General features: G+C 67.4%; 104 protein-coding genes, 3 tRNA genes and 1 rRNA gene (1 of these 108 running past the window's edge). 49 read left to right on the top strand and 59 right to left on the bottom strand.

Annotated elements, in window-relative coordinates; all coding sequences use genetic code 11:
* The 5 genes from C8J26_RS09500 to C8J26_RS09480 all read left to right on the top strand — a co-directional run.
* Positions 1-306: the final stretch of an SIS domain-containing protein gene (locus tag C8J26_RS09500; protein ID WP_107958126.1), read on the top strand. The gene continues 702 nt to the left of window position 1, outside the view; 306 of the gene's 1,008 nt are visible here — the last part of the coding sequence; its start codon lies off the left edge, out of view; the stop codon is at positions 304-306.
* Between the two features lie 11 nt (positions 307-317).
* Positions 318-1,469, top strand: coding sequence for an N-acetylglucosamine-6-phosphate deacetylase (gene nagA, locus C8J26_RS09495; RefSeq protein ID WP_107958124.1), 1,152 nt, complete (start codon positions 318-320; stop codon positions 1,467-1,469).
* A gap of 3 nt (positions 1,470-1,472) precedes the next feature.
* Positions 1,473-4,082 carry a phosphoenolpyruvate--protein phosphotransferase gene (gene ptsP / locus C8J26_RS09490; RefSeq protein ID WP_107957715.1) on the top strand — a complete coding sequence of 870 codons (2,610 nt, stop codon included), beginning with the start codon at positions 1,473-1,475 and terminating at the stop codon, positions 4,080-4,082.
* Complete coding sequence (gene nagE / locus C8J26_RS09485; RefSeq protein ID WP_107957714.1) at positions 4,079-5,776, top strand: N-acetylglucosamine-specific PTS transporter subunit IIBC; 1,698 nt, start codon at positions 4,079-4,081, stop codon at positions 5,774-5,776. The genes ptsP and nagE overlap by 4 nt, the downstream gene beginning before the upstream one ends.
* A 223-nt stretch (positions 5,777-5,999) precedes the next feature.
* Positions 6,000-8,564, top strand: a complete 2,565-nt coding sequence (locus tag C8J26_RS09480) for a TonB-dependent receptor (RefSeq protein ID WP_107957713.1) — start codon at positions 6,000-6,002, stop codon at positions 8,562-8,564.
* Positions 8,565-8,712: 148 nt separating this feature from the next.
* Here C8J26_RS09480 and C8J26_RS09475 read toward each other — a convergent pair whose 3' ends face one another.
* Together C8J26_RS09475 and C8J26_RS09470 are read right to left on the bottom strand one after the other, a co-directional pair.
* Positions 8,713-11,568 (bottom strand): TonB-dependent receptor, encoded by a 2,856-nt coding sequence (locus C8J26_RS09475; protein ID WP_107957712.1) that lies wholly within the window; start codon positions 11,566-11,568, stop codon positions 8,713-8,715.
* A 394-nt stretch (positions 11,569-11,962) separates the two neighbouring features.
* Positions 11,963-12,289, bottom strand: coding sequence for a hypothetical protein (locus tag C8J26_RS09470; RefSeq protein WP_056416154.1), 327 nt, complete (start codon positions 12,287-12,289; stop codon positions 11,963-11,965).
* A 253-nt stretch (positions 12,290-12,542) separates the two neighbouring features.
* Between C8J26_RS09470 and bamA the strand changes: the two genes are divergently transcribed.
* From bamA to C8J26_RS09450, 4 genes are all read left to right on the top strand, one after another.
* Positions 12,543-15,158 (top strand): outer membrane protein assembly factor BamA, encoded by a 2,616-nt coding sequence (gene bamA / locus C8J26_RS09465; RefSeq protein WP_107957711.1) that lies wholly within the window; start codon positions 12,543-12,545, stop codon positions 15,156-15,158.
* Positions 15,159-15,222: 64 nt separating this feature from the next.
* Positions 15,223-15,522, top strand: a complete 300-nt coding sequence (locus tag C8J26_RS09460) for a putative quinol monooxygenase (protein ID WP_107957710.1) — start codon at positions 15,223-15,225, stop codon at positions 15,520-15,522.
* Positions 15,523-15,535: 13 nt separating this feature from the next.
* A complete protein-coding gene (locus C8J26_RS09455; protein WP_107957709.1) occupies positions 15,536-16,438 on the top strand; it encodes a Gfo/Idh/MocA family protein in 903 nt (300 codons plus the stop codon).
* Positions 16,439-17,006: 568 nt separating this feature from the next.
* On the top strand, positions 17,007-18,653 hold the full coding sequence (locus C8J26_RS09450; protein ID WP_056416143.1) for a Na+/H+ antiporter: 1,647 nt from the start codon (positions 17,007-17,009) through the stop codon (positions 18,651-18,653).
* A gap of 348 nt (positions 18,654-19,001) precedes the next feature.
* Here the strand turns inward: C8J26_RS09450 and C8J26_RS09445 are convergent, their stop codons facing one another.
* Complete coding sequence (locus tag C8J26_RS09445; protein ID WP_146168803.1) at positions 19,002-19,361, bottom strand: hypothetical protein; 360 nt, start codon at positions 19,359-19,361, stop codon at positions 19,002-19,004.
* A gap of 199 nt (positions 19,362-19,560) precedes the next feature.
* On the opposite strand from C8J26_RS09445, the gene C8J26_RS09440 reads away from it, so the two are divergent.
* Positions 19,561-21,723 (top strand): TonB-dependent siderophore receptor, encoded by a 2,163-nt coding sequence (locus C8J26_RS09440; protein ID WP_107957708.1) that lies wholly within the window; start codon positions 19,561-19,563, stop codon positions 21,721-21,723.
* 235 nt (positions 21,724-21,958) lie between these two features.
* Positions 21,959-24,577: a type I DNA topoisomerase gene (gene topA, locus C8J26_RS09435; protein WP_107957707.1), complete on the top strand. Its 2,619-nt coding sequence runs from the start codon at positions 21,959-21,961 to the stop codon at positions 24,575-24,577.
* A gap of 114 nt (positions 24,578-24,691) precedes the next feature.
* On the opposite strand, the gene C8J26_RS09430 is transcribed toward topA, so the two are convergent.
* Both C8J26_RS09430 and panC read right to left on the bottom strand, forming a co-directional pair.
* Positions 24,692-24,988, bottom strand: coding sequence for an SEL1-like repeat protein (locus C8J26_RS09430; RefSeq protein ID WP_056416128.1), 297 nt, complete (start codon positions 24,986-24,988; stop codon positions 24,692-24,694).
* Positions 24,989-25,080: 92 nt separating this feature from the next.
* On the bottom strand, positions 25,081-25,917 hold the full coding sequence (gene panC / locus C8J26_RS09425) for a pantoate--beta-alanine ligase (protein WP_107957706.1): 837 nt from the start codon (positions 25,915-25,917) through the stop codon (positions 25,081-25,083).
* A 75-nt stretch (positions 25,918-25,992) separates the two neighbouring features.
* On the opposite strand from panC, the gene C8J26_RS09420 reads away from it, so the two are divergent.
* The 8 genes from C8J26_RS09420 (at position 25,993) to C8J26_RS09385 (ending at position 33,176) form a co-directional block, all read left to right on the top strand.
* The gene (locus C8J26_RS09420) at positions 25,993-26,817 is read left to right on the top strand and encodes a division plane positioning ATPase MipZ (protein WP_107957705.1); all 825 of its coding nucleotides are present in this window, start codon (positions 25,993-25,995) and stop codon (positions 26,815-26,817) included.
* The gene (locus C8J26_RS09415; RefSeq protein WP_107957704.1) at positions 26,814-27,080 is read left to right on the top strand and encodes a DnaJ domain-containing protein; all 267 of its coding nucleotides are present in this window, start codon (positions 26,814-26,816) and stop codon (positions 27,078-27,080) included. Before C8J26_RS09420 ends, C8J26_RS09415 begins: the two co-directional genes overlap by 4 nt.
* A gap of 113 nt (positions 27,081-27,193) precedes the next feature.
* Positions 27,194-28,621 carry a phosphoglucomutase/phosphomannomutase PgmG gene (gene pgmG, locus C8J26_RS09410; protein WP_107957703.1) on the top strand — a complete coding sequence of 476 codons (1,428 nt, stop codon included), beginning with the start codon at positions 27,194-27,196 and terminating at the stop codon, positions 28,619-28,621.
* A gap of 215 nt (positions 28,622-28,836) precedes the next feature.
* Complete coding sequence (locus tag C8J26_RS09405) at positions 28,837-29,286, top strand: PH domain-containing protein (protein ID WP_107957702.1); 450 nt, start codon at positions 28,837-28,839, stop codon at positions 29,284-29,286.
* A gap of 27 nt (positions 29,287-29,313) precedes the next feature.
* Entirely contained in the window at positions 29,314-30,093 is a 780-nt protein-coding gene (locus C8J26_RS09400; RefSeq protein ID WP_056417200.1) for an exonuclease domain-containing protein, read from the top strand.
* 109 nt (positions 30,094-30,202) lie between these two features.
* On the top strand, positions 30,203-31,711 hold the full coding sequence (locus tag C8J26_RS09395; RefSeq protein ID WP_107957701.1) for a sensor histidine kinase: 1,509 nt from the start codon (positions 30,203-30,205) through the stop codon (positions 31,709-31,711).
* Positions 31,708-32,148, top strand: coding sequence for a response regulator (locus tag C8J26_RS09390; RefSeq protein ID WP_055874104.1), 441 nt, complete (start codon positions 31,708-31,710; stop codon positions 32,146-32,148). The genes C8J26_RS09395 and C8J26_RS09390 overlap by 4 nt, the downstream gene beginning before the upstream one ends.
* Positions 32,145-33,176 carry a sensor histidine kinase gene (locus C8J26_RS09385; protein ID WP_107957700.1) on the top strand — a complete coding sequence of 344 codons (1,032 nt, stop codon included), beginning with the start codon at positions 32,145-32,147 and terminating at the stop codon, positions 33,174-33,176. The genes C8J26_RS09390 and C8J26_RS09385 overlap by 4 nt, the downstream gene beginning before the upstream one ends.
* Before the next feature lie 370 nt (positions 33,177-33,546).
* On the opposite strand, the gene C8J26_RS09380 is transcribed toward C8J26_RS09385, so the two are convergent.
* Entirely contained in the window at positions 33,547-34,155 is a 609-nt protein-coding gene (locus tag C8J26_RS09380; RefSeq protein ID WP_056417197.1) for an NADPH-dependent FMN reductase, read from the bottom strand.
* 209 nt (positions 34,156-34,364) lie between these two features.
* On the opposite strand from C8J26_RS09380, the gene C8J26_RS09375 reads away from it, so the two are divergent.
* The 3 genes from C8J26_RS09375 (at position 34,365) to C8J26_RS09365 (ending at position 38,641) form a co-directional block, all read left to right on the top strand.
* A complete protein-coding gene (locus tag C8J26_RS09375) occupies positions 34,365-36,518 on the top strand; it encodes a transglycosylase domain-containing protein (RefSeq protein WP_107958121.1) in 2,154 nt (717 codons plus the stop codon).
* A gap of 198 nt (positions 36,519-36,716) precedes the next feature.
* Positions 36,717-37,718, top strand: a complete 1,002-nt coding sequence (locus tag C8J26_RS09370) for a threonine aldolase family protein (RefSeq protein ID WP_107957699.1) — start codon at positions 36,717-36,719, stop codon at positions 37,716-37,718.
* Complete coding sequence (locus C8J26_RS09365; RefSeq protein WP_107957698.1) at positions 37,715-38,641, top strand: DMT family transporter; 927 nt, start codon at positions 37,715-37,717, stop codon at positions 38,639-38,641. The genes C8J26_RS09370 and C8J26_RS09365 overlap by 4 nt, the downstream gene beginning before the upstream one ends.
* Here the strand turns inward: C8J26_RS09365 and C8J26_RS09360 are convergent.
* Both C8J26_RS09360 and C8J26_RS09355 read right to left on the bottom strand, forming a co-directional pair.
* A complete protein-coding gene (locus C8J26_RS09360) occupies positions 38,554-39,390 on the bottom strand; it encodes a Rossmann-fold NAD(P)-binding domain-containing protein (RefSeq protein ID WP_107957697.1) in 837 nt (278 codons plus the stop codon). The two genes, C8J26_RS09365 and C8J26_RS09360, sit on opposite strands and share 88 nt — an antisense overlap.
* A complete protein-coding gene (locus C8J26_RS09355) occupies positions 39,387-41,066 on the bottom strand; it encodes a M28 family metallopeptidase (protein WP_107957696.1) in 1,680 nt (559 codons plus the stop codon). The genes C8J26_RS09360 and C8J26_RS09355 overlap by 4 nt, the downstream gene beginning before the upstream one ends.
* Before the next feature lie 279 nt (positions 41,067-41,345).
* Between C8J26_RS09355 and pepN the strand changes: the two genes are divergently transcribed.
* Positions 41,346-43,952: an aminopeptidase N gene (gene pepN / locus C8J26_RS09350; RefSeq protein ID WP_107957695.1), complete on the top strand. Its 2,607-nt coding sequence runs from the start codon at positions 41,346-41,348 to the stop codon at positions 43,950-43,952.
* A gap of 44 nt (positions 43,953-43,996) precedes the next feature.
* Here pepN and C8J26_RS09345 read toward each other — a convergent pair whose 3' ends face one another.
* Positions 43,997-44,425, bottom strand: a complete 429-nt coding sequence (locus tag C8J26_RS09345; protein WP_107957694.1) for a nucleoside deaminase — start codon at positions 44,423-44,425, stop codon at positions 43,997-43,999.
* Between the two features lie 60 nt (positions 44,426-44,485).
* Complete coding sequence (locus tag C8J26_RS09340) at positions 44,486-44,704, bottom strand: hypothetical protein (protein WP_056416086.1); 219 nt, start codon at positions 44,702-44,704, stop codon at positions 44,486-44,488.
* Between the two features lie 182 nt (positions 44,705-44,886).
* On the opposite strand from C8J26_RS09340, the gene rpmB reads away from it, so the two are divergent.
* Positions 44,887-45,186 carry a 50S ribosomal protein L28 gene (rpmB, locus tag C8J26_RS09335; protein ID WP_055874131.1) on the top strand — a complete coding sequence of 100 codons (300 nt, stop codon included), beginning with the start codon at positions 44,887-44,889 and terminating at the stop codon, positions 45,184-45,186.
* Between the two features lie 99 nt (positions 45,187-45,285).
* Here the strand turns inward: rpmB and C8J26_RS09330 are convergent, their stop codons facing one another.
* Positions 45,286-46,311, bottom strand: coding sequence for an esterase-like activity of phytase family protein (locus C8J26_RS09330; protein ID WP_244185237.1), 1,026 nt, complete (start codon positions 46,309-46,311; stop codon positions 45,286-45,288).
* A 155-nt stretch (positions 46,312-46,466) separates the two neighbouring features.
* Here C8J26_RS09330 and C8J26_RS09325 point away from each other — a divergent pair, with 155 nt between their 5' ends.
* Positions 46,467-46,856, top strand: coding sequence for a glycine zipper 2TM domain-containing protein (locus C8J26_RS09325; protein ID WP_056417178.1), 390 nt, complete (start codon positions 46,467-46,469; stop codon positions 46,854-46,856).
* Between the two features lie 230 nt (positions 46,857-47,086).
* Here C8J26_RS09325 and C8J26_RS09320 read toward each other — a convergent pair whose 3' ends face one another.
* The 6 genes from C8J26_RS09320 to lgt all read right to left on the bottom strand — a co-directional run bounded on the left by C8J26_RS09320 (position 47,087) and on the right by lgt (position 52,619).
* Complete coding sequence (locus C8J26_RS09320) at positions 47,087-47,605, bottom strand: phosphoribosyltransferase (RefSeq protein ID WP_056416080.1); 519 nt, start codon at positions 47,603-47,605, stop codon at positions 47,087-47,089.
* Positions 47,606-47,745: 140 nt separating this feature from the next.
* Positions 47,746-49,092: a cystathionine gamma-synthase family protein gene (locus C8J26_RS09315; protein ID WP_056416078.1), complete on the bottom strand. Its 1,347-nt coding sequence runs from the start codon at positions 49,090-49,092 to the stop codon at positions 47,746-47,748.
* A 77-nt stretch (positions 49,093-49,169) separates the two neighbouring features.
* Positions 49,170-49,928 (bottom strand): peptidoglycan editing factor PgeF, encoded by a 759-nt coding sequence (gene pgeF / locus C8J26_RS09310; protein WP_107957693.1) that lies wholly within the window; start codon positions 49,926-49,928, stop codon positions 49,170-49,172.
* Between the two features lie 151 nt (positions 49,929-50,079).
* Complete coding sequence (locus C8J26_RS09305) at positions 50,080-50,589, bottom strand: GNAT family N-acetyltransferase (RefSeq protein ID WP_107957692.1); 510 nt, start codon at positions 50,587-50,589, stop codon at positions 50,080-50,082.
* Complete coding sequence (locus C8J26_RS09300) at positions 50,586-51,686, bottom strand: class I SAM-dependent methyltransferase (protein ID WP_107958117.1); 1,101 nt, start codon at positions 51,684-51,686, stop codon at positions 50,586-50,588. Before C8J26_RS09300 ends, C8J26_RS09305 begins: the two co-directional genes overlap by 4 nt.
* 51 nt (positions 51,687-51,737) lie before the next feature.
* The gene (lgt, locus tag C8J26_RS09295) at positions 51,738-52,619 is read right to left on the bottom strand and encodes a prolipoprotein diacylglyceryl transferase (protein WP_407818267.1); all 882 of its coding nucleotides are present in this window, start codon (positions 52,617-52,619) and stop codon (positions 51,738-51,740) included.
* 70 nt (positions 52,620-52,689) lie between these two features.
* Between lgt and C8J26_RS09290 the strand changes: the two genes are divergently transcribed.
* From C8J26_RS09290 to phbB, 4 genes are all read left to right on the top strand, one after another.
* Positions 52,690-54,378: a class I adenylate-forming enzyme family protein gene (locus C8J26_RS09290; protein ID WP_208631367.1), complete on the top strand. Its 1,689-nt coding sequence runs from the start codon at positions 52,690-52,692 to the stop codon at positions 54,376-54,378.
* A gap of 160 nt (positions 54,379-54,538) precedes the next feature.
* Complete coding sequence (locus C8J26_RS09285; protein ID WP_107957691.1) at positions 54,539-56,728, top strand: xanthine dehydrogenase family protein molybdopterin-binding subunit; 2,190 nt, start codon at positions 54,539-54,541, stop codon at positions 56,726-56,728.
* The gene (gene hemH, locus C8J26_RS09280) at positions 56,725-57,732 is read left to right on the top strand and encodes a ferrochelatase (protein WP_107957690.1); all 1,008 of its coding nucleotides are present in this window, start codon (positions 56,725-56,727) and stop codon (positions 57,730-57,732) included. The genes C8J26_RS09285 and hemH overlap by 4 nt, the downstream gene beginning before the upstream one ends.
* Positions 57,733-57,765: 33 nt before the next feature.
* Positions 57,766-58,488 carry an acetoacetyl-CoA reductase gene (gene phbB, locus C8J26_RS09275; protein ID WP_056066403.1) on the top strand — a complete coding sequence of 241 codons (723 nt, stop codon included), beginning with the start codon at positions 57,766-57,768 and terminating at the stop codon, positions 58,486-58,488.
* 373 nt (positions 58,489-58,861) lie between these two features.
* Here phbB and murA read toward each other — a convergent pair whose 3' ends face one another.
* Positions 58,862-60,145, bottom strand: a complete 1,284-nt coding sequence (gene murA, locus C8J26_RS09270) for a UDP-N-acetylglucosamine 1-carboxyvinyltransferase (RefSeq protein WP_055874164.1) — start codon at positions 60,143-60,145, stop codon at positions 58,862-58,864.
* 216 nt (positions 60,146-60,361) lie between these two features.
* On the opposite strand from murA, the gene C8J26_RS09265 reads away from it, so the two are divergent.
* A complete protein-coding gene (locus tag C8J26_RS09265) occupies positions 60,362-61,045 on the top strand; it encodes a Crp/Fnr family transcriptional regulator (protein WP_234422585.1) in 684 nt (227 codons plus the stop codon).
* A gap of 66 nt (positions 61,046-61,111) precedes the next feature.
* Here C8J26_RS09265 and clpS read toward each other — a convergent pair whose 3' ends face one another.
* The 3 genes from clpS to C8J26_RS09250 all read right to left on the bottom strand — a co-directional run bounded on the left by clpS (position 61,112) and on the right by C8J26_RS09250 (position 64,249).
* Positions 61,112-61,447: an ATP-dependent Clp protease adapter ClpS gene (gene clpS / locus C8J26_RS09260; RefSeq protein WP_055875355.1), complete on the bottom strand. Its 336-nt coding sequence runs from the start codon at positions 61,445-61,447 to the stop codon at positions 61,112-61,114.
* 195 nt (positions 61,448-61,642) lie between these two features.
* Positions 61,643-62,104 carry a phasin family protein gene (locus C8J26_RS20860; RefSeq protein WP_056416051.1) on the bottom strand — a complete coding sequence of 154 codons (462 nt, stop codon included), beginning with the start codon at positions 62,102-62,104 and terminating at the stop codon, positions 61,643-61,645.
* Positions 62,105-62,536: 432 nt separating this feature from the next.
* Positions 62,537-64,249: a PHA/PHB synthase family protein gene (locus C8J26_RS09250; protein ID WP_107957688.1), complete on the bottom strand. Its 1,713-nt coding sequence runs from the start codon at positions 64,247-64,249 to the stop codon at positions 62,537-62,539.
* A gap of 270 nt (positions 64,250-64,519) precedes the next feature.
* On the opposite strand from C8J26_RS09250, the gene C8J26_RS09245 reads away from it, so the two are divergent.
* From C8J26_RS09245 to C8J26_RS09235, 3 genes are read left to right on the top strand one after another with little or no spacing between them, the layout of a single operon-like run.
* Positions 64,520-65,728 (top strand): LL-diaminopimelate aminotransferase, encoded by a 1,209-nt coding sequence (locus C8J26_RS09245; protein ID WP_107957687.1) that lies wholly within the window; start codon positions 64,520-64,522, stop codon positions 65,726-65,728.
* 7 nt (positions 65,729-65,735) lie between these two features.
* Positions 65,736-66,512: a sulfite exporter TauE/SafE family protein gene (locus C8J26_RS09240; protein ID WP_107957686.1), complete on the top strand. Its 777-nt coding sequence runs from the start codon at positions 65,736-65,738 to the stop codon at positions 66,510-66,512.
* Between the two features lies 1 nt (position 66,513).
* Positions 66,514-66,942 carry an acyl-CoA thioesterase gene (locus C8J26_RS09235; RefSeq protein WP_107957685.1) on the top strand — a complete coding sequence of 143 codons (429 nt, stop codon included), beginning with the start codon at positions 66,514-66,516 and terminating at the stop codon, positions 66,940-66,942.
* 12 nt (positions 66,943-66,954) lie between these two features.
* Here C8J26_RS09235 and C8J26_RS09230 read toward each other — a convergent pair whose 3' ends face one another.
* Complete coding sequence (locus C8J26_RS09230; protein ID WP_056417171.1) at positions 66,955-67,428, bottom strand: winged helix-turn-helix transcriptional regulator; 474 nt, start codon at positions 67,426-67,428, stop codon at positions 66,955-66,957.
* A 146-nt stretch (positions 67,429-67,574) separates the two neighbouring features.
* Between C8J26_RS09230 and C8J26_RS09225 the strand changes: the two genes are divergently transcribed.
* Together C8J26_RS09225 and C8J26_RS09220 are read left to right on the top strand one after the other, a co-directional pair.
* Positions 67,575-69,680: a RelA/SpoT family protein gene (locus C8J26_RS09225; protein ID WP_056416030.1), complete on the top strand. Its 2,106-nt coding sequence runs from the start codon at positions 67,575-67,577 to the stop codon at positions 69,678-69,680.
* A 47-nt stretch (positions 69,681-69,727) separates the two neighbouring features.
* The gene (locus C8J26_RS09220; RefSeq protein WP_107957684.1) at positions 69,728-70,750 is read left to right on the top strand and encodes a glycosyltransferase family 2 protein; all 1,023 of its coding nucleotides are present in this window, start codon (positions 69,728-69,730) and stop codon (positions 70,748-70,750) included.
* A 345-nt stretch (positions 70,751-71,095) separates the two neighbouring features.
* Here the strand turns inward: C8J26_RS09220 and C8J26_RS09215 are convergent, their stop codons facing one another.
* Complete coding sequence (locus tag C8J26_RS09215; RefSeq protein ID WP_107957683.1) at positions 71,096-71,824, bottom strand: class I SAM-dependent methyltransferase; 729 nt, start codon at positions 71,822-71,824, stop codon at positions 71,096-71,098.
* Between the two features lie 28 nt (positions 71,825-71,852).
* Positions 71,853-72,278, bottom strand: a complete 426-nt coding sequence (locus tag C8J26_RS09210) for a GtrA family protein (protein WP_208631366.1) — start codon at positions 72,276-72,278, stop codon at positions 71,853-71,855.
* Between the two features lie 90 nt (positions 72,279-72,368).
* Here C8J26_RS09210 and C8J26_RS09205 point away from each other — a divergent pair, with 90 nt between their 5' ends.
* Positions 72,369-74,156 carry an AcrB/AcrD/AcrF family protein gene (locus C8J26_RS09205; RefSeq protein ID WP_208631365.1) on the top strand — a complete coding sequence of 596 codons (1,788 nt, stop codon included), beginning with the start codon at positions 72,369-72,371 and terminating at the stop codon, positions 74,154-74,156.
* A gap of 40 nt (positions 74,157-74,196) precedes the next feature.
* Here C8J26_RS09205 and C8J26_RS09200 read toward each other — a convergent pair whose 3' ends face one another.
* From C8J26_RS09200 to C8J26_RS09175, 6 genes are all read right to left on the bottom strand, one after another.
* Positions 74,197-74,817, bottom strand: a complete 621-nt coding sequence (locus C8J26_RS09200; protein ID WP_055874200.1) for a MarC family protein — start codon at positions 74,815-74,817, stop codon at positions 74,197-74,199.
* Positions 74,814-75,704: a bifunctional methylenetetrahydrofolate dehydrogenase/methenyltetrahydrofolate cyclohydrolase FolD gene (gene folD / locus C8J26_RS09195; RefSeq protein ID WP_107957682.1), complete on the bottom strand. Its 891-nt coding sequence runs from the start codon at positions 75,702-75,704 to the stop codon at positions 74,814-74,816. The genes C8J26_RS09200 and folD overlap by 4 nt, the downstream gene beginning before the upstream one ends.
* Complete coding sequence (locus C8J26_RS09190) at positions 75,701-76,012, bottom strand: DUF167 domain-containing protein (protein ID WP_056416016.1); 312 nt, start codon at positions 76,010-76,012, stop codon at positions 75,701-75,703. The genes folD and C8J26_RS09190 overlap by 4 nt, the downstream gene beginning before the upstream one ends.
* Positions 76,009-76,311: a YggT family protein gene (locus C8J26_RS09185; RefSeq protein ID WP_055874210.1), complete on the bottom strand. Its 303-nt coding sequence runs from the start codon at positions 76,309-76,311 to the stop codon at positions 76,009-76,011. The genes C8J26_RS09190 and C8J26_RS09185 overlap by 4 nt, the downstream gene beginning before the upstream one ends.
* Positions 76,312-76,566: 255 nt before the next feature.
* A complete protein-coding gene (gene argB, locus C8J26_RS09180) occupies positions 76,567-77,484 on the bottom strand; it encodes an acetylglutamate kinase (protein WP_107957681.1) in 918 nt (305 codons plus the stop codon).
* A 194-nt stretch (positions 77,485-77,678) separates the two neighbouring features.
* The gene (locus tag C8J26_RS09175) at positions 77,679-78,332 is read right to left on the bottom strand and encodes a queuosine precursor transporter (protein WP_107958109.1); all 654 of its coding nucleotides are present in this window, start codon (positions 78,330-78,332) and stop codon (positions 77,679-77,681) included.
* A 162-nt stretch (positions 78,333-78,494) separates the two neighbouring features.
* Between C8J26_RS09175 and C8J26_RS09170 the strand changes: the two genes are divergently transcribed.
* The gene (locus tag C8J26_RS09170; RefSeq protein ID WP_056416009.1) at positions 78,495-79,760 is read left to right on the top strand and encodes a NupC/NupG family nucleoside CNT transporter; all 1,266 of its coding nucleotides are present in this window, start codon (positions 78,495-78,497) and stop codon (positions 79,758-79,760) included.
* Between the two features lie 118 nt (positions 79,761-79,878).
* Here the strand turns inward: C8J26_RS09170 and C8J26_RS09165 are convergent, their stop codons facing one another.
* The 3 genes from C8J26_RS09165 to C8J26_RS09155 all read right to left on the bottom strand — a co-directional run bounded on the left by C8J26_RS09165 (position 79,879) and on the right by C8J26_RS09155 (position 81,988).
* Positions 79,879-80,433, bottom strand: a complete 555-nt coding sequence (locus tag C8J26_RS09165) for a fasciclin domain-containing protein (protein WP_107957680.1) — start codon at positions 80,431-80,433, stop codon at positions 79,879-79,881.
* A 79-nt stretch (positions 80,434-80,512) separates the two neighbouring features.
* Entirely contained in the window at positions 80,513-81,451 is a 939-nt protein-coding gene (gene dapF / locus C8J26_RS09160) for a diaminopimelate epimerase (protein ID WP_107957679.1), read from the bottom strand.
* Between the two features lie 39 nt (positions 81,452-81,490).
* Positions 81,491-81,988: a DUF6456 domain-containing protein gene (locus C8J26_RS09155; protein ID WP_107957678.1), complete on the bottom strand. Its 498-nt coding sequence runs from the start codon at positions 81,986-81,988 to the stop codon at positions 81,491-81,493.
* A gap of 52 nt (positions 81,989-82,040) precedes the next feature.
* Between C8J26_RS09155 and C8J26_RS09150 the strand changes: the two genes are divergently transcribed.
* On the top strand, positions 82,041-82,601 hold the full coding sequence (locus C8J26_RS09150; RefSeq protein WP_107957677.1) for a helix-turn-helix domain-containing protein: 561 nt from the start codon (positions 82,041-82,043) through the stop codon (positions 82,599-82,601).
* A gap of 16 nt (positions 82,602-82,617) precedes the next feature.
* On the opposite strand, the gene C8J26_RS09145 is transcribed toward C8J26_RS09150, so the two are convergent.
* From C8J26_RS09145 to C8J26_RS09110, 8 genes are all read right to left on the bottom strand, one after another.
* Positions 82,618-82,693: transfer RNA gene (locus C8J26_RS09145), tRNA-Val, on the bottom strand.
* Between the two features lie 64 nt (positions 82,694-82,757).
* A complete protein-coding gene (locus C8J26_RS09140; protein WP_107957676.1) occupies positions 82,758-83,699 on the bottom strand; it encodes a MarR family winged helix-turn-helix transcriptional regulator in 942 nt (313 codons plus the stop codon).
* Between the two features lie 113 nt (positions 83,700-83,812).
* Positions 83,813-85,315 carry an NAD(P)(+) transhydrogenase (Re/Si-specific) subunit beta gene (locus tag C8J26_RS09135; protein WP_107957675.1) on the bottom strand — a complete coding sequence of 501 codons (1,503 nt, stop codon included), beginning with the start codon at positions 85,313-85,315 and terminating at the stop codon, positions 83,813-83,815.
* 27 nt (positions 85,316-85,342) lie between these two features.
* A complete protein-coding gene (locus C8J26_RS09130) occupies positions 85,343-85,660 on the bottom strand; it encodes an NAD(P) transhydrogenase subunit alpha part 2 (RefSeq protein ID WP_055874236.1) in 318 nt (105 codons plus the stop codon).
* 19 nt (positions 85,661-85,679) lie between these two features.
* Entirely contained in the window at positions 85,680-85,895 is a 216-nt protein-coding gene (locus tag C8J26_RS09125) for a type II toxin-antitoxin system HicB family antitoxin (protein ID WP_208631364.1), read from the bottom strand.
* A gap of 41 nt (positions 85,896-85,936) precedes the next feature.
* Positions 85,937-86,326: an endonuclease domain-containing protein gene (locus tag C8J26_RS09120; protein ID WP_082445289.1), complete on the bottom strand. Its 390-nt coding sequence runs from the start codon at positions 86,324-86,326 to the stop codon at positions 85,937-85,939.
* Positions 86,327-86,385: 59 nt separating this feature from the next.
* The gene (locus tag C8J26_RS09115; protein ID WP_107957673.1) at positions 86,386-87,507 is read right to left on the bottom strand and encodes an NAD(P) transhydrogenase subunit alpha; all 1,122 of its coding nucleotides are present in this window, start codon (positions 87,505-87,507) and stop codon (positions 86,386-86,388) included.
* 4 nt (positions 87,508-87,511) lie between these two features.
* Positions 87,512-87,634, bottom strand: coding sequence for an aa3-type cytochrome c oxidase subunit IV (locus C8J26_RS09110; protein ID WP_107957672.1), 123 nt, complete (start codon positions 87,632-87,634; stop codon positions 87,512-87,514).
* A 139-nt stretch (positions 87,635-87,773) separates the two neighbouring features.
* Between C8J26_RS09110 and C8J26_RS09105 the strand changes: the two genes are divergently transcribed.
* Positions 87,774-89,189: a sigma-54-dependent transcriptional regulator gene (locus C8J26_RS09105; RefSeq protein ID WP_107957671.1), complete on the top strand. Its 1,416-nt coding sequence runs from the start codon at positions 87,774-87,776 to the stop codon at positions 89,187-89,189.
* Between the two features lie 38 nt (positions 89,190-89,227).
* Here C8J26_RS09105 and C8J26_RS09100 read toward each other — a convergent pair whose 3' ends face one another.
* The 7 genes from C8J26_RS09100 to glmM form a co-directional block, all read right to left on the bottom strand.
* Positions 89,228-90,112, bottom strand: coding sequence for a bestrophin family protein (locus C8J26_RS09100; RefSeq protein ID WP_107957670.1), 885 nt, complete (start codon positions 90,110-90,112; stop codon positions 89,228-89,230).
* 67 nt (positions 90,113-90,179) lie between these two features.
* On the bottom strand, positions 90,180-91,238 hold the full coding sequence (gene folP, locus C8J26_RS09095) for a dihydropteroate synthase (protein ID WP_107957669.1): 1,059 nt from the start codon (positions 91,236-91,238) through the stop codon (positions 90,180-90,182).
* Between the two features lie 156 nt (positions 91,239-91,394).
* The gene (locus C8J26_RS09090; RefSeq protein WP_107957668.1) at positions 91,395-92,534 is read right to left on the bottom strand and encodes a site-specific DNA-methyltransferase; all 1,140 of its coding nucleotides are present in this window, start codon (positions 92,532-92,534) and stop codon (positions 91,395-91,397) included.
* 175 nt (positions 92,535-92,709) lie between these two features.
* Positions 92,710-93,348 (bottom strand): ribonuclease HII, encoded by a 639-nt coding sequence (locus tag C8J26_RS09085; protein WP_107957667.1) that lies wholly within the window; start codon positions 93,346-93,348, stop codon positions 92,710-92,712.
* Positions 93,336-94,196: a bifunctional hydroxymethylpyrimidine kinase/phosphomethylpyrimidine kinase gene (thiD, locus tag C8J26_RS09080; RefSeq protein WP_107957666.1), complete on the bottom strand. Its 861-nt coding sequence runs from the start codon at positions 94,194-94,196 to the stop codon at positions 93,336-93,338. Before thiD ends, C8J26_RS09085 begins: the two co-directional genes overlap by 13 nt.
* Before the next feature lie 292 nt (positions 94,197-94,488).
* Positions 94,489-94,704, bottom strand: a complete 216-nt coding sequence (locus tag C8J26_RS09075; protein ID WP_107957665.1) for a DUF1272 domain-containing protein — start codon at positions 94,702-94,704, stop codon at positions 94,489-94,491.
* Positions 94,704-96,044 carry a phosphoglucosamine mutase gene (glmM, locus tag C8J26_RS09070; protein ID WP_107957664.1) on the bottom strand — a complete coding sequence of 447 codons (1,341 nt, stop codon included), beginning with the start codon at positions 96,042-96,044 and terminating at the stop codon, positions 94,704-94,706. The genes C8J26_RS09075 and glmM overlap by 1 nt, the downstream gene beginning before the upstream one ends.
* Positions 96,045-96,112: 68 nt before the next feature.
* Here glmM and C8J26_RS09065 point away from each other — a divergent pair, with 68 nt between their 5' ends.
* Together C8J26_RS09065 and C8J26_RS09060 are read left to right on the top strand one after the other, a co-directional pair.
* A complete protein-coding gene (locus tag C8J26_RS09065) occupies positions 96,113-97,375 on the top strand; it encodes a dicarboxylate/amino acid:cation symporter (RefSeq protein WP_107957663.1) in 1,263 nt (420 codons plus the stop codon).
* Positions 97,350-98,342, top strand: a complete 993-nt coding sequence (locus C8J26_RS09060) for an aldo/keto reductase (protein ID WP_107957662.1) — start codon at positions 97,350-97,352, stop codon at positions 98,340-98,342. The genes C8J26_RS09065 and C8J26_RS09060 overlap by 26 nt, the downstream gene beginning before the upstream one ends.
* A 120-nt stretch (positions 98,343-98,462) precedes the next feature.
* Here C8J26_RS09060 and C8J26_RS09055 read toward each other — a convergent pair whose 3' ends face one another.
* The gene (locus tag C8J26_RS09055) at positions 98,463-100,256 is read right to left on the bottom strand and encodes a peptide MFS transporter (RefSeq protein ID WP_107957661.1); all 1,794 of its coding nucleotides are present in this window, start codon (positions 100,254-100,256) and stop codon (positions 98,463-98,465) included.
* Between the two features lie 117 nt (positions 100,257-100,373).
* Between C8J26_RS09055 and C8J26_RS09050 the strand changes: the two genes are divergently transcribed.
* Both C8J26_RS09050 and C8J26_RS09045 read left to right on the top strand, forming a co-directional pair.
* A complete protein-coding gene (locus C8J26_RS09050; protein WP_107957660.1) occupies positions 100,374-100,949 on the top strand; it encodes a nitroreductase family protein in 576 nt (191 codons plus the stop codon).
* 38 nt (positions 100,950-100,987) lie between these two features.
* Complete coding sequence (locus C8J26_RS09045) at positions 100,988-101,344, top strand: GntR family transcriptional regulator (RefSeq protein WP_107957659.1); 357 nt, start codon at positions 100,988-100,990, stop codon at positions 101,342-101,344.
* Between the two features lie 210 nt (positions 101,345-101,554).
* Here the strand turns inward: C8J26_RS09045 and C8J26_RS09040 are convergent, their stop codons facing one another.
* Positions 101,555-102,370, bottom strand: coding sequence for an arylamine N-acetyltransferase family protein (locus C8J26_RS09040; RefSeq protein ID WP_107957658.1), 816 nt, complete (start codon positions 102,368-102,370; stop codon positions 101,555-101,557).
* Positions 102,371-102,639: 269 nt separating this feature from the next.
* Complete coding sequence (locus C8J26_RS09035; RefSeq protein WP_107957657.1) at positions 102,640-104,352, bottom strand: acyl-CoA dehydrogenase family protein; 1,713 nt, start codon at positions 104,350-104,352, stop codon at positions 102,640-102,642.
* A gap of 46 nt (positions 104,353-104,398) precedes the next feature.
* On the opposite strand from C8J26_RS09035, the gene C8J26_RS09030 reads away from it, so the two are divergent.
* On the top strand, positions 104,399-105,403 hold the full coding sequence (locus tag C8J26_RS09030) for an L-threonylcarbamoyladenylate synthase (RefSeq protein WP_244185236.1): 1,005 nt from the start codon (positions 104,399-104,401) through the stop codon (positions 105,401-105,403).
* A gap of 121 nt (positions 105,404-105,524) precedes the next feature.
* Here the strand turns inward: C8J26_RS09030 and msrA are convergent, their stop codons facing one another.
* Entirely contained in the window at positions 105,525-106,082 is a 558-nt protein-coding gene (msrA, locus tag C8J26_RS09025) for a peptide-methionine (S)-S-oxide reductase MsrA (RefSeq protein WP_107957655.1), read from the bottom strand.
* Positions 106,083-106,141: 59 nt separating this feature from the next.
* Between msrA and galE the strand changes: the two genes are divergently transcribed.
* Positions 106,142-107,155 (top strand): UDP-glucose 4-epimerase GalE, encoded by a 1,014-nt coding sequence (gene galE, locus C8J26_RS09020; RefSeq protein ID WP_107957654.1) that lies wholly within the window; start codon positions 106,142-106,144, stop codon positions 107,153-107,155.
* Positions 107,156-107,290: 135 nt separating this feature from the next.
* On the opposite strand, the gene C8J26_RS09015 is transcribed toward galE, so the two are convergent.
* The 3 genes from C8J26_RS09015 to folK form a co-directional block, all read right to left on the bottom strand.
* Positions 107,291-107,779, bottom strand: coding sequence for a phosphatase PAP2 family protein (locus C8J26_RS09015; RefSeq protein WP_167398810.1), 489 nt, complete (start codon positions 107,777-107,779; stop codon positions 107,291-107,293).
* A gap of 227 nt (positions 107,780-108,006) precedes the next feature.
* Positions 108,007-108,082: transfer RNA gene (locus tag C8J26_RS09010), tRNA-Lys, on the bottom strand.
* 21 nt (positions 108,083-108,103) lie between these two features.
* On the bottom strand, positions 108,104-108,613 hold the full coding sequence (gene folK, locus C8J26_RS09005; RefSeq protein WP_107957652.1) for a 2-amino-4-hydroxy-6-hydroxymethyldihydropteridine diphosphokinase: 510 nt from the start codon (positions 108,611-108,613) through the stop codon (positions 108,104-108,106).
* A 22-nt stretch (positions 108,614-108,635) separates the two neighbouring features.
* On the opposite strand from folK, the gene C8J26_RS09000 reads away from it, so the two are divergent.
* Positions 108,636-109,367 (top strand): uracil-DNA glycosylase, encoded by a 732-nt coding sequence (locus C8J26_RS09000; RefSeq protein ID WP_107957651.1) that lies wholly within the window; start codon positions 108,636-108,638, stop codon positions 109,365-109,367.
* Positions 109,368-109,567: 200 nt separating this feature from the next.
* On the opposite strand, the gene C8J26_RS08995 is transcribed toward C8J26_RS09000, so the two are convergent.
* A complete protein-coding gene (locus C8J26_RS08995; RefSeq protein ID WP_107957650.1) occupies positions 109,568-110,614 on the bottom strand; it encodes an MBL fold metallo-hydrolase in 1,047 nt (348 codons plus the stop codon).
* Between the two features lie 68 nt (positions 110,615-110,682).
* Here C8J26_RS08995 and C8J26_RS08990 point away from each other — a divergent pair, with 68 nt between their 5' ends.
* The gene (locus tag C8J26_RS08990; protein ID WP_107957649.1) at positions 110,683-111,258 is read left to right on the top strand and encodes a DUF4337 domain-containing protein; all 576 of its coding nucleotides are present in this window, start codon (positions 110,683-110,685) and stop codon (positions 111,256-111,258) included.
* Positions 111,259-111,392: 134 nt separating this feature from the next.
* Here C8J26_RS08990 and aguB read toward each other — a convergent pair whose 3' ends face one another.
* The gene (aguB, locus tag C8J26_RS08985; RefSeq protein WP_107957648.1) at positions 111,393-112,253 is read right to left on the bottom strand and encodes an N-carbamoylputrescine amidase; all 861 of its coding nucleotides are present in this window, start codon (positions 112,251-112,253) and stop codon (positions 111,393-111,395) included.
* A 201-nt stretch (positions 112,254-112,454) separates the two neighbouring features.
* On the opposite strand from aguB, the gene ung reads away from it, so the two are divergent.
* Both ung and C8J26_RS08975 read left to right on the top strand, forming a co-directional pair.
* On the top strand, positions 112,455-113,156 hold the full coding sequence (ung, locus tag C8J26_RS08980; protein WP_107957647.1) for a uracil-DNA glycosylase: 702 nt from the start codon (positions 112,455-112,457) through the stop codon (positions 113,154-113,156).
* On the top strand, positions 113,149-113,460 hold the full coding sequence (locus C8J26_RS08975) for an alkylphosphonate utilization protein (protein WP_107957646.1): 312 nt from the start codon (positions 113,149-113,151) through the stop codon (positions 113,458-113,460). Before ung ends, C8J26_RS08975 begins: the two co-directional genes overlap by 8 nt.
* Before the next feature lie 203 nt (positions 113,461-113,663).
* On the opposite strand, the gene C8J26_RS08970 is transcribed toward C8J26_RS08975, so the two are convergent.
* Both C8J26_RS08970 and rrf read right to left on the bottom strand, forming a co-directional pair.
* Positions 113,664-113,740: transfer RNA gene (locus tag C8J26_RS08970), tRNA-Met, on the bottom strand.
* Between the two features lie 82 nt (positions 113,741-113,822).
* Positions 113,823-113,937 (bottom strand): 5S ribosomal RNA (rrf, locus tag C8J26_RS08965).
* Positions 113,938-114,176: the final 239 nt, after the last annotated feature.

Here is a 114,176-nt window from a genome sequence, read left to right as displayed (position 1 = left end):
GTCCGTCACGGACCGATGGCGATCGTCAATGACGGCTTCCCGGTGATCGCGTTCGCCACGTCCGACATGGCCGGCGACGGCGTGCGCGAGGCGGCGGCCGAGTTCCGCACGCGCGGCGCGGTCGTCTGCCTTGCCGATGCCAAAGTGAACGGCGACACCGAACCGGCCGCCTACACCGCGCACCCGGCGATCGAGCCGATCCTGATGATCCAGAGCTTCTACCGGATGGCCAACGCCCTCTCGCTGCGTCGCGGCCTCAACCCCGACGCGCCACTCCACCTCAGCAAGGTCACGAAGACGGTATGAGCGGCGTCGAAATGAACGAATCCCAGTTTCACGTCGTCAATGGCAGCGTCGTCACGCCGGACGGCCTGATGAACGGCGCCACGATCCGCGTCGTCGGTGACCGGATCGCGATGATCACCCCGCTCGAGCGCGCGCCCGCCGACGCGGTCGACCTGGGCGGCGGCTGGCTCGTCCCCGGCTTCGTCGATACGCAGGTCAATGGCGGCGGCGGCGTGCTGCTCAACGACCAGCCGACCGTCGCGGGCATCGCCGCGATCGGCGCCGCGCACGCGCCCTATGGCACGACCGCGTTCATGCCGACGCTGATCAGCGACACGCCCGACGTGATCGAAGCGACGCTCGACGCAATGGATGCCGCTATCCTGGCGGGCGTGCCCGGCGTGGTCGGCGCGCATATCGAGGGACCGTGGATCAACCCGGCGCGCAAGGGCATCCACGACCCGGCCAAGTTCCGGTTGCTCGACGACGCGATGATCGAATTGCTGATCCGCCCGCGAAAGGGCCGCGTGATGGTGACGCTTGCGCCCGAGCTGACCGATCCGGCATCGATCGCACGGTTGGTCGCGGGCGGCGTGATCGTCAGCGCGGGGCATACCGATGCGGATTACGAGACGATCGTCGCGGCGGCCGGCGCCGGGCTCAGCGGCATCACGCACCTGTTCAACGCGATGTCGCCGCTGCTGCACCGCGCGCCCGGCGTGGTCGGCGCCGCGCTCGACGACCGCCATGTCTATTGCGGGCTGATCGCAGACGGTCTGCACGTCCATGACGCCGCGCTGCGCCTCGCGCTCAACGCCCGCCCGCACGACCGCCTGATGCTGGTCAGCGATGCGATGCCGTCGGTCGGTGCGGTCGACAAGGATTTCCGCCTGCAGGGACGCCTGATCCACGTCGAGGACGGCAAGTGCTTTGGCGAGGACGGGACGCTGGCCGGCTCCGATCTCGACATGGCCGGCGCGGTCCGCAACCTCGTCGCGCGGACGCACGCCGACGTACCGACCGCCGCGGCGATGGCGGCGACCAACCCCGCCGCCTTCCTCGGCCTCACGCACGAACGCGGCGCGCTTGCCCCCGGCCTGCGGGCGGACTGGGTCGCGCTCACCGCCGATCTGAGGCCCGCGGGCACCTGGATCGGTGGACATCTGGTCGCGGGCGGGAACTAGAGCATGAAGCCGATCATCCTGACGTCGCCCCTCCAGGGCTGGGCATCACCTCTCGAGGCGGTCCCCGACCCGGTCTTCGCCGAACGGATGATGGGCGACGGGATCGCCGTCGACCCGACCGGCGATTGCCTGCACGCACCGTGCGACGCGGTCGTGCTGAGCGTCCATGCCAGCGGCCACGCGATCACGCTGCGGACGGCCGAGGGCGCCGAGCTCCTGATGCATATCGGGCTCGACACGGTCGCGCTCGGCGGCCGCGGGTTCAGCCCCTGCGTCACCGAAGGCGCGACCGTCGAGCGCGGCGATCCGCTGATCCGCTTCGATCTCGACCTGCTCGTCTGCGAAGCGCGCGCGGTCATCACGCCGGTGATCGTCACCAACCCCGACCGCTTCACGATTCTCCACCGCGAAACCGACAGACTGGTCGGCGTCGGCGAGGCAATGATGACGCTCGAGCCGCGCGACGGTGCAGCCGATGTAGCGATCGTCGAGGGCGATACCGTCCGCCGCACGATCGTCGTGCCTTTGGTCCACGGCATCCACGCGCGCCCCGCCGCACGGATCGGCGAGACCGCCCGCAAATTCGTGTCCGAGGTGAAGGTCACGAAGGGCGCCCTCGTTGAGTCAGATCGGCGCGAAGGCAACGTCCGCAGCCCGGTCGCGCTGATGGCGCTGGGCATAAAGCTCGGCGACGAGATCACGATCGCCGCCACCGGCCCGGACGCCGCCGACGCGCTCGCCGCAATCGGCGACCTGATCCTCGGCGGCATGGGCGAGAAGGCGGGATCCGCCCCAACCACCCCCGCCGCAACTTCCGTGTTCCCCCGCGAAGGCGGGGGCCCAGGAATCTCGAACGATAGCGTTCCTGGCTCCTGGCCCCCCGCCTCCGCGGGGGAACAAGGAGCCGGAAAGCAGGCCACGACCCTCCCCGCCGACGGCCGCCTCCCCGGCGTCACCGCCTCCCCCGGCATCGCGATCGGCCAGGCCGGACTCTTCCGCCTCGCCGAGATCGCCGTCGTCCGCGAAGGCGCCGACGCGACCACCGAACGCACCGCGCTCGACGCCGCGCTCGCCACCGTCGCAGACCGGCTCGCCACCAAATCGGCGACCGCAACCGGTGCCGAACGCGCGATCCTGACCGCGCATACCGCGCTGCTCGACGACCCGACGCTCACCGACGACGCACACGCGGCAATCACTCGCGGCGACAGCGCCGCCTATGCCTGGCGCACCGCGATCCGCGCGCAGGCCGATGCGCTCCACGCCACCGGCGACGCACGTCTCGCCGAGCGCGCCGACGACATGCTCGACCTCGAACGCCAGGTGCTCCGCGCGCTCGCCGGCGAAGACCTCGACGAACGCCTCAGCTTCCCCCCCGGCACGATCCTGCTGGCCGACGACCTGCTCCCCTCGCATCTGCTCGGGCTCGACACCGCGTCGATCGTCGGCTTCTGCGTCGAGCGCGGCGGGCCGACCTCGCACGTCGCGATCCTCGCCGCGACGATGGGCCTCCCCGCGCTCGTCGCGATGGGCCCCGCGCTCGCCGAGATCGCCGCCGGCACGCCGCTGGTACTCGACGCCGGCGCGGGACTGCTCCACGTCGCCCCCGACGCCGCGACGCGCGCCACCGCACAGACCGCGTTCGACGCACAGACCGAACGCCGCCGCGCCGCGCTCGCCAACGCCGCGCGCGAATGCCGCACGCAGGACGGCGTCCGCATCGAAGCGTTCGCCAATCTCGGCTCGGCCGACGATGCCGATGTCGCGGTCCGCAACGGCGCCGAGGGCTGCGGGCTGCTCCGCACCGAATTCCTGTTCCTCGAACGCGACAGCGCGCCGAGCGTCGAGGAACAGACCGCCGATTATCAGCGCATCGCCACCACGCTCGACGGCCGCCCGCTGATCGTCCGCCTGCTCGACATCGGCGGCGACAAGCCCGCGCCCTATCTGCCGATCGCCGCGGAGGAGAACCCCGCGCTCGGCCTGCGCGGCATCCGCGTCGGGCTCGCGCATCCCGAAATGCTCGACGCACAGCTGCGCGCGATCCTCGCGGTCCGCCCCGCGGGCCAGTGCCGCATCATGGTGCCGATGATCGCGAGCCTCGCTGAGCTCCGCGCGGTCCGCACTGCGCTCGACGCCGCCGCTGCCGCGACCGGCCATACCGAGCCTGTCGCGCTCGGCATCATGATCGAGACGCCCGCCGCCGCGATCACCGCCGACCTGCTAGCCAGCGAGGCCGACTTCCTCTCGATCGGCACCAACGACCTGACGCAATATGCGCTCGCGATGGACCGCGGCAATCCGGCGGTCGCCAGCGACCTCGACGGGCTCCACCCCGCGGTCCTCCGCCTGATCGCGCGCACCTGCGAAGGCGGCGCGGTCCACGGCAAATGGACCGGCGTGTGCGGTGGCCTCGCCTCCGATCCGCTCGCGGTGCCGATCCTGATCGGGCTCGGCGTCACCGAACTCTCGTCCGCGCCCGCGCTCGTGCCCGAGATCAAGGCGCTGGTCGCGACGCTCACGATCGACGCCTGTCGCGCGCATGCCGCGGCGGCGATGTCCTGTATCTCAGCCGCGGACGTGCGAACGCTCGCCCGGAGTTTCCGCCCATGAAATCGCTGCTCGAAGCCCTCCAGCCGCTCGGCCGCGCGCTCATGCTGCCGATCGCGGTGCTCCCCGTCGCAGGGCTCTTGCTACGCCTCGGCCAGCCCGACCTGCTCGACATCGCGGTGCTCAGCGCCGCGGGCGACGCGATCTTCTCGCATCTCGGCCTGCTCTTCGCGATCGGCGTCGCGACCGGTTTCGCGCGCGACGGCAATGGCGCGGCGTGTCTCGCGGGCGTGGTCTGCTACCTCGTCACCACGCAGGGCGCGCAGGCGCTGATGACCGTGCCTGCCGACGCGCTGAAAGGCCTGACCGGCGACACGATCGCGCTCGCCACCGCGGCGTGGAAGGCCAAGGCGATCGCGCGGCTCGACGTGCCGATCGGCATCCTGTCCGGGCTGATCGGCGGGAGTTTCTACAACCGCTTCTCGGCCATCGCGTTGCCCGAATATCTCGCCTTCTTCGGCGGACGTCGGTTCGTGCCGATCGTCAGCGGCGTCGCGGGCCTCGCGCTCGGGATCATCGTCGGCCTCGGCTTCGGCGCGCTCAGCACGGGTATCGACGGTCTGAGCTACGGGATCAGCGGTGCGGGCGGGTTCGGCCTGTTCGCGTTCGGGCTGCTCAACCGGCTGCTGCTCGTCACCGGGCTGCACCATCTGCTCAACAACATCGTCTGGTTCGTCGCGGGCGACTATCACGGCACGACCGGTGATCTCCGTCGCTTCTTCGCGGGCGATCCGGAGGCCGGCGGGTTCATGGCCGGGTTCTTCCCGGTGATGATGTTCGGCCTGCCCGCCGCGTGCCTCGCCATGTACCATGCGGCGTTGCCCGAGCGGCGCAAAGCGGTCGGCGGCATGCTGCTCAGCCTCGCGCTCACATCGGCGCTGACCGGCGTGACCGAGCCGATCGAGTTCAGCTTCATGTTCCTCGCGCCGGTGCTCTACGCGATTCACGCGGTGCTGACGGGCGTGTCGATGGCGCTGATGAACGCGCTGGGCGTGAAGCTCGGCTTCGGCTTCTCCGCCGGGCTGTTCGATTACGTGCTGAACTTCGGCAAGGCGACCAAGCCGCTGCTGCTGCTCCCGGTCGGCCTCGCCTATGCCGCGATCTATTACGTCCTGTTCCGCACCGTCATCAAGCGCCTCGACCTCCCGACCCCGGGCCGCGAGCGCGATGCGCCGGTAACGGCGGTGCCGGTCGCCAAGAGCGAACGCGGCGCCGCGTTTGCTGAGGCGCTCGGCGGCGCCGCGAACCTCACCAGCGTCGGCGCATGCACCACCCGCCTGCGCCTAATCGTCGCGGACCAGGGTGCGGTCGACGAGGCGCGGCTGAAGGCGCTCGGCGCGCGCGGCCTGATCCGGCCCTCGGCCAACGCGCTCCAGATCGTGCTCGGCCCGATCGCCGATTCGGTCGCGGTCGAGATCCGCGATGCGATCGCGGCGGGTGGCGTCGTGCCCGTGGCGGCCGCTCCGCTGCCCGAGGTTGCCGACATCCGCCTCACGCCGGCGACTCTGGTCGCGCTGGGCGGCGCGGACAATGTCGAGGCCGCGACGCAGCATGGCACGCGCCTGCGCATCCGCCTCAAGGACACCGACCGCGCGTCGGCGACCGCGCTCGAAGCGCTCGGCGTCCACGCGATCGCGCGCCCCGCCCCCGGCCTGCTGCATCTGCTGACGACCCCGGGCGCAACAGTCGTCGCGTGACACACAGCCGGACACATACGAGATGTTTCATGTAAATCGGCAATACGCCCTGACATATGAGACACGATCGGACACATACCGGGACATCCCTACAACAACGATCCAGCAAAACATCGCTGGATAATCTTAGACCCTATACTGTCATCTTCGCTCCATATCGGATCGATCGGACTGCGGCCGCAATCAGCGGATCGCAGGTCGATCGATCTTCAAAGGGGTTTAGATGCGTAAGACTTTATTCTGCGGCGCGGCGCTCGCGGCGCTGATCCTGCCCGCGATGGCACAGGCGCAGTCGACCGGCACGGTCGACGCGGAATCGGATATCGTCGTCAGCGGGTCGCGGGCCAAGCCCGACGTCAACGGGATCCAGACGCCCGACACGCCCAAGGCCAAGGCGGTGCTGACTCAGGAACTGATCGAGCGTCGCACGCCCGGCCAGACGATCCTCGACACGATCAACCTGGTGCCCGGCGTCAACTTCACCAACAGCGATCCTTACGGCGGCTCGGGTGGCCAGCTGCGCATCCGCGGGTTCGACGGCAATCGCATCTCGCTGACGTTCGACGGCATTCCGCTCAACGATTCGGGCAATTACGCGATCTATTCGAACCAGCAGCTCGACCCCGAGCTGATCGAGCAGGTCAACGTCAACTTCGGCGCGACCGATGTCGATTCGCCGACCGCGAGCGCGTCGGGCGGCACGGTGAACTACCGGTCGGTGATGCCGAAGGACAAGCTGGGCGCGACCGTCGCCTATTCGCACGGCACCAACGACATGAACCGCGTCTTCGCCAAGATCGATACCGGCGTGTTCACCTCGTTCGGCACCAAGGCCTGGGTCTCCGCCAGCGAGCAGCGCTACGACCAGTTCCGCGGATCGGGCGAGATCAACCGCCAGCAATATAACGCCAAGCTCTACCAGCCGATCGGCAGCAAGGGCGATTTCATCGCGTTCGGCGCGAACTACAACCAGAACCGCAACAGCTCGTACAGCAACCCGACCCTGGCCAATATCCGCACCAAGCTGGGCGCGTCGGTCGTGCCGTCGACCGGGGTGAGTGCCGACACGCCGTACACGCTCGACCTGAACAAGGCCCAGTATGACGCGGTCTTCGACGACACGTCGAACGCCTATCTGTACGACCAGAGCTGTTCGCTGCCCTCGGCGAGCGGCGTCAACGGCACCAGCCAGAACGACCGGTCGTCGTGCGGGAATGCTTCGGGGACGGCGATCAACCCGTCGAACACCGGCAATTTCCGGATCAATTCGCGCTACACGCTGAGCGAGAAGCTCGTCTTCACGTTCGACGGTGCGTACAGCTTCACGCGCGCCAATGGCGGCGGCTCCGCGGTCTTCGCCGAGAGCAACGCCAACGCGACCAACAGCGCTGGCACGGCGGCGGCGACCAGCGTCTACACCTATCAGCTCCAGCGATTGGGTGCCGGCACTGCGGCGGGCGTCGACATCAACGGCGATGGCGACACGCTCGACTACGTCCGCGCCTATTTCCCGTCGAACACGCGCACGCAGCGTTTCACCGCGATCGCCGGGCTGCGCTATGACATCGACGCCGACAATGCGGTCCGCTTCGCCTATACCTGGGACCGCGCGCGCCACCGCCAGACCGGCGAGGCAAGCCAGCTCGACTCGACCGGCAATCCGTACGACGTGTTCAGCGCGCTCGACGGCGAGGGCAGCTCGGCGATCCTCGATGCCGCGGGCAACGTGGTCAACAAGCGCAACCGCCTGTCCTATGCGATCCTCCACCAGGTCTCGGGCGAGTATCGCGGGTCGTATTTCGGGGATGCGCTCAAACTGACGCTCGGCCTGCGCGCGCCGTTCTTCCGCCGCAACCTGACCAACTATTGCTACACGATCCCCGGCAATTCGAGCGACGGCTATTGCACCTCGCAGACCGCCGCGCAGGTTGCCGCCAACCCGACCACCGCCACCTATGGCGCGCCGTACAAGAACCGCATCAAGTCGTACAACGCGGTGCTGCCGAACGTCGGGCTGACCTATGCCTTCACCCCGAACGCGAGCATCTTCGCCAGCTACGCCAAGGGCTTTTCGGCACCGCGCACCGACAATCTCTATGCGTTCGACGACGTGAAGATCGCGCCGGTGAACGAGGTGAAGCCCGAGAAGACCGACTCGTTCGATCTCGGCCTGCGCTATTCGTCGCGGCTGATCCAGGCGCAGCTCGCCGGCTGGTACATCCATTACGACAACCGCATCATCTCGACGCTGACCACGCTCGAGGGCGGCGGCACGCTGACCACCGATCGCAACGTCGGCACGGTCAAGAGCAAGGGCGTCGACGCGAGCCTCGGCATCACCCCGATCCGCAACGTCTCGCTCTACGGGTTCGCCTCGTACATCGACGCCAAGCTGCAGGACGATGCGGTCGACCCGACCACCGGCGCGATCACCGCGGCGACCGCGGGCAAGTTCGTCGTCGAAACGCCGAAATGGCAATATGGCGGCCGAGTCCAGGCATCGTTCGATCCGGTTTCGATCGGCGCACAGGTCAAGCATGTCGGCAAGCGCTACGTCACCGACGTCAACGACCTGATCGCGGCGGGCTATACCACGGTCGATCTCGACGCGCGGTTCGACCTGGCGTTTGCCGGGCTCGACAAGACGTTCTTCCAGCTGAACGTCTCGAACCTGTTCAACGAACGCTATTTCGGCAATCTGAGCACGGGCACCTCGTCGGCGAGCACGACGCGCTACACGTTCGGTGCCCCGCGCACCGTGATCGGCTCGGTCCACTTCGAGTTCTGACCAGAGACCGCCCCGTCGTCCTGCGGGATGACGGGGCGGCCTTCGATAAGGCGGCGCATGAAAAAGGGCGGGGTGGTGACCACCCCGCCCTTTTTCATGCCGACCGGCGCTGCCCCCTCCCCTTGCGTGGGGAGGGGGACGGGTTCGCCTAGAACTTGACGTTCGTGCTGACGAAGAACGCCCGGCCATACGGGTCGTAGGTCGACGGATAGGTGTTCGCCTGCTGCTGGTTGTCACCCATGATCGGCGGCTGCTTGTCGAAGATGTTGTTGACGCCGACCGACCAGGTGAAGCCCGGCTTGATGTCGAACGCCGCGGTCAGGTCGAAATAGTGATACGCCTTGATCCGCTCGACCGCATAGACCGTACCGCTGTCGTCGTCCTTCACCGGCGAGAGATAGCGATAGAGCACCGACACGGTCACCGGACCGGTCGAATAGGTCGTCCGCGACGACAGCCGCCACTTCGCATAGGGGTTGCCGCAGGTCTGGCCGAACTTGCCCGCGCAGTTGATCGTCAGATCGGAAATCGCGGCAAGCGGGTTGTAGTTGAACGCGATCAACCGGGTTCCGCTGACTCGGAAATCGAGCTTGCTGCTCTCCGCACCGAACGCACCGAAGCCGAGTGGCAGGCCGTAGCGCGCCTCGAAATCGACGCCGCGGGTGGTGACGCCGCCGGTATTGGCCAGCGTGTTGACCGCATCGGTGATCGCATAGCTGTTGGAATCGCGCGGCAGCGACGAGCAATAGCTGGCGTTGTACGGCGTATACCCATTGTCCGCATCGCCGTAGCAGGCGCGGATCAGGTTGGTGGTGCCGACCGTCGAGATATAGTTGGCGATCTTGATCTTGTAGTAATCCACCGTCAGCGAGAAGCGCGGCAGGAAGCGCGGCTGCAGGACGATGCCGCCCGTATAGGTATCGGAGGTTTCCTCGCGCAGCGCGGGGTTGCCGCCGTTGACCGTCTGGATCTGCGTGCTGCCACCGTCATAGGCGGTACCGATCAACGACGCCGGGACGCCCGTCGACACGCAGCTTGCGTTGAGGTTGGTGTTCGTCACCGCGACCGCGGTCGTGCACGGATCGGTTGCCGCCGGGAAATCCTGCGACGAGCCGCTGTAGAGATCGGACACGGTCGGTGCGCGGACGGCCCGCGAATACTGGCCGCGCAGCGACAGGTCGTCGATCAGCGACCAGACCACGCCACCCGAATAGGTGTTCACCGACTTCGCCGCGGTCGAATAATAGGAATAGCGATAGGCGCCATTCACTTCGAGCTTCTTGATCAGCGGGATGTTCGCCAGCAGCGGGACCGCGAGCTCGGTATAGGCTTCCTTGACGTCATAGCCGCCGCTCAGCCCCTCGCCCGCGTTGAAGCCGACGACGTCGCCCGACGACAGCGCGAAGTCGGGATTGTAGCTGCCATGTTCGCGGCGATATTCGGTACCGAACACGATGCCGACCGGGCCTGCACCCAGATCGAACAGGTTGCGGTTCGAGATCGACGCGCTGGCGACCTGCTCGCTGATCGTGCTGGTGTTCTGCGCGGGGATGGTGATGAAATCGGCCGCTGCCGCGCTGATGTTGCCCGCGCCGAAGATGTTGAGCGGCACGCACCCGTTGCTGGTATCCGAGCAGACCAGGTTGCCGCTCGCATCATAGGTCGTGCGCAGCGCCTGCAGCACGCGGCTGCGCGACACGTTGCCCGACTGCGTCTCGGTCGATCGGGTGCGCGCATAGCTGTAATAGGCGTCGTAGTTCCAGCCGCCGCCGATATCGCCATTGGCGCCGAGCACCGCGCGATAGGCGGTGTTGTCGAGGCTCGACACGCGCGCGCCGACTTCGGTCAGGCGGCGGTAGATCGTCGAGGTGACATAGCCGTCGCCGTCGGTATCGCGGCTGCGGAGCAGCGCCTGCGAACTGGGCGACAGGAACGACGAGTCCACGTCGAGCGCGACCGATCCGGTGAACGGCGTCGGCGCGAGCTGGTTCTTCACGCGGTTGTTGATGAGCTGGCCCTCGGCATACACGTTCAGCGCGGGGCTGACCTCGTAATGCGTCTGCGCGCTCATCAGGAACCGCTGCTGCGGGACCTGGAGATAGTTGGACGGGGCGTAGTTATACGCGTCGGTCGACGCATTGTACGGCGTGTAGCTGCCGTCGGTCTCGAACTTGCGGTTGACGCCGCCGAGCGCGAACCGCGTGCCCTCGATCGAGCCCGAACCGCCGGCGATCAGCCCGCCCGCACCATCGTCGACCAGCGCCTGCCGCGAATAATCGCGCGCAGACTGAAGGATGCCGTTACGCTTGGTATAATCGAAATAGATCGTCGCATTGCCGCGGCCGTCCTCGAAATTGCCGCCGATCAGCAGGTTGCCGTTGAAGGTGCCGCCGTCGCCCGCCTCGTTGATGCGGTAGTTCGCCCCCGCCGCGACGCCGCTGAAGTCCTTCTTCATCACGAAGTTGACGACGCCCGAGATCGCATCCGAACCATAGACCGCCGAGCGGCCGCCGGTGACGATGTCGACGCGCTCGATCAGCGCGGCGGGGATGGTGTTCAGATCGACGACCTGGTTCGAATCATATGCGACGTACCGGCGGTTGTTGACGAGCACGAGCGTGCGCGTCGACCCGAGCCCGCGCAGATCCGCGGTCGCGACGCCGCCGCCGGGGTTGTTCGAGGCCGCGGTGGTGCTGGGGATCAGCTGCGGCAGGTCCTTCAGGACGCTCTCGACGTTGATCTGGCCCGACAGCGCGATCTCCTTGGCGCTGACGACCGAGATCGGCGAGGCCTGCCTGAGGCTTTCGCCGCCAAGCCGCGAACCGGTCACGACGATCGTGTCGCCGTCGGCGGGCTCGGCCTGACCCGCGGCGTCGGGCGCAACGGCCGATGCGGGTGCGGCGGGCTCGGCCGGCGTCGTGTCAGCAGTTTGGGCCCAGGCCGGACCGGCGATACCCAACAGTAGAGAGGACGCCAAAAGGCGTGCGCGGAAATCGAGACGCATGAATATACTCCCTGAACCGCGATCCTTGACCGCCGCGGCAGATGTTGTGGGGTACGGATAAGGTCCGCCACTCAGGTTTGCGATGCGATTTCCCGCGCGACAAGCGGTGTTCCAGTGTTCGCCGGATTAGGCCGCCGGGTGTCGTCTTGCGAACACGGTTCTATTCATGCCCTTTCATCAAACTGTCATACCGTTACAGTTGTTACAAGATTGTAACGGATGGCGGACCAGCCCACACTCTTCGCGACGACCAGACGCCGGGGCCGGACATCCGACAGGGGCTGTATGCTCCAGCGCGCGCGTTTGGCGATCGCCTGGCCGGGCCGCGCGACGGCATCGAACCGGACTGTCCGGCAGATCGAGGGATAGTCCGCCCCGCTCACTGGCGCCCCGCTCACTGGAACGTCGCCCCGCCGGCGATCGCCTTGGACGGGCTCAACCCCTGCTGTTCGAGGAACTGGTTGAGCCCCGCGACCAGATCCTGCGCGGCGCTGCTGGTGAGCGCGATCCGGCCGACGACGACACGGTCGATGCCCGGCGGCTGGCGGGTATGGTCGCAGCGCGCGCTCTCCAGCGTCAGCACGATCACGCCGCTCAAATTCGCCAGCCCGGCGAACCCGGTCGCGAAGATTTCGGGCGCGAAGGGATTGTCGACGATCGGCGGCGAGGCGGCGGGACGGATGGGGTCGGGTGCGGATACACCCTTGATGGCAACGCGCATGATCGGCCTTTCCTGAAGCAGGCGCGGCAGCGGCCTGCGGGGCAGTAGCTAGGGCGCGGGAATGTCCTGGAAATGTCCCCGCGGGCGATCCGTGACACGACGGCGACATATGCGCGTTCCGGCGGGCCGGACGGGCGGCGGCCGCGGCGTGGCCGAGGCGATATGTTGCACGCCTGCGATCTGGCGAAACACGGGAACATCCCGGGGAAACATGCTCCCCATAGCGCCGCGGCTCACTCCCGGAGACGCAGGCATGATGTTCGATTTAGGCGCCGGTTCCCTGGCCTTGGCCATGGCTGGAACACTGGCGACGCCGGTCGCTGCCGCCCAGACCCCCGGACCGCCCCCCGGGCAGCCCCTCGGGTCTACCGCCCCGGCCCCCCTGCCCGTCGGCCGCACGATCAAGACGCTCCGGGTCGAGGGCGCGCAGCGGATCGAGGCGGAAACCGTCCTGAGCTACACCAAGCTGCGCGTCGGCAAGCCCTATACCACCGAGACGCTCGACCAGGCGCTCAAGGATTTGCAGGCCAGCGACCTGTTCGCCGATTATTCGATCGCGGGTGTCGCGGACGGCAACATCGTGCTGCGCGTGCGCGAGAACCCGATCATCAACCGCATCCTGATCGAGGGCAACAAGGCGCTGAAGAGCGACAAGATCACGAAAGAGATCAAACTCGCCCCGCGCCAGATCTTCACGCGCACCGCGGTCCGCCAGGATATCGCGCGGATCCTCGAACTCTATCGCCGCCAGGGCCGGTTCGCCGCGGTCATCGACCCGAAGATGGTGACGCTCGACCAGAACCGGGTCGATGTCGTGTTCGTCGTCAGCGAGGGTCCCAAGTCCAAGGTCCGCCAGATCAACATCCTCGGCAACACCGTGTTTTCGGAAAGCCAGATCCGCGCGCAGATGGCGACCAAGCAGGCGCGCCTGAGCCGCCTGTTGTCGTCAGCGACCAGCTATGACCAGGACCGCCTCAGCTACGACCAGCAGAAGCTGCGGCAATTCTATCTGACGCAAGGCTATGCCGATTTCCGCGTGACCTCCGCCGTCGCCGAACTGACGCCCGACAAGAAGGACTTCATCATCACCTATGTGGTCGAGGAGGGGAAACGCTACAAATTCGGCGACGTCAGCGTCGACAGCCAGATCCGCGACTTCGACAGCAAGAAGCTCGCGGCCACGCTGCCGCTCAAGAAGGGCGACTGGTACAATGCCAAGCTCGTCGAGGATTCGGTCGACACTCTCAGCCAGACCGCGGGCCTGTTCGGCTATGCCTTTTCCGAAGTGAACCCGGAGTTCCAGAAGGACGCCGACACGCTGACGATGGGGATCAACTTCAACATCGCCGAAGCCAAGCGGACCTATGTCGAGCGCGTCGAGATCAACGGCAACACGCAGACCAAGGACAAGGTCGTCCGCCGCGAGATCCGCTTGGCCGAGGGCGACGCCTTCAACAGCTTCCAGGTCAAGCGGTCGGAGGACCGGATCAACTCGCTCGGCTATTTCCAGGACAAGATGACGATCAAGCAGCTGCCGGGCTCGGCGCCCGACCGCGTGATCCTCGAGACCAACCTGGAGGAGAAATCGAGCGGCGAGCTGCAGCTGTCGGCGGGCTATTCGAGCCTCGAAAGCTTCATCGCCTCGGCCAGCATCACGCAGCGCAATTTCCGCGGCATGGGCCAGGAGCTGCGCGCCAATGCCAGCCTGTCGAGCTATTCCAAATCGGTCAGCCTGGGCTTTACCGAGCCGTATATGTTCGACACCAACGTCGCGCTCGGCGGCGATATCTTCCGCCGCGACTACAGCTCGTACAGCACGACCGGCGACACCAACGACACCACCTACGAACAGGTCTCGACCGGCTTCCAGATCCGCGCGGCGGTGCCGCTCACCGAATATTGGTCCGCCACCGCGCGCTACGGCCTGTCCTATGACCAGGTCACGCTCGACGAGGACACCTATTACACCAACGGCGCGTGCGACCCCGCGATCGCCGGCGCGTATCTGTGCGACGCGGTCGGCAATCGCTGGACCTCGTCGATCGGCTATTCGCTGGTGTTCGACAATACCAACAGCCGGATGCGCCCGACCAAGGGCAGCAAGCTGAGCATCAGCCAGGATTTCGCCGGCCTGGGCGGCGACACGAAATATATCCGCAGCACCGCCAACTACACCAAATACATGAACCTCGGGTCGAGCTTCATCCTGTCGGCGCATGCCGAAGGCGGCTATATCAAGGGGCTGGGGCAGGACGTCCGGCTGACCGACCGCTTCTATCTCGGCGACCCGCAGATGCGCGGCTTCGACATTCGCGGCGTCGGCCCGCGCGTGACGCGGACCTATTACGACACGTCGACCGTCCCTGCGACGCTGTCGAGCACGAACAGCTCGAACACCCAGACCGCGCTGGGCGGCACGACCTATTACCAGGCGCGGCTCGAGCTCGAACTGCCGCTCGGCGCAGGCGCGCGCGAACTGGGTCTTCGTCCGTCGATCTACCTGGATGTCGGCGCGGTCTTCGGCGGCAAGAAACCCGCGCTGACCGACACCTGCGCCGCCGCCAACACCGCCTCGATCGCGTGCGTCGCGGGCACGCGCCAATATACCAACACGTCGGGCGAGCTGCTGTATCTGGATTCCGCGGGCTCGAGCACCACGACCAACACCGGCACGCCCTACACCTATTCGCTGGGCACCTATAAGGAGACCTATTCGGGCAACACCGCCAGCCCGCGGCTGTCGGTCGGAGTCGGCGTCAACTGGACCTCGCCGTTCGGGCCCTTGCGGATCGATCTGGCCAAGGCGCTGCTCAAGGCGCCGGGGGACGACAGCAAGCTGATCACCTTCAACATCGGTGGCCAGTTCTAGACGAGGCTTGTCGCGCGTGGCGTCCCGCGTCAGAACGCGGCACCCTCAAGAGGAAGGATGCCCCATGTCCGTCAAGATCATCGCCTTCGTCACCGTCAAGCCCGGCAGCGAGGACGCGTTTGTCGACGCCGCGCGCATCTGCGTCGCCGCATCGCGCGCCGAGCCCGGCGTGCTGCACTACGACCTGTGGCGCGAAGCCGATGGCGAGCGCCGCTACGTGTTCGACGAGCTGTATGCCGACGACGCCGCGGTCCAGCAGCACATGGCATCGGACCATTTCAAGGCGTTCGGGCTGGCCGCGCGCGATCTCGCCGCCGCGCGCCCGGTGATCATCCAGAACCACGCGATCGACGTCGCCGAATAAGCGGCACGGCGCGATGCGCGTGATCATGGCAGGGCTCGGCGACATTGCGCGCAAGGCCTATCTCCCGGTGCTGGCCGCGACGCCGGGGATCGAGCTCCATCTGGTCACGCGCGATCGTGCTGTGCTCGCCGCGCTGGGGGCGACGTACCGGATCGCGCATCTCCACGACAGTCTCGACTCGGCGCTGTCCGCGGCGCGCTTCGATGCCGCGTTCGTCCATTCCGCGACGCCCGCGCACCCCGAGATGGTCGAGACGCTGCTTGGCCATGGTGCCGCGGTGCTGGTCGACAAGCCGCTCGCGGATACGTTCGACTCGGCCGCACGGCTGGTCGATCTCGCGCACCGCCAGCGCCGCCTGCTCGCCATCGGCTTCAACCGCCGCTTCGCCCCCGATTATGCCGCGCTGCGCAGCGAACCCCGCGCGTTCATGCTGATGCAGAAGCACCGCCACGCGCAGCCCGACACCCCGCGGCGGGTCGTGTTCGACGACTTCATCCACGTCGTCGACACGCTGCGGTTCCTCGCCCCCGGACCGATCGCCCGGACGCAGATCGAGACGATCGTCCGCGACGGCCTGCTCAGCGGGATCACGCTGACGCTCGCGGCCGACGGCTACCACGCGATCGGCACGATGCAGCGCGACTCCGGCCTCGACGAGGAGCGGCTCGACGTCATCGCCGCGGGCCGCCGCCGCTCGGTCCTCAACCTCTCCGAAACGCGCGACCAGGCCGGCACCGACGCGCGCACCCGTCGCGGCGACTGGACCCCGGTCACGCGCCAACGTGGCTTCGAAGCGATGTGCGCCGACTTCCTCGCAGGCGTCCGCGAGGCCCGCCCGACAGCGGCCGAAGACATCCTCGCCACCCATCGCCTCTGCGAAGACATCGTCCGCCACGCGGAGGCGGGCGAGCGGTAGGAGCAACCGGTCTCCCACGCACCGTCTAATTTGGGGAGGTTAGCTGCCATTCACCCGTTCGAACGTGTGGGAAGGCGCATCACTCCTATCCATTATCTCAAGGCTGAAAGGGCCACCCTGACGATCAAGTCGTAATTTCAGCGGGTTCGCGCTTCTATCAATGTCGAGGCGGCCACTTGCAACACTTACTAAAGCATTAGGCAGCACATAGGCCCCGCCCTTATCGTATTCGACCGTATACTCGACAATTTGGCGATCGTGTCTCATCTCACCGTTTCGGAAGGTGATTGAGCCACAACACGCATTTGCGTATGAACCGTTTGCAGTTCCAATCGGTAGCGTTGGTGGGAACGCCCACCAATAGAGCGGAAGCCCGCCGAAAACGGCGACCAAGCCGACAAGCCGGATAAGATTAACCGTACGCATCTTCGAGATATTGGCTGGTTCCGCGGGGCCGTCAACGTCCGACTCTGGGCGAAACACGAACCAAACCGCCGACCGGACGATCCTCCAAAAGACGACAATCCGTGTATAGGGGCGCCTCGACATCAACCGAGGGCCTTCCGTTTTGCAGATCGTTACCCTGTGCCTGTTCCTGTTGCTCGCCGTCGTCATCAGCGGGATGGCGTCGCGGATGTTGCCGTCCGCCTTGCCGCGGCCGCTCGTGCAGATCGCGCTGGGGGCCCTGATCGGCATGGTCGCGCATGTCCGCGTCGAGCTCGACCCCGAACTGTTCTTCCTGCTGCTCGTACCCCCATTGCTGTTCCTCGACGGCTGGCGGATCCCGAAAGACGAGCTGGTCCGTGATCGCGGTGCGGTGCTCGGGCTCGCGCTCGGGCTCGTCTTCCTGACCGTGCTCGGCATGGGCGTGTTCATCCACTGGCTGATCCCGACGATGCCGCTGGGCGTCGCGTTCGCGCTGGCGGCGGTCGTCTCGCCGACCGACCCGATCGCGGTGTCCGCGGTCGCGCAGAAGGCGCCGATCCCGAAGCGGATGATGCACATCCTGGAGGGCGAGGCGCTGCTGAACGACGCATCGGGGCTGGTCTGCGTACGATTCGCGATCGCCGCGGTGCTGACGGGCAGCTTCTCGCTCGGCGAAGCGACGCTGACCTTTGCATGGATGGCGCTCGCCGGCGTCGCGATCGGCGTCGGCGTCACCTGGGCGATCGTCGCGAGCAAGGCGGCGTTCGCGCGGCGGTTCGGCGACGAGACCGGCTCGAACATCCTGGTCAGCCTGCTGATCCCGTTCGCCGCCTATCTCGCGGCCGAGCATGTCCATGCCTCGGGCGTCCTGGCCGCCGCCGCAGCGGGCATCGCGATGACCTTCACCGGCGCGACCAGCGGAGTCGCCGCCGGCACGCGGATCCGTCGCCGCGCGGTGTGGGACATGCTGCAATTCACGCTCAACGGCGTGATCTTCGTGCTGCTCGGCGAGCAATTGCCCGAGGTGTTCGTGCGTGCGCGCGATACCGTCACCGCGACCGGGCATGTCAGCCCGTGGTGGCTGGCAATCTATGTCTTTGCCGTCGTGCTCGGCCTCGCGGTGCTGCGCTATGGTTGGGTGTGGGTGTCGATGCAGTTGACGCTGCTGCGCGCGCGGCGGCACGATGACGCCGCGGTAAGCCCGCCGCGCCGGATCATCGCGGCGATGTCGGCGGCGGGCGCACGCGGTGCGATCACGCTGGCGGGTGCGCTGACTCTGCCGCTCACGCTGAACGACGGGACGCCCTTCCCGGCGCGCGATCTGGTGATCTTCCTGGCGTCGGGCGTGATCCTGTCGTCGCTCGTGATCGCCGCGGTCGCGCTGCCGCTGCTGCTGCGCGGGTTGAACCTGCCGCCCGACGAAGGCATCGCGGCGGCGCGCGATCGGGCGCGGCTGGTCTCGGCCAAGGCGGCGATCGCCGAGCTCGATCGCGTCCAGCACCAGATGGCGGAGGGGCGCGACGATCCGGACCGTTTCACCGACATCGCCGCGCGGCTGATGGACCAGTATCGCGAGCGGATCGACAGCCTGGCGACGCTGCCCGAGGACCGCACCGGCCAGGCGGATGCGCCGATCGAGCGCGACATGCGGCTGGCCGCGGTCCGTGCCGAGCGCAATGCGATCTTCGATCTGGCGCGGCGGCGGGAAATCGGCGTGACGCTGGCGGAGCAGCTCGGCCGCGAGCTCGACCTGATCGACGCGCGTCTCTCGCGCCAGGGGCTTGCGTAGCATGGGTAAGACAGAGGTTTTGCGCTCCGCCTGTCCGTGTGACTGAAACCGGCGGAGCGCAGAAGGTACGCATTACTAAGCGAATCCTCTGCGGACCGCTTTGCAAGGACTTGGTGAATTTCTGGTGAACGGTGGCGCCCCGCCCGTCCGTGCGACACTCTCGTATCCGGGCGGGGCGCCAAGGACGCAGCGCCATGAAGCGCGCATCACTGGTTACAAGCTAGCATCAGATCGCCGGAGCGGAAGCACGGTCCGTCACGCGTGCGGCTCGCTTGGTCCGATATGTGTCCAAACCATGTCCGCCGCACCGCGTTTCGCCCCGCAAGGACGTCGCGAAGGGCCGAACCGTCAGTCCTTCGTCGGCGTCTGCGCGTCGACCGAGGCGGGCATTTTCAGCTTGCGAAGCCGCGCGATCACGTCGCGCGCGCCCGCCGGGGCGACCTGCAGGAACAGCGCGAACAGCGCCTCGTCGTCGAACGTCTCGAGCGCCGTGGCGATCGGCAGCGCGATCGCCTGACGGCTGCGTGCACCCGGCTGCGCCTCCAGCACGATCGTCCGCCACGCCATGCCGACCGGCGCCGCACCTGTGACGTCGGCGAACTCGCCCGGCACCATGTTGCGGATCCGCAAGCGCCGCGTCGACGCCTTGGCGAACCACGCCGCGTCGCCTGCCGTCGCGATCTCCACCGCCAAATCCCGTCCGTTCATCGCCTGCCTCATATCCCGTCGATCGTCCTTGATGCCGCGCGGTGCTGTGGAAGCGCTCGCGATGCAACCCGCGCTCGGCGAAGCGGCGCAAACTGATGCCCGGATATCACAGCCGCCGCCCTCGGCGACGCATCGCGATATTCGCTATTGATAATAGTTATCAAGAACGGTAGCCGGCGCGCATTACGAAAGGGATCCCATGACACGACGTTTCGGCATAGCCGTCCTGCTGGCCTCGGCGACGACCGCCGCCCCCGGACTGGCGCAGACCGCCCCGGAGGCGCCCGCCGCCAGTCTCGACACCGGGATCGTCGTCGTCACCGGCCAGCATGCGCGCAACCAGGCGTCGTCGGGCACCAAGACGGACACCCCGCTGGCCGAGACCCCGCAGTCGATCACCGTCATCACCAGCGACGATATCGCGGGTCGCAGCCTGCAGAACCTCAACCAGGCGCTGCGCTTCGTCGCCGGCGTCACCCCCGAGACGCGCGGCGCGAGCGCGGAGGTATACGACCAGTTCAAGCTGCGCGGGTTCGATGCGCCGGTATATCTCGACGGCCTGAAGCAGTTCGGCAGCAGCTCGGGCTATGCGGTGCCTCAGGTCGACGTCTCGCGGCTCGACCGGATCGAGGTCATCAAGGGGCCCGCGTCGGTGCTGTACGGCCAGTCGAGCCCGGGCGGCCTTGTCGCCGAATCCAGCAAGCTCCCGCTCGACCAGGCGTTGTACGGCGCGATCAGCGGGACCTATGGCAATTACGATCTCTACCGGGTCGATGCCGATCTCGGCGGGCGCGCGGGCGAGGGCGTGCTGTGGCGGATCAACGGCAGCGCGAACGGCGCCGACACGCAGCAGAAATTCGGCAAGCGCGAACGCCAGACGATCTCGGCCGCGGTGACCGCGGGTGCGGGCAGCTCGACCAGCTTCACGCTGCTCGGCGCCTATTCGCATGATCCATACAACGGCGATTACGGCGTGTTCCCGGCCAGCGGCACGCTGCTCGCAAACCCCAATGGCAAGCTGCCGACCAGCTTCGACGGCGGCGAGGCGGGCAACCGGTTCAGCCGCGACCAGGCCGCGCTCACCTACATTTTCCGCCATGATTTCGGCGGCGGCTGGGCGTTCCGCTCCTCGGGCCGCTATCAATATGTGAAGGCGAATCTGGGGCTGATCTACACCGCGGGCGGGCTCGATTCGCGCGATCCGACCGGCCAGACGTTCCTCCGCGCGTCTTACGCGACGCGCGAAAAGCTCAACAACTGGACGTTCGACAACCAGCTGAGCGGCACGGTCCAGACCGGGCCGATCAAGCACACGCTTCTCTTCGGCGTCGATCGCCAGGTCGCGCACTCGATCGAGGACTTCGCGTTCGGCACGGCCCCCTCCCTCAACGGCTATGCGCCCGTCTATGGCACCGTGACCGTACCGCAGACGCCGGCGGCGGTGCCCAATCCATTCGCGGGCTACACCGCCATCCGCCAGCGTCAGCAAGGGATTTACGCGCAGGACCAGATGGCGCTCGGCGACCTCCGCGTGGTCCTCAGCGGACGGCAGGATTGGGCACGCTCCGAGCAGGTCGGCCTCGGCGTGAAGCACGACGAGAAGTTCACTTATCGCGCCGCCGCGCTCTACACGCTGCCGTTCGGGCTGGCACCCTATGCCAGCTATTCGACGTCGTTCGAACAGCAGGGCGGCACGGTGCTGCGCCCGGACGGGACCTTGGGCATCGCCGATCCGTCGCTCGGCAAACAGCTCGAGGCGGGCGCGAAATTCACGATCCCCGGGACCCAGATCCTGCTGTCGGGCGCGTGGTTCCGCATCGACCAGACCAACGTCCTGACGTCTACCCCGACCTTCTCGCTGTCGACCCAGACCGGCAAGGTCCGCTCGCAGGGCGTCGAGTTCGAGGGCAGCGCGCCGCTCCCCTACGGGTTCAATGCACGCGTCGCGTTCAGCCGCCAGCGCGTCAAGGTCACGCAGGACGCGAACGACCCGACGCGCGTCGGCCGGGGTCTGGAGACCGTCGGCCGTGGCGGCGCGTCGCTCGGGCTCGACTGGGCCGCACCTGAGGGCGCGCTCGCGGGGCTGACGATCGGCGGCGCGGTGCGGCATGTCGACCAGGTCTATGCCGGCGTCACGCCGGGTGAGACGCAGGGCCGCAACAGCCCGTCCTACACGGTCTATGACGCACTGGTCCGCTACGACCTGGAGAAGCTCGCGCCGTCGCTGCGCGGGCTGAGCCTGGCGGTGAACGGCGCCAACATCTTCGACAAGAAGTATCTGACGTCGTGCTTCGCCAACTATAACTGGTGCTGGTACGGCAACCGCCGCACCGTCCAGGCGACGATCGGCTATCGCTTCTAGCGTTCCTTACACGGTCCGTTCGCGATCCTCCCCGGCCAAGGGAGGATCGCTGCAAAAATGTACCGCGTTTCCTGATGCGTGAGGGAAATTCGGGGGGCGCGAAGCTGCCGCCCTCTGGAAAACCGGCCGCCGCGACGGCACTTGGGGCTCGTCACTCCGGGCTCACGCCGGGTTGACGCGGCTACCCCGACGCCGCCACCCTCGTACGCGTACACGTAAGGATCCCGGTTTCCCCATGCAGCTTGTCATCGTCGAATCGCCTGCCAAGGCCAAAACCATCGAGAAGTATCTCGGCAGCGACTATCGCGTGCTGGCCAGCTACGGCCATGTCCGCGACCTGCCGCCCAAGGACGGCTCGGTGGATCCCGACGACCAGTTCGCGATGACGTGGGAAAACTACGCCGACAAGTCGAAGCAGCTCAAAGCGATCACCGATCTCGCCAAGCTCGCCGACCGCCTGATCCTCGCGACCGATCCGGATCGCGAGGGCGAGGCGATCAGCTGGCACGTCCGCGAGGTTCTGCGTGCGCGCAAAGCGCTGCCGAAGGAGGTCGAGCGCGTCACGTTTAACGCGATCACCAAGGCGACCGTTACCGAGGCGATGAAGAACCCGCGCGAGCTCGACGACGATCTGATCGACGCCTACCGCGCCCGCCGCGCGCTCGATTATCTCGTCGGCTTTACGCTCTCGCCGGTGCTGTGGCGCAAGCTGCCCGGCGCCAAGTCGGCCGGCCGCGTCCAGTCTGTCTCGCTGCGCCTGATCGTCCAGCGCGAGCGCGAGATCGACGTGTTCAAGCCGCAGGAATATTGGTCGGTGACGGCCGAGATGGAGCATGACGGCACCGCGTTCCAGGCGCGCCTGACGCAATTCGAGGGGAACAAGCTCGATCGCCTGTCGATCGGCAACGAAGGCGACGCGCTGCGCGCCAAGCAGGCGGTGCTCGACGGTAATTTCTCGGTCCAGACGGTCGAGACCAAGCCCGCGACGCGCAACCCGCCGCCGCCGTTCACCACGTCGACGCTCCAGCAGGAGGCGTCGCGCAAACTCGGCTTCTCCGCCGATCACACCATGCGGATCGCGCAGGGCCTCTACGAGGACGGCGCGATCACCTATATGCGTACCGATGGCGTCCAGATGGACGGCAGCGCGATCAGCGCCGCGCGCCTCGCGGTCGCGAACCGCTTCGACGCGAGCTACGTCCCCGACAAGCCGCGCCAGTATCAGTCCAAGGCGAAGAACGCGCAGGAAGCGCATGAGGCGATCCGTCCGACCGACTTCGGCAAGGACAAGGCCGGCGGCGGCGATCATGCGCGCCTCTACGACCTGATCTTCAAGCGCGCGCTCGCCAGCCAGATGGCGTCGGCGCGTATGGAGCGCACCACGGTCGAGATGGCCGACGGGACGGGGCGCAACATCCTGCGTGCCACCGGTCAGGTCGTGCTCTTCCCCGGCTATCTCGCGCTGTACGAGGAAGGCGCCGACGACACGCAGGACGAGGACGCACGCCGCCTGCCGCGGATGAAGGAGGGCGATGCCCCCGCAAAGAAGAAGGTCGACGCAGAGCAGCACTTCACCCAGCCGCCGCCGCGCTTCTCGGAGGCCAGCCTCGTCAAGCGGATGGAGGAGCTCGGCATCGGCCGTCCGTCCACCTACGCGTCGATCATCAAGACGCTGAAGGACCGCGCCTATGTCCGGATCGAGAAGAACCGCTTCTTCGCGGAGGAGAGCGGACGCCTCGTGACGGCGTTCCTCGAACGCTTCTTCGAGAAATATGTCGGCTATGATTACACCGCCGAGCTCGAGGAGGAACTCGACGACGTCTCGGGCGGTCGCGCGCAGTGGCAGTCGGTGCTCGACGCGTTCTGGCGCGATTTCAAGCCGCGCACCAACGAGGTGATGGAGCAGCAGCCCAGCGCGATCACCGCCGAGCTCGACATCTTCCTCGCGCCCTATCTGTTCCCGGCCAAGGCGGACGGCGGCGATCCGCGTCTCTGCCCGAACTGCGGCGAGGGGCAGCTCGCGCTGCGCGGCGGCAAGTTCGGCGCGTTCATCGCCTGCTCCAACTATCCCGAGTGCAAATATACGCGCCGCTTCGCGCAGCCCGGCGGCGAGGCGGAAGGCGATACCGGCCCCTTGACGCTCGGCACGCATCCCGACACCGGCCAGCCGATCGAGCGCAAGTCGGGACGGTTCGGCCCGTATCTGCAGATCGGCGAGGGCGAGGACCGCAAGATGGCGTCGATCCCCAAGGATATCGGCGAACTCAACCTCGAATGGGCGGTCAAGCTGCTGTCGCTCCCGCGGACGGTCGGCAATCATCCCGAGACCGGCGAACCGATCATCTCGACGATCGGCAAGTTCGGGCCGTATCTGAAGCATGCGGGTAAATATGCGCGCCTGACCACCACGGCGGACGTGTTCGAGACGGGCATGAACGCGGCGGTCGTGAAGCTCGCCGAAGCGGCGGCCGGCGGTGGCCGCACCGCGCGCGGGGCGCAGGCGCCGCTCAAGGTGCTGGGCAACCATCCGCGCACCGAGGCGGAGATCAAGCTGATGGAGGGGCGCTACGGCCCCTACGTCACCGACGGTACGACGAATGCGACCCTGCCCAAGTCGATCGAGAAGGACCAGCTGACTCTGGAGGAAGCCGCCTCGCTGATCGACGCGCGTGCGGCGGCGGCGCCTGCGACGAAGAAGAAGAAGGCGCCTGCCAAGAAGCCCGCGGCGAAGAAGGCACCGGCCAAGGCTGCGGCGGCCAAGGACGGGGAGGCGAAGGCCGCGCCTGCGAAGAAGGCTCCGGCAAAGAAGGCCCCCGCCAAGAAGGCTGCACCGAAGAAGAAAGCGGAAGCCTAATTCCCCTCCCGCTTGCGGGAGGGGCTAGGGGAGGGATTGAAATATCCCACGAACGCGACGTTCGCGGTGATCCCCTCCCCCACCCCTCCCGCAAGCGGAAGGGGAGCCTTCAGCCTACGCCGCGCGGCGCTGGGTCAGTTGCATCCAGTCGCGCGCGGCGCGCTGCGCCACCGAGATTTCGCGCGCCGTCATGTCCTCGGCGATCTGCGCGCGGCATTCCTGCGCGGCGATGTTGCCCGACACCGCCGCGAGGTTGAACCACTTATGCGCCTCGATCAGGTCGAGGACGACGCCCGACGCGCCGGTCGAATAGACCATGCCGAGTTCGTAACACGCCCGGTCGTCGCCGCGCGCGGCGTCCTTCAGACGGCGTTCGATCAGGAAATTCGCGCTCTTGAGACTGCTACCCATGGTCTGCCCCCAATGTTCGTTGAGGCAGACTGCGACGATTCCCACTACGGAATGGTTAATGGGTTAACGTCTCAATTTTACAACGCGTTGCGCTATTCGATCGCGATGTTGTCGATCAGCCGGGTCGCGCCCATCCGAGCCGCCGCCAGCAACCGCCGCGGACGATCCGCCGCGGGGTTCTCGGCCAGCGTCTCCGCATCCGCGAGCGCGACGTAATCGATCGCGAACCCCGCGCCGACCAGAGTCGTCCGCGCATCGTCGAGCACCGAATCGACATCCTCGCCCTTCGCGATCGCGCGCGCGGCCACGCCCAGCGCGCGCGGCAGCGCGACCGCCTGCTTGCGCTGCTCGTCGTCGAGATAGATGTTGCGCGACGACATCGCGAGGCCGTCGTCGTCGCGCTGCGTCGGCACGCCGACGATGTCGATCGCGAAGTCGAGATCGGTGACGAACCGCCGGACGACCGCGAGCTGCTGGTAATCCTTCTCGCCGAAATACGCCGCGTCGGGGCCGACCTGGTTGAACAGCTTGGACACCACGGTCGCGACGCCGTCGAAATGGCCGGGCCGGGCCGCGCCGTCGAACCCGTCGCTGACGCCCGAGACTCGCACCGTCGTCGCGAAACCGTCGGGATACATCGCCTCGACCGACGGCAACCAGAGCAGGTCGCATCCCGCCTCGGTGAGCATCCGGACATCGGCCATCTCGCGCCGCGGATAGCTCGACAGATCCTCGTTCGGCCCGAACTGCTTGGGGTTCACGAAGATCGACGCGACGACCCTGGTCCCAGGCCGTTTCGCCGCCTCGATCAGCGCGACGTGCCCCGCGTGGAGCGCCCCCATCGTCGGGACGAGCGCCACCCGCTGCCCCGCCGCACGGAAGGCGGCGACGCTGTCGCGCAACGCATTCAGGTCCCGGACGATGTCCACGCGAAACTCCTACTCGATAAGTGCGGTCGCGGCTTCTATGAAGGGTGACAGTTACGATCAATAAGGAAACGCGCGTTGGCCACGGGCCCGGATTCTTCCCTACCTTCGACGCACGTCATCGTGTTCGCCAACGAGAAGGGCGGCACGGGCAAGTCGACGACCGCGGTACACGTCGCGATCGCGCTCGCCGCCAAGGGCGCACGCGTCGCGTGTCTCGATCTGGATCATCGCCAGCGCACCGTCGGCCGCTATCTCGACAACCGCGCGGAGACGATGCGGCGCAACGGATCGGTGCTGCCGATGCCGCGCCACGCGACGCTGTCGGCGCAGAGCGAGGACCAGTTCGAGGATCTGTGGCATTCGCTGTGCGAGGGCTCTGACTTCCTCGTCGTCGACACGCCGGGTCGCGACGATCCGTTCGCGCGCACCGCCGCCGCGCTGTCGAACACGCTGGTCACGCCGATGAACGACAGCTTCGTCGACTTCGACCTGATCGGGCAGGTCGATCCCGAAACCTATCAGGTCACGCGGCCGAGCTTCTATTCAGAACTCATCTGGGATGCGCGCAAGCAGCGTGCGCGTGCCGATGGCACGACGATCGACTGGGTCGTGCTGCGCAACCGCCTCCAGCATATCGAGGCGCGCAACATGCGCCGCGTGTCCGATGCGCTGGCGCAACTGGCCAAGCGAGTCGGCTTCCGGATCATCCCGGGCCTCGGCGAGCGCGTCATCTACCGCGAGATGTTTCCCGCGGGGCTGACGATGATCGATTCGAAGGAATTCGGCAGCATGGGCCTCGGCCATGTCGCCGCGCGCCAGGAGCTGCGCGAGATGATGGCGGCGCTGCAGTTGCCCGATATCGTCGCGGAGCAGCCCCCGGTGCCCGGCGTCGCTGCGTGAAGTGGATAGTCGCCGCCGTCTTCATCTGGCTGGCCTGGCATTATCTACGGCCCAAGCCGAAGGCCAAGCCTGAACGCGCGGTGGTGACGGACGAGGCCGAGGCGCGCTCGATCCTCGGCATCGATCGCACCGCGGACGCCGACGCGATCCGCAGCGCGCACCGCCGCCTGATCGCCTCGGTCCATCCCGACCGTGGCGGCTCGACCGACCTAACCCGCCGGGTGAACGCCGCGCGCGATCTGCTGCTGAAGCGCGCGCGCTAACTTTCCGTTCTCCTGCGAACGCAGGAGCCTAGGGTTACGAATGCTATCGCTCTTGGCCCTGAGCCCCCGCCTTCGCAGGGGAACACTCGTGAGACATAATCGTCGAGAGGCCCATGACGCACCAGTTCGATCCGACATCGCTCCGCGAATACGACATCCGCGGGATCGTCGGCAAAGCGCTCGGCCCCGCCGACGCGGTCGCGATCGGCCGCGGCTTCGCCACCCGCATCCGCGAGGCCGGCGGTCGCCGCGTCGTCGTCGGCTATGACGGCCGCCTCTCCTCCCCCGAACTCGAAGCCGCGCTCGTCGACGGCCTGACCGCGGGCGGCGTCGACGTCGTCCGGATCGGGCTGAGCACCTCGCCGATGCTCTATTACGCCGAGGCCACGCTAGAAGTGGATGGCGGCATCCAGGTAACCGGCAGCCATAATCCCCCCGAGTATAATGGCTGCAAGATCGTACAGGCGCATGCGCCATTTTTCGGCGACGCCATCCAGGGGCTCGCCACGCTTGCCGCGACGGGTGCCTGGAGCGAAGGTGCGGGCATTGTGACGACCGCCGACGTCCTCGACGCCTATGTCGCGCGGCTCGTGGCGGGCTATGCCGGGGGGGCGTACCGGGTCGGCTGGGACACCGGCAATGGTGCCTCCGGCCCGGCGATCGAGAAGCTCGTGAAGCTCCTCCCCGGTGAGCATCATGTGCTGTTCGCCGATGTAGACGGCAATTTTCCCAACCATCATCCCGATCCTACCGTGGAATCCAATCTTGCCGATCTGAAGCGGCTTGTGGTGGAGAAGAACCTCCATTTCGGATTAGCCTTTGACGGGGACGGCGACCGGATCGGCGCGGTCGACGGGCTGGGACGCGTGATTTGGGGCGATCAGATCCTCTCCATATTAGTCGAGCCTGCGCTGCGCGAGCATCCCGGCGCACCGATCGTCGCCGACGTGAAATCCTCGCAAGCGCTGTTCGATCGAATCGCGGCATTGGGCGGCGAGCCGGTGATGGCACCCACCGGCCACAGCCTGATGAAGACCGCGATGACTCGCACGGGGGCGCCGATCGGCGGCGAACTGAGCGGGCACCTGTTCTTCGCGGGCGAATATTACGGCTTCGACGACGCGCACTACGCAGCGGTACGGCTGCTCCGTGCGGTTCACCTGTCCGGGCAGTCGCTGACCGAACTCTGCGACGCGATGCCCGCGCTGGTGGCGACGCCCGACCTGCGCTTTCCGGTCGACGACGCGCGCAAGTTCGCGGTGGTGGACGAGGTGATCGCGCGGTTGCAGGCGGGTGGCGCCGAGATGACCCTCACCGACGGCGCACGCGTGACGACCGCCGACGGCTGGTGGCTGCTGCGCGCGTCGAACACGCAGGCGATGCTGACCGTCCGCGCGGAAGCGAAGGACCAGGCGGCGCTCGATGCGTTGCTGGCCGAGGTCGACGCGCAGCTGGCGGCGAGTGGTGTGATCCGCGACGGACAGCCCAGAAAAACCACCACCCCGGCGGAGGCCGGGGCCCAAGTGGAAAGGTGGAAATAACGAAGCGCCGGCATCGGTTAGCACCGTTACCCAATTGGACCCCGGCCTTCGCCGGGGTGGTCCAGGTTGAGAGCTTGCCCTCATAATTGAGTACCGACTTAGCGGGAATGTCGACAACGCGGGGAATGGTCGCAGGAATTAAGGCGACGGCCAGACCCGATTGACACGCCATCCCCCTCGCCTACCGTCCCGCCACCACCCCAAGGAGTCCCCCCGTGGAGCGCCCAGTCGATGAATTCCGGTCCAGCACGCGCCGCTGGCTGCTCGGCAGCTTTGCCGGCTGGGGAACGCTGCTCATCTGCCTGGTCGGAATCGGCTTCGTCCTGATCGGCGTCCGCTGGCTCAGGAACCGCAGCGCGACGTACGAGATCACCGACCAGCGGCTGATCATCAAGCGCGGCATCCTGTTCAAGACGATCGACGAGGTCGAGCTCTACCGGATCAAGGACGTCCGGCTCGGCTATTCGCTGCTCAACCAGATGACCGATATCGGCACGATCACGCTCACCTCGAGCGATCGCACGACAGCGGGGGGCGAGTTCAGCCTCCGCGATATTCCGATGGCGCGCGAGCGTCGCGAAGGCCTGCGCAAGCTCGTCGACCGCGCCCGCCAGCGCCGCGGCGTCCGCGAACTCGATGTCGATGACGCATACGCGCTGGATTAAGCGCGCTTTTATCCCCACATGACGGGCATGGCGCCCTCCTATCCCAAGCCCAAGCAGCAACCGCAGATGATCCGGGTCGTCGACCTGGAAACGACCGGCTCCGCGCCGCCCGCGCACGGAGTCTGCGAGATCGGCTGGCAGGACGTCGCGCTCGCCGAGAATGGCCGCTGGGAGATTTACGGCGAAGGCGGCAGCCTGCTCGTCAATCCCGGCCGGCTGATCCCGCCAGTCACGCAGGCGATCCACCATATCCTCGACGAGCATGTCGCCGACGCGCCGTGGTGGCATGACTGCGCGCGCCAGGTGCTCGATCCGTGGCCGCGCCGCCTCGCGCTGGCCGCGCACCGCGCCGATTTCGAGCAGAAATTCTGCACCCCCGCGCTGACCCGCGACGCCGAGTGGATCTGCACCTGGAAATGCGCGCTGCGGCTCTGGCCCGACAGCCCGAGCTTCTCGAACCAGGTGCTGCGCTACTGGCGCAAGCCGCAGGGCATGGAGCATGAGCGCGGCCTGCCCGCCCACCGCGCCTTTCCCGACGCCTATGTCACCGCGTTCCACCTGCGCGACATGCTCAACGAGGCGAGCTTTGCGCAGCTCGTCGAATGGTCGCGCGATCCGGGGCTCATCCCGCGCGTCCGTTACGGCCCCGATCGCGGCAAGGAATGGTCCGAACTCGATCACGAGACGCTGATGGCGTTCATGACCGACCGCGATCCCGATATCCGCTTCACCGCTAACCACGAGATGGACCGCCGCAGCGGTGGCGGCCGGGTCGGCAAGGCCAGCGCGCAGGACCTGTTGCTGTAGCGACCGATCCTCCCCCGCCAGGGGGACGATCGGGCACGGAAACGCCCTTGCTTTGCGTCATGACAGTATCGCTGGCGTAACGACCGGCGGTACCGTAGATCACTAACCCATGGTAAGCGTACGCTTGAAATTGCCCTCGTCCGAGGGGCGGGTCGCACGGTGGCTGGTCGCGTTCATGACGCTCGGTTTCATCGCGCTCGCCGCCGCCGCGATCGCGATCGGCTGGATCACGATGCGTAGCAGCGCCTACACCGCCGAGATCCTCCACACGCAGGACGTCCGCCAGGCGATCGCAACGCTCCAGGTCGAGATGGAGCAGTCCGAGACCGCGCGGCGCGGCTATATTCTGGTCGGCACGCCGCTGTTCGCCACCGCGTATGCGCGGACCGCGGGCAACATCGTCCCCTCGATCCGCGCGATCCGCCACCTGACCAGCGACAACCCCGCGCAGACCAGCCGGATCGACCGGATCGAGTCGAGGTTCGTCCGGTTGCGCGCGCTGCGTACGCAGTCGATGACGCTGGTCGCGACCGGCCGGATCGCCGAGGCACGACGCCGGTTCGCGGTCGATGCCAGCGTGCCGCTGATGCGCGGCATCCGCTACCGCCTCCAGGCGATGGCCGCTGACGAGGTTCGCCTGCTCGCGATCCGCACCGGGCACCAGCAACGCAGCAGCGCGCTGTTCCTCTCGGTCGCAGGGCTCGCCGCCGCGCTGCTCCTGGTCGTCGCGATCCTCGCGATCCTCGTGATCCGCCGCTACACCACCGATCTGGCGGGCTCGCGCGACAGCCTGCGCGATCTGAACGAGACGCTCGAGGATCAGGTCGCGACTCGCACCGCCGATCTCAGCCGCGCGAACGAGGAAATCCAGCGCTTCGCGTACATCGTCAGCCACGATCTGCGCTCGCCGCTGGTGAACGTCATGGGCTTCACCGCCGAACTCGCGACCGCCGCAGGCCCGCTCGCCGAGCTGATCGACCGCGCCGAGGCGGAAGCGCCGCACATCCTGACGCAGGACGCAAAGCTGGCCGCGCGCGAGGACCTGCCCGAGGCGATCGGCTTCATCCGCACCTCGACGCAGAAGATGGACCGGCTGATCAACGCCATCCTCAAGCTGTCGCGCGAGGGGCGCCGGACGATCGCGCCCGAACATATCGACCCCGCGCAGCTGGTCGACACGATCATCGGTTCGATGCAGCACATCGTCGATGATCGCGGTGCGGTCGTCCGCGTCGAACGGCCGATGCCCGCGATCGTCACCGATCGCCTCGCGCTCGAACAGATCCTGTCGAACCTGATCGAGAACGCGACCAAGTATCTAAAGCCCGGCCGTCCCGGCGAGATCGTCGTGCGTGGGCACAAGGAGCGCAGCCGGGTCATCCTGTCGGTGATCGACAATGGCCGCGGTATCGATGTGCGCGATCATCAGCGCGTGTTCGACCTGTTCCGTCGCTCGGGGCCGCAGGATCAGCCCGGCGAAGGGATCGGCCTCGCGCATGTCCGCGCGCTGGCCTATCGTCTCGGCGGCACGATCGACGTGCAGTCGACGCTCGGCGACGGTGCCACCTTCCGCCTCAACCTTCCCAGCGCAATGACGATTCAGGATAGCACGCCATGAACCAGCACCAGACCGTCGGGATCGTCATGATCGAGGACGACGAAGGCCATGCCCGGCTGATCGAGAAGAACATCCGTCGCGCAGGGATCCTGAACGACATCAAGCACTTCACCGACGGCACCAGCGCGCTCGACTTCCTGTTCAACGCGGTCGACGGGCCTGCCAAGAGCGGCCCGGCGATGATCCTGCTCGATCTTAACCTGCCCGACATGAGCGGGACCGACATCCTCGCGCGGATCAAGGCGGAGAACAGCCCGCTGCGCCGCACGCCCGTCGTCGTGCTGACGACCACCGACGACAAGATCGAGATCGAGCGCTGCTACGATCTGGGCTGCAACGTCTACATCACCAAGCCGGTCAACTATGAGAGCTTCGCGCAGGCGATCCGCCAGCTCGGGCTGTTCCTGTCGGTGATCCAGGTTCCCGACGCCGAGTGAGCGGGCCGAGCGTTCTCTACATCGACGACGACGCCGGGATCCGGCGGCTGGCGGCGCGTGCGCTCGAACGCCGCGGCTACCGCATGACCGTCGCCGAGACCGGCGCCGAGGGCGTGGTCAAGGCGGCGGCCGAGCGGTTCGACCTGATCGCGGTCGATCACTACATGCCCGGCATGGACGGCCTCGAGACGCTCGAGGCGCTGCGCCGCCTGCCCGATCCGCCCCCGGTCGTGTACGTCACCGGCTCCGAGGAAGGCCGCATCGCGGTCGCCGCACTCAAGGCGGGCGCGGCGGACTATGTCGTGAAGACCGTTGGCGAGGATTTCTTCGACCTGCTCGATGCCTCGTTCGACCAGGTGCGCGCGCGCGCGCTGCTCGAACGCGACAAGGCGTCCGCCGAGGCCGATCTGCGCGCCAGCAACGCGCGGCTCGAGGCGCTGCTCGGCGAGGTGAACCACCGGGTCGCCAACTCGCTGCAGCTCGTCTCGGCGATGGTCCGCCTGCAGGCGACCGCGCTTACCGACCCGTCCGCGCGCGAGGCGCTGGAGGATACGCAGCGCCGTATCCAGGCGATCGCGCAGGTCCACCGGCGGCTCTACACGAGCAACGATGTCGAGAATGTCGACATGCAGGAATATCTCGGCGCGCTGGTCGACGAACTCGCCGAGACCTGGTCGACCGACGCGCTCCCGCGCGCGCTGACGCTGGTCGCCGAGCCGATCCGCCTGCCGACCGACCGCGCCGTGTCGCTCGGCGTGATCGTCACCGAGCTCGTCACCAACGCATGCAAATACGCCTATCCCACCAGCGGCGGCGAAGTCCGCGTGGTGCTGCGCCGGATCGACGACGACATCGTCCTGCTCGCGGTCGAGGACGATGGTTGCGGGATTCCCGAAGACGCGGTGCCGCGCGGCACCGGGCTCGGCACGAAACTGATCCGCGCGATGGCGCAGAGCCTCCAGACGATCGTCGAATACGACCCGACCCACACCGGCGTCCGCGCCACCCTGCGCGCCGCGATACGGTAGCGAGCCCCACCTGATCCTCCCCCGCAAGGGGGAGGTGGCGCCGCAGGCGACGGAGGGGGAGGACACGGAACAGACGTTGACCTTCCCGCCCCCTCCGTCAGGCTAAAGCCTGCCACCTCCCCCTGGCGGGGAGGATTGTAGGACTCGCCCCATCGACGAGCGTCGGCTCGACCGCGCAAAAATTCCGTTCGTGTTGTATCCCGTTCGTGCTGAGTAGCGACCGAGTAGCTTCGCAGAAGCGTATCGAGGGCGCGTATCGAAGCACAGGTTCCGCGCGCCAACCTGTCCTTCGATACGCCGCTTCGACAGGCTCAGCAGCTACTCCGGACGAACGGAATATTACGAACGGATCAGGACCAATCGGCTTCGATCAGTTCGCCGGCTCGGACAACGGTGCGAACCGGGCGACCTGGTGGCCGACCAACCGCAACTGCTCGATCACCGCGGGGTCGTTCGCGCCGCCCTCGTCGTCGAACTTCGTGACCTGCGTGTTGATCGCCGCCGCAAACGGGGTCGGCCAGCCGCGCAGCGCGTGGACGATCGAGCGGAGCGCCGCGATCGTGCTGCCCGTCGCCTGCCAGCCATAGGCGGTGGCGATCAGCCCGACCGGCATGTCGGCCAGATACGGCCGCTCGTCGCGCGCGGTTTCCTCGAGCAGGTCGAGCGCGTTCTTCACCACGCCCGAGATGCTGCCGTGATAGCCCGGGCTCGCGATGATCACCGCGGATGCCCCGCGCACCGCCTCGACGAACGCCTGCTCGTCCGCGGTCCGCGTCGTCGCCTTGGGATCGTAGAGCGGCAGCCGCGCCATGTCGGCGCCACCGAACATCTGCGTGCGATAGCCCTGCTTTTCGACCGCATCGAGCGCGATCCGCAGCGCGCGCTCGGTCGACGACACGCCGCCGATCGTGCCGCCGATGCCAACGACCAGCGGGAGAGTCTCGGAAGCGGCCACGGTTTCATCCTGTTCGAACGTCATCGACATGCTCTTCCCCGTTTCGTCGCGCGATGACAACCGGTCTTGGACACCAGGGGCGTCGCGCCATTCTGACTGACGAACGCTGTCGCTAAGCCTCCGTACACGTTAAGCATGGCCATACGCCTGACGCAGGCAAAGTCTTGCCCGAACTGTCGTAGAACGATAATACACCTGATGTCCGCCGCTTGGCCGACCCGCTGGAACGACCGATGCGCCCCGATCCCTTCGATACCAACCGTTCCAGCGCCGGCTCGCAGGGTGACCGCGAGCCCTATGCCTATGAACGCGAACGGCTAAGTACCGAACGCGAACGCCTCCGCCAGAAATACGAGCGCGAGCGCGACGGTGACGCGTTCGAGCCGTATGACGACCGCGACGCGACACCGCCCTATGCCGCGCCGCGCCGCAAGCGTCCGATCGGCCGATGGATCCTGCGGGGCTTTGGCATCGGCATCGTCCTGCTGGTGATCGCAATCATCTGGCTGGCGATCACCGCGCCGCTGTCGAAATCGCTCCAGCCGCCGACGCCGCCCTCGATCACGCTCACCGCGGACGACGGCACGCCGATCGCGCGGCGCGGGGCGATCATCGGCAAGTCGGTCGATGCCGCCAAGCTCCCGCCGCACGTGACCCAGGCCTTCCTCGCGATCGAGGACCGGCGCTTCTATTCGCACTGGGGCGTCGATCCGCGCGGCATCGCGCGCGCGGCGTGGGCGAACATGGGCTCGGGCGGCGTGCGCCAGGGCGGCTCGACGATCACGCAACAGCTCGCGAAGAACGCGTTCCTCGATTCGGACCGCACCGCGACGCGCAAGATCCGCGAGGCGATGATCGCCTTCTGGCTCGAGGCGTGGCTGTCGAAGGACGAAATTCTCTCGCGCTATCTGTCGAACGTGTATTTCGGCGACAACACCTACGGGATCAGCGCGGCGGCCAAGCATTATTTCGGCCGCACCCCCGACAAGCTCAATGTCGGCCAGGCGGCAATGCTGGCCGGCTTGGTCAAGGCGCCGTCGCGTCTCGCCCCCACCTCGAACCTCGAAGGCGCGCGCAAGCGGGAAGCCGTCGTGGTCGGCGCGATGGTCGATGCGGGCTTCCTTACCAAGGCGGAGGGAGACGCGGTCCGGCCGCAGCGCGTGCTCGGCAGCCGCCCGTCGCAACTGCCCAACGGCACCTATTTCGCCGACTGGATCCTGCCAGAGGCGCGCGACCAGGCGGGCGAGATCAAGACCGAGGCCACCGTCCAGACCACGCTCGATCCGAGATTGCAGCGTGCGGCGGAGCGTACCGTCGCGCGCGCGGGGCTGCGGCAGGCGCAGGTCGCGCTGGTCGCGATGCGCCCGGATGGCCGCGTCGTCGCGATGATCGGCGGCAAGGACTATCGCAAGAGCCCGTTCAACCGCGCGACGCAGGCGCGGCGCCAGCCCGGCTCGACCTTCAAGCTGTTCGTCTATCTCGCGGCGATGCGTTCGGGGCTCACCCCCGATTCGACGATCGAGGACCGGCCGGTGACGATCGGCGACTGGACGCCCAAGAACAGCGACGGCCGCTATCAGGGGACGATCACGCTGCGCCAGGCGTTTGCGCGCTCGTCCAACGTGGCGGCGGCGCGGCTGACGCAGCAGGTCGGCGTCAAGGCGGTGATCAAGGCGGCGCGCGACCTCGGCATCTCGACGCCGATCCCGAGCGAGGCGACGATCGGCCTCGGCACCTCGACCGTGTCGCTGCTCGAACTGACCGCCGCCTATGCCGCGATCGCACGCGAGCAATATCCGGTGCAGCCGCGCGGCCTGGCCGACGTCCGCGAGAAGGGCTGGTACCAGTCGCTGACCGGCGGCGCGACGGAGATACCGTCGAAGATCCATGACGAGATGCTCGATCTGCTCGCGGCGTCGATCCGGAACGGCACCGGGCGGCAGGCGAACCTGACGGTCGATGCGTTCGGCAAGACCGGCACGACCTCGGACAACAAGGATGCGCTGTTCGTCGGCTTCGCGCGCGATCTCGTGGTCGGCGTGTGGGTTGGCAACGACGACAACAGCTCGAACCCCGGGCTGTCGGGTGGCGGGATCCCGGCGCGGATCTGGCGCGACTTCATGCAGTCCGCACTCGGCATCGCGCCCGTCGCCGCGCCGCCGCCCGCGGTCGAGGAGGTCGATCCGGACGCGCTGCCCGCGGACGAGGAGGGCAATGCCGGGCTGCCGTTGGGCGGCGAGATCGAAGGCATGGGCTTCAACCTGAAGATGGGCGAGGACGGCACGATCTCGGTCGGCCCGTCGCGCCGCGACCGCGAGCAGGGCCCACCGCCCCGCGACGATCGCCGCCCGTCCGAGGATGAGCCGGGGTATGACGGGGAGCAGTGACACGCCCCACCGTCCTCTTGACGAGGGGCAGCGATCCCCTCCCCCGTCGTCATTCTGACGAAAGTCAGGATCCAGAGCCAGGAATGACCCCGCCCGTGGCTCTGGATCCTGGGTCGAGCCCAGGATGACGAAGCAGAAGGAGACGGCTCGGTCGAAGCCCCCGTTGACGCCATCACCGCATCGCAGCATGTCCTCCCCATGCGCTTTTTCTCCGACAACGCCGCCCAGGTCCACCCGCACGTCATGGCCGCGATCGCCGCCGCCGACACGCTCGACACCGCCTATGCGGGCGATGCGTGGAGCCAGCAGCTCGATGGCCGCCTGTCGGCGCTGTTCGAAACCGAAGTGGCCGTCCTCTGGGTCCCCACCGGCACCGCGGCCAACTGCCTCGCGCTCGCAGCGCTCTGCCCCCCGCATGGCGGGATCGTCTGCCACCGCGACGCGCACATCCAGAACGACGAGGGCGGCGCACCCGAATTCTACACCCACGGCGCCAAGCTGTTCCTCGCCGACGGCATCGGCGCGAAGCTGACGCCCGAGACGATCCGAACCGTTCTCGATGCGATCCCCGACGACGTCCACCGCGTCCAGCCGCACGCGATCTCGATCACCAACGCCACCGAATATGGTCGCGTGTACCAGCCGCACGAGGTCGCCGCGATCGGCGCGCTGGCGAAGGAGCGCGGGCTCGGCTTCCACATGGATGGCGCACGGTTCGCCAATGCGATGGCGCGGGTCGGCTGCTCGCCCGCCGACATGACGTGGCGCGCCGGCGTCGACGCGCTCAGCTTCGGCTTCGTCAAGAACGGCGCGATGAGCGCGGAGGCGCTGGTCTTCTTCAAGCCCGACCTCGCCGCGGTCACCCAGTATCGCCGCAAGCGCGCGGGCCTGCTGCTGTCGAAGGGGCGCTATCTCGCCGCGCAGATCCTGGCGATGCTCGACGACGATCTCTGGCTCGCCAATGCCAAGGCCGCCAACGACGCCGCGGCCACACTCGCCGCCGCAGCCGGCGACCGCCTCGTCCACCCGGTCGAGGCGAACGAAGTCTTCCTCCGCGCAACCCCCGAAGAGGCGGCGGCCCTGCGCGCGCGCGGCTTCGACTTCTACGACTGGGCGGCGGGCGAGATCCGTCTCGTCACCGCGTGGGACAGCCCGGCGGACGCGGTCGGCCTGCTCGCCGACGCGATCCGGGAGTTATGACCCCCGCCCCGCCGCTACCCCCGATCCAGTCGACCCGCGCGGCGGTGCTGATCCCGTTCGGCATCGTCACGCTGATCTGGGGCTCGACCTGGCTCGTCATCCGCGACCAGATCGCGGTGGTGCCGCCGAGCTGGTCGATCAGCTACCGCTTCCTCGTCGCCGGCATCGCGATGGCGATCTATGCGAGCATCAAGCGCGAGAGCTTCAGGTTCGACGCGCGCGGCTATGCGTTCGCAGCCGTCATCGGCATCGCGCTGTTCACGTTCAACTTCAACTTCGTCTACCGCGCCGAGCATTACGTCACCTCGGGGCTGGTCGCGGTGGTGTTCGCGCTGCTGCTCGTCCCCAACGCGATCTTCGGCCGCATCTTCCTCAAGCAGCGCCTCGGGCGCCAGCTGATGCTCGGCTGCGCAGTCGCGATGGCGGGAGTCGCGCTGCTGTTCGTCAACGAAGCACGCGTCGATCCGCACGGGCCGCGCTCGGCGACGATCGGCATCGTGCTCACCCTGTGCGGCGTGATGGCCGCCTCGGTCGCCAACGTCATCCAAGGCAGCGCGTTCGCCAAACGCTATCCGATGGCGCCCGTGCTCGCGATCGCGATGCTGATCGGTGCGTGCCTCGACGCGGCGTTCGCGTGGATCACGACCGGGCCGCCGGTATTCGAGGCCCGCTTCGGCTATGTTGCGGGCATCCTCTATCTCGGCGTGTTCGCGTCGGCGCTCGCCTTCCCGCTCTATTTCAACGTCATTCGCGCGATCGGCCCGGCCAAGGCGGCCTATTCGGGCGTCATCGTGCCAGTCATCGCGATGCTGCTATCGACGCTGTTCGAGCGCTATCACTGGTCGACGCTGGCGGTCGCCGGCGCGGTGCTGTCGGGTATCGGGCTGGTCATCGCACTCAGCGCGCGCAGGCCCGCGCGGTAATCGCGCCAGGCGGGCGTCCAGCCGAGCACGCGCTTCGCCTTGCCGTTCGCCACGCGCCGGTTCTCGTTATAGAATCCGCGCCCCATCGCCGACAGTTCGTCGAGCGTCACGAACGGCGGCGCGGGCATGCCGAGCAGCATCGCGGCGAACGCCACGACGTCGTTCTGCGACGCAGGCACATCGTCCGCCAGATTATACGCCCCCGCCGGCGCATCGAACCCGGCGATCACGCCCGAGACGATATCGTCGACATGCGCGCGGCTGAACACCTGCCCCGGCTGCTCGATCCGGTGCGCCTTGCCCGCGCGCACGCGGTCGAGCGGCGAGCGACCCGGCCCATAGATGCCGGGCAACCGGAACGTCCGCGCGCCGAGCGCGAGCCAGTCCGCATCCGCCGCCGCCCGCGCGCTGCGCCGGCCGCCGCCGATCGGCGCGGTCTCGTCCACCCACGCGCCCTGCGCATCGCCGTACACACCCGTCGACGACAAATAGCCGACCCATGCCCGAGTCCGCAGCAAGAGCGCGCCATAGCGCCCCAGCACGGGGTCCGCCTCATGCTCGGGCGGGACCGACGACAGGATGTGCGTCGCCGCGGCGATCTCCGCGGTCACCGCGTCGGTATCGTCGAACCGGATCGAGTCGCCGCGACCGTCGCGCGTGGTGCCCACGACATGCCAGCCGTCCGCCGCCAGTCGATCGGCAAGCCGCCCGGCGGTGTAGCCGAGTCCGAAGATCAGCAGCCGGCTCATTTCGTCGTCCCGGTCTGTGCCATCGGCCCCTTATATAAGGTCCCGAAATAATCGCCCGCATTCCACACCGGCCGCTGCGCACCGTCGGCGATCTCGCGCGCGATCCGGTAGTTCGCATCGACGAACCGCACGCCCTGATCCCACAGGATCGGCTGCGACAGGTCGTCCGACGGCTTGTGGTAATTGTTCGCCATGAAATAGGCGACCGCGGCCTTGCCCGGCCCCTTCTGACCCGGCCACAGGAACACCGCCGGAATGCCCTTCTGGACGAAGCGGAAATGGTCGGAGCGGACGAAGATGCCCTCCTCCGGCATCGGATCGGGCGACAGGCCGACGCCGATCGCGGCGACCGCCTTCTGCACGATCGGGCCGATCGTCGAACGCTCGGCACCGAACACCACCATGTCCTCGAACTTGTAGGTCAGGATCGGCATGTCGAGATTCACGTCCGCGACGATCGAGGTCAGCGGCACGGTCGGATGGTTGGTGAAATAGTCGCTGCCGACCAGCCCCTTCTCCTCGCCGGTGACGGCCAGGAACATGATCGTGCGCTTGGGCGCCTGACCGCTGGCGGTGAAGCGCTTGGCCTCCTCGATCAGGCTGGCGATGCCGATCGCATTGTCGAGCGCGCCGTTGTTCAGCGCGTCGCCCTTCACGGGCTTGGTGATGCCGATGTGATCGAGATGCGCCGACAGCACGACGACTTCCTTGCCGACCACCGGATCGCTGCCGGGGATCATGCCGACGACGTTGCTGCTGGCAGCGGGTACGAAGCTCGTCCTGGTCGCGACGGTCAGCGTGCCGGGTAGCGGCATCGCCTTGAACTTGGCGTTGTCGCTGTCCGCCTGCTTGGCGATCCGCGTCCACGGCGTCTTCGCGCCCGCGAAGAGCTTGGCCGCGCCGGCCATGCTGACGGTGCCGAGCGACGGCGCGCCGGGCGCATCGACCTTGCCGGTGCCGTCGGGGTTCGCCCACGTCATCCGCGGCGTCGCGTAGGACTCCGCCATCTTGGCGAACGTGCGGACCTTGGCCGAGCGCGGGCTCTCCAGCGTGATCACGCCGACCGCACCCTTGGCCTGCGCGATCGCCGCCTTGGTGCCGCCCGAGCCGAAGAATGCGCGCTCCTCGCCACCGAACCGCGCGGGCGAGCCGCCGAAATAGGCGACGATCTTGCCGCGCACGTCGACGCCCTTGTAATCGTCCTGGCCATATTGCGGCGCGTCGATGCCATAGCCGACGAACACGACCGGGGCCGACACGCTGGTTTCCGCCTTCGCGCCGTTCGCGGCCGGAACGTAGTCCTCACCGAACACGAGCGGCTGCGCGGCGCCGCGACCGGTCCACACGAAATCGCCCTTGCTCGCCGCCTTGTAGCTGACCAGCGGCACCGTCTGGAGATAGCCGCCCGCGTCGCCACCGGGACGCAGCCCCGCGGCATAGAATTGCGCGGCGACATATTGCGCGGCGATGTCGAATTCGGGGCTGCCGGCCTCGCGCCCCTTCATCGCATCGGAGGCGAGGAACAGCACATGCGCCTTCATCGCCGCCTGATCCGCGGGCAGCGGGGCGGCGAGCTTTGCGTTCAACTCGGCGGCCGGCGCAGTCTGGGGCGCCGTCTGGGCAAGGGCCGACGTAGAAAGCGCGAGCACCGCGAGCGCGCCGAGAGGACGATACATCCGGAAATCCTTGCAAAGGGAACGTGTTGCAGCGGCGTAGCATGCACCGACTCCCACGCAAGCTTTGGGTCGCGGGATCAAAGACGTTCCATACCGAGAAACACCTCCCCGGCGGAGGCCGGGGTCCAGTTGGGAGACAGTGCTGAACATAGGCTGCGCTTCGTCACCGCGACCTCTCCAACTGGACCCCGGCCTCCGCCGGGAAGGTGCAATGTTCGAATGAATGCGCACCAAGCTTTGGCTGGCGATAGATCGGCGCGGCCCTATATTCGCAAAGATATGCTCGATCTCCAGAACAGTCTCGCCCACCCGCTCGTCATTCGCCGCGAGGATTACACCCCGCCCGAGTGGCTGGTCCCCGAGACGAGCCTGGATTTCGTCCTCGATCCGTCGACCACACGCGTGACGGCAACGCTGTCGGTGACTCGCAACGGCGATCATGCCAGCCCGCTGCGGCTCGACGGCGCGGGGCAGAAGCCGCTGTCGGTCACGGTCGACGGCGTCGCGATCAACGACTGGCGGATCGACGGCGAACAGCTGGTCATCCCGCTTGCCGGCGCGGCGCATGTCGTCGAGACCCAGGTCGAGATCGCGCCCGATCGCAACACGCAGCTGATGGGGCTCTACGCGTCGGGCGGTAATCTCTGCACGCAGTGCGAGGCGGAGGGCTTTCGCCGCATCACCTATTTCCCCGATCGCCCCGACGTGCTCAGCGTCTATTCAGTCAGGATGACGGCGGACAGGACGCACTTCCCCGTGCTGCTCGCGAACGGCGATCCGGTCGCGCAAGGACAGCTCGACGACGGCCGCCACTGGGCGACATGGCACGATCCCTTCCCCAAGCCCTCCTATCTGTTCGCGCTGGTCGCGGGCGATCTCGCGGTCAATCGCGGCCGCTTCACGACGATGTCGGGCCGCGAAGTCTCGCTCGGCATCTGGGTGCGCGAGGCCGACCTGCCCAAGACCGACCATGCGTTGAAAGCGCTCGAGCTCGCGATGGCGTGGGACGAGACGACCTATGGCCGCGAATATGATCTCGACGTGTTCAACATCGTCGCGGTCGACGATTTCAACTTCGGCGCGATGGAGAATAAGGGCCTCAACATCTTCAACTCGCGCTACATCCTGGCCGATCCGGATACCGCGACCGATTACGATTACGACGCGATCGCCGCAGTCGTCGCGCACGAATATTTCCACAACTGGTCGGGCAACCGGATCACCTGCCGCGACTGGTTCCAGCTGTCGCTGAAGGAAGGTTTCACCGTCTACCGCGACCAGGGCTTCTCCGCCGACCAGGGCAGCCGCGCCGTCAAGCGGATCGAGGACGTCCGCGGCCTGCGCGCGTCGCAATTCCCCGAGGATTCAGGGCCGCTCGCGCATCCCGTCCGGCCTGAATCCTATCAGGAGATCTCCAACTTCTACACCGCGACGATCTACAACAAGGGCGCCGAGCTCATCCGGATGATGGCCGCGATCCTCGGCCCGCAGGGCTTCCGCGCGGGCACCGACCTGTATTTCGATCGCTACGACGGGACGGCCGCGACCTGCGAGGATTTCGTCACGTCGATGGAGGAAGGCGGCAAGGTCGACCTGACGCAGTTCCGCCTCTGGTATTCGCAGGCGGGCACCCCGCGCGTCTCCGCCAATCTGACGTACGAAACGGGCGTGTCGCCGGACGGCGATCGCGCGATGCTGCGCCTCGCCCAGCAGGTCCCCTCCACCCCCGGCCAGCCGGTAAAGTCGCCGATGGTCCTGCCGCTCCGGGTCCGGCTGTTCGGTGCCGATTCGGGCCTGCCGCTGACCGACGAGCGCCTCATCCTGTTCGACGACACGCTCGAGACGGTCGTGTTCGACGGCATCACCGAACGCCCGGTGCTGTCGATCAATCGCGGCTTCTCGGCCCCCGTGGTGGTCGAGAGCAATCGCACTGCGGCCGATCTCGCCTTCCTCAGCGCGCATGACGACGATCCGTTCGCGCGGTACGAGGCGATGCAGCAGCTGATGCTCGATACGCTGGTCGCCTCGGCGCAGGGGCGGCCCGATCATGCCGACGTGATCGCCGCGGTCGCCAACACGCTCGACAATGCCGAGCTCGATCTCGCCTTCGTCGCCGAGGCGGTGCTGCTGCCGTCCGAAAGCTTCATCGGCGACCAGATGCCCATCGTCGATCCCGAGGCGATCTTCCGCGCGCGCGAATCGCTGCGCCGCGATCTCGGCACGCAGCTCGAGGCGCAGTGGCGCACCGCCTATGCGCGCGCCGAGGGCCAGCCCTATACCTATACGCCCGAGGGCAAGGGCCTGCGTCGCCTGCGCACCGTCGCGCTCGGCTATATTGCGGCGAGCGGCGCGGACGATGCCGCCGACCTGGCGTTCGCGCAGTTCGAATCGGCGGACAACATGACCGACCGGATGGGCGCGCTGACCACGCTGGTGAGCAGCGAGTCGGGGATCCGCACGACCGCGCTCGACATCTTCTACAGCCAATATTGCGACAACGCGCTGGTCCTCGACAAGTGGTTCCAGGCGCAGGCGCTGTCGTCGCGCGACGATACCGGCGCGATCGTCGCAGGCCTTGCCGAGCATGCCGATTTCAGCCTGAGCAACCCCAACCGCGCGCGATCACTGATCGGGGCGTTCGGCGCCAACCAGCGCGCCTTTAATAACATGGATGGGAGCGGGTATCGGTTCCTCGCCGACCAGCTGGTTGCGCTCGACCGGCTCAACCCGCAGACCGCGGCAAAGCTCCTGCCGCCGCTCGGCCGCTGGCGGCGGTTCGATTCGGCACGCGCCGGGCTGATGCGCGCGGAACTGGAGCGGATCGTGGCCACGCCGGGATTGTCGAAGGATCTGTTCGAGCAGGCGTCGAAAAGCCTGGAGGGGTAACGCTAATCCTCCCCCTGGCGGGGGAGGATTAGGGATCAGGTGACCTACCGCCGCGCGCCGAAGAACGCGCGCAGGATCCCGGCCGCTTCGGTCTCGGCAATGCCGGCATAGATTTCGGGCCGGTGGTGACACGTCGGCTGGCCAAAGAATCGCGGCCCGTGCTCCACCGCGCCACCCTTCGCATCGGGCGCCCCATAATAGAGCCGCGCGATCCGGGCATGCGCGATGGCGCCGGCACACATCGCGCAGGGCTCGAGCGTCACCCATAGATCGCAGCCTTCGAGCCGATCGCTGCCCAGGGCCAGCGCAGCGGCGCGAATCGCCTGGATCTCGGCGTGCGCGGTCGGATCGGACAAGGTTCGCGGCGCATTGGCCGCCACGGCGATAATGACGCCGTCCTTCACGACGACCGCGCCGACCGGCACTTCACCGGCCAGCGCGGCATCGCGCGCCGCGTCGAGCGCGCGGCGCATGGGGTCGGGGACGGGGAACATGGCGCAAAGCCCTGCCCGCCCCGTCCCGTCAGGTAAAGATCAGTTCGGTGCCTGGCTGTTGGCGGGCTTCTCGACGTTGATCGTCGGGACCGCCACGGTCTTGTTCTCGGTGCCGAGCGTGACCTTGGCGACGTCCGCCTGGAATTTCGGCGCCTGGACGACGCCCTGGCGGGTCTGGTCGATGTTGATGATCCCGAAATACATCAGGCCGACCACGACCAGCACGACGATCGCGAGCAGCGACAAGAGCGTACGCATAAGACATCCCCTTTTCTTGAACAGTTCGATAGCGTAACAACGTCCGCGAACGCAGCGGGTTGCAAGACCCGTACTGCGCGGATCGCAAGACACGTTTTGCGTGAATCGGTTGACGAAAGCCGGCGTGCCAGCTATCCGCGCGCCTTTCCGGGGTTCCTCCCGACACTTGAATAGGTAATCACATGTCGCGCATTTGCGAACTGACCGGCAAGGGCCGGATGGTCGGGAACAACGTCTCCCACGCCAACAACAAGACCAAGCGCACGTTCCTGCCGAACCTGCAGAACGTCACGCTGCTTTCCGATTCGCTCGAAAAGGGCGTCAAGCTGCGCGTTTCGACGCACGGCCTGCGCACCGTCGAGCATAATGGCGGCCTCGACAACTGGCTGGTGAAGACCTCGGACGACAAGCTGTCGCTCCGCGTTCGTCGCCTCAAGCGCGAAGTCGTCAAGAAGATCGCAGCCTCGGCAGTCGCCGCTTAACAGCGACGGTTGTCGGTTGCCGCTCGGTAGAGCGGCGGGCGAGACGATCACCGCGGCCCGCCCTGCACATCGCAGGGCGGGCCGTCGGCGTTTGTGCGTCTAGCGATCGAGCCGGAACTTCAGCAGCAGCGTGCGCTGGAGGACGAGCTGGTTGTCGTCGGACACGATCCAGACGATCGTCGCGCCATTCTCGATCGTGGTGTCGATCCCCTCGAAATTGTCGTGGATCAGCGGCGCGTCGATCGTCGCGATCAGGCGCCCCTTGGCGATTCGCCCCGCCGCCACGTCGCGCCGGTCGATTCGCGATATCCGCGCGGAGAATCGGAACGGCAGCCGGAATCCGCGATCGAGCACCAGCAGGTCGCCGTTCGGCAACGCGGTGACGTCCGATGGATCGTACCGGCCATAGGGCGCGTAGGCGAATCGCGCCGGCGCCCCGCCCGCGGTCGGATCGCGCGCGAAGATCAGCGCCTGCCGCGTGTCCAGCCGGTCGGTCTCCGACCCGGTCCAGTCGGGGCGCCGCACATGCGCCTCCTCGCTGATGACGACGAATCGACCGTCGGGCAGCCGCGCCATCGATTCGGGGCCGCCATTGGCAGGCCATTTGCGCATCGCCTCGGGAGCAACCCGCGCCTCGTACCGGGCGAACCCCGGGGCATAGCGCCAGATCGAATTGCTATCCTCGAACCCGACCCAGATCTGGCCCGTCTTCGGATCGATCGCCATCGATTCGCTGTCGCGGTCGCGCTTCTCCCAGCCGATGCCGGGTCCGGCGGGCAGGTTGCTGAACGCGATTCGGTGCGGGCGCCAGTCGCCCCCCATGTCGAACTGGACGATGTTGCCGCCGTCGCTCAGCAACGTGAAGCGATGGCCGCCCGCGGCGCTGCTGACGTCGAGCGACGAGAATCCGCCGAACGCCGGATCGCGGCTGTCGAGCGCGACCCCGCCGAGATAGGTGAGCCCGCCGACGCGCACGTGCCGCGGATTGGTGCGATCGAGCATCACGCGCGTCGCGGTCAGCTGCGCGCGCTCGCCGAGCAGGTCGAGCCGCGATTCGCCCGACCAGCCCGGCACGATCGCGCAGACGCTGACGCAGACGAACAGGGCGGTGATCAGGCGTCGCATCGCGCCCTCATAGGGCCCAGCGCGGTCCGCGGAAGCATGAACAGCGGATAACGGAGGCATTCAGGCTCGGCTCAATGCGAATCACCCATAAGCCTCTCATCGAGGATGGAAGCACGGCCACCGCCGCCGCCGAAATCCCCAACGGGAGACGCACGATGTTCAAGACTTTTACCCTCGCCGCCAGTGCCCTCGCATTGGGTGCAACCGCCCTCGTTCCCGCCGCCGCCGATGCGCAGCGCTACGGCTCGCGCTACGAGCGTGGCTACGATGGTTATCAGGGCGGCTATCGCGGATACGATCGCGGTTACGACCGGAGCGATTATCGCGAGTATCGCGGCAACGATCGCCGCTACAATGCGCGCAACCGTCGCGGTTGCGACAACACCGGCGGCACGATCATCGGCGCACTCGCCGGCGGCCTGCTCGGACACACCATCGCCGGCCGCGGTGACCGGACGCTCGGCGCGGTCCTCGGCGCAGCGGGTGGCGGCCTGGCCGGCAACGCGATCGATAAGTCGGACAACCCAGGGTATTGCCGGCGGTAAGCCCGGCAGCGCCCGGGCAGGTGCGCGCGACAGCGCGCAACCGCCGGCACGGACGGCGGGCAGGCAGCGCCTGACCCGACCGACGACGGCTTTGCCGACGTCCCGCTCGTGCAGGCCCAACCAGTTTCCCAGTTCCCTCGCGTAGCGTATCGAGGGCGAGGGCCGGTTTCCCATATGGAAGCCGGCCCTTTGTTCGTCTGCGCTGCACACCCACGCAGGCACCGGTCGCGCTAAGCGATCCGATCCGGCACTTCGGCGGCATCCTGCGCGATCGCCGCGCTCGGCGCGACGGCCTCCCACGGGAACACGAACCAGTCCTTGGTCACCGTCCGGTCGATCGTCCGCGCGCTATACTCGATCCGCTCGGCCGAGCTGACATTGTCGATCAGCATCGCGAACCGCACCGCGCCGTCGACCGCACCCGCCGCCGCGAGCGCGCCGCGCAGGTGCGTGATCGTCCGCCCCGAATCGTTGATGTCGTCGAGAAACAGCAGCCGCTCGCCATCGCGAGTCCGCTTGGCGAGCTTCACCAGCGGCGCGTCGGCAAAGTCCTTCACCTGGCTCGAATAATCGACCGACAAAGTCGGCAGGCCGATAGCGTGGCTGAGGAACACCGCGGGCACCAGCCCGCCGCGGCCGATGCCGATGATGAAATCGGGGGTCCATGCGGTGTCCTCGGCCAGCTTGGCGGCGAGGACGTGGATCGCAGCGACGAAGTCGTCCTGCGGGATAGGGGTGAAGATCGGCATCGACCGATGCTAGCCGGTCGGGCCGACGACTTCACCCCAAAACCTGCCCCATCCCATCGTGTTTCCCCGCGAAGGCGGGGACCCAGACTGGGCTCCCGCCTTCGCGGGAGAACAAGGAGGCGGCAGAGGCCCCTTCAGGATCAGATCGTCTCCAGCGCCTGCTCGAAATCGGCGATCAGGTCGTCCGGATCCTCCACGCCGATCGAGATGCGGACGAGGTTGTCGGTGATCCCCAGCGCCTGCTTGCGCGCATCGGGCACCGACAGGTGCGTCATGCCCGCGGGGTGGCTCGCCAGCGTCTCGGTCCCGCCGAGCGACACCGCGAGCTTGGCGATCTTCAGCGCGTCGAGAAACGCGAAGCTCTCGCGCTCGCCGCCCTTGAGGTACAGCGAGAAGGTCGAGCCGCCGCCGGTGCAATGGCGGCGATAAATGTCGGCCTGCCGCTCCATGCCCGGCTCGTCCTCGAGGAAGCCGAGATACGCGACACGCTCGACCTTCGGGTGATGCCGCAGGAAGCCGCAGACCTTCGCCGCATTCTCACCCGCGCGGCTCATCCGCAGTTCGAGCGTCTCGAGGCTGCGCAACAGCATCCACGCGGTGTTCGGATCGGTGATCGTGCCGATCGTGTTGCGCATCGTCCGGATCGTGTTGATGTGCTCCTTCGATCCGAGCACGCCGCCAGCGACCAGATCCGAATGCCCGCCGACATATTTGGTCAGCGAATAGACGACGATGTCCGCGCCGTGCTTGAGCGGCTGGAACCAGAGCGGCCCGAGGAACGTGTTGTCGATCGCGATCGGCGGCTTTTCACCCTTGAAGATCGCATCCCGGCTGGCGGCGACCGCCTCGACATCGACCAATGCGTTCGTCGGATTAGCCGGGCTTTCGAGATAGATCAGCGCGACGTTGCCGGTCGCGGCCTCGGTCATCACCGCGTCGATCTCCTCGCGCGTCGCACCCGCCGGGAAGTCGAGCCACTTCACCCCGAACTTGCCGAGCACGCGGCCGATCAGCGTCTCGGTCGCTGCATAAAGTGGCCCCGAATGGACGATCGTGTCGCCCGGCTTCACCATCGCGAGGAACAGCGTCGCGATCGCGGACATGCCGCTCGAGAAGGCGAGCGCGTCCTCCGCCTCTTCCCACACGCCGAGGCGGTCCTCGAGAATCTCCTGGTTCGGCCCGTTGAAGCGCGAATAGACAAGGCCCTCGGCGCCGCCCGGACGCTTGCCGGTGACGCCCTCGAAATGCCGCTTGCCCGCCGCGGCGTTGGGGAAGACGAAGGTCGAGGTGAGGAAGATCGGCGGCTTCAGCGAGCCTTCCGATAGCGACGGATCATAGCCGTGCCCCATCATCAGCGTCGACGGCTTCAGCTTGCGCCCACCGATCTTCTCGACCTCTGGCTTGGGCGCGACTCGCGCGGCGACGCCGGTCAGGTCGGCTTCGGTCTCGGCGGGGATGGCGCCTGCGTTATCGGGGGTATCGGACATTCATAAGCTCCTGCGTGGCCCGTCTGGCGCGGACCGATCTGTCGAGCCTAAACGAGCGATGCAGGATTTGGGACCCGTTACAGCCCGATGATGCTGATCTGGCGGCCATAAGAGGGTTCGTCACGATGGGTCGCGCGGCGGTAGCTGAAGAAGCGCTCCCGGTCGGCGTAGGTGTCGAGCCCGAGCGCCTCGATCCGGCCGATCCCGGCGACCGCGAGCCGGCTGACGACATAGGCCTCCAGGTCGAACTGATAATGGTCCGCGCGGCCATCCGCGAAGAAGCGCTCATTCTCCGGATCCGATTCGCAGAACCGGCGGATGAACGCGTCGTCGACCTCGTAGCTCGCACGCGCGATGCACGGACCGACCGCGGCGACGATGCGGTCGCGGCGCGCACCGATCGCCTCCATCGCGAGGATCGTCGCATCGGTGACGCCGCCGAGCGCCCCCTTCCACCCGGCATGCGCGGCGGCGACGACGCCGGCTTCCGCATCGGCGAACAGCACCGGCGCGCAGTCCGCAGTGAGGATGCCGAGCGCCACGCCGGGTCGGTTGGTGACCAGCGCATCGCCGCGGGGACGAAGCGAATCGTCGAACGGCGCGATCACGGTGACCACGTCGGCGGAATGGATCTGGTAGAGCCCGACGAGCGTGCCGCCCGGCAGCACCGCCTCGCTCGCAAGCCGGCGGTTCTCGACGATCGCGCCGGGGTCGTCGTCGGACCCGATACCGACGTTGAGGCTCGCATAGGCGCCGGTCGACACGCCCCCGCGACGGCCGAGAAAGCCGTGGCGGACCTCGCCGAGCGACTTGGCGCGGATGACGTCGATGGTCATGCCGAACGCCCCTCGCATAGCACCACCCCGGCGAAGGCCGGGGTCCAGTTGGGAGACGTTGCTGACGAAGCGCTGCTCATCGTTACTGCGACCTTTCCAACTGGGCCCCGGCCTCCGCCGGGGTGGTGCTCATCTGCGGCGATCTCGACGATCACAACACCAACCTCATGATGCGATCGTCATCAGGCTGCTCGCCGACCATGAACACATAGCGGCCGATCTCGACGAACCCATAGCGCTGGTAAAATCGGATCGCGCGCGCGTTGTCGACATAGACGCTGAGGATCAGTTCCGTCCGCCCGTCAGCCCGCGCGGCATCGATCGCCCAGTCCATCAGCGCGGGGCCGACGCCTGCGCCATGCTGGTCGGCGCGAACATAGAGCTGGTAGAGTTCGACCGCCGTCTCGGGCCAGTCGCCGGGAAAGGCGACGGGGCCGATCTTGGCAAACCCGACGATCGCCGCGCCGTCGGTAGCAAGCCGGATCGTGTAGCGAGGATCGCCGATCTGCGCCGGCAACCCGTTCTCGCCGAACGCCTGGTCCAGAAACGCGGCGAGGTCCTCGGGGCGGTACAGCGTGCCGAACGTCTCGGTGAACGACTGCTTCGCCATCGCGGCGAGTGCCGGGCCGTCGGCGGGCACCGCGTCGCGATAGGCGATCACGCGCCCATCCCCGCGAACGCCGCCGGGGTCGGCCAGGACGGCGCAGTGATCGCGAGCGCTTTGAACAAAGTCCCCATGTCGTCCATCAACCGGCTCCGATCCGCGGCCAGCGAGTCGGCGCGCGCGGGCGCTGCCTTGGCGAGCGCCGAGGTGCGCGAATCGATGCCAAGCCCGCCGAGCAGGTCGCGCTGGCTGACCGGCCCCCAGGCGACTGCGCCCTCGGCCTGCGCGGCGGCGGCGAGTGTGGTGAAGTCGACATGCGCGGTGAGATCATGCTCGCCCGGCGCCTCGAACGGGTTGGCAAACGCATGGCCGCGGACCGCCTGCAAGCTGTCACCGAGCGCAGGCCCCTCATAGCCATAGTCGATCGCGATCAGCGCGCCGCCCTGCCGGGCGATCCGCTGCGCGAGGCCGCGGACGATCGCCACGGCGGCGGGCGAGGTCTCCAGGATCGAGCCCGCAGGCGCATCGCGGAACGGCTCGGGAATGACCGCATCGGGCAGCGGCTTGCCCGCGATCGGCAGGAACAGCAGGTCCTGCGCGGCGACGAGCCGCTCGTGCCACTGCTGGCGCTTGACGAGCTGGCGGATCGGCAGCGCGTCGAAGAACTCGTTGGCGACGACGATCAGCGGCCGATCGGTGGGCAGCGTGTCGAACGTGTCGTGCCACGTCGCACCGGGGACGCGCTCGGCCTGCGCGGTGCGGAGCGCCGGGCTGGTTTCGACGAAATGGACCGGGGGTTCGAGCCCCGCCTTCGCCATCGCGCGCGCGGCGTCGGCGGCGAGCGTCCCGCGACCGGGGCCGAGCTCGACCCACGCCACATCCGGCCGCCCCGCCCGGTCCCACAGGTCCGCGCACCACAGGCCGACGAGTTCGCCGAACATCTGGCTGATCTCGGGCGCGGTCGTGAAGTCGCCGCCCGCGCCAAGCGGGTCGCGCGTGGCGTAATAGTGCGCGTTGGCCGCCGCCATATACTGCGCAACAGGGATCGGCCCCGCGAGTGCGATCGCGCGCGCGAGGCGTTCGGGAAGGGCGGCTTCTATTCCCCTTCCGCTTGCGGGAGGGGTTAGGGGAGGGGCTGGAGTATCGTTGGCCATGACGTTTGCGGCCATGCCCTCCCCCGCCCCCTCCCGCAAGCGGGAGGGGAGTCAGGCGACGCTCTGCGTCCCCGCGATCGACTCGACCCGCACGCGGCGCTTGGCCGAGGTCGCGACCAGATAGGCGCCGCCGACGATCATCGGCACGCACAGCCACTGGCCCATGTGCAGCCCGGTATGTTCGGCAAAGGCCCGCAGCTGCGAATCGGGTTCGCGGAAGAACTCGACGGTGAAGCGCGCGAGCCCGTAGCCCAGCACGAACAGCCCGACGAGCTTGCCCGGATCGTAGCGCGCCTTGGTCTTCCAGAACGCGAACCACAGCAGCGCGAACAGGAGGATGCCCTCCAGCCCCGCCTCGTACAGCTGGCTCGGGTGGCGCGCCGGCTCGATCATGCCGAACGGCACGGTGCGTTCGAAGATGATGCCCCAGGCGACGTCGGTCGGCTTGCCCCAGAGCTCGCCGTTGACGAAGTTGGCGAGCCGCCCGAAGAACAACCCGAACGGGACGGCGCAGGCGATATAATCGTGCACGCGCAACCAGTTGAGCTGGTGCTTGCGCGCGAACAGGATCAACCCGATCGACGTGCCGATGACCCCGCCGTGGAACGACATCCCGCCGTCCCACAACCGGAAGATCCGCAAGGGATGCAGGAACATCTCGGGCGCATAGAAGATCACATAGCCGAGTCGCCCGCCCAGGATGATGCCGAGCGTCGCGTAGAACACCAGGTCGTCGGCATGCCGCCGCGCCATCGGTGCGCCGGGCTGGGCGAGCAGCTTGAGCAGATACCACCAGCCGAGCAGGATCCCGCCGATATAGGCCAGGCTATACCAGCGCAGCGTGAAGAACCCGATCGAGAAGACATCGGGGTGCAAACCCAGGTCCTCGAAGCGGATATGACTGCCGACGGCAGCAGAAATGGTCGACAGGATCAAAGGCTTTTCCCCACGCGTTCGCCCCTGCATAAAGACGAGTAACGATAAGACCAAGTAGGAGAGCGATATGCGGACCGAGCTCGATGCGGCTATGGATTCGACGATGGCCGCGCTGACGGCGCCCGACGGCATGCTGGCGCTCGGTTCGGCCGAGCGGTTCGGGGTCACGCTCCCGACGATCGCCGCCGCGCCGCCCGCGCTCAGCTACTATTTCGCGCATTATGCCAACGAGCATCGCGACGCCGTCTTCCTCGTGTCGGGCCCCGAGCGGCTGACGTTCGGCGAGGTCCACGCCGCGGCGGAGCGGGTCGCGCGCGCGCTGGTCGGTGGGCACGGCGTGGCGAAGGGCGACCGGGTCGGCATCGCGATGCGCAATTCGCCGTCGTGGATCGTGCTCTACATGGGCATCGTCATGGCTGGCGGCGTCGCGACATTGCTCAACGGCTGGTGGCAGGCGGAGGAGCTGGAAGCGGCGATCCGCGACGTCGATTGCGCGCTCGTCTTCGCCGACCCGCCGCGCGTGAAGCGGCTCGCGCAGATCGCGGGCCTCACCACGCCGGTGATCGAGATCGACGATACGCGCCCGATCACCGAGGCGCTCGCGGCCGTGCTCGCCAAGGACGATCACACCGCGGACCTGTCGCCGCTCGGGCCCGAGGATCATGCGACGATCCTGTTCACGAGCGGGTCGACCGGCCAGTCGAAGGGCGCGCTGTCCGAGCATCGCGCGATCGTGCAGGGCATCTTCAACTATCTCGCCCAGGCGATGATGATGGTCGGCATCGCCACCGCGCAGGGCAATCCGCCGGTCGGCCAGCCGGTCACGCTGCTGACGATCCCGCTGTTCCACATCACCGGCGAGGTGCCCGTGTTCCTCCAGAGCTTCGCAATGGGGCGGAAACTCGTGCTCATGCCGAAATGGGATGCGGGCGAGGCGATGCGGCTGATCGAGGCCGAGGGCGTCACCTATTTCGTCGGCGTCCCGCTGATGAGCTTCGAAATCCTCAACCACCCCGATCGCGCGAAGTACGACCTGTCGACCGTCACCGATTTCGCCGCGGGCGGGGCGCCGCGCCCGGTCGATCACGTCCGCCGGCTCGATGCGGAGATGGGCGGAAGCGCGCCGCTGATCGGCTACGGCCTGACCGAGACCAACGCGGTCGGCACGGGCAACTGGCGCGGCAACTATCTCGCCAAGCCCAATTCCGCCGGCCGCGCGGGCGCACCGCTGGTCGATCTCGCGATCCTCGACGATGCCGGCCACCCGGTCGACCAGGGTCAGCGCGGCGAGGTGTGCATCCGCACGATCTGCAACTTCAAGGAATATTGGAACCGCCCGGACGCGACCGCCGCGGCGTTTACGTCGGACGGCTATTTCCGCACGGGCGACATTGGCTATCTCGACGAGGACGACTATCTGTTCATCGTCGACCGCAAGAAGGACATCATCATCCGCGGCGGCGAGAATATCTCATGCCAGGAGGTCGAGGCCGCGCTCTACGAGCATCCGGCGGTCGCTGAGGCGGCAGTATTCGGGCTGGCGGACGAGCGGTTCGGCGAGGTCCCCGGCGCAGTCGTCGTGGTGCGCGACGGCGAGACGCTGACGCCCGACGATCTCTGCGCGTTCCTCTACCAGCACATCGCCGCGTTCAAGGTGCCGCAGCGGATCTGGATTTCCGAGCAGCCGTTGCCGCGGCTAGGGACGGAAAAGATCGACAAGGTCTCGCTCAAGGCAACGTACCGCGCGCTGGCCTGACTGTCCCTCGCCCCTACGGGGAGAGGGAGGGAGGAGCCGCAGGCGACGGAAGGGAGAGGGGCAGTGAGTCTCCCGGCACGGTCCCGGAGACCCACGCCCCCTCATCCGACGCTGCCGCGCCACCTTCTCCCCGTGGGGGAGAAGGGTTAGGGCGGTCAGCATGACGTTCAACCGACGTGGATTTTTGATAGGCGGCGGCGCAGGAATCGGCCTCGTCATCGCCTGGGGCCTCTGGCCCCGCCGCTACGCGCCCACCCTCGTCGCCAACCCCGGCGAAACCCCGTTCGGCGCCTGGCTCAAGATCGGCACCGACGGCCATGTCACCGTCGCCGTCCCGCAGGTCGAGCACGGCCAGGGCGTCTACACCACCCTCCCCCAGATCGTCGCGGACGAACTCGGCGCAGACTGGCGCACCGTCGGCGTCGAACCCGCCCCGCTTAACCCGCTCTACGCCAACCCGGTCGGCCTGCACGACCTGTTCGAAGGGCTGTTCGACCGCCTGCCCCAAGGCACCCCGCAACCGCCGATGCTCACCGGCGGATCGAGTTCGATCCGGATGTTCGAACAGGCCTGTCGCGCGGCGGGCGCGGGCGCGCGCGCGCTGCTGTGCATGGCGGCGGCAAAACGCTGGGATGCCGACTGGACCGAAGTGGCCGTCGAGGCGGGCTTCTGCACGCATGCCGGCAAGCGCATCCGCTTCGCCGAACTGGCGGAGGCGGCGGCGACCTTCACGCTGCCCGATCCGCTGCCGCTCGGGATCCAGGGCGCGGGCAAGCTTGCCGGCACGTCGGTGCCGCGGATCGACACCGCCGCGAAGGTCGATGGCTCGGCGAATTTCGCGGGCGACGTCCGGCTCGCCGACATGGTGCATGCCGCGATCCGGCAGGCGCCGGTCGGCGGCCGCCTGACGAAGGTCGATCGCGCCGCCGCCGATCGCATTCGCGGCGTGCTGTCAGTGGTCGAAAACCCGCGCTGGGTCGCGGCGGTGGCGACGACATGGTGGGCGGCGCACAAGGCGCTCGACGCGCTCGCGCCGCGGTTCGAAAATGCCGCCCCCCTCCCCGATACCCGCTCGATCGACGCAGCGCTGGACGCCGCCCTCGCGCGTCCCGGCACGACGATGACGTCGGTCGGCGATGTCGCGGCAACCTTCCAGGGCGCCAAGCTCGTCACCGCGACCTATCGCGCGGGCCTCGGCCTGCACGCAGGAATCGAGACACGCAGCGCCACCGCGTCCTTCTCGAACGGCCGGCTCGAACTCTGGCTCGCGACCCAGGCACCCGGCCTCGCGCGAACCGCGGCGGCGCGTGCGGCGGGTCTCGGCGAGGACTCGGTCGTCGTCCACCCGATGCTGATCGGCGGGTCATTCGGCGCCGCACTCAAACCCGATATCGCCGAACAGGCCGCGATCCTCGCACTAAAGCTCAGGCGCCCCGTCAGCCTCGTCTGGTCGCGCGGCGAGGAGTCGCTCCACGATCCCTACCGCGCGCCGGCAGTGGCGAAGATGGCGGCGCGGCTCGCCCCCAATGGCGCGATTCTGGGCTGGAGCGCGAAGATCGCGGCGCCGTCGACCGGGGCCGAGATGGCGCGCCGGATGATGCCGGGCCTGGCGACCGAGGCCGCGCTGATCGGGGTGCGCGGCGACCGCTATGCCGTGGCGGGCGCGACGCCCGCCTATCGCATCCCGGCCTATGCGATCGATCACCATGCCGCCGAGATCGGCATCCCGACCGGGCACCTGCGCGGCGGCGCGCATGGCTACACCGCGTTCTTCACCGAATGCTTCCTCGACGAACTCGCGCATGTCGCGCAGTCCGAACCGATGTCGTTCCGCATCGGCATGCTCGGCAGCGCGCCGCGCCTCGCGCGCTGCCTGTCGACCGCGGCGGCGCTCGGCGGGTGGAACGGCGGTGTCGCAGGCAGCGGCCAGGGCATCGCGGCGCATGCCTTTCGCGGCAGCTACATCGCGGTCATGGCGGAGGCGCATCTGGGGCCGGACCAGCGCCCGGTCGTCGACCGCCTCGTCGCCGCGGTCGATTGCGGCGCGCAGATCAACCCCGACATCGTCCGCCAGCAGATCGAGGGCGGGCTGATCTTCGGGCTGGCCGGCGCGCTCGGCGCATCGACGGGAATCACCCGCGGGCTCGCCGATGCGCGCGGGTTCGACACGATCGCGCTGCCCCGGCTGGGCGACACGCCCGACATCACCGTCGAGTTGATCCGCAGCGAGGAGGCGCCCGGCGGCGTCGGCGAACTCGGCGTCCCCGCGGTCGCGCCCGCGATCGCCAACGCGCTCCATGCGTCAACGGGCTTTCGCATCCGCAATTTGCCCTTAAGACCGGCAGCATGACCCTGCCCCCCGATCATCCGCCGATTCCTGCCCCCAAGATCGGCGTACTGCTGATGAACCTCGGCACGCCCGATGGCCCCGATGCGAAATCGGTGAAGCGCTATCTCGGCGAATTCCTGTCCGATTCGCGCGTCGTCGAAATCCCGCAGATCGCGTGGCAGCCGATTCTGCGCGGGATCATCCTGAACACGCGCCCGAAAAAGTCCGCGCACGCCTATGCGCAGGTCTGGCGCGACGACGGATCGCCGCTCGCGGCGATCACGCGGTTGCAGGCGGCGGCGCTGAAGGATGCGTTCGGCCCCACCGTCCTGGTCGATTGGGCGATGCGGTATGGCAATCCATCGATTTCGGACCGGCTTGTCGCGATGAAGGCGGCGGGTTGCGAGCGCATCCTGCTCGCGCCGCTCTATCCGCAATATTGCGCAGCAACGACTGCAACCGCGAACGACAAGGCGTTCAAGCATCTGGCCGGGCTGCGCTGGCAGCCGGCGATCCGCACGCTGCCACCCTATTACGACGACGCGCTGTATATCGACGCGCTGAAGGACTCGCTGGAGGAGGGGCTCGCCGCGCTCGACTTCACGCCAGACGCGATCGTCGCGAGCTTCCACGGGATGCCGAAGCGGACGTTGCAGCAGGGCGATCCCTATCACTGCCACTGCCAGAAGACCGCGCGGTTGCTCGGCGAGCGGATGGGGCGCGATCTGACGATCGCCTTCCAGTCGCGGTTCGGGCCGCAAAAGTGGCTGGGCCCCGCGACCGACGAGACGCTCGTCGCGCTTGCCAAGGCCGGCAAGACGAAGATCGCGATCTTCGCGCCGGGCTTCTCCGCCGACTGTCTGGAGACGCTCGAGGAGCTTTCAATCCGCGGGCGCGAGAGCTTCGAGGAAGCGGGCGGCACGCATTTCGCCTATCTCCCGTGTCTCAACGACAGCCCGGTCGGCGTGGAAATGCTGCGCAGCATTTTGGCACGCGAGCTTGAAGGATGGGTGCGGGCTGGCTAGCCTTTGCAAAAGGACGAACCTGAGGAGAGACTGATGGCACGCGTTGCAATTGTAACCGGTGGTACGCGCGGCATCGGCGAGGCGATCAGTCTCGCGCTTCAGGACATGGGGCTGACCGTCGCCGCAACCTATGCCGGCAACGACGACCGGGCGCGGGAATTCACCGAGCGCACCGGCATCAAGGCGTATAAATGGGACGTCGCCGACTATGATGCGTGCCAGGCAGGCTGCGCGCAGGTCGCGGCCGATCTGGGCGATGTCGATATCGTCGTGAACAATGCGGGCATCACCCGCGACGGCACCATCCTGAAAATGACGTATCAGGACTGGAAAGAGGTGATGGACACCAACCTCGGCGGTTGCTTCAACATGGCCAAGGCGGTGTTCCCGGGCATGCGGACGCGCAAATGGGGGCGGATCGTCAACATCGGTTCGATCAACGGGCAGGCCGGGCAGTATGGACAGGTCAACTATGCCGCGGCGAAATCGGGCATCCACGGCTTCACCAAGGCGCTGGCGCAGGAGGGCGCGCGCGCCGGCGTCACGGTCAACGCGATCGCGCCCGGCTATATCGACACGGACATGGTGGCGGCGGTGCCGGCCGACGTGCTGGAGAAGATCGTCGCGAAGATCCCCGTCGGGCGGCTGGGTCAGGCGACCGAGATCGCGCGCGGCGTGGCGTTCCTGTGCTCGGAGGAGGGCGGGTTCGTGACCGGGTCTACGCTGAGCATCAATGGCGGGCAGCACATGTACTGACGGGCACTGCCCGCAAGCGAAGCGAGCGGGCAGTGCCCGGCACGGCCGGCGGGTCGGTTTACCGAACCCGTCCGACGGCGGCTTTGCCGGCGGCGCTGCGTAGATGTCTACCGGACTACCAAGGGCAACTGCTTGATCCTGGGCCCCCGCCTTCGCGGGGGAACTAGCGGGGCAGCGCTGCTTGGACCGCCCCCCAGCGTCCGTGAGGCACAAGGTTGCCACCGCAAGACCCAGCAACCTGCTCCCTCTCCCCTCCGGGGAGAGGGTCGGGGTGAGGGGCAGCCAAGCAGTGCAGCGCCCGGAACAGCCCCTCACCCAACCCTCTCCCCAGAGGGGAGAGGGCTAGCCCCGGCTCAACTACGCCTCCCGACCCTCACCCGTCGCTGGCGCGCTCGATATCCGCGCCAACGGCCGACAGCTTCTCTTCCAGCCGCTCATACCCGCGGTCGAGATGATACACCCGGCCGACCGACGTCTCGCCGTCCGCCGCGAGACCCGCCAGGATCAGGCTCATCGAAGCACGCAGGTCGGTCGCCATCACCGGCGCCCCCACGAGCTTGTCGACGCCGCGCACCACCGCGGTCCGCCCGCGCACCTGGATATCCGCGCCCATCCGCGCCAGTTCGGGCACGTGCATGTAGCGGTTCTCGAAGATCGTCTCGGTCAGCACGCTCGCGCCATCCGCCTTGCAGAGCATCGCCATGAACTGCGCCTGCATGTCGGTCGCGAAGCCGGGATAGGGCGCGGTGGACAGCGTCAGCGGCTTCAGTCCGCCGTCCGCGGCGACGCGCACGCCGTCCTTGGTCGGCGTGACCGACACGCCTGCCTCGACCAGCGCATCGAACGTCGCGCCCATGTCGGGGATCGCCACGCCGACCAGTTCCAGGTCGCCACCGGTGATCGCCGCGGCGCAGGCATAGCTGCCCGCCTCGATCCGGTCGGGCATCACCGCATAGGTCGCGCCGTGCAGCCGGTCGCGGCCCTCGATCGTCAGCGTCTCCGTGCCGATCCCGTCGATCGACGCGCCCATCGCGACCAGGCAGTTGCACAGATCGACGATCTCGGGCTCGCGCGCGGCGTTCTCGATCACGCTCGTCCCCTTGGCGAGCACCGCCGCCATGATCACGTTCTCGGTCGCGCCAACCGACACGATCGGGAAGCGATAGCGTCCACCCGGCAGGCGCCCGCCCGGCGCGGTCGCCTTCACATAGCCCGCCGCCATCTCGAGCTCGGCGCCGATCGCCTCGAGCGCGCGCAGGTGCAGATCGATCGGGCGGTTGCCGATCGCGCAACCGCCCGGCAGCGACACCGTCGCCTCGCCGCCGCGGCCGAGCAGCGGCCCGAGCACGAGGATCGACGCGCGCATTTTCCGCACGATATCGTACGGCGCCTCGGTCGAGGTGAGATTGCCCGCGCGGATCGTCATGACCCGGCCGAAATCCTCGGGCCGCGTCCCCTGGATCGCGGTCGACGCGCCCAGCTGGTTGAGCAGATGGCCAAAGCCGTCGACGTCCGCGAGCCGCGGCAGATTGCGCAGCGTCAGCGGTTCCTCGGTCAGCAGCGCGCACGGCATCAGCGTGAGCGCTGCGTTCTTCGCACCGGAAATGGGCAGGCGCCCGGACAGGCGGTTGCCGCCACGAATGAGAATACGGTCCATCCCGGGTGTGTATCGCGGCTGGCGGTGCGCGCAAGGGCCACGCAGCACGGACCCGACGAGCGGACTCGCGCGCACGACGCCCGAATGCACGCGCTTGATCGACTTTAATGCGCGGGAATCATAGCTTTGCTCTTTGTGCCCTCGAACATGGGGGACCATCACAGAGTGCCGGACAGCTGCTTCGCCGAACGCGTCGGCGATCTCATCGACTTGTCGATGAACGAAAGGGCTGCGTTAGCGCGGTTGGAGGAGCGCCCGCGCGACTTGCGTCGCGGCGCGATCCTGCTGCGCGAGAACGATCCGCAGCCCGAGCTCTTCATCCTGCAGCGCGGCATGGCGATGAGCTATGTGCTGCTCGACGACGGCAGCCGCCAGATCCTCCGCTTCCTCCATACCGGCGACATGCTCGGCGTGTCGGCGCTGGTGTATCGCGATTCCCCGGAGACGGTGGTCGCGCTGACCGATTGCACGGTCTGCCCGTTCGATCGCTCGGTGATGACTGCGCTGGTCACCGATCATCCGCGATTGTCGGCGATCATCATGGTGATGAACCAGATGGAGAAGGTCGCGCTGACCGACCGGCTCGCCGCGCTCGGGCGCACCTCTGCCAAGGCGCGGATCGCCGCGTTGCTGATCGAGATGCACAACCGGCTGCGCAGGCGCGACCAGGCGATCGGCAACAGCTTCACGCTTGGCGTCACGCAGGAGGAGATCGGCGACGCGACCGGGCTCACCGCGGTGCACGTCAACCGCATGCTCCGCCAGCTCGAGGAAGACGGGCTGATCCGGCGCGAGGGCAGCCGGGTGACGCTGCTCAAGGAGACGCTGCTGGCACAGGCGGCGAATTACATCGAACGCTTCGACGGGCTCGACCTGCGCTGGCTCCCGCCCGCGCGCTAGGGTTCGCCTGCTCTCCTCCCTCGCCAGGGGGAGGATTAGCAAGGGAATAGGGTCAAGCGGTGAGGCTCACGCCTTTTCGAGCGTGCACTGCAATGGATGCTGGTTCTGCCGGGCGAAATCCATGACCTGGCTGACCTTGGTCTCCGCCACCTCATAGCTGAACGTGCCGCACACCCCGACGCCCTTCTGGTGGACGTGGAGCATGACGCGAGTCGCCGCCTCCATATCCATGCGGAAGAACCGCTGGAGGCACAGCACGACGAATTCCATCGGCGTGTAATCGTCGTTGAGCATCAGCACACGGTACGGTGTCGGCTGCTTGGTCTTCGCACGCGTCTTGGTCGCAATGCCAGCGCCCGTGCCGCCGGTACCATCCTCGCCATCGTCACGGCGCTCGGCCATCGATTCTACGGCCATCATTTCAGAGTCCACCACCATGCCGTCAAAATATGGCATCCCGTCGGGCAAGAGCAAGGGGGCGCCGACACACGGCGCGCTAAAACCGCAACCGCAAAGGGGGCGACCGTCGCGTGACGGCCGCCCCCTCCTGTCGCGTCTGATCCTGTCGCGCTACCCGGGGGCAGCGCGGCGCCAGGCTCAGGCCGGCATCTTCATCTTGTCGGTCGCAACCGCGACCCGGTTCGAGATCGGCTGCGCGAACTCGCCGAACATCTTGAGCATCCGCTCGGTCGAGCGCGAGCCCTCGGCGATCATCGTGTCGAACGCGGTGCGCGCATAGTCGCTCTGCAGCTTCACGAACTCGGTCGGCGACTTGGCAGCGGCGAGCGTCTTGGCGGCTTCGGTCGCGTGCTCGAACGAGGTCTTGGCGTAATCGGCAGCTTCCTGGCCGAGCGCTTCGACGTTCTTCGCGGCGATCTTCGACGATTCGACCAGTGCCTCGATATTGCCCTTGCCGAAGGCGACGAAATCTTCCGCCATCTTCGCCGACTTTTCCATCGCGCCCTTGGCCTGCTCGGTGAAATCGGTGGTGGTCGTGCCGCCGAACCCGTTCGTGAACAGGGACTTGGTCTTCTCGGTGATGCTCTGGATCGTTTCCATGATGGCGTCCTTCGTTTCGCTGACAGGAATCCCCGGGGGCGCGGCGGCCGTGATCGGGGCGGCTGATATCGGGGCTGGAGAGTCGGGATGCGGCGGTACGCAGTCTGCCGCAGGGGGCTGTTCGATCGCAGGCGTCATGGCGATCGGCTCAGGTACCGGCGTCAAGACGACCGGCTCGGGTGCCGGAGCCGTGACGACCGGCGCAGGCGCCGGCGGGACAGCGATCGACTCGGATGCCGGTTGCGCCGGCTTGGCGACAGTCCGAGGAGCCTTCGCGGTGACGAGCGGCTTCGAGTCGGACTTGGCCGTCGGTTTTACGATATCCGTCATCCACGCACCTCTCTTCGGAGTAATGTCGCGATCTTTATACACGATTCGCGGCGGCGCACAAATATCTTGTGCACTGCACCATGACGTGAACGGAAGGTAGCGCTACCGGCCTTTGACGTACGTCCCGGGCGCATCGCCCAGCGCTTCGAGCGACCCCGCGCCGGGTATCCTAACCCCTTTTGCAGACACGGTTTTGGCATCGATCGCGCGGACCCATTCGACCCAGTCCGGCCACCAGCTTCCCTTGGTCTCGGTCGCCCCCGCGACGAAGTCCGCTAGCGTCGTATGCGCCGAGGGATTGGTCCAATACTGATACTTCCCGGCGGCCGGCGGGTTCACGACTCCGGCGATATGTCCCGACCCCGCCAGCACGAACTTCAGCGGCCCGGTGAACAGCTGAGTCAGCTTCCACACGCTCTCGGCCGGCGCGATATGATCCTCGCGCCCCGCCTGGACATAGCTCGGCGTCGTCACCTTGGTCAGGTCGAGCGGCGTTCCGGCGACGCTGATCGCGCCGGGCTGCACCAGCAGATTGTCGCGGTAGAGGTCGGTCAGATAGCTCAGGTGCCATTTCGCGGGCAGGTTGGTCGTGTCGCCGTTCCAGTGGAGCAGGTCGAACGGCACGTAATCCTGGCCGAGCAGGTAATTCTGCGTGACATAGTTCCAGATCAGGTCGCGCCCGCGCAGCAGGTTGAACGTCGTCGCCATGTAGCGCCCGTCGAGAAACCCCTCGGGCGAGAGCGACGCGACCATCTTCAACTGCTCGTCGTCGATGAAATGCTGCAATTCGCCCGCCTGCGCGAAATCGACCTGGGCGGTGAAGAACGTCGCGCTCGCGACCTTCGCCGCCTCGCCGCGCGCCGCCAGCAGCGCGAGCGTCGCCGCCAGCGTCGTCCCGGCGACGCAATAGCCGATGGTGTGGACCGCCGGCACCTTCAGCGCGGCGCGGACCGTGTCGATCGCATCGACCTGCGCGGCGACATAATCGTCCCAGATCACGTCCTTCATGCTCGCATCGGCGGATTTCCACGACACCATGAACACCGTGATGCCCTGCTCGACAGCCCAACGGATGAAGCTCTTCTCGGGCGTCAGGTCGAGAATGTAGAACCGGTTGATCCACGGCGGGAAGATGACGAGCGGCGTCGCCAGCACCTTGGGGGTGGTGGGCGTATATTGGATCAGTTCGTAGAGTGGCGTGCGCTTGACCACCTTGCCCGGCGTCATCGCCAGGTTGCGGCCCAGCTCGAACGCGCCGTCGGGGGTATGCGTCACCTGCCCGCGGGCAAGATCGGCCATCATGTTCTGCAGCCCTTTGAGCAGATTCTCGCCGCGCGTCTCGATCGTCTTCTCGATCACCTGCGGGTTGGTCAGCGCGAAGTTGGTCGGGCTCATCGCATCGACGAACCCCTTGGTCGCGAACCGCAACTGCTCCTTCTGCTTGGCGTCGAGCCCGTCGAGCGCCTCGACGCTGCGCAGCATGTGGTCGCCGATCAGTTCATAGCTCTGGCGGATCAGGTCGAACACGGGTTCGCGCCACTGCGGCGCCTTGAAGCGCTTGTCGGTGACGGGCGCGGGTTCCGGCGCCTTGGCGGGATCGAGGAACCGCTGCCACAGCGTGAAGCTCTCGCTCCAGAAATCGCGCGCGCGCGCCAGCGTGGCGGGATCGGTAAAGCCCGGGATCGCCGGCATCCCCTCCGGCGGCGCCTGCATCGCGGCGAGCCCCTGCTCCATCATCATCTGCTGCGCGCGGCCCATCACCCAGGTCCAGTGCTGGAGATCGGGCAGGCTCGGAGCGGGAGGAGTTTCGGCCATGGCGTCCTCTGGTTTTTCGGGAGCTTAACGCAGGTGTGGCTGGAGCGGAAGCTTGCGCCACAACCGATTCATGCCGCCGCCGCTCTCTATTCCCGTCTCCCGCCCCACATCGTCACCCACCCTACCCCGTCACCCCAGCGTTCGCTGGGGTGACGGCGTTGGGAAATACGCTCTCGATCCAATTCAAGGGGACGAACGCGGTGGTACGGAGTGGGTGACGCCTCCCTTTAGCTGCGGTACAGCATCCCCTCCTCCAGCTTGAGGCTGATCATGTCCGAAGATTTCTACCGCATCAAACGCTTGCCCCCCTATGTCATCGCCGAAGTGAACGCGATGCGGGCGGCGGCGCGCGCGGGCGGGGAGGACATCATCGATCTCGGCATGGGCAATCCGGATCTGCCGCCGCCCGAGCACGTCATCGAAAAGCTCGTCGAAGTCGCGCGCAAGCCCAGCGCGCACGGCTATTCGCAGTCGAAGGGCATTCCCGGTCTGCGCAAGGCACAGGCCAACTATTACGGCCGCCGGTTCGGCGTCGACGTCGATCCCGAGACCGAGGTCGTCGTGACGATGGGCTCGAAGGAAGGGCTCGCCAGCCTCGCCACCGCGATCACCGCGCCCGGCGACGTCGTGCTCGCGCCCAACCCGTCCTATCCGATCCACACCTTCGGCTTCATCATTGCCGGCGCGACGATCCGTGCGGTGCCGACCACGCCCGACGAGGCGTATTTCGAGAGCCTGGAGCGCGCGATGGCGTTCACCGTGCCGCGTCCGTCGGTGCTGGTGATGGGCTATCCGTCGAACCCGACCGCCGAAGTCGTCGACCTGGCCTTTTACGAACGCGTCGTCGAGTTCGCGAAGCAGCATAAGCTCTGGGTGATCTCCGACCTAGCCTATTCGGAGCTGTATTACGACGGCAAGCCGACCCCCTCGATCCTGCAGGTGCCGGGCGCGAAGGATGTCGCGATCGAGTTCACCTCGCTCAGCAAGACCTATTCGATGGCCGGGTGGCGGATGGGCTTCGGGGTCGGCAACAAGACGCTGATCGCGGCAATGACTCGCGTGAAATCCTATCTCGATTACGGCGCGTTCACGCCGATCCAGGCGGCGGCCTGCGCTGCGCTCAACGGCCCGCAGGATATCGTCGCGCGCAACCGCGAACTCTATCACAAGCGCCGCGACGTGCTGGTCGAGAGCTTCGGCCGCGCCGGGTGGGATATTCCGAGCCCCCGTGCGAGCATGTTCGCCTGGGCGCCTTTGCCGCCCGCCCTCGCGCATTTAGGTAGCCTTGAGTTCACCAAACAATTGCTGACTCACGCGCACGTCGCGGTGGCCCCAGGAGTGGGCTACGGCGAAAACGGCGAAGGCTATGTGAGGATCGCGATGGTCGAGAACGAACAGCGGCTCCGCCAGGCGGCGCGCAACGTGAAGAAATATCTCCAGTCGATGGGCGTCAACACGCCCGCGCGTGGCGCTGGCTAACCGCTTAGTGGACATCAATCTGTTGTATTCGGTGGCCGGCGTGCTCGTCGGCCTGATCGTCGGGCTGACCGGCGTCGGTGGCGGATCGCTGATGACGCCGCTGCTGGTGCTCGTCTTCGGCTTCCACCCGGCCACCGCTGTCGGCACCGACCTGCTCTACGCCTCGGCGACCAAGACGGTGGGCACGACCGTGCATGGCTGGCGCGGCACGGTCGACTGGCGCGTCGTGCGGCGGCTCGCGACCGGCAGCGTTCCCGCGGCGATCGCGACGTTGCTCGTGCTCAACCATCTCGGCGAGAAATCGTCGGACACCGGCCATGCGATCACCGTCGTATTGGGCGTGACGCTGATCCTGTCGGCGGTGGCGACGTTCCTGCGCGGCCGAATCGTCGCGTGGCTGACGCCCCGCGTCGGCACGGTCCGCGGCGAGCGCCAGGCGATGCTGACGGTCCTGCTCGGTGCAGTCCTCGGCGTGCTCGTCTCACTGACCTCGGTCGGTGCCGGCGCGCTGGGGATGACGGCCCTCCTGATCCTGTACCCGAAGCTGCCGATCAACCGGCTGGTCGGATCGGACATCGCGCATGCCGTCCCGCTGACTCTGCTCGGCGGAATCGGGCACTGGATCCTCGGCTCGGTCGACGTCGACCTGCTCGTGTCGCTGCTGATCGGATCGATCCCCGGGATCGTCGTCGGCAGCCTGATCGCGACGCGCGTGTCGGACCGCGTGCTGGTGCCGGTGCTGGCGACCGTGCTGGCGATCGTCGGCATCCGCCTGATCGTCTGACATGCGGCCGGGTTTCGCCTTCTCGACGCGGTTTCGCGTGCGCTATGCCGAGATCGACGGCCAGCGCATCGTCTTCAACTCGCGCTATCTCGAATATGCCGACGTCGCGGTCACCGAGTTCTGGGACTGGACCGGGATCGCTACGGCCTTGCCGGATGTCTGGCCGAGCACCGAGTTCAACGTGCGCCGCACCGAGATCGATTATCTGAAGCCGTTCCGCCTGGGCGATACGGTGGAGGCGTTCGTGCGGATCGAGAAGCTCGGCACGTCCAGCCTGACGAAGCGATTCGAGCTGGCGCATGCCGAGACGGGCGAGCTGCATACGGTGATCACCATGGTCAGCGTGCATGTCGATCTGGAAACCGGGCGGCCGGTGCCGCTGCCGGACGCGATCCGCGCGGTGCTGGAGGCGCTGCCTTCGTCATCCTGACAAAAGGTGGCGTTACTCTGCCGCCTCGGCCTCATCCCCCGCAACCTCGCCCGGCAGCGCCCAGATCAGGTCGCCCTTCCCCAGCACGCGCCCGTCATGCGCGCGCACCGAGACCGGCTGCAACGGCCGCCGATCGCGCGCGTCGACGAGGATCGGGAACGCCGGAACGCACGTCTCCCACCGCTCGCCCCATTGCCTGAGCGCGATCATCGTCGGCAGCAGCGCGAAGCCCTTGTCGGTCAGGCCGTAAGCGATCTTGCGGCGGTCCTCCGGGATCGGCTGCCGCTCCAGGATGCCGTGCTCGACCAGCCGCGCGAGCCGGTTCGCCAGGATATTGCGCGCGATGCCGAGCTCCGACTGGAACTCCTCGAAATGGTGCAGGCCGTTGAACGCGGCGCGCAGAATCAGGAACGACCAGCGCTCGCCCATCGCCTCCAGCGCGGCGGGCAGGCTGCATTCCAGCAGTGGTTCGCGCAATTTGCCCATCACGTCATCCTCGTCCGTGGGCAAGGGTACCGCATATGCCGCAGAAGCGAAACGCCCCACACATTCGCTACTCATGCAGTCATTAGATCACAGTGATCCGACGCTTTTTGTTGCCAAAAGTCCCTCCGCGGCCCCATCTACGATCCGTGCTGCGCCAATATGAACTGGTCGATCGCGTCCTCGACTACGATCCCGACGCCGACGAGGCCCTGCTGAACCGCGCCTATGTCTTCTCGATGCAGGCGCATGGGAGCCAGAAGCGCGCGTCCGGCGATCCGTATTTCAGCCACCCGATCGAGGTGGCAGGCATCCTCACCGACCTGCACCTCGATGCCGAGACGATCGCCACCGCGATCCTGCACGACACGATCGAGGACACGGTCGCGACGCCCGAGGAGATCGAGCGGCTGTTCGGGGCATCGGTCGCGCGCCTCGTCGACGGCGTCACCAAGCTCAGCAAGATCGAGGCGCAGACCGAGAACGAGCGCGCCGCCGAAAACCTGCGCAAGTTCCTGCTCGCGATGTCGGACGACATCCGCGTGCTGCTGGTCAAGCTCGCCGACCGCCTGCACAACATGCGGACGCTGCACCATATCGCCAAACCCGAGAAGCGCCGTCGTATCGCCAAGGAGACGATGGACATCTACGCGCCGCTCGCCGAGCGGATCGGCATGTACGAGTTCATGCGCGAGATGCAGTCGCTGGCGTTCGAACAGCTTGAGCCCGAAGCCTCCGAATCGATCCATCGCCGCCTCGAACAGCTGAAACAGGGCGATGGCGACCGGATCGCCAAGATCGCGTCGGGGCTTAAATCGGTGCTCGCGCGCGCCGGCGTCGAGGCCGAGATTTCGGGGCGCGAGAAGCATCCCTATTCGATCTTCCGCAAGATGTCGGAGCGGCACATCAGCTTCGAACAGCTGTCCGACGTGATGGCGTTCCGCGCGATCGTGCCGACCGAGGAGGATTGCTACCGCACGCTCGGCATCATCCACCAGCGCTGGCCGATGGTGCCGGGGCGGTTCAAGGATTACATCTCGACGCCCAAGCGCAACGGCTATCGCTCGCTGCACACCTCGGTGATCCATGCCGACAGCGCGCGTATCGAGATCCAGATCCGCACCGCCGACATGCACGCGCAGGCCGAATTCGGGCTGGCGGCGCACTGGGCCTACAAACAGCAGATCAACGGCAGCGACCGGCAGGTCAGCTGGATCCGCGACCTCGTCGAGATCCTCGATACGGCCGAAAGCCCCGAGGAGCTGCTCGAACACACGCGCATGGCGATGTACACCGATCGCATCTTCGCGTTCACGCCCAAGGGCGAGCTGATCCAGCTGCCCAAGGGCGCGACCTCGATCGATTTCGCCTACGCCGTGCACACCGATCTCGGCGACCAGGCGGTCGGCGCGAAGGTCAACGGCCGTGTCGTGCCGCTGTCGACGGTGATCGAGAATGGCGACCAGGTGCAGATCCTGCGCTCGAAGGGCCAGTCGCCGCAGCCGCAATGGCTGAACGTCGCGACGACCGGCAAGGCGCTCGCGGCGATCCGCCGGCATCTGCGCCAGAAGGAGCGCGTCGAACAGATCGCGTTGGGCCAGAGCCTGTACGAGGACATCGTCACGCGGCTGCCCGCACAGATCGGCACCGATGCGCTGAGCCACGCGCTCAAGCGGCTGAAGCTGCCCGACGAATCGTCGCTGATGGTCGCGATCGCGCGACGCACGCTGTCGGATGCCGCAGTCATGGAGGCGCTGATGCCGGGGTCGGCGGGCGCGGACGTCACGCATGCGCTGGCGCCGCAATCGAGCGCCATCTCGATCAAGGGCCTTACCCCCGGCGTCGCCTACGACCTTGCGACCTGCTGCCATCCGGTCCCGGGCGACCGGATCGTCGGCCTGCGCCGCCCCGATGCGGGGATCGAGGTGCATGCGATCGACTGCCGCGTGCTGGGCGAACTCGCCGAGCGATCGGAGAACGAAACCGACTGGGTCGACGTGGCTTGGGGCGACGAGACCGAGGGTGCGGTCGCGCGGATATCGGTGATGGTGAAGAACGAGCCGGGCTCGCTCGGCATCGTCTCGACGATCATCGGCGGGCACAAGGCCAACATCATCAACCTGCGGCTCGATACGCGCGACAAGAGCTTCCACACCAACGAGATCGATGTCGAGGTGCACGACGTGCAGCAGCTGATGCGGTTGATGGCGGGGCTGCGCGCGGCGGACGCGGTGCACACCGTGGAGCGCGTGTAGAAACATCCGACGATGACGGCGGGCGCAGCGGACGCTAGACGGGGGCGATGAACCGTCCCTCTCTCTCTATTGTCGTGCCCTGCTATAACGAGGCTGCGTGCCTCGACATCCTGCACGCCCGCATTTCCGGCGCGGCCAAGGTCGCGGTCGGCGACGATTACGAGATCGTCCTGATCAACGACGGCTCGCGCGACGACAGCTGGGACGTCATGCAACGCCTCGCCAGCGCCGACCCGCGGCTGGTCGCGATCAACCTGTCGCGCAACCATGGCCACCAGCTGGCGCTGACCGCGGGGCTCGATCTGTGCGCGGGCGAGCAGATCCTGATCATCGACGCGGATCTGCAGGATCCGCCCGAGCTGCTGTCCGACATGCGCGCGGCGATGGCGGCGAGCCAGGCCGACGTGGTCTATGCGGTGCGCCGCCAGCGCGCGGGCGAGACGGTGTTCAAGAAGGCCACCGCCGCCGCCTTTTATCGCCTGCTGACTCGGATGACCGAAACGCCGATCCCGCTCGACACGGGCGATTTCCGCCTGATGAGCAGGCGGGCGCTCGATGCGTTCCTGAGCTTGCCCGAACAGGCGCGCTTCATTCGCGGGATGGTCGCCTGGATCGGCTTCCGCCAGGTGCCCTTCCCCTATGACCGCGCCGAGCGGCTCGCGGGCGAGACGAACTATCCGCTCGCCAAGATGATCCGCCTCGCCTTCGACGCGGTCACCGGCTTTTCGACCGCGCCGTTGCGGTTCGCCAGCCATGCGGGGCTCGCGCTGACCGGCGTGTCGCTGCTGCTGTTCGTCTATATCGCGATCGGCTGGCTGTCGGGCAGCGCGGTGCAGGGCTGGACTTCGACGATGCTGGTCACCGTGTTCCTGGGCGCGGTGCAGATGTTCGTGCTGGGGATGATCGGCGAATATCTCGGCCGCCTTTATGTCGAGTCGAAGCGCCGGCCGCTGTATATCGTCGCGGATATCGCCGGCCCGATCCAGGGCAAGGCGACGCTGGGATTCCGCGCGGAGCCGGTAGAGCCGGTTCAGGCGCCTGACGGCCTCCCCCCCGTTCGCGTCGACTAAACGAACGCCGCCTGCCCCATCACAACTCCACCCCGGCGGAGGCCGGGGCCCAGTTGCGAAGGTAGCAGTAACGGCGCGCACCCGCAGTTGGCCACGTTCCCCAACTGGGCCCCGGCCTTCGCCGGGGTGGTGCTTGCTTGCCAATTCGGGGAGGCATGCCACGCCCTATTCCGTTCGTGCCGAGTAGAGACCGAGTAGCTCCGTGAGGAGCGTATCGAGGACTCGTATCGAGGTATGGGTTCCGCGCGCCAGCTATCCTTCGATACGCCGTCTCGATACGCCGCTTCGCAGCTACTCGACGGCTACTCAGGAAGAACGGAAGGGCGCGCGCAGATACCTTGATCGTTACCGCGGGACCGCCAGCGTCACGATCGAAACCCCCGGCGTCATCGGCACGCGCCCGACCAGATGGCGTTCCAGCCGGAAGATCGTCTCGAACAACGCGTTGACCGGCTTGGGCGGCGGGGAATCGTCGCTGTCGTCGCGCCCCGTCATCCGCCCGGCGATCCGCGCCGCCGCCGCCAGCGGGAACAGCAGCGAATTGAAATAGCCGAGCTTTTCGGGCTTGAGCCCCGCAGTCTCGATCGCCGCCTTCAGCGTCGCCTTCGAATAGCGGCGGTGGTGGTGGTTCACGGTGTCGTGCGCGCTCCACATCCACTGGTGCGCCGGCACCGCGATCAGGATCTTGCCGCCGGGCGCGAGGCAATCCGCCATCGCCTTCAGCGCCGCGACGTCGTCCTCGATATGCTCGACCACATCGAGCACCGCGATCAGGTCGTAATGGCCCCGCGGCACGCCGGGCAGCTCGGGCAGCGGCGCCGCGCCGACCGGCTTGCCGAGCCGCTCGCTCGCGATCTCGCGCGCGGCGGGATCGATCTCGATCGCGTCGATGCTGCCGAACGCGGCGAGCATTGGCAGATTGTGCCCGGTGCCGCAGCCGATCTCGAGGATCTTGGCGTCCTTCGGCAGGTTGCCGTAGCGAGTCAGGTAATCGGCGAGGATGTCGCGGCGCGCGCGGTACCACCAATGCGTGGAATCATGCGCGGCCATCCGGTCGTAGACGATGCGGTCCATCAGTAATTCGCCCAGTTCGTTGGAAGCATCAGTTGAAAACCCAGAGACGGTTGAGCACGAAGCTCAGGATCGCGGCAAGAAGCACCGCGGGGATCAGCGGGATCCACGGGTGCAGGTGAAACAGCGCGGTGCCGATCCAGGTGACCAGCGCGTTGAGCGCGAGCCCGGCGCCCTGGACGATCACGAACTTGATATGCCGCCCCGCCCCGGGCTCCTTCGCGTGTCCCTTGAAGCTCCAGCGGCTGTGCAGGAAGAACCCGACGACCACCGCGACGACGAACGCGAACGGCACCGCGGCCACCGCCTGGCGTGGCGGGAAGACATACGCCGTCAGCGGCAGGTAGACGAGTGAATAGACGAGGCTCGACAGGCCGCCGGCAATCCCGAAGCGCACGAGCTGGCCGAGCACGCCGCTCGCCCGCATCTGCTCTACCTGTCGCCAAATCGCCTGCATGCCCGCCTTGTTCTTTACCAACACCGCGATAGAGCGACGCTTGAGATATGCCCGCGCATCTAGAGTGCGTGCGGGCCGGAGGAAAGCGTTTTGGATCAGGCACCACCGCGGCGGAATACGCTGCTCGACGCACTCGATCGGCATTGGATCGCCTTGTCGCTGCTCGCCTGGGTGGCGGTGGCGGCATGGTCGATGGTCGATCGCTGGGGGCAGGTCCGCTGGCTGTCGCTCGGCGATACCGACGACAATATGCGGCTGATGCAGGTCCGCGCGCTGCTCGACGGCCAGGGCTGGTACGATCTGCGCAACTACCGGCTGAACCCGCCGGTCGGGTTCGATATCCACTGGAGCCGGATCGTCGACCTGCCGATCGCCGGGCTCATCCTGTTCTTCCGCCTGTTCACCACCAACAGCTGGGCGGAGCGGCTGGCGTGCGGGATCGCGCCGCTGCTGCCGCTGTCGATCGCGATGCTCGGGATCGGCGCGACCGTGCGGCGGCTGATCAGCCCCTATGCGTGGCCGCTCGCTATCGTGTTCATGGTCGGCGCGACCGGCACGATGCTGATGTTCATGCCCGAACGGATCGATCATCACGGCTGGCAGCTGGCGATGCTCAGCCTCACGGTCGCGGGCCTGTGCGACCCCAACGGCCGTCGCGGTGGCGCGATGGTCGGAATCGCGAGCGCGGTATCGCTGTCGATCGGGCTCGAGCTGTTGCCCTATGCGGCGATGGCGGGGGCGATCATCGCGCTGCGCTGGGTATGGGACCGGGCGGAGGGCGAGCGGCTGTCGATCTATGCGCTGACGCTGGGCGGCGGCAGCACGCTGGGGTTCGCGCTGTTCGCGTCGAACGCCAACCAGGCGATGCGCTGCGACGCGCTGACGCCGGTGTGGCTGAGCGTGATGATCGCGGCGGGGATGCTGCTGTTCCTGCTCGCGCGGTTCGGGCCCGCCTCGCGCGGCGCGCGGCTGGCGCTGGCGGTGGTGGCGGGCGCGGCGATCGTCGCCGGGTTCGCGCTCGTCTTCCCGCAGTGCCTGGGCCGGCCGGAGGGCATCTCGCCCGAGCTGCAGCGCAACTGGCTGGACAATGTCCGCGAGGCCAAGCCGATCTACAAGCACAGCTTCCGCGTCGGCTTCGCGCTGGCGACGCTGCCGATCATCGGCCTGATCGGCGCGATCGTCGCCGCCTGGCGTGCGCGGCGCGATCCGCGCGCGGTCGGCTGGGCGGCGGTCGCGCTGTTCACCGCGTTCGCCTGCGCGATGCTGCTGTGGCAGGTCCGCGCCGGCCCCGCCGCGCAGCTGCTGGCGATTCCCGGGGCAACCGCGCTCGGCTGGCTGATCCTGCCGAAGCTGCTCGGCAACCGATCGGTGGCGGTGCGCGTGCTCGGCACGGTCGGCGCGTTCCTGATCGTCTCCGGGTTGTTCGCGGGGATGGTGATCCAGTATTTCCCGATCGACCGGCCCAAGCCGTACGAGAAGCGCGTCAACATGGCGACGGGCAACTGCCTGCGGACGACGGTGCTGCTCGCGCTCAACAAATACCCCGCGCAGACGATCTTCACCTTCGTCGACATGGGGCCGCGGCTGATCACGATCACGCATCACGATGCGATCGCGGGGCCGTATCACCGCAACGGCGGCGCGATCCTCGACGTCCAGCATGCGTTCGGGGGAACCGCGGACCAGGCGCATGCGATCGTCAAGCGCCACGGCGCGACGATGATGCTGCTCTGCCCCAACGCGGCGGAATCGACCAACTACAAGGCGCGCAGCCCGAAGGGGTTCTACGCGGAGCTCGCCAGGAACGAGGTGCCGGCGTGGCTGACACCGCTCCCGCTGCCGCGCAATTCCCCGCTGCGGCTGTTCAAGGTGGACTGATGCCCACCGCCGTCATCCCGACGACAGTCAGGATGACGGCCTAGTGCAGCACCACCGACAGGCCATCGAGCACGAACTGCACCGCCAGTGCCGCCAGCAGCACGCCGAGCAGGCGGGTGATCACCGCCTCGATCTTGGCACCCAGGATCCGCATGATCGGCCCGGCGGCCAGCAGCGCGACCAGCGTCAGCAGCAGGATCGTCACCATCGCGGCGAGCACGATCGCCGAGCGCTCGAGCCCGCTGTTGCGGCTCATCAACAGCATCACCGAAGCGATCGAGCCCGGCCCGGCGATCATCGGCATCGCCATCGGGAAGATGGAGACGTCCTCGGCCTCGGGGTCGCTCGCCACCTTGGCGGCGCGATCCTCGCGGCGCTCGGTGCGCTTCTCGAACACCATTTCGAGCGCGATCAGGAACAGCATGATGCCGCCGGCGATACGGAAGCTCGCCAGGCTGATGCCCAGGCCTTTGAGCAACGCCTCGCCGAACAGCGCGAACACGAACAGGATCGCCGCCGACACGCCGACCGCGCGGATCGCCATCGCCCGCTTCTGCGTCGCTGACGCGCTCGCCGACAGCCCGGCATAGATCGGCGCGCAGCCGGGCGGATCGATGACCACGAAGAACGTGATCAGCGACGAGATATAGAGCTCGATCACAGCCCGGCCCGATCGAGCATGGCTTCGTCGACGGCAACGCCCTCGCGGCGCCCTGCCGAGACCAGCGTGTTGCGCAGCAGGCACGCGATCGTCATCGGCCCGACGCCCCCCGGCACCGGCGTGATCGCACCCGCGACGTCGACCGCGCTCGCGAAATCGACGTCGCCGACCAGCCCCGTCTCGGTCCGGTTGATGCCGACGTCGATCACCGTCGCGCCGGGCTTGAGCCAGTCGCCCTTGATCATCTGCGGGATCCCGACCGCGGCGACGACGATGTCGGCGCGGCGGATATGCGCGGGCACGTCCTTCGTCCGGCTATGGACGACGGTGACGGTGCAGCTTTCGCGGAGCAGCAGTTGCGCCATCGGCTTGCCGACGATGTTCGAGCGCCCGACGACGACCGCCTCGAGCCCGCTCAGGCTCGGCAACACGCTCTTGAGCAACAGCACACAGCCAAACGGCGTGCACGGCACGAACCCCGGCAGCCCGGTCGCGAGACGGCCCGCGTTGATCGGGTGGAAGCCGTCGACATCCTTGTCGGGATCGATCGCCGATATCACCGCCTGCTCGTCGATATGCCTGGGCAAGGGCAGCTGGACCAGGATGCCGTCGATCGCCGGATCGGTGTTGAGTGTCGCGACCAGCGCGAGCAGCGCGTCGGCCGACACGTCGGCGGGCAGCCGGTGCTCGATGCTCTCCATCCCCGCCTCGCGCGTCGCCTTGCCCTTCGAGCGGACATAGACGCTGGAGGCGGGATCCTCGCCGACCAGCACCACGGCAAGGCCGGGCGCACGACCCGCCTGTGTCCGAAAGGCGGTGACGCCGTCTGCGATACGGGCCCGGAGGCCGGCGGCGAAGGCCTTGCCGTCGATGATGGTCGCGCTCATGCCCGCGGCCCATAGAGCGCGGACGCGATTTCCGCCAGCGTAGCGACATCGCCGGCGATGTGGAGGCGTTTCAGCCGCGCGGTTTCGCCCGAGACGATCGTCACCGCGCGCCTGGGCACGCCGAAGCTCTTGGCGACGAGCGCGACCAGCCCGGCATTCGCCGCGCCATCGACGGGTGCCGCCGCCAGGCGCGCGGCAAGATGCTCGGGGGTGCCGGCGACCAGCGTGTCCCGGCCGCCGCGCGGGGTTACCCGGACGGCGAGCGCCAGGCCGTCACCGACCGCGCGCCAGGCAGCCGGTCCGTTCAATAGGCCGCGACGAGATAGTTCTGCGCGATGTTCGGGATGACGATGTTGGTCAGGATGTAGAGGATCAGCAGCACGACCAGCGGCGACAGGTCGAGCGCGCCGAAATCGGGCAGGATCCGGCGGATCGGACGATAGAGCGGCTCGGTGATCTTCTGCAGCGCGTTCCACACCGTGCGGACGAAATCGCTCTGCGTGTTGATGACGTTGAACGCGATCAGCCATGACAGCACCGCCTGGATCACGATGACCCACCAGACGAGATTGAGCAGCAACTGGACGATCTGAAGAAGGGCGATCAAGGCGTGGGTCTCCGCTGGTATGATAGCAATATAAGGGAGCGGAGGAAGAACGAGAACCCCTGCGCTGTCGCTCGCGCTCGTATCCCCTTCAACATCGTCACCCCAGCGAAAGCTGGGGTATCCCGATTGGCGCGCGCGGCGTTCCAATCACTCCTTATTCCGTCATCCTGACGAAAGTCAGGATCCAGAGCCAAGCAGCGGGGCGATCCCGCAATCCTGGATCCTGACTTTCGTCAGGATGACGGGAGCAAGCCGCTACCGCGCCGCGCCCGTCGCACTCACCAGCGTCCCCGCGCCCTGCTTGGTAAAGATCTCGAGCAGCATCGCATGCGGTACGCGGCCGTCGATGATCACCGCGGCATCGACCCCCGACTGGACCGCGGCCACGCAAGTTTCCAGCTTGGGGATCATCCCGCCCGTCACCGTGCCGTCGGCGCGCAATTCGGCGATCCGCGCCGGATCGAGGTCGGTCAGCAGTTCACCGCCCTTGTCGAGCACGCCGACGATATCGGTCAGCAGGAAGAACCGCGCGGCGCCCATCGCGGCGGCGATCGCGCCCGCCATCGTGTCGGCGTTGATGTTGTAGGTGTGGCCGTCCGCGCCGATGCCGATCGGCGCGATCACCGGGATGATGTCGGCGGCGATCAGCGTGTCGAGGATCGTCCGGTCGACCGCGATCGGCTCGCCGACGAAGCCCAGGTCGACATGGCGTTCGATGCCCTGGAGCTTGTCGGGCTCGCGGCCATGGCCGACCTTCTGCGCGAGCACGAGGCCTGCGTCCTTGCCCGAGATACCGACCGCGCGGCCGCCCGCCTGCCCGATCCAGCCGACGATTTCCTTGTTGATCGAGCCCGCGAGCACCATTTCGGCGATCTGCGCGGTCTCCGCGTCGGTCACGCGCAGGCCGTCGACGAAGCGCGATTCGACGCCAAGCCGCTTGAGCATCGCGCCGATCTGCGGCCCGCCGCCATGCACCACGACCGGGTTGATGCCGACCGCCTTCAACAGCACCATGTCCTCGGCGAAGTCGCGCTGCAGCTCGGGGTCGCCCATCGCATGGCCGCCATATTTCACGACGAACGTCTTGCCCGCATAGCGCTGGAGATAGGGCAGCGCCTCGGTGAGCGTTTCGGCCTTGGCGAGCAGGGCGGGATCGGGCGTGTGATCGGTCATGCCCGCGCTTTAGCCAGTCGCGGCGCGTTCGTCATCGGTGAACGTACGCCCTCTGCCCCGCCGTCATCGCAGCGAAAGCTGGGACCTCCCAGTTCGAGCCCCCGCACCCGCCAACGGGGATACCCCAGCGTTCGCTGGGGTGACGGACGTGACGGACGTGACGGACGTGTCGGACGTCCCGAAAGGTCCCGATCTTAGATCGGGCGCGCGTCCAGCCACCGCCCGAGCTTCACGAAGAACGTGATCATGAACGGCACCAGCACGATCGACAGCACGACCTTGGTCAGCATCTGCCCCGCCATCAGCTCGACGATCGGCCGCGCGCCGAGGAACGAGATGGTGATGAACAGCACCGTGTCGATCACCTGCGAGATGATGCTGGCGATCATCCCGCGCAGCCAGACCAGCTTGCCCTCGCCGCTGCCGACCTGCCCCGCCAGCTTGGCGAAGATCAGGACGTTGAGCGTCTGCGAGATGCCGTAGGAGATCAGCCCCGCCATCATCATCCGCGCACCCTGCCCGACGACGATCGGGAACGCGTCGACCGCGGGGGGATACATCCCCGGATCGTGCGGCAGCGCCAGCACCAGCTGGATCAGCGCGGCAGACACCAGCAAGGGTATGAACCCGAGCCGGACCAGCAGCGTCGCGGTTTTCTGTCCGTGCAGCTCGGCGATCGCGCTGCTGAGCACGACCAGCAGCAGGAATGCAAAGATCCCCGCCTCGACCGCGAGCGGGCCGAGCGCGACCTGTTTGACCCCCAGCACGCCGGCGATGCACACCATGCCGCCATACAGCACGGAGAAAATGAAGAGCGAACGCGGGAACGCGGGAAGGTCTGTATTCATCGCCGCGGACGCTAGCGAAAACGCGCGCGCCGTCAAATGACAAGCAGGGGGGAAAACCGGCCTGTCCTCAAATGACTGGCGACCGGCGCCCGCCCGTGTCATGTCGGCCGCTTGCGCAGCCGGGGGGCCGCGTGTGTCATCGTACGAGAACGCAGGGCGTCCATGGAAAGACTAGTCATCGGCCTGGGCGGTATCGCCGTCATCCTCGGCATCGCCGTGCTGTTGTCGAGCGATCGCCGGGCGATCCGCCTGCGCATCGTCGGCGCCGCCTTCGCGCTGCAGGCGGGTATCGCCGTGCTCGTGCTCTATTCCAGCTTCGGCAAGGTCGTGCTCGGCGAGATGTCGGGCGGCGTCGCCAACCTGCTCGGCTATTCGCAAAAGGGCACCGAGTTCCTGTTCGGCAAGATGGCGACGCCCGAAATCGGCGGCCAGAGCTTCGCGATCGCCGCGCTGCCGGTCATCATCTTCTTCGCCAGCCTCGTCTCGATCCTCTATTATCTCGGCATCATGCAGTTCGTCGTGCGCTGGGTCGGCGGCGGAATCGAGAAGGTCATCGGCGTCTCGAAGGTCGAATCGCTGTGCGCGGCCGCGAACATCTTCGTCGGCCAGAGCGAATCGCCGCTCGTCATCCGTCCCTATCTCGCAGGCCTCACGCCGGCGCAGCTGTTCACGGTGATGACCAGCGGCATGGCCGGCGTCGCGGGCACCATCCTCGCCGCCTATGCGTCGATGGGGATTCGGATCGACTATCTGCTCGCCGCCAGCTTCATGGCGGCGCCCGGCGGCATCCTGATGGCCAAGATCATCATGCCCGACCGCGTGACGCCGCCCGAGGGCGAACTCGCGCTCGGCGACCTGCCCGGCGAAACGTCCGCGGGCGAACCCATGCCGCAGGCGACGCATGACGAGGAAAAGCCCGCCAACCTGATCATGGCCGCCGCGCAGGGTGCGCAGACCGGCGTCCGCCTCGCGGTCGCGGTCGGCGCGATGGTGCTCGCGTTCGTGGCGCTGGTGGCGCTCGCCAACGGCCTGCTCGGCGGGCTCGGCAACATGATCGGCCTGCCCGGGCTCAGCTTCCAGGGCCTGCTCGGCTATGTCTTCGCGCCGATCATGTTCCTGCTGAACGTGCCGTGGAGCGAAGCGGGCATTGCCGGCGGGCTGTTCGGGCAGAAGATCGTCCTGAACGAATTCGTCGCCTATATCTCGCTCGGCACGCAGCAGGGGCTGAGCGCGCGGACGATCGCGGTCATCACCTTCTCGCTGTGCGGCTTCGCCAATTTCTCGTCGATCGCGATCCAGATGGCGGTGACGGGCAGCCTCGCCCCCAATCAGCGGCCGATGATCGCCAAGCTCGGCCTGCGCGCGCTGGCCGCGGGCAGCCTCGCCAACCTGATGTCCGCCGCGCTCGCGGGGCTGCTGATCGGCTGATCCCCCTGCAGCCGCAATGACGGCGCGGAAAACGTAATCGGGCCCGCCGCCTTTTGGCGACGGGCCCGACGACACTGCCTTTGGGGGGGAAGGGGCAGATACTGACTCTTATAGTCGATTACGGCAGCATGACGGTGTCGATGACGTGAATTACGCCGTTCGACTGCATGACGTTGGCGATCGTGACGCGGCCCTTATGGCCCTTGCCGTCCATGATCCCCCAGCCGCTGCCGACCTTCGTGAACATCAGCGGCTCGCCCTGCACGGTGGTGTAGCTCGCGGTGCCGCCATTCGCCTTCGCCTTGGCGGCGATATCGGCGGCGGTGATCGTGCCGGGGACGACGTGATAGGTCAGCACGCCCGCCAGCTGCGCCTTGTTCTCGGGCTTGAGCAGCGTGTCGACGGTGCCGGCGGGCAGTTTCTTGAATGCGGCGTTGGTCGGCGCGAACACCGTGAACGGACCCGGGCCCGACAGCGTCTCGACCAGACCAGCGGCCTTCACCGCGGCGACCAGCGTCGTGTGATCCTTCGAATTAACCGCGTTCTCGACGATATTCTTGGTCGGGTACATCGCGGCGCCGCCGACCGTCGGATTGGTCTGCGCGGCGACGATGGCGCTGCCGCTCACGGCAATGGCAGCGGCGACGATCGCGGTACGAAACACGTGATTCATGGCTTCTCTCCTGCACGGAGCCTGTGTGCGGCTCACTGCCCGGAGATACGCGCAGTCTGATGGAAGGATGCAGGCGGCGTCAGAGATTTGCAACGAGTTTGGACCAAGCAGCGCGCTCGTCCTCATAGCGTCGCGTGACCACCACGTCGCTCGCGGTCGCGGTCGCCAGATCGACCTCGACCGAGCCGCTCCACTCGAACGTCGCATTGCCCGACAGCGTCACCATCGCCGCCGCACTCGCCTGTGCGCGGACGAGCCCGCCCTTGTTGAACACCGTCGTCTGCGTGTCGTACGCGATCCGCCCGGTCAGGCACGCGGCATAGGTCGACGCCGCCATCGCGCTGCCACAACTGTCGGTCAGCCCGACCCCGCGCTCGAACGTGCGCACGAACAGGTCGCGCCCCCGCAGTTCGACGAAGCTGACATTGGCGCGATTGGGCAGCCAGTCGGGCGCGGCCTCGCATGCTTCGCCGACGCGGACGAGTTCGGCCTCGTCGATCGCGTCGACGAACGTCACGAGATGCGGGTTCGGCATCGCCACCGCGGTGAACGCGCGGCTCGTCGGCAAGCCCGCGATCGGCGCGTCGACGACCAGGTCTGCCCCCACCGCCATCGGCCATGCCGCGACGTCGAGCGACGCCGGTCCCGCAATCTCGCGGACGGTATAGACGCCCGCCGCGATATCGGCATCGCGCACAACGACCGCATCGCTCGTCTTGAGCAGCGCGGTCGCGGTCTGCGTACCCGTCGCGGCGAACCCCGCGCGCGCCACGCACCGCAGCCCGTTGAGGCACGTCTCGGATTCGCTGCCGTCCGAATTGAACATCCGCATCCCGAACGCGCGATCCGCATCGCCGTCGGTGAGCAGCAACAGCCCGTCGCCACCAACCGGGCCCGCTCGATCCGCGAGCGCACGCGCGACCGCCGCCCACGCCGCATCGCCGAGCGTCGACGCGCGCGCGTCGATCAGCGGGAAATCATTACCGGAACCATGACATTTGACGAGATCGAAGCGCATGCCTGCCATCTAGTCATGCGACCGCACCAAAGCGAGCGCCTAACCGATCGCATGATGCGCCGCCACCCGATCGAGCGCGAGCGTCAGCACCAGCCGCCCCGCCCGCGCCGGCCACTGCAACGCCTTCTCCGCGTCGGGCAGCCCCTCGCCCGCGCAGACCACGCGCCACAGAATATCCGCCAGCCCCGGCCCCGCCGCCGCCAGCGCCGAGTCGAACCGCGCCTTCGCCGCGATCTGCGCCGACGTCGGATCGAGCCCGTCATACCGGGCACCATCGACCCGCTCCGCCCAGCGCATCGTCACGCTCGGCGCGATCGACGCGCGCTCGTAATCCGCGCGCAATCGCTCCCCCGCCGCGAACTGTCGCGCATCGACCAGCCCGCGCGCGCGCAGCCACCCAAGCGGCGATTCGGCAAGGTTCACCGTCACCGTCCGCCCGCGCCGATCCCCCGACGGCTGCAGCACACCCTCCGAATCGATCGACCGTTCCACCAGTTCGCGCGTCCACCGTCTCCCATTGTCGCTTCCGGTTGCCATATCGGCACGGTTGTAGGACAGAGGAATAACCCATCTGGTTTGGAGCCTGCCGATGATCACCGCCATCCGCGAAGTCCGCCGCGCCAAGGGCCTGACGCTCGAGGATGTCGCGCGACGCTGCGTCCCGCCGACAACGGCGCAGACGATCGGCCGGCTCGAAACCGGCACGCGTACCGTCTCGGTCGGCTGGCTCAACCGCATCGCCGCCGCACTGGGCGTCGAAGCCGCCGATCTCGTCACGCTGCCCGACCGCGCCGACCTGCCCGTCACCGCGATCCTCGATGCGCGCGGCGCACACGCCCCCCGGCGCACCACGACGGTCGCGCCCCCTCAGGTCGCATCGGGTCAGATCGCGGTGACGGTATCCGGCAGCATCGGCGACTATCGCACGGGCGACGCGATCTGGTGTGCGATGGTCGCGCCCGAGGGGTTTGCGACTGTGCTCAACCGCGACGTGCTCGTCCCGCAACCCGCAGGCCGGTTCGTCTTCGGACGGCTGATCGGATGCGGCGACGGCGTCACCCTGTTGCCGCCGGGCGCGGGCACGCAGCCACAGACGATCAAGGACCCTGCCTGGATCGCGGTCGCGATCCGGCTCGTCCGCGACCTGTAACGATCCTATGCGGGGATGGTGGGCGATGACGGGCTCGAACCGCCGACATTCTCGGTGTAAACGAGACGCTCTACCAACTGAGCTAATCGCCCCCTCTCGGGTGGAGGTGCGATGCCAAAGCCCGGCGGCCGGGGCAAGCTAAAAGGGCGGGCGCGGTCACGGAATCCGCAGATTCGCCCCCGTCGTGGCCAGGATATAGCCCCGCATCGCCTCGCTCGCGCGCTCGGAGAGCACCATGAACGCGCGCCGCCGGTCGTGCATGTCGGGGCGGCGTTCGAACAGCCCCGTGTCGGTCATCCGCGCAATCCAGCGCAACGCCGTCGTCGGCGCGACCGCGGCGGCGATGCACAGGCTCGACACCGAGACGCGCGCCTGTTCGAGCTCGGCGGCATAGAGGTCGAGCAGCATGTCCCAGCCCGGATCCTCGAACAGCGCGGTGCCGAAAAACTGGTCGCGCAACCGGCGCGCGCGGATCGCCCGCCGAACGTCCGCCGCACTCGGCGTGGCGAGCGACGGCTGCGCCCCATAACGGTTCGTCCGGTCGCCGACGATCGGCGCGGCGGGCGCATCGCCTGCAAACTCCGCCCGAGTCAGCCGCGCGAGCGCCTCGGCGATCCGCGCCACCTCGGTGTTCAGCCGCTCCAGCCGCATGCCATCGGTCTCACGCCCCGCATCGAACACGCCCGCAGGGCTGCGCGTGCGCTCGGCGGCGACCACGATCGCCGCCACGCAGTCCGCGACGCCGGGATCGACCAGCAGCGTCGTACCGCCGCCCAGTGTCGCCGCCGCGACCGCATCGATCTGGTCGTCGTCCATCGCGACGACCAGCGCGGCCTCCAGGACAGCCGCGCGCGCGACGATCCGCGGCAGATGGTCGGCGAGGACGGCGGCGTCCACGCCCGCCGCCTCGACCACCACCAGCTGCGGGGCGGCGTGCAGGCCGAACGGCGCCTGCCACCCGATACGGGCGACGATCCGCCCGCCGACCGCCGCCAGCGCCGCGGCGAAACGGTCGGGTGCGGCCTCTGCCGTAATCAGGATCGCGTCGATCCCGGTGTCGTACCGCGTATCGGTAAAGTCGCCGTCGAGTGGGGTCATGGCTATCTCCGCTAGGTTGCGAAGACTAGCCTTGGCGATCGCACGCATTACACCCGAACTGGATCGACTTTCGTTCGAGTTGGGGACCGTATCGCCAGCGCCAAACCGGTCGCCTAGTCGAGCGCCTTGACGATATCCTCGACCATCTTCTTGGCATCGGCGAGCAGCATCATCGTATTGTCGCGGTAGAACAGATCGTTATCGACGCCTGCATAGCCGACGCCGCCCATTGATCGCTTGATGAACAGCACGGTCTTGGCCTTTTCGACGTCGAGCACGGGCATGCCGTAGATCGGCGAGGTCTTGTCGGTCTTGGCGGCGGGGTTGGTCACGTCGTTCGCGCCGATCACGAACGCGACGTCGGTCTGCGCGAACTCGCTGTTGATGTCCTCGAGTTCGAACACGTCGTCATACGGCACGTTCGCCTCCGCCAGCAGCACGTTCATATGCCCCGGCATGCGCCCCGCGACCGGGTGGATCGCGTATTTCACGCGGACGCCCTCGGCCTTCAGCTTGTCGCCCATCTCGCGCAGGACGTGCTGCGCCTGCGCTACCGCCATGCCGTAGCCGGGGACGATGATGACCTGTTCGGCCTGGCTCATCAGGAACGCGGCGTCCTCCGCCGAACCGCGCTTCCACGGGCGATCGATCGCCGTGCCGCCGCCGCTGGTATCCGCGACCGCGCCGAACCCGCCGGCGATCACGCTGATGAAGCTGCGGTTCATCGCGCGGCACATGATGTAGCTCAGGATCGCGCCCGAGCTGCCGACCAGCGCGCCCGTGATGATCATCGCGCTGTTGTGGAGCGTGAACCCCATCGCCGCCGCTGCCCAGCCCGAATAGGAATTGAGCATGCTGACAACCACCGGCATGTCGGCGCCGCCGATCGGGACGATCAGCAGGAAGCCGATGACGAAGCTCAGGATCGCGATCGTCCAGAACACCCATGGCGCCTGCTCGGTGACGAAATACGCGATCAGCCCGAGGATACCGGCAAGCAGCGCGAGGTTGATGACGTGGCGCCCCGGCAGCATGATCGGCTTGCCGCCCATATTGCCGTTGAGTTTCAGGAACGCGATCACCGAGCCCGAAAACGTGATCGCACCGATCGCAACGCCGAGCCCGAGCTCGATCCGGCTGACCGGGTGGATCACCGCGAAGGGCTGGCCGATCATCGGCACGACGAGGTCGGAAATCCCGAACGCCTGCGGGTTGAGATAGGCCGCGACGCCGACCAGCACCGCGGCGAGCCCGACAAGGCTGTGGAATGCGGCGACGAGCTGCGGCATCGCGGTCATCGCGATGCGCCGCGCAGTGACGAGGCCGATCGCCGCGCCGAGGCCGATCGCCGCGAGGATTTCGATGACGGTAAGCCAATCCACGACAGGACGGTCAAGAATCGCACAACGACCAATGCCGAGCGGGCAGCCGTTCATGCGCACCGGCACATGAGTCACCAGCGTCGTCACGACCGCGATCGTCATGCCGATGATACCGAAGCGGTTGCCGCGCTGGCTCGACGCCGGGCTCGACAGCCCGCGCAACGCGAGGATGAAACACACCCCCGCGACCAGATAGGCGAGCGAAGCCCAGGGGCTGACCGTCAGTTCATGCATATCGCGTCCCCTCGCCTGGCGTGCCGCTCACTTGCTCGAAGCGGGCGCGACCGGCCGTTCCTTCTTCTTGTACATCGCCAGCATCCGCGCGGTGACCGCAAAGCCACCGAAGATGTTGACGCTCGCCAGCACCACCGCGACCAGCCCGAGCGCCTTGGCGACGCCCGACCCGGCACCGATCCCGGCCGCCGCAGCGGCGATCAGCGCGCCGACGATGATGACGCTGGAGATCGCATTGGTCACCGCCATCAGCGGCGTGTGCAACGCGGGCGTGACCGCCCAGACGACGAAATACCCGACGAAACACGCCAGCACGAAGATCGACAGGATCGCGATAAAGTCCATTATTCGGTTCCCAATTCTCTCACGCTGCGGCGCGTGTCGCGGCAGGGACGGCGCGTCCCAATTCTTCGGCGGCTTCGATCCAGCAGGCGATCGCATCATAGGCGTTCGCGAGCGCGTCCTGCGGCGTGTCGCCATCGGATTTGCATCCCGGCAGCGCGGGGGCGGTCGCAAGATACCCACCACCATCGACCGCCGGGAGCGGCCGGATCACGACTTCATAATCCTGAGGTTTCACCGTCCGCTCCACAAGAGCCATAGACGCAACACTACCGTACATCATTCCTCCCCGGCACGGGGAGGGGGACCGGCCGCAGGCTGGTGGAGGGGGCGGGCCGCAGACGACACGATCATCGTCACCACGGCCTCGATATCCCCCAGCACGTCGCCGGCGGCCACACGCAGCACCCGGTGGCCATTCTGCGCGAAGAATCGGTCGCGATCAGCATCGCGCTGAGCGCGATCGCCGCGGCCGTGAAATTCGCCATCGACCTCTACCGCGAGCTTGGCGGCGGCGCAGTAGAAGTCGCAGACATAAGGGCCGAGGGGATGCTGGTGGCGGAATTTGAAGCCGGTCTTTTGTCCTCGCAGATGCTCCCAAAGCAGCACCTCTGGAAGGCTCATCTCGCGGCGTAGTCGGCGCGCCAGCGATACTTCAGGGCGCAGCATAGGCGGGACGCCCCCTCCACCGGCTGCGCCGGTCCCCCTCCCCGTGCCGGGGAGGATTGTCACGACGACAGCCGCGCGTTCACGATTCTGCCGCCTTGGGTCAGGCGGATCGCGTCGCCGATCTCGGCGTCGAGCACCGGTCGCCCCGCGTCCTTGTCCCAGAACGCGCTCAGGAAATTGAACAGGTTGCGGCTGAACAGGGCGCTCGCGTCCGCCGCGAGCCGCGACGGCACGTTGCGGTGGCCGACGATCGTGACGCCGTTCACGACGACCACCTCACCCGCGACCGAACCCTCGACATTGCCGCCCTGCTCGACCGCGAGGTCGACGATCACCGAGCCCGGCTTCATGCTCGCCACCTGCGCCGCCGAGATCAGCCGCGGCGCCGGCCGCCCGGGGATCAGCGCGGTCGTGATGACGATATCCTGCTTGGCGATGTGCCCGGACACGAGTTCGGCCTGCGCCGCCTGATATTCGGGCGACATCTCGCCGGCATAGCCGCCCGTCCCCTCGCCCTCGATGCCTGCGACATTCTCGACGAAGATCGGCTTGGCGCCGAGCGACTGGATCTGCTCGCGGGTCGCGGCGCGTACGTCGGTCGCCGACACCTGCGCGCCCAGCCGCCGCGCGGTCGCGATCGCCTGGAGCCCGGCGACGCCGACGCCCATCACGAACGCCTTGGCCGCACTGATCGTGCCCGCCGCGGTCATCATCATCGGGAAGGCGCGGCCATATTCGGCGGCCGCATCGAGCACCGCCTTGTAGCCCGACAGGTTCGACTGCGACGACAGGATGTCCATCGACTGCGCGCGCGTGATCCGCGGCATGAATTCCATCGCCAGCGCCTCGTACCCGGCCGCGGCATAGGCCTCGACGCGCGCGCGCTCGGCAAACGGGTTGAGGCTGGCGACGATCCACGCGTCCGGCGAGACGCCGGCGAGCGTCGCGGGATCGGGGCCTTGCACGCCGAGCACGATATCCGCCCCCGACAGCGTCGCCGCGCGATCCCCGATCGACGCACCTGCGTCGGCATAGCCGGCGTCCGCGATCGACGCGGTCTCGCCGGCGCCCGTCTCGACCGCCAGCGTCGCGCCGAGCGCGATGAATTTCCTGACCGTTTCCGGCGTCGCGGCCACCCGCCGCTCGCCGTCCGCTTGCTCTTTCAGGACGGCGATCTTCATGGCGTTACGAAATCAGCCAGATGACGAGCGCGACGACCAGCGCGCATCCGACTGCGCCCCATTTCATCATGCCGGTCACGCTCGAATAGGTCGCAGAATGCGCCTTCATGTCTCCATTGCCGGCCATGGTTCTTGTCCCAATCCTTTGTGTGCCACCCTCTACACCCAGACCTTAACCGGCACATTCGGGATCGCCAAGCGCGACATTTAAGGCGCCCTTTACTCGGTTGCGCTATTGCCCGTACCGGAACGGGACAGGATTCGCCATGACGCGCAACGGCCAGCGCCTAGTATTGCTGATCGACGACGAGCCCGCGCAGCGCCGGCTGGTGGCGACGCTTGCCTCGCGTGGCGGCTGGCGCACGGTTTTTGCGACGGATAGCGAAATGGCGATCGCCACGCTCGGCACGCAGGACGGGATGCAGCTCGACGCGATCCTGCTCGATCATTCCGCGCCCGACGGCGATGCGACCGCGCTGATCGCCGAACTCCGCGACCGCCGCCCCGCGCTGCCGATCCTTATGCTCACCGCCAATGGTTCGGTCGCGCATGCGGTCGCCGCGATGCGCGCCGGTGCCACCGACTTCCTCGTCAAGCCGCTCGCGCCCGACCGGGTGCTCGCCGCACTCGAAGCCGCCGTTGCCGGCACCGCCGCGGGGGAGCTCCGCCCGCTCACCGAAAAAATTCCGGCCCTCCTCGCGTTCGACGAGATCGTCGGCTCCTCGCCAGATTTTCGCGCGGCGCTAGCGATCGCGGCAAAGGCGGCACGCGCGCGCGTCGCGGTGCTGGTCGAGGGCGAGAGCGGAGTCGGCAAGGCGGTCGTCGCTGAAGCCATCCACGCCGCCTCGCCGCGTGCCAAGAAGCCGATGATCACGATCAACTGCGCGGCGATGCCTGCCAATCTGATCGAATCGGAACTGTTCGGGCACGAGATGGGCGCGTTTACTGGCGCGTTTGAGCGTAAGATCGGGCGGTTCCACGATGCCGATGGCGGCACGGTGTTCCTGGACGAGATTGGCGACATGCCGCTCGAGGCGCAGGCCAAGCTGCTGCACCTTCTTCACACCGGCGAAGTCCAACCGATCGGCGGGCGGCAGTCGCGCGAGGTCGATGTCCGGGTGATCGCCGCGACCAACCAGCGATTGCTAGACGAAGTAGAGGCGGGGCGTTTCCGCGAAGATCTGTATTATCGGCTGAACGCGGTCCAGGTCACGATCCCGCCCTTGCGCGAACGGACCGGCGATATCCCCGCACTCGCCCGCCACTTGCTCGCGCGGATTGCCGAGCAACCGGGACTCCGACCGCTCGGCATTACCGACGCCGCGCTTACGCTGCTGGTCCATTACGACTGGCCCGGCAATGTCCGCCAGCTCCAAAACGCGCTCTTTCGCGCCGCCGTGTTATGCGAGGGGGCAGCGCTAACCGAGGAAGATTTCCCGCAGATCGCCGCGCTCGGCAACCGTCAGCGCGGCCCGGCCACTGTGGCCGCGGGCGGTGGCGGCGTGACGCTGTTTCGCCCCGACGGCAATCTGCGCGCGCTCGACGAGATCGAGGCCGACGTCATACGCCTTGCGATCGGCCACTATCGCGGCCGCATGACCGAGGTCGCCCGCCGCCTCGGCATTGGCCGTTCGACCCTGTACCGCAAACTCAGCGATTTGGGGATCGACAACGCTGCGTGAGCGCGGTGGTCAGACGGAGTTAGGCAAGCACCGCCTAATTACCAAAGCACACCCTTCTCGGGTTTCAGCGGCTCGGGGGCAGGATCGCCGATCGCCTGTAACAGGTCGATCTCGATCGTCCGGCACATTGCGTTCAGCGGCACGTCGTGGATGGTGTCTGCGAACGGATCGACCAGATCGTCGCCGATCTGCAGCACCGCGAGGAACATCAGTCCGGCGATCGTCGAGCCTACGGGTGTCGCATAGCCCAGCGACTCAACCAGACCGATCGGCAGCAGCACACAGAACAACCGCGTAAACAGGCTCGGGAAGAACCGGTACTGGTTGGGAAGCGGGGTGTTCTTGATCCGCTCCATGCCGCCCTGTGCGTTGGCGATATCGACCAGGATCGCCTCGAACTGGGTCTGCTGGATCGTGTCGATCCAACCGTTGCGCCGCGCGATGTCGATCCGCCGCCCCGTACCGTCAAGCAGGCCGTTGGCGATATTCGTGCGATCCAGCGCAAACGAGGCCTCTTCCTTCGACAGGAACCGCAGTACCTCGGGTGGCGCGGGCTGCTTGCGTAGCTGACAACGCAGTGCGTTCACATAGGCGATCTGGCGCAGGACGATCGTCCGCTTCATGTCATGGCCCTCGGGCTCGGGCAGCATGTTGCGCGCCATCCGCGCGAGGTTGCGCGAGGCGTTGATCATCAGGCCCCAGAGGCCGCGGCTTTCCCACCAGCGTTGATACGCGGAATTGTCACGAAATCCGAGGAACAGCGCGAGCGCCGTACCGAACAGAGTCAGGGGCAAGGCCGGCGCGTGGAAGGGCAGCACATAGTAAGTGATCGTGACGATCACGTCCCAGACGAACAGGCCCAGCAGCGGACGCCAGACCTCGCTCAGGATCTGGCCGAGACGTGGTGTTGCAGTAACGATCAAGCGACAGCTCCTTGTTAAGGTCTGCAACTAATGCGCGAAGCGGCGTTTCGCTGCAATGCAGCGGCGATCAGCCTCCCACCAGCGACTGATCGCGCATCCCGCGCCAGATCCTGATCGCCTGCACCGTCTCTGCGACGTCATGGACGCGCAGGATCTGGACGCCTGCCTCGGCCCCCTTCACCGCGAGAGCCAGCGAACCGGCGAGGCGCTGGCCGACCGGCGCCTCATTCGAGAGCGCGCCGATCAGCCGCTTGCGGCTGGCGCCGAGCATGATGGGGCAACCGAGACCATGGAAGATTGAGAGGCCGTTGAGCAGCGCGAGATTCTCCGCGAGCGTCTTGCCGAAGCCGATGCCGGGATCGACGATGATCCGCGACCGATCGACGCCGCCCGCGACGACCGCGGCGATGCGCGCCTCGAGCCAGTCGAAGACGTCGGTCAGCACGTTGGCGTACCCGCCGTCGCCGTGACCGCCTTTTTTCGGATCGGGCGAGTGCATCATCACGACCGGGCAACCGCTCCTGGCCACCACGCCGAGCGCGCGGTCGTCCCACAGCAGCGCGGCGACGTCGTTGACGATATGCGCGCCGGCGGCGAGCGTGGCCTCCATCACGGCGGCCTTGCGCGTGTCGACCGAGACGATCGCGCCGGCGCGCGCGAGGCGCTCAACGACGGGGACGAGGCGCGCGATCTCGTCGCCTTCCCAGACCGCCGCCGCGCCGGGGCGGGTCGATTCGCCGCCGATGTCGATCATCGTGGCGCCCGCCGCGGCCATGTCGATCCCGGCGGCGGCCGCCGCGGCGGGGTCGTCGACATGCTTGCCGCCGTCGGAGAAGCTGTCCGGGGTGACGTTGAGAATGCCGGCGACGACGGGCTGGTCGAAGCGCAGCGTCCGGTCGCCGAGCTGGAGGGGCGCGCGGGGGGCGGTGATCGTCGCGTGGAGATGCGCCCCGCGCGCGCCCAACGTCGCGACGTCGGCGACCGGGATTGTCCTTCGGGTGCGGCCTTCGATCACCTCATAGGCGGCGAACCACTGCATGCCGCCCGCGAGGCGTGCGACGCTGCCGTCGGGATGGCCGATCGGGGTGTCGACGAACTGGACGGGGCGGAGGTGGAGGCTGGTCATGATCCCCTTTTCCCCAAATCCGCATGCCGTTCAAACGGCTAATCCCGCTCGTCCCGTATAGGCATCGAGCGCGTCGAAATGCCGTATCGAGGGACATGTACCTCGATACGAGCCCTCGACTACGCTCGGTCTCTACTCGGCACGAACGGCAATTCGCTAGACGGTCGTTGCCAGCAGGTACGTCTGGCGGAGGTCGTCGATCGGTTTGAGCCCCTTTTCACTCTCGTAATGCCAGAAGCTCCAGCCGTTGCAGGCGGGCGCGTTTTGGAGCGTCGAGCCGAGCTTGTGGATCGAGCCGATCGTCCCGCAGTCGCTGAGCAGCGAGCCGTCCGCGCGGATCGTCGCGCGCCACCGCCGCTTCGAATCGGTCAGCACCGTGCCGGGCGTCAGATACGCGTTCTCGACCAGCACGCCGAACGCGACCTTGGGTTGCGTGCGCGGGCTCATCATCGTGCGGATCGCGGATTCGTCGAGCGGCAGCGCGGCCTCGATCCGCTCGTGCGCGGCCTCGATATAGTCGCCCTCGCGGTCGATGCCGATCCAGCTGCGGCCGAGCCGCTTGGCGACCGCGCCGGTCGTGCCGGTGCCGAAGAACGGATCGAGCACCACGTCGCCGGGCTCGGTGCAGGCGAGGAGGATGCGGTACAGCAGCGCCTCGGGCTTCTGCGTCGGGTGGACCTTGGTGCCGTTCTTCTTCAGCCGCTCGGTGCCGCCGCAGGTCGGGAATTCCCAGTCGCTGCGCATCTGGAGTTCGTCGTTGAGCGTCTTCATCGCGCGGTAGTTGAAGTGATACTTCGCCTTCTCGCCCTTCGACGCCCAGATCAAAGTCTCATGCGCGTTGGTGAAGCGCGTGCCGCGGAAGTTGGGCATCGGGTTGGTCTTGCGCCAGACGATGTCGTTGAGGATCCAGTAGCCGAGATCCTGCACCGCCGCGCCGACGCGGAAGATGTTGTGGTAGCTGCCGATGACCCAGAGCGAGCCGTCGTCCTTGAGGATGCGGCGCGCTTCCTTGAGCCACGCGCGGGTGAAGCGGTCATAGGCGGCGAAGGTGTCGAACTTGTCCCAGTCGTCGGTGACCGCGTCGACATGGCTGCCATCGGGGCGATAGAGTTCGCCGCCGAGCTGGAGATTATAGGGGGGGTCCGCGAAGATCATGTCGATCGAGTTCGACGGCAGCGCCTTCATCCGCTCGATACAGTCGCCGCGCAGAATTTGGTCGAGCGGGAGGACTGGCTGAACCGCCGGTTCCGCTGCCTTCTTCGCGCGCGGCCGCGCGATCGTGTCGATCAAACCCATGTTTTCCGCCCCTTATCACCCCCATAGCGGCGGAATTGTCCGACTCCGTCAAGCAAACAATCGTTAACGGCGTTTCGGCGCGATTCCGTAGATGCGACCAAATGAGTCGGCGCGCGCCAGATGTTGAGTCGTGACAGACTCGCGGCTCAAGCCCTTGGGGTGTGGCGCGAAAAACTCAGCTCGTCGCTTCCTTTACGAAAAGTCCCTCGCGCGCCAGATAGGCCGCGGCGACGGGCGCGAAACTGCGGCGGTGAATCGGCGTGGGGCCGTGGTCGCGCAGCGCCTTCATGTGGTGCGCGCAGCCATAGCCCTTGTTCGAATGCCAATTGTACTCGGGGTGGACGTCGGCGGCGGCGATCATGATCAGGTCGCGCGTGTGCTTGGCGACGATCGAGGCGGCGGCGATCGACAGCGATTTCGCATCGCCGCCGACCAGCGGGGTGGCGGGGTAGGTCCAGCGCGGCAGGCGGTTGCCGTCGACAAGGACGTGGCCCGGCGCGTGGCCGAGTTCGGTGGCGAGCGCGTCGACCGCGAGCGTCATCGCCTTCATCGTCGCCCAGTAGATGTTGAGCGTGTCGATCTCGTTGGGCTCGACGATGCCGATGCCGACGATCGCACAACCTTTCAGGCGCGCGCAGAGCCGTTCGCGTTCGGAGGCGGAGAGCTTCTTCGAATCGTCGATGCCGCGGGGGACGCCCTTGGCGGGCAGGATCACCGCGGCCGCGACGACCGGCCCGGCGAGCGGACCGCGGCCGGCTTCGTCGACGCCGGCGACGGGGCCGACGCAGAGCTTTTCGTGTTTCATGCCGGGCATTTGCGGTCTTTCAACTGGTCGAACGGGCTGACGCCGAGTGCATGTCCCATCGGACCGTGCCCTGCACCGAGCCCCGGCGCGTGTGCAAGCGCGGCGCGGACGAACGCGATTGCGCGCTCTATGGCGGCGTCGAGCGGCATGCCCTGCGCGAGGCCGGTGGCGATACCGCTGGCGAGCGTGCAGCCGGTGCCGTGCGCATGGCGGGTTTCGATGCGGGGGTTGGTCCAGCGCGTTTCGCCGGCGTCGGTGACGAGGCGGTCGGTGATCTGCTCGCCCTCTGCGTGGCCGCCCTTGATCAGCACGGCTGGGCCGAGCGCGCGCACGGCTGCCTCGCCGCCGAGTGCTGCGAGTTCGGGGAGGTTGGGGGTTACGAGCGTGGCGATCCGCATGAGACGGGCGAACGCGGCGATGGTCGCCGGGTCGGCAAGCACGGAGCCGCTGGTGGCGATCATGACCGGGTCGAAGATTATGGGGATGCGTGCTTGGTGGTGTCGCCCTGCCCCTCCTTGTTCTCCCGCGAAGGCGGGAGTCCAGACTGGGCCCCCGCCTTCGCGGGGGAACAGGGAGGTCAGGCGGTCGGCTACGGCGTTGGCCGTCTGGGCCGAGCCGATCATGCCGATCTTTACCGCATCCACGCCGATGTCGCCGGCCACCGAGTCGATCTGCGCGAGGACGATGTCGGTGGGGACCGGGTGGACCGCCTGTACGCCCAGCGTGTTCTGCGCGGTGATCGCGGTGATGGCCGTCGTCGCGTGGCCGCCGAGCATCGTCACGGTCTTGATATCGGCCTGGATGCCTGCGCCGCCGCCTGAATCCGAGCCGGCTATGATGAGGATTCTGGCGGTCATCGGCGAGCTGCGGGGAAAGTGAAGTATAGGAAGTATAGACGCTCGCGCGGTTTGATCGTGGGGCGGTTTGGGGCCGGTGCACGGGGTTTGGCGAGGGTGGGGATCATACGCTGCGCTATGGCATAATCGGGGCGATGTAGGACAGGGCTATGCCCTGCCCCCCCACCCCGGCGGAGGCCGGGGCCCAACTGGGAAACGCTGCTAACGGAGGGTAGCGGTCCGTTACCTGGACCTTTCCAATTGGGCCCCGGCCTTCGCCGGGGTGGTAGAAGAGCCTGGTTGCGGCAGGACCCTAGTGTCGCCTGCCCGCGGCGGGCTTCTGCGGGGGCGCTTCGCCGAGCCGCGTCGGGCGGTCGAGGAGTTCGCCGCCGCAGTTGGGGCAACGCTCGTCGAGCGCGTCGGCGCATTCCGCGCAGAAGGTGCATTCGAACGAGCAGATGAATGCGCCGGGGGCGTCCGCGGGGAGGTCCGCGGCGCAGCGTTCGCAGGTGGGGCGCATCTCGAGCATCAGGCGGCTGCCTTGCGTACGGCGTCGCAGATCCGGTCGACGACGCGCTCGACCTGGCCGAGATCGTCGCCCTCGGCCATCACGCGGATCACGGGCTCGGTGCCCGACGGGCGGATGACGAGGCGGCCCTTGCCCGCGAGTTCGGCCTCGGCCTGCACGATCACCGCCTTGACCGATTCGTCGTCGAGCGGCTTGCCGCCGCCGAACCGGACGTTCTTGAGCAATTGCGGCAAGGGCTCGAACCGGTGCAGCACTTCGCCGGCCGGCGCGCCCGAGCGCTTGACCTCGGCGAGGATCTGGAGAGCGGCGACGAGGCCGTCGCCGGTCGTCGCATAATCCGACAGGATGATGTGGCCCGACTGCTCGCCGCCGACATTATAGCCGCTCGACCGCATCTTCTCGAGCACGTGGCGGTCGCCGACCTTGGTGCGCACGAGCCCGAGCCCCTGTGCTGCCAGATGGCGCTCGAGCCCGAGGTTCGACATGACCGTCGCGACCAGCCCGCCGCCCGCGAGCCGGCCCTGGCGCGCCCAGCTGGCCGCGATCGTTGCCATCAGCTGGTCGCCGTCGACGATCGTGCCGGTCTCGTCGACGACGATCAGCCGGTCCGCGTCGCCGTCGAGCGCGATGCCGATGTCCGCGCCGCTCGCGACCACCGTCTCGGCGAGCGTCTGCGGTGCGGTCGAGCCGACGCCGTCGTTGATGTTGGTGCCGTTGGGCGTCACGCCGATCGCAACGACGTCTGCGCCGAGTTCCCAGAGCGCCGATGGTGCGACCTTGTACGCGGCGCCGTTTGCGCAATCGATCACGATCCGCATGCCGTCGAGCCGGAGATTCTCGGGGAAGGTCGACTTGGCGAAATGGATGTAGCGGCCTTGTGCATCCTCGATCCGGCGGGCGCGGCCGATCTGGTCCGAGGTCACGAGCGGCACGTCGCCATCGATCAGTGCCTCGATCGCCGCCTCGGCCTCGTCGGACAGCTTGTAGCCGTCGGGACCGAACAGCTTGATGCCGTTGTCCGCATAGGGGTTGTGGCTGGCGGAAATCATCACGCCGATATCCGCGCGCATCGACTGGGTGAGCATCGCCACCGCGGGGGTCGGCATCGGCCCGACCATGACGACGTCCATGCCGACGCTGGTGAAGCCCGCGACCAGCGCGGATTCGAGCATATAGCCCGACAGCCGCGTATCCTTGCCGATCACGACGCGGTGGCGGTGATCGCCGCGCTGGAAATAGGCGCCTGCTGCCATGCCGACCTTCATCGCCATCTCGGCCGTCATCGGCGAGACGTTGGTGGCGCCACGAATGCCATCGGTGCCGAAATATTTCCTTGCCATCGCTTGTACTTTCCGTCCGGTATCGGGTTCGCCATCGCTGATAGCGCGATGCAACACGAAGGGCGAGCATGTCGCAGGCAACACGGATATTGATCGCCCTGGTTGGTGGTATCGCGATCGGCATCCTCGCCGCCGCGCTGGCGCCGACGCAGGCGATCGCGGTCACGGCGGTGACGCAGCCGATCGGGTCGGCATGGCTGCACGGGTTGCAGATGGTGATCGTGCCGCTGATCGTCTCGCTGCTGGTCACCGGGATCGGCGCGACCGCGGAGGCCGCGCGCGCCGGGCGGATCACCGTGCGCGCGCTGGCGATGATGGTCGCGATCCTGTGGGCGGTGACGATCATGTCCGCGCTGGTCACGCCGCTGCTGCTCGAGGCGTGGCCGCTGCCCGCCGGCCTTGCGACCGCGCTGCGCACCGCGCTGACGACCAGCGCGCCGGTCGGGACGGTGCCGGGGATCGGTGCGTTCTTCGATACGATCGTGCCGACCAACGTCGTCGCGGCGGCGGCGGGCGATGCGTTCCTGCCGCTGACGGTGTTCGCACTGGCGTTCGCGTTCGCGGTCACGCAGCTGCCCGACGCGCAGCGCAGCATCCTGACGGGGTTCTTCCAGGCGGTGGTCGATGCGCTGCTGATCGTGATCGGCTGGGTGCTGAAGCTCGCACCGATCGGGATTTTCGCGCTGGCGTACGGGGTCGGCGCGCGGACCGGGACCGCGGCGTTCGGTGCGCTGGTGCATTACATCGTCTGCGTCTCGGCGATCGGCGTGGTCGTGCTGATCGCCGCGTATCCGGTCGGGATGATCGGCGGGCGGGTGCGGTTCGCCGCCTTTGCGCGCGCGGTTTCGCCGGCGCAGGCGGTGGCGATCAGCACGCAGTCGTCGCTCGCGTCGCTGCCGGCGATGTTGAAGGGTTCGGTCGAGCTGGGTGCCTCGCCTGCTACAGCCGGGATCGTGCTGCCGCTGGCGGTCGCGGTGTTCCGTGCGACCAGCCCGGCGATGAACCTCGCGGTCGCGCTGTACGTCGCGCACCTCGTCGGCGTGCCGATCGGGCCGGGGCAGCTCGCCGCGGGGATCGCCACTGCGGCGATCACGACGATGGGGTCGGTGTCGCTGCCGGGGACGGTGAGCTTCATCGCCTCGGTCGCGCCGGTGGCGATCGCGATGGGGGTGCCGATCGAGGCTTTGGGGCTGTTCATCGCGGTCGAGACCGTTCCCGACCTATTTCGCACCGTCGGCAACGTGACGATGGATACCGCCGTCACCATCTCCGTTTCAGCGCGCAGTGACGCCAAGGAGATTCCGCATGAAATATCGCACGCTCGGCCCTGATTTCGAGGTTTCCGCGCTGGGCCTCGGCTGCATGCCGATGGCCGGTATCGGCAAGGGCATGTACGGCGAGGCCAATGCCGACGAGAGCATCGCGACGATCCACCGCGCGATCGAGCTTGGCGTGACGCTGTTCGACACCGCCGAAATCTATGGTCCGCTGATCAACGAGGAGCTGCTCGGCAAGGCGATCCGCGGCAAGCGCGACGGCGTCGTGATCGCGACCAAGTTCGGCTTCCGCTACGACGACAACGGGATGACCGGGGTCGACTCGACGCCCGCCAATGTGCGGCGCGCGTGCGAGGGGTCGCTGAAGCGGCTGGGGGTCGAGACGATCGACCTGCTGTACCAGCACCGCGTCGATCCGGGCGTGCCGATCGAGGACACGGTCGGCGCGATGGCCGAGCTGGTGCGCGAGGGCAAGGTGCGGCATCTCGGGCTTTCGGAGGCCGGGCTCGACACGATCCGGCGCGCGGCGGCGACGCATCCGATCGCGGCGTTGCAGAGCGAATATTCGCTGTGGGAGCGCGGGGTCGAGGACGAGATCCTGCCGCTGTGCCGCGAGCTGGGGATCGGGTTCGTGCCCTATTCGCCGCTGGGTCGCGGGTTCCTGACGGGGCAGATCACCGCGCGATCGGATCTGCCCGAGGGCGATTATCGGCGCAACGATCCGCGCTATTCGGAGGAGAACTTCGCCAAGAACATGGAAATGGTCGCGGTGGTGAAGGGAATCGCGGACGCGCACGGCGCGAGCCCGGCGCAGGTCGCGCTGGCGTGGCTGCTGGCGCAGGGCGACGATATCGTGCCGATCCCGGGGTCGAAGCGCCGCGTTACGCTGGAGGACAGCATGCAGGCGGCGGATGTCGCGCTGACCGCGGACGATCTGGCGAAGCTGGATGCGGCGGCGCCGAAGGGTGGGACGGCCGGGCCGCGGTACGGCGAGAAGGCGCTGTCGATGACGCGGATCTGAACTGCTCCCCTCTCGCCTGCGGGAGGGGTCGGGGGAGGGGTGCGCCTCGCTGGCCGGACGCCGGTACGTACGTCGCACCCTCCCCTAACCCCTCCCGCAAGCGGGAGGGGAATTGCGGGCTTACTGGACGCCGTGCATCCACTTCTTGATCAGCGGCGAGATCAGCAGCAGCAGCACGCCGATCCCTGCCGACACCAGCCCGATCGTCCAGAACACGCCCGCATAGGTGTCGAGGCTGACCTTCAAATTGGTCACCTGCCCGCCGACCGTCTCGACGCTCGCGACCTGCGCGACGATGCCCGCGACATATTGCGCGACCGAGATCGACAGGAACCACACGCCCATCATCAGCCCGACGACGCGCGCGATCGACAGCTTGGTGATCATGCTGAGACCGACCGGCGAGATGCAAAGCTCGGCGAACGAGTGGATGAAGTAGAGCCCGGCGAGCCACCAGATCGCGACCTTGAACGTCGGGCCGACCATGCTCGCGCCCCAGACGAGGAACAGGAAGCCGACGCCGACGCCGATCAGCGCGATGCCGAACTTGACCGGGATCGACGGCTCGATGCCCTTGGCCGCAAGCTTGGTCCACAGGATCGACATCACCGGCGCGAGCGCGACGATGAAGAAGGCGTTGAAGAACTGGGTCTGCCCGGCCGAGATGCTGAACAGGCCGAACACGCTGAGATCGGTGTTGCGATCCGCGAACAGCGTCAGCGACGAGCCCGCCTGCTCGAACAGCGTCCAGAACACGACGTTGAACACGATCAGCACCATCGCCGCGAGCATCATCTGGAACTCGCGCCGCTCGCCGTTGACGAACGACCAGATCAGGATGCCCGGCACCGCGATCAGGAACGTGCCGAACAGCAATTTGCCCATCAGCGACAGCGAGACGATGTAGCCGACGATCCCGGAGCCCGGCACCGGCGGCTCGGCGTTCATCAGGTTGACGAACAGAAGATAGAAGATCGGGATGCCGAGCAGCGCGAGCGCATAGATGCCGAGCGCGCGATCGGGGCCGCTGCGCACCGGCGGCTCACCATAGCCGTTCAATTTGCCGCCATCGAACTGGATCAGCGTCCACGAGAACAACATGCCGATCGCCGCCAGCCCGAAGCCGGCCCACCAGCCGAACGCGACCGCGAGGAACGGGCAGAGCAGCTGCGAGAACAGCGAGCCGAGATTGATCCCCATGTAGAAGATCGTGAACCCGGCATCGCGGCGCTTGTCGCCCTGCGCGTAAAGCTCGCCGACCATCGTCGAGATGTTGGGCTTGAAGAAGCCGTTGCCGACCGAGATCATGCAGAGTGCGAGCAGCATGATCGTGACGTAGAAGCTGCTGCGTTCCGCGCCTGATTCGAAGCCGCCCTTCTCGACCGTCCGCGCGGTCGATCCGTCGGCCGCGAGCAGCGAGACGGTGCCGTCGTCATTGCCCTTAATCTTCAGCTTGTTCGCGCCGTCGACGAGGTAGCGGACTTCGCTGTCGGCCTGTTCGACGACCTGGATCTCGTAGCGCTGGTTGGCGATCGTCGCATAGGGCTTGGCGGTCTCGCCGCCGAAGCAGAGCAGCAGATAGCCCATCGCCATGATGATCGCGCCGAACTTCACCGCGCGCTTCGAGCCGAGATACTGATCCGCCAGATAGCCGCCGACCAGCGGCGTCAGATACACCAGCGCGGTGTAGCCACCGTAGAGGCCGGTCGCCTCGCGATCGCCGAACACGAAATGCTTGGTGAGATACAGCGTGAGCAGCGCGCGCATGCCGTAATAGCCGAACCGCTCCCACATCTCGGTGGTGAACAGCCGCGCGAGCTGCCGTGGGTGCCCGAACCAGGTTTCCCCGGCGGCCGGATTGATATGGGTGATATCCGGCTCTCGCGGGGTATCCGCGGTCGGGGTGTCCACCATGCTTACGCTCCCTAATACTCGTCTGGCCGCCGTCGGTCGCGGCGTCGTTATGCGCGCGCAACTTAACGACAAAGCCCGGACTGTAAATATCGCAGGGCAAAGCCTATCTCACATGCCATGCTCAACGATCGTTCCACGCCGCTGTCGCTGCTCGCCACCCGCCGCTCGGGCAAGCCGCGCGACCTGGTCGCGCCCGGCCCCGATTCCTACCAGCTGGCGACGATCCTCGAGATCGCGGCGCGGACGCCCGATCATGGCAAGCTGGCGCCGTGGCGGTTCGTCGTGGTCGGCGACGACCATCGCAAGGCGCTGTCGACGCTGATCACGGATGCCTATCTCGCCGAGCGTCCCGACGCGTCGCGGCTCGAGCTGGAGTCGCTCGACCAGTTCGCGCACCAGGCGCCGACTTTGGTCGTCGTCCTGTCGTCGCCCAAGGAGAGCAAGATTCCGCTGTGGGAGCAGGAATTGTCCGCGGGCGCGGCGTGCATGAACCTGCTGCACGCGGTCCATGCGGAGGGCTTCGCGGGCGGTTGGCTGACCGGCTGGGCGGCGTTCTCGGACACGGTACGCGATGCGTTCGGTTCGCCGTCCGAGCGGATCGCGGGCTTCATGTTCATCGGCACGCCGTCGCGCGCGCTCGACGAACGGCCCCGCCCGGATATGGCACGGTTGGTAAGCCATTGGGGATCCTGAGGACTCGACTATTCGCCCGATTGCTGTATTAGAACAGCATGACAGCGCTCAGCAGCGACGACAGCCCCGTATATATCCGTCTCCGCAGCACGATTGCCGCCGGGATTCTTCGAGGCGACTATCGCGCGGGGGACCAGCTTCCCTCGGTCCGCGCGTTTGCCGCCGAGCAGGGCGCGAACCCGCTGACGGTCGCCAAGGCCTATCAGAGCTTTCAGGATGACGGCTATGTCGAGGTCCGCCGCGGCGTCGGCATGTTCGTGATGCCGGGCGCGGCAGAGGCGCTGCGGATCGCCGAGCGCGAGAATTTCGTGACGACGCAGTGGCCGCGGATCCTCGGGCATATCGACCTGCTGGGGCTGAACGCGCGCGACCTGCTGGAGCGCGAGCGGGTCTGAGTATTTACTCCACTCGCCCCCTGGGGCTGGTTCGTCCGCTTCCCCCCGTTCGTCCTGAGTAGTCGTCGAGTAATGGCGAAGCCGCGTATCGAGAGGACGTATCGAAGGACAGGTTTGCACGCGGAACCTGTGCTTCGATACGCGCCCTCGATACGCTCCTGACGGAGCTACTCGGTAGCTACTCAGCACGAACGGCAGTGGGGATGAGTTTCAGAACAGCCCCAGCGCGGCGACGTCCTCGACGCTCAGGTCGATCCCGAACAACAGGCTCATGCGGATCCGGTAGACGCGCGGATCGGTGATCTCGCCGGCGGTCGTGTCGGTCCCCGAGCGGCGGCGATAGTTGCGGCCGACCAGCGACGCGAAGCCGTTGGGCAGGACGATGCTGGCGATCGCGGTGTGCGTGAAGCGGCTGGCGGGGGCGGTCGACGTCCAGTGGTTCGACATCGCGAGATCGGCGTCGAACACCTCGGCGAGCGTGAAGCTGTATTGCGGCTGGAACCCGCCGGTTTCGCCGCGGCCATCGGTGGTCATCGGATCGCCGTCACGGAGCAACAACCAGCCCTGCTCGGTCGCATCGAGACGGAAGCGGGCGCCGTCGGGCGCGGTCGCCTCGGCGCCGTCGGCCAGCGGGAGGACGGGCGTGTAGCTACCGCCGAACCCGGTGTCGGCGATCCAGTCCTGCCCGTCGATCGTGACCAGCGCGAAGGTATGCGTAAGCGGCGGGACGCCGGCCGCTGCGATCCATACGCGCGCGAGCAGCGGGCGGGCGACGAAGCCGAGCTCGGCGAGCGCGTCGAGGAACAGGCGGTTATGCTCGAAGCAATAGCCGCCGCGGCGCGCGGTGACGAGCTTGGCGAAGACCGAGGCGCTGTCGATCGCGATGCCGCGGCCGAGCACGACGTCGAGATCCTCGAACGGAATCGCCAACCGGTGCGCGTGCTGGAGGCGCGCGAGGCCGATCGAGTCGAGCGTGGGGCGGGCGGGCATGGCGACACGGGTGAGATAGGCGTCGAGATCGAACATCGGTCGGGCTTTCACAGATTTCTGCCCCCCCCTTACCGTTCGTGCTGAGCGAAGTCGAAGCACCTGAGTGTGGGACCGGCCCTTCGACTTCGCTCAGGGCGAATGGAAGGTGGAGGATCGGACGGGGGGTAGAGGGCAATGTGCGAGGGCGGGCCCCTACCCCACCCCGTCGTCCTGACGAAAGTCAGGATCCAGAGCCACACGCGATACCGTGCTTGGCTCTGGATCCTGGGTCGAGCCCAGGATGACGGGGCTTGATTATGGTCAGCTCAGGCCGCGAAGAGTTCCGGCTCGATCGCGTACAGCACCGCCGCGCTCGCAGTGGCCGCCGCGTTGAGCCCCATCGCCTCGGGGACGATCTGGTCGAGGTAGAAGCGCACCGCCGCCGCCTTCATCCGGCCGAAGTCGTCGGTGCCGGCGACGCCGCCCTGCCGCTCCATCAGCCAGCCGCAGGTCGCGACCGACAGCATCGTGAGGAAGGGATAGCTGGCCGCGAGCTTGTCGTCGGCGTCCGCGGTGGCGAGCCGACGCCCGATCGCCTCGCACGCGTCGACCAGTGCGAGCAGCCGCTCATCCTTCGCCTCCGCGCGGATGTCGGCGATCAAGGCCGCGAACGCGCCGCCATTGTCGAGGCCGAGTTTCCGCCCGACGAGATCCGCCGCCTGGATGCCGTTGGTGCCTTCGTAGATCGGCGTGATGCGCGCATCGCGGAAATACTGCGCGGCGCCGGTTTCCTCGACATAGCCCATGCCGCCATGCACCTGGATGCCGAGCGAGGCGACTTCGTTGCCGAGATCGGTACCGTGCGCCTTGGCGAGCGGCGTGACGAGTTCGAGGCGGTTGCGCGCGGCATGATCGCCCATGTTCGCGCGATCGACCTGCCCGGCGGCGTAGTAGACGAGCGCACGCGCCGCCTGGGTCTGCGCCTTCATCCGCATCAGCATGCGCCGGACGTCGGGATGCTCGACGATCTTGACCGACTCCTTGTTCGGCGAACCCGCGCGCGCCGACTGGACCCGGTCGAGCGCATAGGCGACCGCGCCCTGAGTCGCGCCCTCGGCGACCTGCACGCCCTGAAGCCCGACGTTGAGGCGCGCATTGTTCATCATCGTGAACATCGCGCGGATGCCGCCCAGCTCCGCGCCGATCAGCTCGCCGATGCAGTCGTCATTGTCGCCGAAGCTCAGCACGCAGGTCGGCGAGGCGTGGAGCCCCATCTTGTGCTCGATCGAGACGACGCGGACGTCGTTGAAGTCGCCCGGGGTGCCGTCATCCTTGAGACGGTATTTCGGGACTAGGAACAGCGAGATGCCCTTCGTCCCGGCAGGGGCACCGGGGGTGCGGGCGAGGACGAGGTGGACGATGTTCGGCGCCATGTCGTGATCGCCGAACGAGATGTAGATCTTGGTGCCCTTGATCGACCATTTGCCGTCGCCGAGTGGCGTCGCGGTCGCGCGGAGGGCGCCGACGTCCGAGCCGGCCTGCGGCTCGGTGAGGTTCATCGTACCGGTCCATTCGCCGGTCGCGAGATGGGGGAGGTAGAGTGCCTGCTGTTCGGGGCTGCCGTGATGCTGCAGCGCCTCGATCGCGCCGACGGTCAGCGTCGGGCAGAGCGCGAAGCCCATGTTCGCCGAGCCCAGCGTGTCGAGCACCGCGGTCTGGATCGCGAAGGGGAGGCCCTGCCCGCCCCATTCCTCCTCGACGCCGATCGTGCCCCAGCCGCCCTCGACATAATCCTTGTACGCCTGTGCGAAGCCGTCGGGCATGACGACGCCACGGTCAGTCCATTTCGCGCCGACGGTGTCGCCGGTGCGGTTGAGCGGCGCCCATTCGCCGGCGGCGAGCTGCCCGACGCCTTCCAGGACCGCGTCGACGACGTCGTCGCTGGCGGCGGAATAGCGTTCGGTATTCGCGAGTTCGGCGATCCGCACGACATGGTCGAGCACGAAACGCTGTTCGGTGGTTGCTGGGGTGAAGGCCATCGCATCCTCTTATCGCTATGCTTTGCGCCCGCTATAGGCCTTCAGAATGACCCGTCCACACCCAGTGATTTTACCGTACGGCATGGCCGCGATCGCCGAGGCCGCCGCGCTGATTCGCGCGGGCGGCATCGTCGCGGTGCCGACCGAGACGGTGTACGGGCTCGCGGCGGACGCCACCAATGCCGAGGCGGTGGCGCGGATCTATGCCGCCAAGGGGCGCCCGAGCTTCAATCCGTTGATCGTGCATGTCGCCGATCTGGCGGCCGCGGAGCGGATCGCGGTGTTCGATGCGGATGCGCGCGCGCTGGCCGCGGCGTTCTGGCCGGGGCCGCTGACGCTGGTGCTGCCGGTGCGCAGCGGGTCGGGGATCGCAGCGCTGGTGACGGCGGGGTTGGAGACGATCGCGATCCGGGTGCCGCGGCACCGCGCGATGCAGGGGGTGATCGCGGCGTCGGGGCGGCCATTGGCGGCGCCGTCGGCCAATGCGAGCGGGGGGATTTCGCCGACGACGGCGGCGCACGTCGCGGCGAGCCTGGGGGCGAACGTGCCGCTGATCCTCGACGATGGGGCGACCGAGGCGGGGTTGGAGTCGACGATCGTGGCGGGGCGGAGCGTGCTGCGGCCGGGGCCGGTGACGGCGGAGGCGTTGCTGATGCACCTCCCCGGGGGAGGCCTGGGCCCGGTTGGAACGTCGGATGTCACGGAGCGCGGCGCGGATCATCGCCGTCCCCCAACTGGGGCCCGGCCTTCGCCGGGGGGGCGCGGAGTGACGGCGCCGGGGCAGCTTGAAAGCCACTATGCGCCGAGCAAGGCGCTTCGGTTGAACGCGATCGATGCGGAACGGGACGAGTGGCTGATCGGGTTTGGTGATGTGGAGGGCGACGTGTCGCTCTCCGCGTCGGGGGATCTGGTCGAAGCCGCAGCGCGGCTGTTCGACCTGCTGCACGCGGCTGATGCGAATGACGCCGCTCGCATCGCCATTGCGCCGATCCCTGCGCACGGCATCGGCGAAGCGATCAACGATCGCTTGCGCCGCGCCGCGCATCGCTGACGCCTCGTCATCCTGACGAACGTCAGGACCCAGAGCCCCGAGCGACACCCCCCGTAACCCTGGATCCTGACTTTCGTCAGGATGACGGGGGGGGGTGTGGCTTGGCCGGGGGGTTTTACGATTACGCGTTCACAGCCGCCTTCGACCGTGCCGCAAAACTCTTGCGGAGCTTCTGCAGCTTGGGGGGGATCACCGCCATGCAATAGGGGTTCGAGCGGCCCGACGTTTCCCAATAATCCTGGTGATAGCCCTCGGCCTCGTACCAGGTCGACGCCACCGCATCCTGCGGCGCCTCGATCGTCGTGACGATCGGCTTGGGGCTGTCGGCCTGCGCGCGCTCGAGCGCCGCCTGCATCTCCGACCGCTGCGAATCATCCATCGGGAACATCGCCGAGCGATATTGCGTGCCGACGTCGTTGCCCTGCCGGTTGAGCGTCGTCGCGTCATGCGTCGCAAAAAAGATGTCGAGCAGATCGCCGAGTTTCAGCTGCTCGAGATCAAACCCGATGCGGATCGCCTCGGCATGGCCCGTGTCGCCGCCGCAGACCTGTTTGTACGTCGGATCAGGCACATGCCCGCCGATATAGCCGCTCTCGACGCTTTCGACGCCGATCACGTCCTTGAACACAGCCTCGGTGCACCAGAAGCAGCCGCCGGCCAGCGTTACATAATCCGTCATTATGATCTCCTTTCTCCCAAGATAGGAAGCCGCTACCGCGCAACAAAGAGGAGACGTACATGATCGACGGCCCAAAGCTCGATGGTAAGGTAATGGTCACCGGCGGTGCCGGTTACATCGGCAGCCATGCGGTACTGGCACTTCTCGACGCGGGATACGACGTCGTCGTGCTCGACAATCTGGTCACCGGGTTCGACTGGGCGGTCGATCCGCGCGCGACGCTGGTCGAGGCGAACGTCGCCGACGACACGAAGGTGCGCGCGGCGATCCGCGATTACGGCGTGAAGGCGATCATGCATTTCGCAGGGTCGGTGGTGGTCCCCGAATCGGTCAGCGACCCGCTCAAATATTACCGCAACAACACCGCCGCCAGCCGCGCGCTGATCGAGAGCGCGGTCGTCGAGGGCGTGCCCCACTTCATCTTCTCGTCGACCGCCGCGACCTATGGCACGCCCGAAAAGGTGCCGGTGGCGGAGGGCGATCCGACCGTGCCGATCAACCCGTACGGCATGTCGAAGCTGATGACCGAGGCGATGCTGCGCGACGTCGCGGCGGCGCACCCGATGAACTACGCCGCGCTGCGCTATTTTAACGTTGCGGGCGCGGATCCGCAGGGGCGCAGCGGCCAGTCGACGGTGGGCGCGACTCACCTGATCAAGATCGCGGTCGAGGCGGCGACCGGCAAGCGGAGCCATGTCGGCGTCTACGGCACCGATTTCGCCACGCCCGACGGCACCGGCGTGCGCGACTATATCCATGTCAGCGACCTTGCCGCGGCGCATGTCGCAGCGCTCGAACTGCTGGTGGCAACGCCTGCCGAGAGCCACACGCTCAACGCGGGCTATGGCAAGGGCTTCTCGGTGCTCGAAGTGCTCGATGCGGTCGACAAGGTCACCAACCGGACGATCGAGCGTCGGCTGGAAGGGCGTCGCGCGGGCGATCCCGCGATGCTGATCTCGGACAATCGCGCGATCCTCGAGACGCTCGACTGGACGCCGCGCCACGCCGATCTCGACGGCATCGTCCGCGACGCGCTGGCCTGGGAGCGCGCGCTCGCCGAGAAGGGCCGCTAGGACGCGCCGCAAATCCTCCCCCGCCAGGGGGAGGTGGCAGGCAGTAGCCTGACGGAGGGGGCGGACAGGGAAACCGCGGTTGCGTGTCCTCCCCCTCCGTCGCTTCGCGCCACCTCCCCCTGGCGGGGGAGGATTTTAGAGTTGGGTGTGAGGATTCGGCGGGGTGCCGAAGGCATGCCGCTCGCCGCCGATCGCGCGGCGCGCGCGGGCGGTCGCCAGCCACCAGGCGAGTGCCCAGAGCGTACCGAAGCTCCACCCCGCCAGCACGTCGCTCGGCCAGTGGACGCCGAGATACACCCGGCTGCAACCGATCGCGCCGACCAGCAGGATCGCGACGACGAGCAGATACGCGCGCGTCGCACGATGCTCCGTGACCTGCGACGCTAGCCCTGCAAGCGTGAGATAGACGATCGCGCTGTTCGCCGAATGCCCGCTGGGGAAGCTCATATGCGTGACCGCGACGAGATGCTCGACGATGTCGGGCCGCGGGCGCGCGACGTGCAGCTTGACCAGCTCGACGACGATATTGCCGCTGATGCTCGACGCGACGATCGCGACCGCGGTCAGCCAGAGCCGCTGGACGATCAACAGGCCGGCGACGAGCACGACGACGATCGTCAGCACGATTCCGCCGCCGAGCGCGGTGACGTCGGTGGCGACCTTGGGCAGCCAGGACGGGCCACCCCAGGCGCGCAGGCCCAGGATGATCGAGCGATCGAACGCGAACGGCCAATGATCGACCGCGAGACCGACGATGAGGATCAGGACAATGCCGACCGCGGCGACCGATGCGCCCGCGAGAATCGCCGGGACGTGCCGCCGCCTGCTCGGCGCATCGCCCGAGGCATCGATGGTGGGTCCGCCGGGGCTCGAACCCGGGACCTCTCGATTAAAAGTCGCTTGCTCTACCAACTGAGCTACGGACCCCCGCCATCGTGGACCGCGCACCTAATCGCGTGGCCGCCGTCGGTCAACCAGTTGCGCCAATTGCCGTATCGTTCTGCCCGTCCGGGGATCGCGCCAGGCGGGCACGAGGCCGGCAAGCGGGGCGAGCACGAAGCCGCGCGTGCGGTACGCGGCGTGCGGAACGACGAGGCCGGGCGACGTCCATGCGCCCCCCGACCAGAGGATGATGTCGAGATCGATCACACGGCTGCCCCAGCGACGCCCCGCGCGCCGACCGAAGCGTCGTTCGATTTGTTTCAGCCGGACGAGCAGCGCAGCGGGATCCTCGGATGTTTCGATCAGCGCGACGGCGTTTGCGTAGCGGCGATTCGAGGGACCGAGCGGCGCGCTGGCGACGGTCGGCGACCGTGCCACGACGTCGCCCAGCATGGCCAGCGCGGCCGCGATCTCGCGCTCGGGCGCCCCGTGCCGGCCGCGGCGGTTGGAGCCGAGCGCGATCACGTACGTCGATGCCGGACGCGCGATCGGCGGGAGCGGGGTTGCAGGCGACATTTCGTCCGCCTAGCGCAATCGCATGGACTCCACACCTTACACCGCCGATCTTTCCGACTCCGCTGACGACGGCGTTATCGACGTCACCACCGTCTTCGCGCCCGTCGCCGCGCTGCCCGAGACCGAACCGCCGCGCGACTGCCCGCTCTGCCCGCGCCTCGTCGCGGTGCGCGAGCAGTTGCGCACCGAGTTCCCGACCTGGTGGAACGCCCCCGTCCCCGCGTTCGGCGATCCGGCGGCGTGGCTCGGCATCATCGGCCTCGCGCCCGGCAAGCACGGCGCGAACCGCACCGGCCGCGCGTTCACCGGCGATTATTCGGGGCAGTTCCTGTACGAGACGCTCGGGCGGTTCGGGCTCGCGACCGGCACCTATGGCGCCAAGGCCGAGGACGGGCTGGCGCTCGACGGCGCGATCATCCTCAATGCGGTGAAGTGCCTGCCGCCCGAGAACAAGCCGACCCCCGAAGAAATACGGACCTGCCGGCCGTTTCTCGAGACGCAGGCGGATGCGGTGCCGACCGCGCGCGTGTTCGTGGCGCTGGGGCATATCGCGCACCAGTCTGCGGTGAAGATGCTCGGCGGGCGGCTGCCCAAGGCGCGCTTTGCGCACGGCGCGGAGCATGTGATGCCCGATGGGCGCATCCTGATCGATAGCTATCATTGCTCGCGCTACAACGTGAATACGGGCGTGCTGACCGCGGAGATGTTCGACGCGGTGTTCGCGCGGGCGCTGGCGTTGCGCGAGACGATTTGAGACTCGTCGCAAGCTGAGCCGGTACCCGACCAAGTTTAGAGCATAGCCATTTATCACCTCCCCGGCGGAGGCCGGGGTCCAGTTGGAAAAGTCGCGGTAACGGGGCGTACCGTTCAGTTAGCGGCGTTCCCCAACTGGACCCCGGCCTCCGCCGGGGAGGTGGGGAAGGGTGGGGTCCGGCGTGCTGGGTGCGGTAGATTCTATTCGATCACCCAGGCCTCGCCGGCTTCGGCCGTCCGAAAGCGGTCCGCGGCGATGTGTTCGCGGGCCAGCGCCGCGCGGAGGTGTTCGGGCGGTTCGTTGATCGCTTCCGAGGTCAGTTCGAACGTGCCCCAGTGGACGCCGATCGCATAGGCTGCGCCGAGCTGTTCGAACGCGGTTACGGCCTGGTCCGGCCCGATATGATTGTCGGTCTCGTGGCCTGCAAAATGATACGCGCCGATCGGCAGGATCGCGAGGCGGACCGGTCCTGCGCGGCGCGCCTCGGTCGCCCAGCGCATGTCGCCAGGGCCTGTGTCGCCCGCGAAATACAGGTTGCCGCCGGGCAGCGTCACGGTGAAGCCCGCCCATAACGTCGTGTCGCGGTCGCCGGGGTCGTATTGGCTCCAGTGATGCGCGCGCTCGACGATCACGTCGATGCCCGGGCGCAGCGTGACGCGCCCGCCCCAGTCGCGCGCTTCCGCATGGACGCCGTTGCGCCTGAGGATCTGGTCGTTGCCGAGGCCCGTCACGATCAGCGGTTTGTCGCGGTGCCACAGCCGGCGCATCGCGTGCATGTCGAGATGGTCGCGGTGGTCGTGGCTGAGCAGGATCAGGTCGATCCTGGGCAGGTCCTCCAGCCGCACGCCGGGCGCGCGGACTCGCTTCACGCCGAGGAACTGCACCGGCGACGAGCGCGCAAGCCACATCGGATCGGTGAGGATGTTGAGCCCCTGCGTCTGCACCAGCACGGTCGAATGGCCGATCCAGGTGACGCGCATCGTCCGGCCGTCGACCCGCGCCGGCGGCCGCGACGGCGTCACGGGGACTTCGGGCCAGCTCCGATAGGGCGGCTTCACCAGATTGCGCAGCAGCGCGACCGGGCCCTGCTTCTGCTCGCCGCTGCTCCCCTGCACGCCGTCCGGGTTGAAGAAGCGGCGGCCGTCGAAATGATCGCTGGGGGGAACGCTCTTCACCGACGGTGTTGCACAGCCGGCGAGCAGCGCAACCAGCGGCGGCACAAGGTATTGAATGTGGCGTAACGTCATGGCGCGCTTACAAATATGTCACCCGACCATCAGCGTCCAGTCACGCGCGGGAGCATAAACCGACCGCCATGGACGACGATTTCGACGTGCGCGGACTGCATGAACAACTCTCGGAGGAACGCGGCGCCAAGGGGGAGGCATTCGACCAGCGGATCGCCTTGTTCACCGCGGTTCTGGCGACGCTGGCGGCGGTCACCAGCTTTCTCGGCGGGCATACGCAGAACGAGGCGCTGCTCCACAAGAACGAGGCGGTGCTGATCAAGGCGCAGGCGTCGGACGCATGGGGCTATTACCAGGCGGAGGATCTCAAGCGGCATATCGCGCAGATGGAGGTCGATCTCGCCCCGCCCGGGGTCGATGCGGCGCGGATGGCGACGCAGCGGGCCGATATCGCACGCTACAAGGCACGCGGGGCCGCGTTGAAGCGGGAGGCGACCGCGCTCGACGCGCGATCGGCGGCGGCGGATTCGGACTCGGACGAGGCGTTGCGCCCGCACACGAAGCTGGCGCTGGCGGTCACTGCGATCCAGGTCGCGATCGCGCTGGCCTCGATCACCGCGCTGACCGGGCGGCGGTGGTTGCTGTGGGTCGCGGGCACGGCGGCGCTGGTCGGCGCGCTGCTCGCAGGGATGGCCTGGTTCTAAGTTCTCGATCCTCCCCCGCAAGGGGGAGGTGGCACCGAAGGTGACGGAGGGGGAGGACACGGAACGGCGGTCCTCCTATCCCCCCCTCCGTCTGGCAAGCCAGCCACCTCCCCCTGGCGGGGGAGGATCGGGGTTCAGATGTCCTGAACCAGCCGACCGTAGAGGTCGGGCCGGCGATCGCGGAAGAAGCCGAATGCGGCGCGGTGGCGCTTGACGATGGCGAGGTCGATCGTCGCGGTGATCACGCCCTCGTCCTCGCGGCCGAGTTCGGCGAGGATGTCGCCGCGCTCGTCGGCGATGAAGCTGGTGCCGTAGAAGGTCTGGCCGTGCTCGACGCCGACGCGGTTGGCGGCGACGATCGGCACGACGTTGCTGACCGCATGACCGACCATCGCCCGGCGCCACAGCCGCGCGGTGTCGAGGCTGGTATCATGCGGCTCGCTGCCGATCGCGGTCGGGTAGAACAGCACTTCCGCGCCCATCAGCATCATCGCGCGCGCGGTCTCGGGATACCATTGGTCCCAGCAGACGCCGACGCCGAGCGTCGTCCGCCCCGCCTCCGACGCGTGCGGCCAGACCTTGAAGCCGGTGTTGCCGGGGCGGAAGTAGAACTTTTCCTCATAGCCCGGGCCGTCGGGGATGTGGCTCTTGCGATAGACGCCCTGGATGTTGCCGTCGGGGCCGATCATCGCGAGGCTGTTGTAATGATGCGGGCCGTCCGCCTCGAAGAAGCTGGTCGGGATCGTGACTTTCAGCGCCTCGGCGAGCGCCTGCATCGCGAGCACCGCCTTGTGTTGGCCGACGGGGGCGGCGTTGGCGAACAGGCCCTCGTCCTCGACGCGGCAGAAATACTCGCCCTCGAACAATTCGGGCGGGAGGATGACCTGCGCGCCCTTAGCCGCGGCCTCGTGGACGAGGCGCGAGACGTTGGCGATGTTGCGGTCGATGTTGGGCGTGAAGCCCAGCTGCAGCGCGGCGACGGTGATCTCTGTCATGGCGGCGCATATAATGAGCCCGCATGCGTTGTGCGAGCCTTTCGCCTCGCATCGAGCACCGTACGGTCGCCGTTCCCCGGCGGAAGCGGGGCTCCAGGGCTACGGGCGTTGCCCTGCGAGATGCTGGGCCCCCGCCTCCGCGGGGGAACAAGACGTCGCGCAGATTGACACGCGCCTGCCCTGTCCGACATGCGACCGGGGATGACGACACCCCCTCTTCCACCAAGCTGGCAGGCGCTGCGGCCCGAGTTCGATGCGCCGTACATGCGCGACCTCGAGGCATTTCTGGAGGCCGAGCGCGCTGCGGGCGCGCGCATCTTCCCAGACGATGCGGATCGGTTTCGCGCACTGGAACTCACCCCGCTCGATCAGGTCCGGTGCGTGATCCTCGGGCAGGACCCGTATCACGGCGAGGGCCAGGCGCACGGCCTGAGCTTCTCGGTGCGCAAGGGCGTGCGGACGCCGCCGAGCCTCGTGAACATCTACAAGGAGCTCGAGGCCGATCTCGGCATCCCGCGCGCGCGCCACGGCATGCTCGATCACTGGGCGGCGCAGGGCGTGCTGCTGCTCAACGCAGTGCTGAGCGTGCGGATGGGGGCGGCCGCATCGCATCAGAAGCGTGGCTGGGAGCGATTTACGGACGCGGTGATCGCCGCGGTGAACGCGCAACCGAAACCTGTCGTGTTCCTCCTATGGGGGGCGTATGCACATAAGAAGGCGGCGTTCGTTGACGATATTGCGACGGGCGGGCGCCATCTGGTGATCCAGTCCGCGCATCCGTCGCCGCTGGCGGCACGAACCGGGTTTTTCGGATCGCGGCCGTTCAGCAAGGCCAACGCCTTTCTCGAAACCCATGGGCGCCGGCCGATCGACTGGGCGCTGCCGGAGACATCTGATGACTGAGAGCGCGAACGACGAGTATGTGTACGACGAAGCGACCGGCGAATGGGTCGCGGGTGGGGGCGCGGCGCCTGTCGCGGCGGACGACGGTGCGATCGTGGTGCGCGATTCGGTCGGCAACGTGCTGGCGGACGGCGATCAGGTGACGCTGATCAAGGACCTGACCGTGAAGGGCGCAGGCCAGACCCTGAAGCGCGGCACGCTGATCAAGTCGATCCGCCTGACCGGCGACGCGCAGGAGATCGATTGCCGGTACGAGGGCATCAAGGGCCTGGTGCTGCGTGCGGAGTTCGTCCGGAAGCGGTGAGGCTGTCCTGTTGTCTGGGGCCCGCGGTCTTCTCCCGCGGCCCCTGGGCCGCTTCGCACGATGCGTAGGGCGCCCGACGTGAGGACCGTCGTCCGGAAGCCCGGCCCGTTGAGCTCAAAAGCGAACGGGCACAGTGCTTTTGAAATGCAATGCCTGCAAACGCAACAAAGCCCGCATAGTCTTATCGACCTTGCGGGCTGTGTTGGTTGCGGGGACAGGATTTGAACCTGTGACCTTCAGGTTATGAGCCTGACGAGCTACCGGGCTGCTCCACCCCGCGACGGTCCGGTTAGGGACTGAGGGTAGATGACGTGTGAATGGGTTTTGATATTCGCGTGTTTGCATGTTGCACGGGCTTCAATGCCTGGCGACGACCTACTCTTCCATCGCTTGAGCGATAGTACCATTGGCGCAGTCGGGTTTCACGGCCGAGTTCGGAATGGGATCGGGTGGGACACCGACGCTATAGCCACCAGGCAATGGAGCCGGTGCGACATGCGTACTTGAATATCTGGGTCCCTCACCTTGGCTTTGCAGCTGGGGTGAGGGTTTTAAAATCGATACCGTGCATTTTGGTTGCCAGCCTCTCGGAACACCGAGTGCTGGTGTAGTGGTATTTGTGACCAATCCCTCGACGGCGAGGGGATTGGCAATCTGGCGTCGTCTTAATCATCCGCACTATCGTCTGACGTGCTGGGCGAACCCAGTGTTGTCAT

It is taken from the genome of Sphingomonas aurantiaca, assembly GCF_003050705.1.
GTDB classification, from domain to species: Bacteria; Pseudomonadota; Alphaproteobacteria; order Sphingomonadales; family Sphingomonadaceae; genus Sphingomonas; species Sphingomonas aurantiaca.
Note: the sequence above shows the minus strand (reverse complement) of the source record. Positions and strands in the feature narration are given on the sequence as shown.

Coding starts and splice junctions, on each gene's coding strand:
- nagA (WP_107958124.1), top strand. CDS start 318: ATGAACGAATCCCAGTTTCACGTCGTCAATGGCAGCGTCGTCACGCCG.
- ptsP (WP_107957715.1), top strand. CDS start 1,473: ATGAAGCCGATCATCCTGACGTCGCCCCTCCAGGGCTGGGCATCACCT.
- nagE (WP_107957714.1), top strand. CDS start 4,079: ATGAAATCGCTGCTCGAAGCCCTCCAGCCGCTCGGCCGCGCGCTCATG.
- C8J26_RS09480 (WP_107957713.1), top strand. CDS start 6,000: ATGCGTAAGACTTTATTCTGCGGCGCGGCGCTCGCGGCGCTGATCCTG.
- C8J26_RS09475 (WP_107957712.1), bottom strand. CDS start 11,568: ATGCGTCTCGATTTCCGCGCACGCCTTTTGGCGTCCTCTCTACTGTTG.
- C8J26_RS09470 (WP_056416154.1), bottom strand. CDS start 12,289: ATGCGCGTTGCCATCAAGGGTGTATCCGCACCCGACCCCATCCGTCCC.
- bamA (WP_107957711.1), top strand. CDS start 12,543: ATGATGTTCGATTTAGGCGCCGGTTCCCTGGCCTTGGCCATGGCTGGA.
- C8J26_RS09460 (WP_107957710.1), top strand. CDS start 15,223: ATGTCCGTCAAGATCATCGCCTTCGTCACCGTCAAGCCCGGCAGCGAG.
- C8J26_RS09455 (WP_107957709.1), top strand. CDS start 15,536: ATGCGCGTGATCATGGCAGGGCTCGGCGACATTGCGCGCAAGGCCTAT.
- C8J26_RS09445 (WP_146168803.1), bottom strand. CDS start 19,361: ATGAACGGACGGGATTTGGCGGTGGAGATCGCGACGGCAGGCGACGCG.
- C8J26_RS09440 (WP_107957708.1), top strand. CDS start 19,561: ATGACACGACGTTTCGGCATAGCCGTCCTGCTGGCCTCGGCGACGACC.
- topA (WP_107957707.1), top strand. CDS start 21,959: ATGCAGCTTGTCATCGTCGAATCGCCTGCCAAGGCCAAAACCATCGAG.
- C8J26_RS09430 (WP_056416128.1), bottom strand. CDS start 24,988: ATGGGTAGCAGTCTCAAGAGCGCGAATTTCCTGATCGAACGCCGTCTG.
- pgmG (WP_107957703.1), top strand. CDS start 27,194: ATGACGCACCAGTTCGATCCGACATCGCTCCGCGAATACGACATCCGC.
- C8J26_RS09400 (WP_056417200.1), top strand. CDS start 29,314: ATGGCGCCCTCCTATCCCAAGCCCAAGCAGCAACCGCAGATGATCCGG.
- C8J26_RS09395 (WP_107957701.1), top strand. CDS start 30,203: ATGGTAAGCGTACGCTTGAAATTGCCCTCGTCCGAGGGGCGGGTCGCA.
- C8J26_RS09390 (WP_055874104.1), top strand. CDS start 31,708: ATGAACCAGCACCAGACCGTCGGGATCGTCATGATCGAGGACGACGAA.
- C8J26_RS09380 (WP_056417197.1), bottom strand. CDS start 34,155: ATGACGTTCGAACAGGATGAAACCGTGGCCGCTTCCGAGACTCTCCCG.
- C8J26_RS09375 (WP_107958121.1), top strand. CDS start 34,365: ATGCGCCCCGATCCCTTCGATACCAACCGTTCCAGCGCCGGCTCGCAG.
- C8J26_RS09370 (WP_107957699.1), top strand. CDS start 36,717: ATGCGCTTTTTCTCCGACAACGCCGCCCAGGTCCACCCGCACGTCATG.
- C8J26_RS09365 (WP_107957698.1), top strand. CDS start 37,715: ATGACCCCCGCCCCGCCGCTACCCCCGATCCAGTCGACCCGCGCGGCG.
- C8J26_RS09360 (WP_107957697.1), bottom strand. CDS start 39,390: ATGAGCCGGCTGCTGATCTTCGGACTCGGCTACACCGCCGGGCGGCTT.
- C8J26_RS09355 (WP_107957696.1), bottom strand. CDS start 41,066: ATGTATCGTCCTCTCGGCGCGCTCGCGGTGCTCGCGCTTTCTACGTCG.
- pepN (WP_107957695.1), top strand. CDS start 41,346: ATGCTCGATCTCCAGAACAGTCTCGCCCACCCGCTCGTCATTCGCCGC.
- C8J26_RS09345 (WP_107957694.1), bottom strand. CDS start 44,425: ATGCGCCGCGCGCTCGACGCGGCGCGCGATGCCGCGCTGGCCGGTGAA.
- C8J26_RS09340 (WP_056416086.1), bottom strand. CDS start 44,704: ATGCGTACGCTCTTGTCGCTGCTCGCGATCGTCGTGCTGGTCGTGGTC.
- rpmB (WP_055874131.1), top strand. CDS start 44,887: ATGTCGCGCATTTGCGAACTGACCGGCAAGGGCCGGATGGTCGGGAAC.
- C8J26_RS09330 (WP_244185237.1), bottom strand. CDS start 46,311: ATGCGACGCCTGATCACCGCCCTGTTCGTCTGCGTCAGCGTCTGCGCG.
- C8J26_RS09325 (WP_056417178.1), top strand. CDS start 46,467: ATGTTCAAGACTTTTACCCTCGCCGCCAGTGCCCTCGCATTGGGTGCA.
- C8J26_RS09320 (WP_056416080.1), bottom strand. CDS start 47,605: ATGCCGATCTTCACCCCTATCCCGCAGGACGACTTCGTCGCTGCGATC.
- C8J26_RS09315 (WP_056416078.1), bottom strand. CDS start 49,092: ATGTCCGATACCCCCGATAACGCAGGCGCCATCCCCGCCGAGACCGAA.
- pgeF (WP_107957693.1), bottom strand. CDS start 49,928: ATGACCATCGACGTCATCCGCGCCAAGTCGCTCGGCGAGGTCCGCCAC.
- C8J26_RS09300 (WP_107958117.1), bottom strand. CDS start 51,686: ATGGCCAACGATACTCCAGCCCCTCCCCTAACCCCTCCCGCAAGCGGA.
- C8J26_RS09290 (WP_208631367.1), top strand. CDS start 52,690: ATGCGGACCGAGCTCGATGCGGCTATGGATTCGACGATGGCCGCGCTG.
- C8J26_RS09285 (WP_107957691.1), top strand. CDS start 54,539: ATGACGTTCAACCGACGTGGATTTTTGATAGGCGGCGGCGCAGGAATC.
- hemH (WP_107957690.1), top strand. CDS start 56,725: ATGACCCTGCCCCCCGATCATCCGCCGATTCCTGCCCCCAAGATCGGC.
- phbB (WP_056066403.1), top strand. CDS start 57,766: ATGGCACGCGTTGCAATTGTAACCGGTGGTACGCGCGGCATCGGCGAG.
- murA (WP_055874164.1), bottom strand. CDS start 60,145: ATGGACCGTATTCTCATTCGTGGCGGCAACCGCCTGTCCGGGCGCCTG.
- C8J26_RS09265 (WP_234422585.1), top strand. CDS start 60,362: ATGAACGAAAGGGCTGCGTTAGCGCGGTTGGAGGAGCGCCCGCGCGAC.
- clpS (WP_055875355.1), bottom strand. CDS start 61,447: ATGGCCGAGCGCCGTGACGATGGCGAGGATGGTACCGGCGGCACGGGC.
- C8J26_RS20860 (WP_056416051.1), bottom strand. CDS start 62,104: ATGGAAACGATCCAGAGCATCACCGAGAAGACCAAGTCCCTGTTCACG.
- C8J26_RS09250 (WP_107957688.1), bottom strand. CDS start 64,249: ATGGCCGAAACTCCTCCCGCTCCGAGCCTGCCCGATCTCCAGCACTGG.
- C8J26_RS09245 (WP_107957687.1), top strand. CDS start 64,520: ATGTCCGAAGATTTCTACCGCATCAAACGCTTGCCCCCCTATGTCATC.
- C8J26_RS09235 (WP_107957685.1), top strand. CDS start 66,514: ATGCGGCCGGGTTTCGCCTTCTCGACGCGGTTTCGCGTGCGCTATGCC.
- C8J26_RS09230 (WP_056417171.1), bottom strand. CDS start 67,428: ATGGGCAAATTGCGCGAACCACTGCTGGAATGCAGCCTGCCCGCCGCG.
- C8J26_RS09220 (WP_107957684.1), top strand. CDS start 69,728: ATGAACCGTCCCTCTCTCTCTATTGTCGTGCCCTGCTATAACGAGGCT.
- C8J26_RS09215 (WP_107957683.1), bottom strand. CDS start 71,824: ATGGACCGCATCGTCTACGACCGGATGGCCGCGCATGATTCCACGCAT.
- C8J26_RS09210 (WP_208631366.1), bottom strand. CDS start 72,278: ATGCAGGCGATTTGGCGACAGGTAGAGCAGATGCGGGCGAGCGGCGTG.
- folD (WP_107957682.1), bottom strand. CDS start 75,704: ATGAGCGCGACCATCATCGACGGCAAGGCCTTCGCCGCCGGCCTCCGG.
- argB (WP_107957681.1), bottom strand. CDS start 77,484: ATGACCGATCACACGCCCGATCCCGCCCTGCTCGCCAAGGCCGAAACG.
- C8J26_RS09175 (WP_107958109.1), bottom strand. CDS start 78,332: ATGAATACAGACCTTCCCGCGTTCCCGCGTTCGCTCTTCATTTTCTCC.
- C8J26_RS09170 (WP_056416009.1), top strand. CDS start 78,495: ATGGAAAGACTAGTCATCGGCCTGGGCGGTATCGCCGTCATCCTCGGC.
- C8J26_RS09165 (WP_107957680.1), bottom strand. CDS start 80,433: ATGAATCACGTGTTTCGTACCGCGATCGTCGCCGCTGCCATTGCCGTG.
- dapF (WP_107957679.1), bottom strand. CDS start 81,451: ATGCGCTTCGATCTCGTCAAATGTCATGGTTCCGGTAATGATTTCCCG.
- C8J26_RS09155 (WP_107957678.1), bottom strand. CDS start 81,988: ATGGCAACCGGAAGCGACAATGGGAGACGGTGGACGCGCGAACTGGTG.
- C8J26_RS09150 (WP_107957677.1), top strand. CDS start 82,041: ATGATCACCGCCATCCGCGAAGTCCGCCGCGCCAAGGGCCTGACGCTC.
- C8J26_RS09140 (WP_107957676.1), bottom strand. CDS start 83,699: ATGACCCCACTCGACGGCGACTTTACCGATACGCGGTACGACACCGGG.
- C8J26_RS09135 (WP_107957675.1), bottom strand. CDS start 85,315: ATGCATGAACTGACGGTCAGCCCCTGGGCTTCGCTCGCCTATCTGGTC.
- C8J26_RS09130 (WP_055874236.1), bottom strand. CDS start 85,660: ATGGACTTTATCGCGATCCTGTCGATCTTCGTGCTGGCGTGTTTCGTC.
- C8J26_RS09120 (WP_082445289.1), bottom strand. CDS start 86,326: ATGCTGCGCCCTGAAGTATCGCTGGCGCGCCGACTACGCCGCGAGATG.
- C8J26_RS09115 (WP_107957673.1), bottom strand. CDS start 87,507: ATGAAGATCGCCGTCCTGAAAGAGCAAGCGGACGGCGAGCGGCGGGTG.
- C8J26_RS09110 (WP_107957672.1), bottom strand. CDS start 87,634: ATGGCCGGCAATGGAGACATGAAGGCGCATTCTGCGACCTATTCGAGC.
- C8J26_RS09105 (WP_107957671.1), top strand. CDS start 87,774: ATGACGCGCAACGGCCAGCGCCTAGTATTGCTGATCGACGACGAGCCC.
- folP (WP_107957669.1), bottom strand. CDS start 91,238: ATGACCAGCCTCCACCTCCGCCCCGTCCAGTTCGTCGACACCCCGATC.
- C8J26_RS09090 (WP_107957668.1), bottom strand. CDS start 92,534: ATGGGTTTGATCGACACGATCGCGCGGCCGCGCGCGAAGAAGGCAGCG.
- C8J26_RS09085 (WP_107957667.1), bottom strand. CDS start 93,348: ATGCCCGGCATGAAACACGAAAAGCTCTGCGTCGGCCCCGTCGCCGGC.
- thiD (WP_107957666.1), bottom strand. CDS start 94,196: ATGACCGCCAGAATCCTCATCATAGCCGGCTCGGATTCAGGCGGCGGC.
- C8J26_RS09075 (WP_107957665.1), bottom strand. CDS start 94,704: ATGCTCGAGATGCGCCCCACCTGCGAACGCTGCGCCGCGGACCTCCCC.
- glmM (WP_107957664.1), bottom strand. CDS start 96,044: ATGGCAAGGAAATATTTCGGCACCGATGGCATTCGTGGCGCCACCAAC.
- C8J26_RS09065 (WP_107957663.1), top strand. CDS start 96,113: ATGTCGCAGGCAACACGGATATTGATCGCCCTGGTTGGTGGTATCGCG.
- C8J26_RS09060 (WP_107957662.1), top strand. CDS start 97,350: ATGAAATATCGCACGCTCGGCCCTGATTTCGAGGTTTCCGCGCTGGGC.
- C8J26_RS09055 (WP_107957661.1), bottom strand. CDS start 100,256: ATGGTGGACACCCCGACCGCGGATACCCCGCGAGAGCCGGATATCACC.
- C8J26_RS09050 (WP_107957660.1), top strand. CDS start 100,374: ATGCTCAACGATCGTTCCACGCCGCTGTCGCTGCTCGCCACCCGCCGC.
- C8J26_RS09045 (WP_107957659.1), top strand. CDS start 100,988: ATGACAGCGCTCAGCAGCGACGACAGCCCCGTATATATCCGTCTCCGC.
- C8J26_RS09040 (WP_107957658.1), bottom strand. CDS start 102,370: ATGTTCGATCTCGACGCCTATCTCACCCGTGTCGCCATGCCCGCCCGC.
- C8J26_RS09035 (WP_107957657.1), bottom strand. CDS start 104,352: ATGGCCTTCACCCCAGCAACCACCGAACAGCGTTTCGTGCTCGACCAT.
- C8J26_RS09030 (WP_244185236.1), top strand. CDS start 104,399: ATGACCCGTCCACACCCAGTGATTTTACCGTACGGCATGGCCGCGATC.
- msrA (WP_107957655.1), bottom strand. CDS start 106,082: ATGACGGATTATGTAACGCTGGCCGGCGGCTGCTTCTGGTGCACCGAG.
- galE (WP_107957654.1), top strand. CDS start 106,142: ATGATCGACGGCCCAAAGCTCGATGGTAAGGTAATGGTCACCGGCGGT.
- folK (WP_107957652.1), bottom strand. CDS start 108,613: ATGTCGCCTGCAACCCCGCTCCCGCCGATCGCGCGTCCGGCATCGACG.
- C8J26_RS09000 (WP_107957651.1), top strand. CDS start 108,636: ATGGACTCCACACCTTACACCGCCGATCTTTCCGACTCCGCTGACGAC.
- C8J26_RS08995 (WP_107957650.1), bottom strand. CDS start 110,614: ATGACGTTACGCCACATTCAATACCTTGTGCCGCCGCTGGTTGCGCTG.
- C8J26_RS08990 (WP_107957649.1), top strand. CDS start 110,683: ATGGACGACGATTTCGACGTGCGCGGACTGCATGAACAACTCTCGGAG.
- aguB (WP_107957648.1), bottom strand. CDS start 112,253: ATGACAGAGATCACCGTCGCCGCGCTGCAGCTGGGCTTCACGCCCAAC.
- ung (WP_107957647.1), top strand. CDS start 112,455: ATGACGACACCCCCTCTTCCACCAAGCTGGCAGGCGCTGCGGCCCGAG.
- C8J26_RS08975 (WP_107957646.1), top strand. CDS start 113,149: ATGACTGAGAGCGCGAACGACGAGTATGTGTACGACGAAGCGACCGGC.